This window comes from Bacteroides sp. 3_1_23, assembly GCF_000162555.1.
GTDB classification, from domain to species: Bacteria; Bacteroidota; Bacteroidia; order Bacteroidales; family Bacteroidaceae; genus Bacteroides; species Bacteroides ovatus.
Map to the genome: position 1 here is coordinate 2,799,338 of NZ_GG774949.1, position 115,343 is coordinate 2,914,680.

General features: G+C 42.1%; 91 protein-coding genes and 3 tRNA genes (2 of these 94 running past the window's edge). 38 read left to right on the forward strand and 56 right to left on the reverse strand.

Annotation, left to right across the window (positions count from 1 at the left end; all coding sequences use genetic code 11):
- The 10 genes from HMPREF9010_RS13265 to HMPREF9010_RS13220 form a co-directional block, all read right to left on the reverse strand.
- On the reverse strand, window positions 1-495 hold the start of the coding sequence (locus HMPREF9010_RS13265; RefSeq protein WP_008648746.1) for a PAS domain-containing sensor histidine kinase. 2,115 nt of this gene lie to the left of the window's left edge; the window shows 495 of its 2,610 coding nt (coding positions 1-495); the start codon lies at window positions 493-495; its stop codon lies off the left edge, out of view.
- Between the two features lie 84 nt (window positions 496-579).
- The gene (locus HMPREF9010_RS13260; RefSeq protein ID WP_008648747.1) at window positions 580-1,833 is read right to left on the reverse strand and encodes an ABC transporter permease; all 1,254 of its coding nucleotides are present in this window, start codon (window positions 1,831-1,833) and stop codon (window positions 580-582) included.
- 29 nt (window positions 1,834-1,862) lie between these two features.
- Entirely contained in the window at window positions 1,863-3,152 is a 1,290-nt protein-coding gene (locus HMPREF9010_RS13255; RefSeq protein ID WP_008025744.1) for an ABC transporter permease, read from the reverse strand.
- Window positions 3,153-3,184: 32 nt separating this feature from the next.
- Window positions 3,185-4,453 carry an ABC transporter permease gene (locus tag HMPREF9010_RS13250; RefSeq protein WP_008648748.1) on the reverse strand — a complete coding sequence of 423 codons (1,269 nt, stop codon included), beginning with the start codon at window positions 4,451-4,453 and terminating at the stop codon, window positions 3,185-3,187.
- Window position 4,454: 1 nt separating this feature from the next.
- The gene (locus HMPREF9010_RS13245; protein WP_008648749.1) at window positions 4,455-5,732 is read right to left on the reverse strand and encodes an ABC transporter permease; all 1,278 of its coding nucleotides are present in this window, start codon (window positions 5,730-5,732) and stop codon (window positions 4,455-4,457) included.
- A gap of 56 nt (window positions 5,733-5,788) precedes the next feature.
- Window positions 5,789-6,415, reverse strand: coding sequence for a GIN domain-containing protein (locus HMPREF9010_RS13240; protein WP_008648751.1), 627 nt, complete (start codon window positions 6,413-6,415; stop codon window positions 5,789-5,791).
- 67 nt (window positions 6,416-6,482) lie between these two features.
- Window positions 6,483-7,148 (reverse strand): ABC transporter ATP-binding protein, encoded by a 666-nt coding sequence (locus tag HMPREF9010_RS13235; RefSeq protein ID WP_008648752.1) that lies wholly within the window; start codon window positions 7,146-7,148, stop codon window positions 6,483-6,485.
- 17 nt (window positions 7,149-7,165) lie between these two features.
- Complete coding sequence (locus HMPREF9010_RS13230) at window positions 7,166-8,413, reverse strand: efflux RND transporter periplasmic adaptor subunit (protein ID WP_008648754.1); 1,248 nt, start codon at window positions 8,411-8,413, stop codon at window positions 7,166-7,168.
- A gap of 181 nt (window positions 8,414-8,594) precedes the next feature.
- Window positions 8,595-9,971, reverse strand: a complete 1,377-nt coding sequence (locus HMPREF9010_RS13225; protein WP_008648755.1) for an NAD(P)/FAD-dependent oxidoreductase — start codon at window positions 9,969-9,971, stop codon at window positions 8,595-8,597.
- A gap of 81 nt (window positions 9,972-10,052) precedes the next feature.
- Window positions 10,053-10,958 (reverse strand): glucosaminidase domain-containing protein, encoded by a 906-nt coding sequence (locus tag HMPREF9010_RS13220; RefSeq protein WP_004304231.1) that lies wholly within the window; start codon window positions 10,956-10,958, stop codon window positions 10,053-10,055.
- Window positions 10,959-11,068: 110 nt separating this feature from the next.
- On the opposite strand from HMPREF9010_RS13220, the gene cdd reads away from it, so the two are divergent.
- From cdd to HMPREF9010_RS13185, 7 genes are all read left to right on the forward strand, one after another.
- Window positions 11,069-11,551, forward strand: a complete 483-nt coding sequence (gene cdd / locus HMPREF9010_RS13215) for a cytidine deaminase (RefSeq protein WP_008648756.1) — start codon at window positions 11,069-11,071, stop codon at window positions 11,549-11,551.
- Between the two features lie 2 nt (window positions 11,552-11,553).
- Complete coding sequence (locus HMPREF9010_RS13210; protein ID WP_008648757.1) at window positions 11,554-12,393, forward strand: AraC family transcriptional regulator; 840 nt, start codon at window positions 11,554-11,556, stop codon at window positions 12,391-12,393.
- 88 nt (window positions 12,394-12,481) lie between these two features.
- Entirely contained in the window at window positions 12,482-13,063 is a 582-nt protein-coding gene (locus tag HMPREF9010_RS13205; RefSeq protein WP_004304234.1) for a DUF417 family protein, read from the forward strand.
- A 99-nt stretch (window positions 13,064-13,162) separates the two neighbouring features.
- Window positions 13,163-14,536, forward strand: a complete 1,374-nt coding sequence (locus HMPREF9010_RS13200; protein ID WP_008648758.1) for an FAD-dependent oxidoreductase — start codon at window positions 13,163-13,165, stop codon at window positions 14,534-14,536.
- 379 nt (window positions 14,537-14,915) lie between these two features.
- Window positions 14,916-16,616 carry an ABC-F family ATP-binding cassette domain-containing protein gene (locus tag HMPREF9010_RS13195; RefSeq protein WP_008648759.1) on the forward strand — a complete coding sequence of 567 codons (1,701 nt, stop codon included), beginning with the start codon at window positions 14,916-14,918 and terminating at the stop codon, window positions 16,614-16,616.
- A 429-nt stretch (window positions 16,617-17,045) separates the two neighbouring features.
- Complete coding sequence (gene nudC, locus HMPREF9010_RS13190; protein WP_255342290.1) at window positions 17,046-17,840, forward strand: NAD(+) diphosphatase; 795 nt, start codon at window positions 17,046-17,048, stop codon at window positions 17,838-17,840.
- 106 nt (window positions 17,841-17,946) lie between these two features.
- Entirely contained in the window at window positions 17,947-19,122 is a 1,176-nt protein-coding gene (locus tag HMPREF9010_RS13185; protein ID WP_008648760.1) for a DUF418 domain-containing protein, read from the forward strand.
- Between the two features lie 389 nt (window positions 19,123-19,511).
- Here HMPREF9010_RS13185 and HMPREF9010_RS13180 read toward each other — a convergent pair whose 3' ends face one another.
- The 3 genes from HMPREF9010_RS13180 to HMPREF9010_RS13170 all read right to left on the reverse strand — a co-directional run bounded on the left by HMPREF9010_RS13180 (window position 19,512) and on the right by HMPREF9010_RS13170 (window position 24,754).
- A complete protein-coding gene (locus HMPREF9010_RS13180) occupies window positions 19,512-21,257 on the reverse strand; it encodes a phospho-sugar mutase (protein ID WP_004300737.1) in 1,746 nt (581 codons plus the stop codon).
- 178 nt (window positions 21,258-21,435) lie between these two features.
- On the reverse strand, window positions 21,436-23,073 hold the full coding sequence (locus HMPREF9010_RS13175; RefSeq protein WP_032852650.1) for a C69 family dipeptidase: 1,638 nt from the start codon (window positions 23,071-23,073) through the stop codon (window positions 21,436-21,438).
- A 28-nt stretch (window positions 23,074-23,101) separates the two neighbouring features.
- Complete coding sequence (locus tag HMPREF9010_RS13170; protein ID WP_032849014.1) at window positions 23,102-24,754, reverse strand: M23 family metallopeptidase; 1,653 nt, start codon at window positions 24,752-24,754, stop codon at window positions 23,102-23,104.
- Between the two features lie 198 nt (window positions 24,755-24,952).
- On the opposite strand from HMPREF9010_RS13170, the gene HMPREF9010_RS13165 reads away from it, so the two are divergent.
- From HMPREF9010_RS13165 to ald, 5 genes are all read left to right on the forward strand, one after another.
- Entirely contained in the window at window positions 24,953-27,586 is a 2,634-nt protein-coding gene (locus HMPREF9010_RS13165; RefSeq protein ID WP_008648765.1) for a zinc-dependent metalloprotease, read from the forward strand.
- Between the two features lie 30 nt (window positions 27,587-27,616).
- Window positions 27,617-30,964, forward strand: a complete 3,348-nt coding sequence (locus tag HMPREF9010_RS13160; protein WP_008648767.1) for a SusC/RagA family TonB-linked outer membrane protein — start codon at window positions 27,617-27,619, stop codon at window positions 30,962-30,964.
- Window positions 30,965-30,974: 10 nt separating this feature from the next.
- The gene (locus HMPREF9010_RS13155; RefSeq protein WP_004304248.1) at window positions 30,975-32,312 is read left to right on the forward strand and encodes a RagB/SusD family nutrient uptake outer membrane protein; all 1,338 of its coding nucleotides are present in this window, start codon (window positions 30,975-30,977) and stop codon (window positions 32,310-32,312) included.
- 440 nt (window positions 32,313-32,752) lie between these two features.
- Window positions 32,753-33,436, forward strand: a complete 684-nt coding sequence (locus HMPREF9010_RS13150) for a WG repeat-containing protein (protein ID WP_004311339.1) — start codon at window positions 32,753-32,755, stop codon at window positions 33,434-33,436.
- 129 nt (window positions 33,437-33,565) lie between these two features.
- Window positions 33,566-34,672 carry an alanine dehydrogenase gene (gene ald / locus HMPREF9010_RS13145; RefSeq protein ID WP_008648768.1) on the forward strand — a complete coding sequence of 369 codons (1,107 nt, stop codon included), beginning with the start codon at window positions 33,566-33,568 and terminating at the stop codon, window positions 34,670-34,672.
- 148 nt (window positions 34,673-34,820) lie between these two features.
- Here the strand turns inward: ald and HMPREF9010_RS13140 are convergent, their stop codons facing one another.
- From HMPREF9010_RS13140 to HMPREF9010_RS13110, 7 genes are all read right to left on the reverse strand, one after another.
- A complete protein-coding gene (locus tag HMPREF9010_RS13140; RefSeq protein ID WP_004326555.1) occupies window positions 34,821-35,759 on the reverse strand; it encodes an NAD(P)H-dependent flavin oxidoreductase in 939 nt (312 codons plus the stop codon).
- A 169-nt stretch (window positions 35,760-35,928) separates the two neighbouring features.
- The gene (locus HMPREF9010_RS13135; RefSeq protein WP_008648769.1) at window positions 35,929-36,654 is read right to left on the reverse strand and encodes a DUF4858 domain-containing protein; all 726 of its coding nucleotides are present in this window, start codon (window positions 36,652-36,654) and stop codon (window positions 35,929-35,931) included.
- 177 nt (window positions 36,655-36,831) lie between these two features.
- Entirely contained in the window at window positions 36,832-37,356 is a 525-nt protein-coding gene (locus tag HMPREF9010_RS13130; protein WP_004304253.1) for a DUF4943 family protein, read from the reverse strand.
- Window positions 37,357-37,367: 11 nt separating this feature from the next.
- A complete protein-coding gene (locus HMPREF9010_RS13125; RefSeq protein WP_004304254.1) occupies window positions 37,368-38,417 on the reverse strand; it encodes an outer membrane beta-barrel protein in 1,050 nt (349 codons plus the stop codon).
- A complete protein-coding gene (locus tag HMPREF9010_RS13120) occupies window positions 38,401-38,952 on the reverse strand; it encodes an RNA polymerase sigma factor (RefSeq protein WP_004300758.1) in 552 nt (183 codons plus the stop codon). Before HMPREF9010_RS13120 ends, HMPREF9010_RS13125 begins: the two co-directional genes overlap by 17 nt.
- 249 nt (window positions 38,953-39,201) lie before the next feature.
- Window positions 39,202-40,050, reverse strand: coding sequence for a carboxylating nicotinate-nucleotide diphosphorylase (nadC, locus tag HMPREF9010_RS13115; protein ID WP_008648774.1), 849 nt, complete (start codon window positions 40,048-40,050; stop codon window positions 39,202-39,204).
- Window positions 40,043-40,435, reverse strand: a complete 393-nt coding sequence (locus tag HMPREF9010_RS13110; RefSeq protein WP_004326554.1) for a DUF4783 domain-containing protein — start codon at window positions 40,433-40,435, stop codon at window positions 40,043-40,045. The genes nadC and HMPREF9010_RS13110 overlap by 8 nt, the downstream gene beginning before the upstream one ends.
- 127 nt (window positions 40,436-40,562) lie before the next feature.
- Here HMPREF9010_RS13110 and rlmH point away from each other — a divergent pair, with 127 nt between their 5' ends.
- Window positions 40,563-41,036 (forward strand): 23S rRNA (pseudouridine(1915)-N(3))-methyltransferase RlmH, encoded by a 474-nt coding sequence (rlmH, locus tag HMPREF9010_RS13105; RefSeq protein ID WP_008648776.1) that lies wholly within the window; start codon window positions 40,563-40,565, stop codon window positions 41,034-41,036.
- A gap of 60 nt (window positions 41,037-41,096) precedes the next feature.
- On the opposite strand, the gene HMPREF9010_RS13100 is transcribed toward rlmH, so the two are convergent.
- The 5 genes from HMPREF9010_RS13100 to HMPREF9010_RS13080 form a co-directional block, all read right to left on the reverse strand.
- Complete coding sequence (locus HMPREF9010_RS13100) at window positions 41,097-41,732, reverse strand: HD domain-containing protein (RefSeq protein ID WP_004321440.1); 636 nt, start codon at window positions 41,730-41,732, stop codon at window positions 41,097-41,099.
- A 37-nt stretch (window positions 41,733-41,769) separates the two neighbouring features.
- On the reverse strand, window positions 41,770-42,225 hold the full coding sequence (queF, locus tag HMPREF9010_RS13095; RefSeq protein WP_004321441.1) for a preQ(1) synthase: 456 nt from the start codon (window positions 42,223-42,225) through the stop codon (window positions 41,770-41,772).
- 580 nt (window positions 42,226-42,805) lie between these two features.
- On the reverse strand, window positions 42,806-43,465 hold the full coding sequence (gene queC / locus HMPREF9010_RS13090) for a 7-cyano-7-deazaguanine synthase QueC (protein ID WP_004300765.1): 660 nt from the start codon (window positions 43,463-43,465) through the stop codon (window positions 42,806-42,808).
- Between the two features lie 8 nt (window positions 43,466-43,473).
- Window positions 43,474-44,154, reverse strand: a complete 681-nt coding sequence (locus HMPREF9010_RS13085) for a queuosine precursor transporter (protein WP_008648778.1) — start codon at window positions 44,152-44,154, stop codon at window positions 43,474-43,476.
- 239 nt (window positions 44,155-44,393) lie between these two features.
- Entirely contained in the window at window positions 44,394-44,900 is a 507-nt protein-coding gene (locus HMPREF9010_RS13080; RefSeq protein WP_004300768.1) for an RNA polymerase sigma factor, read from the reverse strand.
- Between the two features lie 163 nt (window positions 44,901-45,063).
- Here HMPREF9010_RS13080 and HMPREF9010_RS13075 point away from each other — a divergent pair, with 163 nt between their 5' ends.
- Window positions 45,064-46,353 (forward strand): DcaP family trimeric outer membrane transporter, encoded by a 1,290-nt coding sequence (locus HMPREF9010_RS13075; RefSeq protein ID WP_004321443.1) that lies wholly within the window; start codon window positions 45,064-45,066, stop codon window positions 46,351-46,353.
- Window positions 46,354-46,436: 83 nt separating this feature from the next.
- On the opposite strand, the gene HMPREF9010_RS13070 is transcribed toward HMPREF9010_RS13075, so the two are convergent.
- Window positions 46,437-47,882, reverse strand: a complete 1,446-nt coding sequence (locus tag HMPREF9010_RS13070) for an OmpP1/FadL family transporter (RefSeq protein WP_008648779.1) — start codon at window positions 47,880-47,882, stop codon at window positions 46,437-46,439.
- Window positions 47,883-48,090: 208 nt separating this feature from the next.
- Here HMPREF9010_RS13070 and HMPREF9010_RS13065 point away from each other — a divergent pair, with 208 nt between their 5' ends.
- From HMPREF9010_RS13065 to HMPREF9010_RS13040, 6 genes are all read left to right on the forward strand, one after another.
- Window positions 48,091-49,092 (forward strand): 2-hydroxyacid dehydrogenase, encoded by a 1,002-nt coding sequence (locus HMPREF9010_RS13065; protein ID WP_004300772.1) that lies wholly within the window; start codon window positions 48,091-48,093, stop codon window positions 49,090-49,092.
- 63 nt (window positions 49,093-49,155) lie between these two features.
- Window positions 49,156-49,860 (forward strand): pirin family protein, encoded by a 705-nt coding sequence (locus HMPREF9010_RS13060; RefSeq protein ID WP_004300773.1) that lies wholly within the window; start codon window positions 49,156-49,158, stop codon window positions 49,858-49,860.
- A gap of 43 nt (window positions 49,861-49,903) precedes the next feature.
- Complete coding sequence (gene pdxH, locus HMPREF9010_RS13055) at window positions 49,904-50,551, forward strand: pyridoxamine 5'-phosphate oxidase (protein WP_008648780.1); 648 nt, start codon at window positions 49,904-49,906, stop codon at window positions 50,549-50,551.
- A gap of 67 nt (window positions 50,552-50,618) precedes the next feature.
- On the forward strand, window positions 50,619-51,350 hold the full coding sequence (locus tag HMPREF9010_RS13050; protein ID WP_004321445.1) for an MBL fold metallo-hydrolase: 732 nt from the start codon (window positions 50,619-50,621) through the stop codon (window positions 51,348-51,350).
- Between the two features lie 13 nt (window positions 51,351-51,363).
- On the forward strand, window positions 51,364-52,509 hold the full coding sequence (locus HMPREF9010_RS13045; protein ID WP_004304306.1) for a DUF4468 domain-containing protein: 1,146 nt from the start codon (window positions 51,364-51,366) through the stop codon (window positions 52,507-52,509).
- A gap of 14 nt (window positions 52,510-52,523) precedes the next feature.
- Window positions 52,524-52,901 (forward strand): VOC family protein, encoded by a 378-nt coding sequence (locus HMPREF9010_RS13040; protein WP_004304308.1) that lies wholly within the window; start codon window positions 52,524-52,526, stop codon window positions 52,899-52,901.
- Window positions 52,902-53,119: 218 nt separating this feature from the next.
- Here HMPREF9010_RS13040 and HMPREF9010_RS0124385 read toward each other — a convergent pair whose 3' ends face one another.
- Entirely contained in the window at window positions 53,120-53,305 is a 186-nt protein-coding gene (locus HMPREF9010_RS0124385) for a hypothetical protein (protein WP_004300779.1), read from the reverse strand.
- 95 nt (window positions 53,306-53,400) lie between these two features.
- Between HMPREF9010_RS0124385 and HMPREF9010_RS0124390 the strand changes: the two genes are divergently transcribed.
- The gene (locus tag HMPREF9010_RS0124390) at window positions 53,401-54,132 is read left to right on the forward strand and encodes a class I SAM-dependent methyltransferase (RefSeq protein WP_032852549.1); all 732 of its coding nucleotides are present in this window, start codon (window positions 53,401-53,403) and stop codon (window positions 54,130-54,132) included.
- A gap of 144 nt (window positions 54,133-54,276) precedes the next feature.
- Here HMPREF9010_RS0124390 and HMPREF9010_RS13035 read toward each other — a convergent pair whose 3' ends face one another.
- Window positions 54,277-54,879 carry a TlpA family protein disulfide reductase gene (locus tag HMPREF9010_RS13035; protein WP_004300781.1) on the reverse strand — a complete coding sequence of 201 codons (603 nt, stop codon included), beginning with the start codon at window positions 54,877-54,879 and terminating at the stop codon, window positions 54,277-54,279.
- A 94-nt stretch (window positions 54,880-54,973) separates the two neighbouring features.
- Between HMPREF9010_RS13035 and HMPREF9010_RS13030 the strand changes: the two genes are divergently transcribed.
- Window positions 54,974-55,047 (forward strand) — tRNA-Thr (locus HMPREF9010_RS13030).
- 59 nt (window positions 55,048-55,106) lie between these two features.
- Here the strand turns inward: HMPREF9010_RS13030 and HMPREF9010_RS13025 are convergent.
- The 6 genes from HMPREF9010_RS13025 to feoB form a co-directional block, all read right to left on the reverse strand.
- A complete protein-coding gene (locus HMPREF9010_RS13025) occupies window positions 55,107-55,985 on the reverse strand; it encodes a DMT family transporter (RefSeq protein ID WP_008648784.1) in 879 nt (292 codons plus the stop codon).
- Window positions 55,986-56,025: 40 nt separating this feature from the next.
- On the reverse strand, window positions 56,026-59,049 hold the full coding sequence (locus HMPREF9010_RS13020; protein WP_008648785.1) for a response regulator: 3,024 nt from the start codon (window positions 59,047-59,049) through the stop codon (window positions 56,026-56,028).
- Window positions 59,050-59,249: 200 nt separating this feature from the next.
- On the reverse strand, window positions 59,250-59,843 hold the full coding sequence (locus tag HMPREF9010_RS13015) for a hypothetical protein (RefSeq protein ID WP_008648786.1): 594 nt from the start codon (window positions 59,841-59,843) through the stop codon (window positions 59,250-59,252).
- Between the two features lie 220 nt (window positions 59,844-60,063).
- Window positions 60,064-60,135, reverse strand: a tRNA-Cys gene (locus HMPREF9010_RS13010).
- Window positions 60,136-60,186: 51 nt separating this feature from the next.
- Complete coding sequence (locus HMPREF9010_RS0124395) at window positions 60,187-60,402, reverse strand: hypothetical protein (RefSeq protein WP_004326519.1); 216 nt, start codon at window positions 60,400-60,402, stop codon at window positions 60,187-60,189.
- Window positions 60,399-62,885, reverse strand: coding sequence for a ferrous iron transport protein B (gene feoB, locus HMPREF9010_RS13005; protein WP_008648787.1), 2,487 nt, complete (start codon window positions 62,883-62,885; stop codon window positions 60,399-60,401). The genes HMPREF9010_RS0124395 and feoB overlap by 4 nt, the downstream gene beginning before the upstream one ends.
- A 143-nt stretch (window positions 62,886-63,028) precedes the next feature.
- Here feoB and tilS point away from each other — a divergent pair, with 143 nt between their 5' ends.
- Complete coding sequence (gene tilS, locus HMPREF9010_RS13000; protein ID WP_008648789.1) at window positions 63,029-64,309, forward strand: tRNA lysidine(34) synthetase TilS; 1,281 nt, start codon at window positions 63,029-63,031, stop codon at window positions 64,307-64,309.
- Here tilS and HMPREF9010_RS12995 read toward each other — a convergent pair.
- Complete coding sequence (locus HMPREF9010_RS12995; protein ID WP_032843782.1) at window positions 64,294-65,130, reverse strand: 4Fe-4S binding protein; 837 nt, start codon at window positions 65,128-65,130, stop codon at window positions 64,294-64,296. The genes tilS and HMPREF9010_RS12995 overlap by 16 nt on opposite strands.
- Before the next feature lie 236 nt (window positions 65,131-65,366).
- Here HMPREF9010_RS12995 and rho point away from each other — a divergent pair, with 236 nt between their 5' ends.
- The 11 genes from rho (at window position 65,367) to HMPREF9010_RS12940 (ending at window position 79,272) form a co-directional block, all read left to right on the forward strand.
- Window positions 65,367-67,664 carry a transcription termination factor Rho gene (gene rho / locus HMPREF9010_RS12990; protein WP_004311372.1) on the forward strand — a complete coding sequence of 766 codons (2,298 nt, stop codon included), beginning with the start codon at window positions 65,367-65,369 and terminating at the stop codon, window positions 67,662-67,664.
- Between the two features lie 284 nt (window positions 67,665-67,948).
- A complete protein-coding gene (locus tag HMPREF9010_RS12985) occupies window positions 67,949-69,415 on the forward strand; it encodes a sulfatase (RefSeq protein WP_004311373.1) in 1,467 nt (488 codons plus the stop codon).
- A gap of 90 nt (window positions 69,416-69,505) precedes the next feature.
- Entirely contained in the window at window positions 69,506-71,356 is a 1,851-nt protein-coding gene (locus tag HMPREF9010_RS12980) for a sensor histidine kinase (protein ID WP_008648791.1), read from the forward strand.
- Entirely contained in the window at window positions 71,353-73,308 is a 1,956-nt protein-coding gene (locus tag HMPREF9010_RS12975; protein ID WP_008648792.1) for a sensor histidine kinase, read from the forward strand. Before HMPREF9010_RS12980 ends, HMPREF9010_RS12975 begins: the two co-directional genes overlap by 4 nt.
- Before the next feature lie 39 nt (window positions 73,309-73,347).
- Window positions 73,348-74,670, forward strand: a complete 1,323-nt coding sequence (locus HMPREF9010_RS12970; RefSeq protein WP_004300795.1) for an MATE family efflux transporter — start codon at window positions 73,348-73,350, stop codon at window positions 74,668-74,670.
- Between the two features lie 104 nt (window positions 74,671-74,774).
- Window positions 74,775-76,097, forward strand: coding sequence for a signal recognition particle protein (gene ffh, locus HMPREF9010_RS12965; RefSeq protein ID WP_004300796.1), 1,323 nt, complete (start codon window positions 74,775-74,777; stop codon window positions 76,095-76,097).
- Between the two features lie 156 nt (window positions 76,098-76,253).
- Window positions 76,254-77,135, forward strand: coding sequence for a bifunctional methylenetetrahydrofolate dehydrogenase/methenyltetrahydrofolate cyclohydrolase FolD (gene folD, locus HMPREF9010_RS12960; protein WP_008648793.1), 882 nt, complete (start codon window positions 76,254-76,256; stop codon window positions 77,133-77,135).
- Window positions 77,132-78,280, forward strand: coding sequence for a CapA family protein (locus HMPREF9010_RS12955; RefSeq protein ID WP_004300798.1), 1,149 nt, complete (start codon window positions 77,132-77,134; stop codon window positions 78,278-78,280). Before folD ends, HMPREF9010_RS12955 begins: the two co-directional genes overlap by 4 nt.
- A 64-nt stretch (window positions 78,281-78,344) precedes the next feature.
- Window positions 78,345-78,420, forward strand: a tRNA-His gene (locus HMPREF9010_RS12950).
- A 239-nt stretch (window positions 78,421-78,659) separates the two neighbouring features.
- Window positions 78,660-78,893, forward strand: a complete 234-nt coding sequence (locus tag HMPREF9010_RS12945) for a PspC domain-containing protein (RefSeq protein WP_004300799.1) — start codon at window positions 78,660-78,662, stop codon at window positions 78,891-78,893.
- 1 nt (window position 78,894) lies between these two features.
- Window positions 78,895-79,272 carry a VOC family protein gene (locus HMPREF9010_RS12940; RefSeq protein ID WP_008648795.1) on the forward strand — a complete coding sequence of 126 codons (378 nt, stop codon included), beginning with the start codon at window positions 78,895-78,897 and terminating at the stop codon, window positions 79,270-79,272.
- Here HMPREF9010_RS12940 and HMPREF9010_RS12935 read toward each other — a convergent pair.
- A complete protein-coding gene (locus HMPREF9010_RS12935; RefSeq protein ID WP_008648796.1) occupies window positions 79,264-81,129 on the reverse strand; it encodes a DNA polymerase III subunit gamma/tau in 1,866 nt (621 codons plus the stop codon). The two genes, HMPREF9010_RS12940 and HMPREF9010_RS12935, sit on opposite strands and share 9 nt — an antisense overlap.
- Window positions 81,130-81,285: 156 nt before the next feature.
- Between HMPREF9010_RS12935 and HMPREF9010_RS12930 the strand changes: the two genes are divergently transcribed.
- A complete protein-coding gene (locus HMPREF9010_RS12930) occupies window positions 81,286-81,582 on the forward strand; it encodes an FtsB family cell division protein (protein WP_004300802.1) in 297 nt (98 codons plus the stop codon).
- 3 nt (window positions 81,583-81,585) lie between these two features.
- Window positions 81,586-81,927, forward strand: coding sequence for a hypothetical protein (locus tag HMPREF9010_RS12925; RefSeq protein ID WP_004300803.1), 342 nt, complete (start codon window positions 81,586-81,588; stop codon window positions 81,925-81,927).
- A 100-nt stretch (window positions 81,928-82,027) separates the two neighbouring features.
- Here HMPREF9010_RS12925 and HMPREF9010_RS12920 read toward each other — a convergent pair whose 3' ends face one another.
- Window positions 82,028-82,630, reverse strand: coding sequence for an OmpH family outer membrane protein (locus HMPREF9010_RS12920; RefSeq protein ID WP_004300804.1), 603 nt, complete (start codon window positions 82,628-82,630; stop codon window positions 82,028-82,030).
- A gap of 27 nt (window positions 82,631-82,657) precedes the next feature.
- Complete coding sequence (locus HMPREF9010_RS12915) at window positions 82,658-82,891, reverse strand: hypothetical protein (protein WP_004300805.1); 234 nt, start codon at window positions 82,889-82,891, stop codon at window positions 82,658-82,660.
- Between the two features lie 133 nt (window positions 82,892-83,024).
- Between HMPREF9010_RS12915 and HMPREF9010_RS12910 the strand changes: the two genes are divergently transcribed.
- Together HMPREF9010_RS12910 and HMPREF9010_RS12905 are read left to right on the forward strand one after the other, a co-directional pair.
- Entirely contained in the window at window positions 83,025-84,485 is a 1,461-nt protein-coding gene (locus HMPREF9010_RS12910; protein WP_008648797.1) for an aminoacyl-histidine dipeptidase, read from the forward strand.
- Window positions 84,466-85,665: an endonuclease gene (locus tag HMPREF9010_RS12905; protein WP_004300807.1), complete on the forward strand. Its 1,200-nt coding sequence runs from the start codon at window positions 84,466-84,468 to the stop codon at window positions 85,663-85,665. Before HMPREF9010_RS12910 ends, HMPREF9010_RS12905 begins: the two co-directional genes overlap by 20 nt.
- A 229-nt stretch (window positions 85,666-85,894) precedes the next feature.
- Here the strand turns inward: HMPREF9010_RS12905 and HMPREF9010_RS12900 are convergent, their stop codons facing one another.
- From HMPREF9010_RS12900 to HMPREF9010_RS12810, 18 genes are all read right to left on the reverse strand, one after another.
- Complete coding sequence (locus HMPREF9010_RS12900) at window positions 85,895-87,070, reverse strand: mechanosensitive ion channel family protein (RefSeq protein WP_004311434.1); 1,176 nt, start codon at window positions 87,068-87,070, stop codon at window positions 85,895-85,897.
- Between the two features lie 141 nt (window positions 87,071-87,211).
- Window positions 87,212-89,029: an alpha-L-fucosidase gene (locus HMPREF9010_RS12895; protein WP_008648799.1), complete on the reverse strand. Its 1,818-nt coding sequence runs from the start codon at window positions 89,027-89,029 to the stop codon at window positions 87,212-87,214.
- A gap of 144 nt (window positions 89,030-89,173) precedes the next feature.
- Window positions 89,174-92,260, reverse strand: coding sequence for a glycoside hydrolase family 2 TIM barrel-domain containing protein (locus HMPREF9010_RS12890; RefSeq protein WP_008648801.1), 3,087 nt, complete (start codon window positions 92,258-92,260; stop codon window positions 89,174-89,176).
- 167 nt (window positions 92,261-92,427) lie between these two features.
- Window positions 92,428-94,752 carry a glycoside hydrolase family 20 protein gene (locus HMPREF9010_RS12885; protein ID WP_008648809.1) on the reverse strand — a complete coding sequence of 775 codons (2,325 nt, stop codon included), beginning with the start codon at window positions 94,750-94,752 and terminating at the stop codon, window positions 92,428-92,430.
- Window positions 94,753-94,770: 18 nt separating this feature from the next.
- On the reverse strand, window positions 94,771-96,354 hold the full coding sequence (locus tag HMPREF9010_RS12880; protein ID WP_008648810.1) for a sulfatase: 1,584 nt from the start codon (window positions 96,352-96,354) through the stop codon (window positions 94,771-94,773).
- Between the two features lie 202 nt (window positions 96,355-96,556).
- Entirely contained in the window at window positions 96,557-98,401 is a 1,845-nt protein-coding gene (locus HMPREF9010_RS12875) for a DUF5006 domain-containing protein (RefSeq protein ID WP_004304362.1), read from the reverse strand.
- A 45-nt stretch (window positions 98,402-98,446) separates the two neighbouring features.
- Window positions 98,447-100,291 (reverse strand): RagB/SusD family nutrient uptake outer membrane protein, encoded by a 1,845-nt coding sequence (locus HMPREF9010_RS12870; RefSeq protein ID WP_008648812.1) that lies wholly within the window; start codon window positions 100,289-100,291, stop codon window positions 98,447-98,449.
- Window positions 100,292-100,309: 18 nt separating this feature from the next.
- Entirely contained in the window at window positions 100,310-103,630 is a 3,321-nt protein-coding gene (locus HMPREF9010_RS12865; RefSeq protein ID WP_032852551.1) for a SusC/RagA family TonB-linked outer membrane protein, read from the reverse strand.
- A gap of 31 nt (window positions 103,631-103,661) precedes the next feature.
- A complete protein-coding gene (locus tag HMPREF9010_RS12860) occupies window positions 103,662-105,302 on the reverse strand; it encodes a glycosyl hydrolase family 18 protein (RefSeq protein ID WP_008648814.1) in 1,641 nt (546 codons plus the stop codon).
- 285 nt (window positions 105,303-105,587) lie between these two features.
- Window positions 105,588-106,010: a hypothetical protein gene (locus tag HMPREF9010_RS12855; protein WP_008648815.1), complete on the reverse strand. Its 423-nt coding sequence runs from the start codon at window positions 106,008-106,010 to the stop codon at window positions 105,588-105,590.
- Window positions 106,011-106,818: 808 nt separating this feature from the next.
- Window positions 106,819-108,801: a response regulator gene (locus HMPREF9010_RS12845; protein WP_008648817.1), complete on the reverse strand. Its 1,983-nt coding sequence runs from the start codon at window positions 108,799-108,801 to the stop codon at window positions 106,819-106,821.
- A 108-nt stretch (window positions 108,802-108,909) separates the two neighbouring features.
- Window positions 108,910-109,659 carry a nucleotidyltransferase family protein gene (locus tag HMPREF9010_RS12840; RefSeq protein WP_008648820.1) on the reverse strand — a complete coding sequence of 250 codons (750 nt, stop codon included), beginning with the start codon at window positions 109,657-109,659 and terminating at the stop codon, window positions 108,910-108,912.
- A 35-nt stretch (window positions 109,660-109,694) separates the two neighbouring features.
- On the reverse strand, window positions 109,695-111,125 hold the full coding sequence (locus tag HMPREF9010_RS12835; protein WP_008648822.1) for a phosphotransferase: 1,431 nt from the start codon (window positions 111,123-111,125) through the stop codon (window positions 109,695-109,697).
- Between the two features lie 126 nt (window positions 111,126-111,251).
- Window positions 111,252-111,920, reverse strand: coding sequence for a flavodoxin (locus tag HMPREF9010_RS12830; RefSeq protein WP_008648824.1), 669 nt, complete (start codon window positions 111,918-111,920; stop codon window positions 111,252-111,254).
- A 15-nt stretch (window positions 111,921-111,935) separates the two neighbouring features.
- The gene (locus HMPREF9010_RS12825) at window positions 111,936-113,021 is read right to left on the reverse strand and encodes an alpha/beta hydrolase (protein ID WP_008648825.1); all 1,086 of its coding nucleotides are present in this window, start codon (window positions 113,019-113,021) and stop codon (window positions 111,936-111,938) included.
- Between the two features lie 31 nt (window positions 113,022-113,052).
- Window positions 113,053-113,991: an EFR1 family ferrodoxin gene (locus HMPREF9010_RS12820; RefSeq protein WP_008648826.1), complete on the reverse strand. Its 939-nt coding sequence runs from the start codon at window positions 113,989-113,991 to the stop codon at window positions 113,053-113,055.
- Window positions 113,992-114,061: 70 nt separating this feature from the next.
- Window positions 114,062-114,553, reverse strand: coding sequence for a cupin domain-containing protein (locus HMPREF9010_RS12815; RefSeq protein ID WP_008648827.1), 492 nt, complete (start codon window positions 114,551-114,553; stop codon window positions 114,062-114,064).
- Window positions 114,554-114,562: 9 nt separating this feature from the next.
- Window positions 114,563-115,343, reverse strand: the end of a protein-coding gene (locus HMPREF9010_RS12810) for an alpha/beta fold hydrolase (RefSeq protein ID WP_008648828.1). The gene runs 896 nt beyond the window's last position; 781 of the gene's 1,677 nt are visible here — the last part of the coding sequence; the start codon falls outside the window, past its right edge; the stop codon is at window positions 114,563-114,565.

The window sequence follows — 115,343 nt, forward strand, 5'->3', positions numbered from 1 at the left end:
CACTTCTTTCCGCTGGGGAAATATCTTTTGCGCCTGACGCAATATGACATCAAAATCCGGATTGGCAGTGAACCCGCAAACATTGGGATGAGTAGCAATCAGCTCCATATCAGGATACTTAATGCCGAAAAACACGACCGGTATCTGCAAAGGCAACGAATCTCCACAGGCAAAAAGAGTATAGAAAGCTTCATCACTTGCTGTTATAATCAAATCGGTCTGCCTGTCACGGGCACGCTGACAAAAACGACGCATAATTACTTTCTCGGAGTTGAATGCCCAAAAATCGGCATCAAGATACTCCGTTGTTATATTCACCTTCAGGCCACTTTCTTTAAATCCTTTGACCAACCCCTGATTAAGGTCGCTATGCCAAGGAGTCTGTGAGGTGTATGACTGTATAAACAGGATATTGTATGTACGTTCCGCTGCTGCCGCCTGAATAAGAACAGCAAAAAACAGAACGATAAGCAAACAATAGTAGCGTCGATTCATATAATTAAAGCCTGCGGTGTTTTCAATATTATGCCGACAAAGATACGTTAAATCTATTGAAAACAAACAGATAGCCCAAGTTTTTTATTCTTCGCGCAACGCCTCGGCAGGGTGTATGCGAATTACCTGACGAGCAGGAAACCAAATGCCAACGAGAATCATTAAAGACATCAGGAAATAGGTTATGACAAATGTAATAAGAAAACGCACTACTCCCCACTCCATATACCCTTCAGTCAACTCCAGATGGCCGATATTATAACAGATGACGGCGGCAGGCAAAGCAGCCAGAGTCAACAATAGCAATCCTTCTTTATTTAAACGTTGCCAAAGCTGCATCCGGCTGGCCCCGACTGCTATACGAAGCGCAGACTCGGCACGACGGTGCTGCGTACGGAACCAGAAGGTGCCGACAATGCCCAATAGGATATTAAGCAATAAGAATCCCATCATCCAGAAACGTACCTGTACCTGATTATAGCTCTCTTGCTGGAAATCATTCCGTATATCTTCATAATCATGCACTTTCAAGATGAATAAGTTGCCGACACTCAACTGGTTGACAGACAATTTCATCAAATGTTCCGCAAAGTCTTTAGAAGTCCCCGGCTTCACACGCAGACAAACTTCTACACTTGAAGGATAAAGTTCATCGTCAAGTTCGACCATTATCTTTTCAGGAAGTTCAATGGCTACATACCGATCACTGTAGTTAGGCCAAAAGTCATTGTAACGCACCTTCTTCGAAACTCCCCCTATCTTGTACACTTTCGTAGAATCATCCACATCGACCATTTCTTTACCCAACAGCGTACGATCGCCTTTATAATCTTTGGGCAAGAAATTTTCACCAACAACGACATTGCCATTCCTTAAAGCTTGCACCAACGGCTGATAACCACTCCCATCAGCACTTTGATAACGAAAGACCTGAAAAAAGTCAGGGGTTACCGAACGCCGTAGCGGATTACTAACTAATGTATCGATACGTAACATACTACCGGAGTTACTCCCGATATAGGGACGCGCATTATTGGATATTGAAACGGCCTCCACTTCCGGCAATCTCCGGAGACGATTAGTCAACTCGATAATATCTTGTCCTAAAGATGTACTCTTTTGCTCTTTCGAAAGATAGGAATTACTCTTGTCGTTTTTCAGGCTTAGCTCCAAATAATACGTATCGGTAATATCAAATCCTACCGGTTCGTAATAAGTACGCGCTGTCACATACGTCCAGTCGACCACATACCACAGGACCACAAAAACAATTAATAGTTCTGACCACAACCACCCGTTTGACCGGCGCTCGTTCCATATTTGTTTTAATAGTTGCATTTTCTTTAGAATTTAGATGAGTTGAAGAATTATCTTTCGTTGATGGCATCCACAATATTGGTGCGAGTTACTCTCCATGCCGGAATGGCGGCACTTAATAAATTGAGTAGGAAGCAAGCCAGAAATGCCAGCAGGAATACGGTAGGATCGAACAGTAAGTCGACACACATGGTCCGCAAATCCTCCACACCATTGGATACAAAGTCTACGGAGAAAAGCATTCCTCCCAAAAGGAAAGCGGCGACATAACTTAATACCAGTCCGAGAATTCCTCCGAACAGGGAATAAAGCATGTTTTCGGATAGTACCTGCATCATAAGCTCCCGTCTGGGGGCACCAAAGGCTTTTCGCACTCCTATTTCGGAGATACGCTTACGCATGCGTGACAAAGTAAGTCCGGACAAGTTGACGGCAGGAACAATCAATAAGACAAGTAATGTCAGTATGTATTGCCGTACTGCTTCTTTCACAGCAGGAGGATTGTTGGCGGAATAGCGTTGCGCGGCTACGAAATAAGTATCAGGCTGTCCGCGATAGAGTAAATCGAAATTGGGATGCCCTGCCATAAAGATAGCCCGCAAGCGGTCAGCCTCCTGACGAATAGCCGGAAAATCGTCTTTTGATTTAGCCAGTATATAGACGGCAGTCATACCCATGATATTGTCATCGCCCCAAGTGGCTGTGAAGGCACTTGTTGAACTCAAAGGAATCCAAACTTGTGCATAGGCGTACTTCGCCAGTTTAGAGACCGGACGTACCACTCCGCAAACAATATAAGCCGAATGATTCAGAAGGAATGTTTTTCCAACCACTTCTGACGTTCCGAACAAACGGCGAGCCATATCTTCGGAAATCACAGCTTTTGCTGCTCCGGCATCAAAATCGGCATTATCATACGGTTTACCAGATAGAAACTCAAATTCAAATATTTTCCAGAAAGCATCGTCTGTTTGCAACACACTACAACTTTCCATCTCACCTGCCGGTTTAGCAGCCAGCATTGTTTCCTGCCAGATATTGGTTATGGAAACAACTTCGGGAATTGTCATTGCTTTGAAACAAGCCTTTGCCGTATTGTATCCGATAGGGCCATTGCTTTGCCAATTCACGTTGGACTTACTTTGAAGTCCGGCAAACCGGAAAATAAGCATCCGGTCACGATGGGTTTCCGGTGCAAAGGGAGCAATAGTCGCACGTAAAGTAATCACAATTACCATTATCATAGCAATAGCCAAAGCTGTACCAATAATGGAAATAGAAGAAAGCAGTTTATTTTCTCCCAACAGATGGAATGCTTGTTTAAAATAGAGTTTTATCATGATCGTTACCAGTATAAAGTTCAGTATATTTCTTACTCGTCTCTTAGTGCTTCGGCCGGTTGCACTTTCATTGATTGCAGAGCCGGATACAACACGCCAAGAATAATCATTATCGCCATCAAGAGATATGTCAGTAAAATGGCTATCAGGAAACGGGGTACTGCAAATGCCATTTGTGATATATCCACCAGTTCAGTATATCCAATATTGAATGCAATCAATACGGCAGGAAGAGCCGACATGCTTAACAGTAACAAACCTTCCGTAATCAAACGATAGAATATGTTTTTCCGGTTAGCTCCCATCGCCATGCGTAAAGCAACTTCTCCCCGGCGTTGCTGGGTACGGAACCAGAAAGTGCCGATCACTCCCAGAAAGATATTCAACAACAGGAAAAAGAGAATACAGAACTGGGTACGTAATTCATTATCATTGTCTATCTCACTGGCTGTCCGGACTTTGCTTAATGGAGTGACATCAAGTATATAAACATTCCCTACCTGATAGATACGGTCGGCATCATTCATAAGACGTTCCACAAAGCCATCGTCTACACCTTCGCGGACACGCAGACTTAATTCGAGATAGGCTACGTTTTCGACTGTTTCCATTTGTTCGTCAGAAAGGTAAGTGCCGATATAGGTTCCGGTAAAAGGTTTTCCGGCAATGTTATAATGATCGTAGCGAACGGGCTCTGTTAAAGCTGCAATACGAAAGTTGGTATCACTCATGCGAACTTCTTTACCCAAAAGGTCTTTTCCGTGGAAAGTAGCATCCGGATAATAGTCTGCAACATCGACAGGAACGATTATTGTATTTTTCTCCAGAGCTTTCACCAGACTTTCATGACCGGAACCATCGATATTCCGGAAACGAAACACCTTATAATATTCAGGAGTCGTCCAACGATCCATCGTACTTATCCAAACCGTGTCGTTATCCGGAAAACGGAAACTCGCTCCACTGCACCCTTCATTGTATGGAATACTGTTTTGAGAGATACAGACAGATTCAACTTCCGGATGACGGGACAAACGTCCGGCTATTTCCCTTAAAGCAGTCATATCATCTTTAACAGTCAGCTCCGGATTGAAATCGGTAGATTTATCGGTAAGACGGTTCATACGTAATACATACGTATTTTCTATATTAAAGCCCATTGGCTGATAATAGATATGCAAAGTGACATAAACCAAATCAACGATATACCACAATACGACAAACACCAACAATAGCTCAATCCATAGAAAAGCATTGCTCCGGCGCTCATTATATATTTGTTTCAATAACTGTTTCATCATTTCATCTTTGGTTTATTGCATCTACAATGTTCATTCTCGACACTCTCCAAGCCGGAATTCCGGCACTCAATAGATTTAATAACAGGCAGAAACAGAATGCAACGAGAAACGTCAACGGACTGAACAGCATATCAGTGGAAAGAGAAGTTTCCCCGGCAAGACCTGCATTCTCACTGTTATCAAAAAGGAATGAGTTTAACAGGAAAGTAGCTGAATAGCTCAATATCAGTCCCAGTACTCCCGCAAGCAGTGTCAATATCAGATTCTCCCAGAATACCTGTCGCAACAATTCGTTGGCAGTAGCACCGAATGCTTTCCGGACACCGATTTCCGTCATACGCTTCCGCATGCGGGATAAAGTCATACTACTTAGGTTGATAGCTGGAACCAAGAGGAGAATCACAATGATAAGAATGAATCGCCTGACAATGTGTTTCATATCCAAGTCTGTCCCCCAATGGCGGTAAAGGTAGGCAAATTGAGTATCCGGCTGACCACGATAAATCAATTCCATATCCTTCAGCTTACTATTGTAGACCTGACGATATTTTTCGACTTCAGCACGAATAGCCGGAAAATCGTCGGACGAACGTGCAAGGATGACCGCCCGCATAGGTCCCATCAGATTTTCTCTCCACGAGAAAGAAGCCAAATCTGTTGATGTATAGGGAATCCAGACCTGTGCATAAGAAGCTGTCGCCAACTTTGATACGTCTTTCACTACTCCTGTAATGGTATAATCCGCTTTATTTAATTGGATGGTACGCCCTACCACGTCAGTTGTACCGAACAGGTGGCGTGCCATACTGGCAGAAACCACTGCCTTGGACAGCCCACTCTCAAAATCGGCTTTCGTATATGGTTTGCCACACAAGAATTCAAAGCAAAAGACTTGCCAGAACGCTTCATCCGTTTCCATTTCATCTACACTCATCCTGCCTCCTCCGGGAAGAGAAGCACGCATCTTATTATTAACGGAAGTAATGGTAACCGCTTCAGGTATTGTCAACGTCTTAAAGCATTCACGGGCAGTCGTGACGGACATCTGGCTGCTGGCAGCATTATTGTGTTGCTCTTTATGCCGGGACGTCATTGCCTTGACATACAATGATCGTGAACGGTTAACTTCCGGCACGCAGTCTTTTATCCGTATCTGCAATGTCAGCACGATCACCATTATCATGCAAATAGCCAAAGCTGTACCTACCATACAGACAATACTAATAAGCCGGTTCTCTTTCAACTGGTAAAGAGCTTGCTTTATGTATTGCTTCCACATCTTCTTATTCTTTTTTTGATTTGATTCTACAGGAGTTCACAGAAGAATGTTCTACATTAGAAATTCCAACCTTTCTCTGTTACGTCTTTACACTTCAGGTTTTTGGAGTTGATTTTACCAACGCCATCCCGCTTAAAGAAAGCTGCATCCGCTTTACCGGATACAGTGATATTTCCTACTCCATCCACTTTAGCTTTGATAGTGCTGCAATCAACATTCAACTTCATATTGCCTACTCCGTCAACATCTAGTTTCAACTCATCGCAATATAGACTTTTCACGTTACAGTTGCCTACTCCATCAAGTTCGAAAGCTATATTTTTAAGTTTTAGTTCTTCTTTTGCATCGAAGTTTCCTACTCCGTCTATTTTCACTTTACTCAAATCGGGAGCAGTAATATAGAAAGTCAGATTCTTGATATTCTTGGCATTTTTATCTTTATAAGAGATAACCAGAGTTCCATTTTTCACTGTCACCCTTGTTTTCTCTACAAATTCAGAAGGACCTTCCAGACGACAGGCGCATCCTGCCGATTGAGTAAAAATAATATTCCCGACAGATTGCAGGTTTATGGCAGAAAACTCGTCTACATTATAATCTTTACTCACATTTTGTGCCGATAGCGAACAGAAAGCAACACTTAACAGGACAGCTATCGCAACGATGAAAATATTCTTTGTCATGATGATTTTTAATTTAGAGATACATTAATCAATTTTTCCATTTAGTTCTAATCGTAAGAGGCCGTTTCTATTGTACCTGACGTCCATCGAAGAAACGAATAGTGCGCGAAGTCTGCTTCGCCTGTTCTTCATTATGGGTAACCATCACGATAGTACGTCCGTCTTCCTTATTCAACCGATGAAGCAGTTCCATTACTTCAGCTCCCATCTTTGAATCCAAGTTACCTGTCGGCTCATCGGCAAGGATTATTTCGGGATTACCAATAATCGCACGGGCAATAGCTACACGTTGGCACTGCCCACCGGAAAGTTGTGTAGGAAAATGTCTCATACGATGGCTTAATCCTACTTTTTCCAATACCTCTTGTGCCAACCGCTTTCGCTCACTACTGCCAACACAGCGATAAAGTAAAGGCAACTCCACATTATCCGTCACATTCAACGAATTAATCAAATGAAAAGACTGAAATACAAAACCGAGCGTTTTATTACGAAAAACCGCCAGTTCCTTGTCTTTCATTCCTTCGGTACGTATTCCGTTGATTTCCACCATTCCCATTGTAGGTGCATCAAGCAATCCCATTATGTTCAGCAGGGTGGATTTTCCGCATCCGGAAGGTCCCATTATACTTAGAAATTCTCCACGTTCTACCGTCAGATTCACATTCTCCAATGCTACCGTCTCAATCTCGTCCGTACGATAAATCTTAGAAAGAGAGTTCAATGTTATCATAACTTCTAGTATTTAGTTTATTTAATTTTCAACTTATTCTTGTTCTTATAAGCACTCATATCGCTTACTACTACTTTATCACCCGGTTGCAATCCGCTCAACACTTCTACATATTCAAAATTAGAATCTCCTAACTGTATTTTACGTTTTACCAGTTCATTATCCGAATTGCAGACAAAAAGTTCATATTCACCGCGTCCCACATAGAAAGAGCCATTGGCTACGCGCATTACATCTTCTTTCACAGCATTCATCACATAAACATCTGTCTTTAGTCCGGAACGTAAGCGGCGGTGATTATCTTCTTTCAACTGAACGGTAAATGATATCACACCATTCTTGGATAGTGGTGTAACACTGCTAACTGTCCCTTCCAGTTTGTCACTCCCTATCTTAACAATTGCTTTTCCTCCGGCTGCTACACGGTCACCGTACGTATCCGCAATCTCACCTTCCACTTTAAAATGGCTCAAATCAGAAATGATAGCCACCTGTCCGCCTTCGGAAATCTGTGCACCGATCTGGTTATTAATATAGGTAAGAATAGCTTTACGCGGGGAACGGATTTGTGCATCATCCAACGTACGTTTCTTTTCGGAAAGGCTCTTGCGGAAGATATTAAAATCAAGCTCCTGAACTTTTAGTTCGGCAGCAGCTACTTCCTTCTCATTTTTATATTGTTGCTGAAGTTGTTCGTACTCTAATTGAGCCACATTATAGCTCAATTCAGCCTGGCGTACCTTATCCGTTGTTCCCGCACCGAGACTGTCCAGATAGTGTTCATTTCTCAACTCCACTTTCATACGACTCAATTTCATTGCCGAAACTTTAATCTGCATTGCCATATCGGAAAGTTTCGTCTGATTATTGACGCGAAGCTGATCAAGCTTATACTGGCGCATTTGTTCCTCGTCCAGTAACTTCTTATATTCAATTTCCGTACTCTGAAGGTCCAGTTTCAGAATCGGAGTACCTACGTCTACGCTATCTCCCCCTTTTTTATAGACTTCAATAATACGACTGTTGATCGGAGAATTGATAATTTCTTCAAAAGCAGGGACAACCTTACCGGAAGCACTGACACTTACCTCAATCACCCCTTTATCGACTGTGGAAAAGACAAGATCCTTTGCCTCCACTCCTGCCCTTAATACAGATATAAGTACACTGATGGCAATAATACTTGCCACTCCAATGGATGAATAACGAATAATCTTCTTATTACGTTCTTTTTGACGTACCTCTTTAGGAATTTCTCTGTCCATATCCGATCATTTACTATTTTATGATGTATCAATTCGGTACTTCATATACCAAATCTGTGCCAAAATCGTAAATGATTGATAAATAGAAGATAACAAAAAACACAGAGTGTCCGATATCGGACACCCTGTACGAATTTACCATTCAGAATAGAATCTATCATCCTGCCAGCAGGAAGCCTGTCTATTTGGATGATGACGTAGTAGAGGGGTTCTTTTCCTCTTGTATCAGTTCTTTCCCCCAATGGGTAGTCTCCTCCACCTTTTCACGATCACGAATCTCTTTTGCTTTACGGGCATAGACAATCATACGCATAGACTGATCGTAAGTGAAATAATTCCATACCCAATTCAAGAGTACAATAACCTTATTGCGTACCCCAAGAATAGAGCGCAGATGAACAACCAGCCACATCACCCAGGCAAACCATCCCTGCATCTTTACTTTACTAAACTCTGCCACGGCACGATTACGTCCTACAGTCGCCATCGAACCCAAATTACGGTAATGGAAAGGTTTCATCTCCCGTCCTTTCTCCATACGTACTAGATTCTTTGCCAGCAATTCCCCTTGCTGGATAGCCACTTGCGCTAATTGAGGATGTCCGTTCGGGTAATCTTCATCAGCAACCTGAATACATTGGTCGCCAATAGCAAACACATTATTCATCCCCTCTACACGGTTAAATGAATCGACCTTAATACGTCCTCCACGCCCAATCAGAGAGGCATCCAGATTGCCGATAGTCACACCGGTAACACCACTCACCCAGATAAAAGTACGCGTGGCAATCTCTGTACCATCTTCGAGTACTACTTTATGGTCACGATAATCCACAACACGTTTATTCAACAGGATATTTACTCCCATTTCACGGAGAAACTGTTCAGCATGTGCAGAAGATTCTTCCGACATTCCGGCAAGCAATCGCGGCCCGGCTTCAATCAAATAGATGTGCATCAGACTGCTGGGCATATCAGGATAATCATTCGGCAAGACGAATTTCTTCATCTCGGAAAGTATTCCGGCTACTTCTATCCCAGTAGCTCCACCTCCCACAATTACAATATTCAATAGCTCTTGCTGTTCCTGCTTCGTTGAACAGGTCAGCGCTCGTTCCAGATTAGCCAGAAGAGCGTTTCGCAATCCCATCGCTTCTGACACATTTTTCATCGGCATGGCTTCCTCTTCGATATGTTTATTACCGAAATAGTTGGTTGTAGTACCTGCTGCTAACACCAGATAGTCATATTCTGCTTTTCCGATGGAAGTCTGTATCATATTCTTTTCCGGGAAAATGGCACGTACTTCCGCCATACGGAAATAGAAATCTTTCCGATGCTGGAATATTTTACGGAAGGGGAAGGATATGGAAGTTGGCTCCATACCAGCCGAAGCCACCTGATAAATCAAAGGAGGAAACTGATGATAGTTGTTTTTATCTATCAATACGACTTGAAAGCCTGACTTTTTCAGCTTGTTAGCCAGTTTCAAGCCACCGAAACCACCGCCTACTATGACGACACGTTTCTTATTACTTTTTGCAATGTTTAGACTCATATTCTAATCATGTTTTATCAAGATAATAACACATGAATGAATCATTAAGTTTCCAAAATTCGAAACTTTTGAGAGAAGTCTCTACCGTAGACGCAATCTATCTCCGATTTCCGGAACATACTCACCATCCTTACGATTCATCTTATACAGATTTTTGAGGCGGATACCATATTTTTGAGAGATGCCATGCATGGAATCTCCATCTTTCACAACATATACAGTATAAGGTTTGGAAGCCTTTTTCTTCTTGCTCTTCAGGTAGATGATATCTCCTTCCATCAAGGTATAATCACGCTGCAAGTCGTTGTACTTCACAAGTTTCTTCCAACTAATATCGAATTCCTTGCCTAAATCTTTAAAGGTATCACCGTTGCGGGCTACCACATAAGCAATATCATTAGCGATATACACCTGATGCGGGCTCATCAACCAAGGATTCTTTTTCAGTTTCCGTTCCGAATATACCCCCTTACGGTCGTATTTATACAAGTCATAATCTTCGATAATTGTAATCAGACGATTAGCATAAGAAGGATCGGTAGCATAGCCTGCTTTTTTCAGTCCACGCGCCCAGCCTTTATAATCGGTGATGTCCAGTTTAAAAAGAAAAGCGTAACGGGCACCTCTTCTAAGGAAGTCGGAATGATCTTCGTAAGAGTCACGCGGATGCTTATAAGCACGGAAACATTCGTTACGGGCATCATCATCATGACGAACCGTACGTCCCCGCCAACTGCCACCACACTTAATACCAAAGTGGTTATTACTCTTTCGTGCCAACTGGCTGTATCCGGCACCGCTTTCCAGCAATCCTTGTGCCAATGTAATACTCGCCGGAATCTTATGAAGCTTCATCTGTTCAACAGCCAAATCACTATACTTATTTATATACTCGACGTAACGGGCATTCCGTTTCTGTGCCTGCACTCCTACGGCAAAGAAAAAAACAACGGTTAAAAAGATAAGTCTATGCAGTTTATTCTCCATTTTTATTCAGATGTGAATTAGATGGCACAAAAATCTGAAAAATAATTGGGATTATCAATCTCTTTCCTAACTTTGTAACATTAATTGTAGAAACCAATACCCTGACGTATATGAAAGACCTCACAATTACCGCTATTATTAAAGTATATCAATATGATGAGTTGAATGAGGGCGATCGGTCACTTATAAAGACTGCCATGGAGGCAACAGCTCGTAGTTATTCTCCGTACTCCCATTTCTCCGTAGGTGCCGCTGCGCTATTGGGCAACGGGACAGTAGTGACAGGAACCAATCAGGAAAATGCGGCCTATCCGTCGGGGCTTTGTGCAGAACGTACTACCCTATTCTATGCCAACTCCCAATATCCCGACCAACCGGTTGTCACTCTTGCCATCACGGCACGAACGGAAAAAGATTTCATCGACCAACCGATTCCTCCCTGCGGCGCTTGCCGGCAAGTGATTCTGGAAACGGAAAAGCGTTACAAACAACCCATCCGTATCCTATTATATGGCAAAGAATGTATCTACGAAGTAAAAAGTATAGGCGATCTACTGCCATTATCATTTGACGCATCAGCAATGGAGGATTAATTATGTTACAACAATATCACACGAAACTAAAAGGAACACTCGCACTTACAGACTCTTATCTGACAGAAAAAGCACTGCAAAAAGAAAAGGGGCTTTATAAATTTATATGGGTACGCAGCGGAAGCATCACAGTAGAAATCGACCACCAGGAAATGACGCTTACCAAAGATGAAGTGATTTCACTCACTCATCTGCAACACCTCGAATTTAAATCGATTGATGGTGAATACCTGACTTTGCTGTTCAATAGCAATTTCTATTGTATCTATGGCAACGACCATGAAGTGTCATGCAGCGGCTTCCTGTTCAACGGTTCATCGCACCTGATCCGTTTCACACTGAACGAAAAAGAACGTAAAGAACTTGACACTATTACCGAAGCACTGGAAAATGAGTTTACCGTTTCCGACAGCCTGCAGGAAGAGATGCTGCGCATCCTGCTGAAACGTTTCATTATCCAATGTACCCGGATTGCACGTCATCGCATGAATATCACCCGTGAAAAAGAATCCGGATTTGAGATTGTCCGCCAATACTATAACTTGGTCGACGAGCATTACCGGACGAAGAAACAGGTACAGGACTATGCCGATATGTTGCATAAATCTCCCAAGACACTATCGAACATCTTTTCTACCTGCAAACTGCCTTCGCCGCTTCGGGTTATCCACGAACGGGTGGAAGCGGAAGCTAAACGTCTCCTGCTTTACAGCAACAAAAGCGCCAAAGAGATTGCCGATATTCTGGGATTTGAAGACCAAGCTTCTTTCAGCCGTTTCTTCAAAAATATGACCGGACAGAGCGCCGTGCAATTCAGAAACACACAGGAAGGGAAAAATTGACAAGGCATACGGAAGTATTGCTATTTGGGGGGTAGTGGAAATGGACGACCTTTGCGACATAAGATAAATCCATTAAAACCCCAACAAAATGAAAGAGAAATTGATCGCTTTACTAACCTTCACTTCAAGTCTGAAAAGTTTTGGTATGAAATTTATCCGCGTTGCCATCCTGGTAGTATTTGTATGGATAGGCGGATTGAAGTATTTCCATTATGAAGCCGACGGGATTGTTCCGTTTGTTGCCAACAGTCCTTTTATGAGTTTCTTCTATGCTAAAGGTGCACCCGAATACAAAGAACATAAAAATGCGGAAGGTGCTTTTGTCCCGGAAAATCGTGCATGGCACGAAGCAAACCGCACTTATACTTTCTCTTACGGACTGGGAGCTCTTATTATGGGTATCGGCATACTGGTATTCTTGGGAATCTTTTTCCCAAAAGTGGGATTGGCAGGCGACACCCTCGCCATTATCATGACGCTCGGCACACTTTCTTTTCTTGTCACCACCCCGGAAGTCTGGGTTCCCGACTTGGGAAGCGGAGAATTCGGTTTCCCATTACTATCCGGTGCAGGGCGGTTGGTGATTAAAGACATTGTGATCCTAGCCAGTGCCGTAGTGTTATTATCCGACTCGTCACAACGCGTACTCAAAACACTTAAAAAAGACTAAGACAACCACTAAAGAGGATTCTGACTTCTTGCCATTGCGGAACAAATCGTATTTTCAGACTGTTATATAGTCTCATACAAATCGTTAATACAAGAAGTTATGAAACAATATGATGCAATTATTATAGGATTCGGCAAGGCAGGGAAAACCCTGGCTGCCGAACTTTCCAACCGCGGATGGCAAGTGGCCATCGTAGAACGTTCCAACATGATGTATGGAGGAAGCTGTCCGAATGTAGCCTGTGTCCCAACAAAGACACTGGTGCATGAAGCAGAGGTTTCCGCTTTGCTTTACCACGATGATTTTCCGAAGCAGGCGAATATGTACAAACAGGCCATCGGCCGAAAGAACCGCCTCACTTCCTTTCTTAGGAATGATAATTACGAAAGACTAAGCAAACGTCCTAATGTGACTATCTATACTGGAACGGGGTCTTTCATATCCGCCGATACCATAAAAGTGGAACTTCCCGAAGGAGAAATCGAACTGAAAGGAAAAGAGATATTTATCAACACGGGGTCTACTCCCATTATCCCTGCAATAGATGGTATTCAGCAAAGTCAGCACGTATATACCAGTAGTGCGCTTTTGGACTTAAGTGTACTTCCTCATCACCTGATTATCATAGGTGGAGGATATATCGGACTGGAGTTCGCTTCTATGTATGCCGGTTTCGGCAGTAAAGTGACGATACTCGAAGGAGGAAACAAATTTATGCCTCGCGAAGATCGGGATATTGCAAACAGCGTCAAAGAAGTGATGGAGAAGAAAGGTATTGAAATCCATCTGAACGCTCGTGCACAGTCTATCCATGACACGAATGACGGAGTGACACTGACTTACTCGGACATATCCGACGGTACTCCTTATTATGTAGATGGAGATGCCATTCTTATCGCAACGGGACGTAAACCGATGATTGAAGGATTGAATCTGCAAGCAGCGGGTGTAGGAGTTGATGCTCACGGAGCTATCATCGTAAACGATCAGTTACGCACTACTGTTCCTCATATATGGGCAATGGGAGATGTGAAAGGCGGATCGCAATTTACTTATGTCTCGCTAGATGATTTCCGGATTATCCGTGACCAGCTCTTCGGTGACAAGAAACGTGATATCGGAGACCGTGATCCTGTGCAATATGCAGTGTTTATTGATCCGCCATTGGCACATATCGGAATCAGTGAAGAAGAAGCTCTGAAAAGAGGATATTCATTTAAGGTTTCCCGGTTGCCGGCTTCCTCTATCGTTCGTACCCGCACATTAAGGCAGACTGATGGTATGCTAAAAGCTATCATCAATAATCATAACGGGAAGATTATGGGCTGTACTCTATTCTGTGCCGATGCTTCAGAAATCATCAATATCGTAGCTATGGCGATAAAAACAGGGCAAACCTCTACATTCTTGCGCGATTTTATCTTCACGCATCCCAGTATGAGTGAGGGATTAAATCAACTGTTTGATGTATAAGAATAAGAAAGAATATAACTCACTTCTAAAACAGAGCCTCTGAATAGGGTAAACAGAGGCTCTATTTGGAGTAATCGGAGGCTCTGAATGAGGTAAACGGAGCCTCTAAATAAATGAAACTCATTCTTTTTCAGTCTTAATAGAGTGAAATCTAATAGAAAGTGTTATCTTTGCAACCAAGTTAAACTATATACCTACCGCAATGAGAATTAGTAAGTAAGACAACACTTCTAAGTAAACATCACTTTTCTTATATGCTTTTTCTATTTCGTTAAGCATCACGAAATCCGTGTTGTTTAGCCAGTATTGTGTTTGTCGTTCCCCCCTATCCTGTGATTTTCCCTCACTCTATTTTCAACCTCAAACCCAATAGATCATTATGTCTATAAGTATTCAGCAAATCAGCTATATCCATCCGGATAAAGAAGTATTATTCAGTGATCTCAATTTCGCCATCAGTAAGGGGCAGAAACTGGGATTAGTCGGTAACAATGGGTGCGGTAAATCTACTTTGCTGCAAATTATTGCCGGACAACTTTCACCCTCTTCCGGTGTCATTGTCCGTCCGGACGACCTATATTATATCCCGCAACATTTCGGGCAATATGATTCACTGACTATCGCTCAAGCACTCCAGATAGAACGTAAGCAACAAGCCTTACATGCTATCCTGTCAGGAGATGCCTCAAACGAAAATTTCGTCATCCTGGATGATGACTGGAATATTGAAGAACGTTCCATTGCCGCTCTCGATTTATGGGGGCTAGGACAGTTTACTCTATCCTACCCGATGAATTTGCTTAGCGGCGGTGAAAAGACCCGTGTATTTCTGGCAGGGATGGACATTCATCACCCATCTGTCGTACTTATGGATGAACCGACCAATCATCTCGATTCTTCCGGCAGACAACGTTTATATGACTGGGTAGAGAAATATCGTTCCACCCTGTTGGTGGTAAGTCATGACCGTACCCTGCTCAATCTTCTCCCCGAGATTTGCGAACTGGAGAAGCATCAAATCAATTATTATGGCGGAAATTACGAATTCTACAAAGAACAAAAAACGCTGATGCAGGAAGCATTGCAACAACGTATTGAAGAAAAAGAAAAGGCACTACGTATTGCCCGTAAAGTGGCTCGCGAAACGGCCGAACGCAGGGACAAACAGAATGTACGCGGCGAAAAGAGTAATATAAGAAAAGGAGTTCCACGCATTGTATTGAACGCACTCCAAGGGAAATCCGAGAAGAGCACTAGTAAACTGACTGGCGTCCATCAGGAAAAAGCCGAGAAGTTAACAAATGAACGTAACCAGCTTCGAGGTTCGCTCTCTCCGACTGCGGCATTAAAAACCGACTTCAACAGTTCCTCGCTTCATACCGGGAAGATATTAGTGACAGCAAAAGAGATTAACTTCAGTTATCATTCCAATTCGGTTAACAATGATATTCTGACGAATAATGAAATAAATTCGTCTGACACAGGTTATCTTCCCAATCCGAATAGCAATGATATTCAGGAAAATAGTATCTCAAAACAACAGCTTTGGCAAGCTCCTGTCAGCTTTCAGCTAAAGAGCGGAGACCGCTTCCGTATAGAAGGAGCCAACGGTAGCGGGAAAACAACTCTATTGAAATTAATCACCGGCCAACTTCAACCACAGGAAGGAACCCTGACACGGACGGACTTTAGCTATGTCTATTTGAATCAAGAGTATTCGATCATTGACGACCGGAACAGTATTCTTGAACAGGCTTACGCTTTCAACAGCCGGAATCTGCCGGAGCATGAAATAAAGATTATTCTACACCGTTACTTGTTTCCTGCATCCGAATGGGACAAATCCTGCCGAAAACTTAGTGGTGGTGAGAAAATGCGTCTCGCTTTCTGCTGTCTGATGATTAGTAACAATACCCCTGATATGTTTATCCTGGATGAACCTACCAACAATTTGGACATACAAAGTATTGAAATTATCACTGCTACTATCAAAAATTATGCAGGTACTGTGATAGCAATCTCACACGACAATTATTTTATTCAGGAAATTGGTGTCGAACAATGCATTTTATTGAGTTAGTCTATTGATATTTTATCCAGGGCAACCGCACCAATATTTAATTCATATTCGCACAGTTTTGAATAAAATAATGGAGTATTCTGGAAACGTTGTGGTAAATCTGAAAAAGATGATTGAGTTTTTAAGATTCCCCGTTATCTTTTTATTATAAGATATGGGTCCAGGGTGAGGGGTGGTGAGGGTAGATTTATAACTTTCGTATTTTTTTTGAGGATAAAAAAGGAGATAGTATAGAAAATAAAATAATAAAAGGTTATAAATCTACCCTCACCACCCCTCACCCTGGACCCATTCATTAGCGCACCGTTTAACTCGTTTCTGCACAGTTATGAATCAAATTTTGGTGCGGTTGCACTGTATTTTATCTGATAAGTCTAAATATCAATCTAGTTTTTTTATAACTTCGCAGCGCGAAGATCAAGAATTAGAATTAAAATGAATCAGACAGCACAATCATGGTGGTTTATCTTTTACAAAGACCAACTGCTTCTTGAGAAAAAAGAGGATGGTATATATACCGTCCCGTGTGGAGAAAGCTCTCCTATTGTTATTAAAGAAAAAACAACCGTACACAATATCACCACACTAGAAAGGAAAAACTGCAAGGCTTTCTCCCTCTCCTCTCCCATTGAAGAATCGGAGCAATGGATCATGATAGGGCTTCGTGCCTCCTATGAATATCTTCCTTTGTCTCATTATCAGACAGCAGGAAAAGCACATGAGATTCTGCATTGGGATAGAAACAGCCGCTTTTGTTCCGCCTGCGGCACGCCTATGGAACAGAAAGAATCTATCATGAAGCGTTGTCCGAAATGTGGCCGGGAGGTATATCCTTCCATTTCCACAGCGATTCTTGTATTAGTGAGAAAAAAAGATTCACTACTTTTAGTGCACGCCCGCAATTTTAAAGGAACATTCAACAGTCTCGTTGCCGGATTTCTGGAAACCGGAGAAACGCTAGAAGAATGTGTAGCACGTGAAGTGAAAGAAGAAACCGGACTGGATGTAAAAAATATCACTTATTTCGGTAATCAGCCCTGGCCTTATCCCAGCGGACTAATGGTCGGCTTTATTGCCGATTATGCCGGAGGGGAGATCAACCTCCAAGATGAAGAATTGAGTTCGGGAGACTTTTATACAAGAGACAATTTACCCGAACTTCCCAGAAAACTTAGTCTTGCCCGAAAGATGATTGATTGGTGGATAGAGCATCCAAATGAATAAATCAAACATGGAAAATATCATCAAAGGAATCCGTCAGTATGTTCCCGAAGCCTGCTTAGAGATGGGTAAAATGAACATTTACTAAAAACAATCATAAATTAGCCCCATGGAATTATCAACAAAAACACCCCGAATTGAAGTAGTAGATGCTCTTAGAGGATTTGCTGTAATGGCCATCCTTCTGGTTCATAACCTGGAGCATTTCATTTTCCCCGTATATCCGGAAAGTTCTCCTGAATGGCTCACCATTTTGGATGCCGGAGTATTTAATGCGACATTTTCACTGCTTGCCGGAAAGTCTTATGCCATATTCGCTCTGCTTTTCGGATTCACTTTCTATATCCAGTCGCACAACCAGCAGTTGAAAGGAAAAGATTTTGGTTACCGCTTTTTATGGAGAATGATATTGCTGGCAGGATTCGCCACTTTGAATGCCGCTTTCTTCCCGGCAGGAGATGTCCTGCTTCTGTTTGTTGTAGTCAGTCTTGTGCTGTTTATCGTACGTAAATGGAGTGACAAAGCGATTCTAATCACCGCCATCTTGTTTTCACTGCAACCGATTGAATGGTTTCATTATATAATGAGCCTTTTCAATCCTGCCTATACCCTACCCGATTTGAATGTCGGAGCCATGTATGCTGAAGTAGCGGAATACACCAAAGCCGGAAACTTTTGGGATTTTCTGATAGGTAATATTACTTTAGGACAGAAAGCAAGCCTGTTTTGGGCTATCGGTGCCGGACGTTTCTTGCAGACTGCCGGACTTTTCCTGTTTGGCTTATATATCGGACGCAAAGAATTGTTCGTTACTACCGAATCTCATTTGAAGTTCTGGATGAAAGCACTTATTATCGCAGCTATCAGTTTCGCGCCACTGTATTCTCTGAAAGAACAGATCATGCAAAGTGACAGCAGTTTAATTCAGCAAACGGTAGGTACTGCCTTTGATATGTGGCAGAAATTTGCATTTACGATTGTACTCGTTGCCTCCTTCGTGGTGCTTTATCAGAAGGATCAGTTCAAGAAAACTGTATCTAATCTGCGATTCTACGGAAAAATGAGCTTGACCAATTATATTTCTCAATCTATTTTGGGAGCCATTATCTATTTCCCATTCGGATTCTATCTTGCTCCTTACTGTGGATATACTCTTAGCCTGATTATCGGTATTATTCTTTTCCTGGCGCAAGTTAGGTTCTGCAAATGGTGGCTGTCTAAACATAAACAAGGACCATTGGAAACAATATGGCATAAATGGACTTGGATAGGCACGAAGAAATAACAGAAAAAAAAGAAATAGCACTGACTGAAAAATAGACTAAGAAAGCAGGCCACGAAATACACATAACTACAAACGAACAACTTACGAATATGAAACTGAACGTATCACTCTAAAGCATCAACAAAACATGTGTATCCGCAGCCTGCGGGTTGAAATTGAGATGATGTCAATACAACAAGATTCTCGCAAGAAGGATTAGCAAGTGGACTTAAAGAATGCAAAGGAAATGAAAGAACTGTGCCAAGTTGGGGAAAAAGCCCGAAAATAGGCAGAATCAGGGCTATGTATAGAGAAAAAGAAGCGCCTCCATAATCTTCGAAAAGACCATGGAGGCGCTATTTATTATTTATCTTTCGTTATCTATATCTGAAATTTTAGAAGAAACAAAATCAGATACCCAATGATTTCTTCACTGCTTCAATCTTTTCCATTGCAGCAGATTCGGCAGAAGCATAACAATTGCGGCAACCCATTTCACCCTGAACTTCCATATAGAACTTAATCTTAGGTTCTGTACCTGAAGGACGAACAGAAACTTTGCTACCGTCTTCTGTGAAATATTGAAGTACGTTAGATGGTTCCGGCATATCGATTGCAGTTACGTTACCTTTATCATCTGTCTGTTTCAGTGTCTTATAATCTTTGCTCAAGATCACTTTAGAGCCACCCAATTCTTTCGGAGGATTGGCACGGAAGTTCTCCATCATAGCTTTGATTTCTTCTGCACCGCTCTTACCCGGTTTCACTACGTTTACAGTAAACTCTTTAGAGAATCCGTATTCTACGTAGATATCCAGCAACAACTGATACAAGGATTTACCATTATCTTTTGCCCATGCAGCAACTTCAGCAATCAAACAGCAAGCTGATACGGCATCTTTATCGCGAACGAAATCTTCGGCAAGGAATCCGTAGCTTTCTTCACCACCACCGATATATTTCTGTTTGCCTTCACGCAGACGGATTTCACGGGCAATCCATTTAAATCCGGTGTAGCAGTCAAGCATTTCGATATTGTTCTTATCTGCGATTTTCTTGATTAGTTCAGTTGTAACGATTGTCTTCACGCAGAACTCGCCACCTTTAATCTTACCCAGTTGTTTGTACTGTGTCAGAATATAATAAAGGTACATCATACAAGTCTGATTACCGTTAATCAGTACCCATTCGCCTTTATCATCCTTGCAAGCAATACCCACACGGTCAGCATCCGGGTCGGAAGCCATAACGAGGTCAGCATCAATTTCTTTGGCAAGGTTTACAGCCATAGAAAGAGCTTCCGCGTTTTCCGGGTTCGGAGATACGACAGTCGGGAAGTTACCGTCCTTAATCATCTGTTCGGGCACAGTAAATACGTTTTCGAATCCCCACATTTTCAATGCACGAGGAATCAACATCATACCTGTACCATGAATCGGAGTATAGACAATCTTCATATCTTTGTGACGGGCAATAGCTGCCGGATCAATAGAAACAGTTTTCACCATATCCAGATAAATCTTATCGATGTCTTCACCGATAATCTGAATCAAATCCGGATTTCCCTGGAATTTGATATCAGCAGCAGAAGCAATTGCATTTACTTCGTCGATGATACCTTTATCGTGTGGAGCCAATACCTGTGCACCATCGTCCCAATATGCCTTGTAACCGTTGTATTCTTTCGGATTGTGAGAAGCAGTCAGGATGATACCGCTTTGGCAACCGAGGTGACGGATGGCGAAAGACATTTCCGGTGTCGGACGCATGTCGTCAAACAGATATACTTTGATACCATTGGCAGAGAAAATATTAGCAGAAGTCTCCGCAAACAAACGGCTGTTGTTGCGGCAATCGTGACCTACTACTACAGAAATCTGCGGCAGGTCTTTGAAGTTCTTTTTCAAATAGTTGGAAAGTCCTTGAGTGGCAGCACCTACCGTATAGATATTCATACGATTGCTACCTACCCCCATAATACCACGCAGACCACCAGTACCAAATTCAAGATCTTTGTAGAAAGCTTCAATTAGTTCGGTTTTATCATCGTTTTCCAACATACGTTTCACTTCAGCCTGGGTTTCAGCATCATAAGCCGGGGTTAGCCATTTTTCGGCTTTTTCAGTGACCTGTTTAATAAGTTCCTGATTTTCCATTTCGATTGTTATTTATTGGTTAATGAATTATTTATTATCAATTTCTTGAGCACACAAATGTAAAATAATAAGTTTATAATTCCTAGTTATTTAATGAAGAATTAAGAATGAAAAATGAAGAATCGCATTATAAGACATATTTGCAAAGCATAATTCTTCATTTTTCATTCTTAATTCTTCATTTTACCAAATATCTGTCACCAGTCTGCTTGACATATTCCTGCAAGAATTCTTTCGGATATCCGGGACGCATCACTCCGGCAGGTTGTCCGATAGGATTACGCTCAAACTTACCGTCTTTAACACGTTTCACCACTCCATCATTGTATTTCACAATCAAGAATGTACCCAATTGTTTCCAAGTATCGAAAGTGCTCTGTGCGGTCATATTTGTATAGTTTGTCAGAAAGTCAATTGCTGCGTTCTTATCTTTTGCCAGCAGTTTGGCAGCCATTTCTTCAATGCCTTCCTGTGCATTATTGAAAGTAGTTTCCATTTCTTTCTGCACTTCCCGTACATCACCGATCATCAAATCATAACGCGGATAGACCATATTAGATACCCAGTTGAAAATCCAGAAAGCAGAATTCCAGGAGAAAGTAATATAATCGGCCCCATCTACACGGGTATAACATACCGGCACTTTAGTAGCACAACAATAAACCGGAGTAAATACAGCCATGTTCGCATCATCCACGCCAAACCAAAGTACACCGCCTATCGGGTCCGGCTTATGAGCCCGCATTTGTGCAACAAATACAAACCCGCTTTGTTGAGTGGAAATCGGACGTTCGTTGAAATATTCCTGACCATCTACCTTGAAGTTCAGAGGAGAAAGACGGTAAGGTGTCTTATAAGGTCCGGCTCCAAAATCATTGGAGATGTCAAGGGGCGTTCCTTCATAATGGTCGCGCATCATATCTTTCACATCTTGCACGGATAACTTATGTTTCGGTTTCACAAAAAGAGGCATCGGCGTATTGGTCTTTCCCTCAATGTAAGGAAGATAATCTTTTCCGTTATCTGTGAACTTATTAAAATAGCTCCACACACGAGCCTCACAGAAACGGCGGGCACCAAAATCAAGAGGCGCATAGGCTAATGAGAAGCTAAAGTCTTTGTTTACTCCATTAAAATATCCCTTCTCACGGGCAAAAGAAACGACATCCGGAGAGTACATGCAGTTTTCCTTGTCGTTCATATCAAACTGGTGGATACGTGACTGGTTGGCATGGGCCGAAATGCAATCATCGGGCACACGTACAGCTACCCAAACTGCTCCACGGATGCCGGGACCTTTACCAATCATTTCCATAATCCATATTTCGTTCGGATCGGCAATAGTAAAGGATTCTCCTTCGCTATAATAGCCGTATTGCTGCACTAAGTCGGTCATGATCTTAATTGCTTCACGGGCAGTGCGCGAACGTTGCAAACCGATATAAATCAGACTTCCGTAATCGATAATCCCTGTAGAATCGGCCAATTCCGGACGTCCGCCGAAAGTTGTCTCACCAATGGTAACCTGATATTCATTCATATTACCGACTACATTGTAAGTCTGGCGTGCCTGCTCTATTTCTCCCAGATACTTGCCGGTATCCCATTCATAAACTTTCAGCATCGTACCTTTTGGATAGGTAGCAGCCGGATAATGATAAAGTTCTCCGAATAAGCCGTACGAGTCGGCAGAATAGGAAACAATCGTCGAGCCATCGGCAGACGCATTTTTTCCGACAATCAGGTTGGTGCAGGCGAAGGTGTTCGCCACAGCCGCCATCAATACGGCGGCACAAAGAATAATTCTTCTCTTCATAATAAATATATGATTCACTTTTAATAATTTACCAAATAAAGCTTTCACGGGCCACTGTTTCATTCCCACAATAGTCGGTCACTGTAAATTCAACAGTATGCTTGCCTCCTTTCTTTACGCGTTTGGGGTCCAACGTACATTCCCAGTATGATTTCACAATATTGGGACGTCCGAAAAGCGCATACTTTCCGTCAATCGTTCCACGATAGGAAGCAATTCCCGCGCCCTGATCTTTCAAACGATAGACAATTTTTCCGTTTCTTCCCCACTGATTCTTGTTGACAGGGATAATCTCCGGCGGGATGGTATCGATGGCAACAGTGTAAGTTCCCAACTCCCGGATAGATGCTTTCATGTATCCGTCTTCATACTTTCCGCCTACGCTGTACTTTCCTCCTTTTGGAGTTATGCGGGCCACATAATATTTCGTCGTATCGGCAATTGGTTTTCTACGCAACCCGATACACAGTTCACAAGCTGCATGCAGCGGAACCGCCTTATCATTCAGTTGATAAGTAAAAGCAACGGCACCACTATCCGCCTTCACCTGATAATTGAGGGGAACATCATCATACAACATTCCTTTCGGAACAACCAAGTTCAATCCCGGTTCTTGCAAATAATTAGTCTTATTCCAGGTAAAATAATATTTCTCCCGATGATTCAACGGTTCAATCGGCTGTTTCCGACCCCGTACGGTGAAACTATATTTGGAAGTGTTTCCGAAAGCATCTTTTAATGTATATAAGAACTGATAGTCCCGTTCCTCATCAATCGTCACCAAGCCACGGTTATCATTCGATGCTTTTAGCAGACGCAAAGTGTTGCCCGGATCAATGAAAGATTTCATATATTGCCCGTAAGTCCAGGAATTAATCATCCGGTTCTCTTCCTGCGAGAAACGATCTACGGTGCTACGAAATATTTCATTGCCATCTACCGTAAGCACAACTGAATAAACTCCATAATGGTTATTCACTCCATCCATGTAATCGTATGCTTTGATCCCCACACCTATCACTCCCCATGCTTCCACCGGACGCTCACTATTAGGAAGGATGATTTTATTCTCTTGCTTTCCATCCACTACTCCTTTACCCAGTTGTGGAAAAAATAGAATGCCATCCGCTTTCGGAGCACGCGTATCTTTTATTTTCGATTGAAAGAAAGGCATAGGGTCAATATAATCTCCCGATTCCGTTTCAAATACATCCAGGTGAAGATGCGGACCGAACGAATATCCGGTGTTTCCGCTCCATGCGATCTGCTGGCCTCCTTTTACCGGATATTCTCCCGGTTCGGGAACAATCTCTACTTCCCAGCTTTCTTCTTCATATTGAAGTTTCTCCACCCTTTCGGCAATGGGAGAAACAAAACCACTCAAATGGCGGTTGATCGTTGAATAGCCATTGTGATAACAGACATCAAGTACATATCCCGAACCATTCGTGACGCGAATACGCGAAATATAGCCATCAGCGAGAGCACGAACGGGTTTACCGATAACTCCGCCTGTCTTAAAATCCAGTCCGCCGTGGAAGTGATTGGAGCGGATTTCTCCAAAGTTCCCACTCAATGTAAGAGGAAAGTCAAAAGGAGGTACAAAGGTTACTTGCTTCTTCTCTTGTCCATACCCTCCGATGCAGCAAGCCAGCATCAAAGCAGTGATATATCGTCTCATCATTCCGTTCACTTTTTTACTCCCGCAAATGTACACTATTCCCACTAAACTATGAAATATCCGAGGAGAATGATGACCGTAGATACTAGTTAATATTTCTTTTTAATGTTATATTCATTGCAAATTAGTAGTCATTATGTTATTTATATTAGTACTTTTGTAGCCGTTTTTTAATTATAATTAAAAGTTAGAAACTCAATGAGAATGTATGTAAAAGTAATGGCAGCGGTCATTGCATGTATATTGCTGAGTGGAGAAGCGCTCTCGGCATTTGCAACTACCCCCGCTACAGAAAATCTGAGTTGGTTTAAAAAGAAAAAGAAAAAACCAGAAGAGAAAGAAGAGAAGAGTAAAAGCGACTACGAGAAATTAGTGGAAGACAGTAAAACGACCAAAGGGATGTTTGCTGTACATCAAAAGAAGAATGATTATTATTTTGAAATTCCCACCTCACTTTTGGGACGTGACTTATTAGTTGTCAATAAGCTGCAACGAGTTCCTACCGAACTTAATGATGCGGGTGTAAACCGCGGAGTAAACTATGAAAACCAGATGGTTTGCATGGAATGGGACAAAGCGACGGGCAAACTAATGTTACGCCAACAACGTCCATTACCTCTGGCCCCCCAAACGGACGCTATCTTCCGTTCGGTAAAGGATAATTTTATCTCTCCGCTGATTGCCGCATTCAAGATCGAAGCAGTCAATGCAGATTCTACGGCATTAGTAATCAAGGTGAATGATATTTATGATGGTACGGAAACCAGTATCAATAACGTATTTACCAATATTAATCTGGGTACTTCGGCTATCAAGAATTTATCACGTATTCTATCCATCAAATCCTTTTCAAACAATGTCGTGGCAACTTCCGAGTTGACTACCCGGGTAACGGAAGGTACTACTACTGTTTATGTAACGGTGGAAGTTAGTTCTTCTATTCTCTTATTACCCGAGAAGCCGATGATGGGACGATTCGACAATCAGAAGGTCGGTTATTTCACGAATCCGTTATTAAGTTTTAGTGATGCGCAGCAGCGTACGGATAAGACACAGTATATCACCCGCTGGCGTATGGAACCCAAACCGGAAGATCGGGAGGCTTATCTGAAAGGTCAGATGGTAGAACCTGCCAAACCTATTATCTTCTACATTGACAATTCAACTCCTTACCAATGGCGTTCGTACATTAAGAAAGGTATCGAGGACTGGCAGATTGCCTTTGAAAAGGCTGGTTTCAAGAATGCGATTATCGCCAAAGAAATCACGGACAGTATGCATGTAGACATGGATGATGTCAATTACTCCGTACTGACTTATGCTGCTTCGGAAAAGAAAAATGCAATGGGACCTTCTCTGTTAGATCCCCGTTCCGGAGAAATCCTGGAAGCTGATATTATGTGGTGGCACAATGTGCTTTCTATGGTACGTGAATGGATTACTGTCCAGACCGGAACTGTGTGTCCGGAAGCACGCAATGTACAATTGCCTGATGCTTTGATGGGAGATGCCATTCGATTCGTCGCCTGTCATGAGGTAGGCCACTCATTGGGACTCCGTCACAATATGATGGGATCATGGGCTTTCCCGACGGATTCATTACGTTCCGAAGCATTCACTTCCAGAATGAATTCTACCGCTTCATCTATCATGGATTATGCACGATTCAATTATATCGCACAACCAGAAGATGGCGTGAAAGTTCTTTCTCCGCATATCGGTCCTTATGACATGTTTGCTATCGAATATGGTTATCGTTGGTACGGAAAGAAGACTCCGGAAGAAGAAAAGGATGTTTTATTCGATTTTTTGAGCAAACATACTGATCGTCTTTATAAATATAGTGAAGCACAGGATGTACGTGATGCGGTAGATCCACGTGCACAGAACGAAGATTTAGGTGATGATCCGGTTCGTTCTTCTTTACTTGGCATTGAGAATCTGAAACGTATTGTTCCGCAAATTCTTCAATGGACTACTACCGGCGAGAAAGGACAAACTTATGAAGAAGCATCACGCCTCTACTATGCAGTAATCAACCAATGGAACAACTATTTATATCATGTCCTTGCCAATATTGGCGGTATCTACATTGAAAATACAATTGTTGGAGATGGCGTCAAGACTTATACATTCGTTGAGAAAGAGAAACAACAAGCTTCACTAAAATTTCTGATGGATGAAGTTTTGACATACCCTAAATGGCTGTTTGACACGGAAGTGGGGCAATATACTTATCTACTTCGCAATACTCCCATCGGAAAACAGGAAAATGCTCCTACACAAATCTTAAAGAACGCCCAAGCCTATATCCTTTGGGATTTACTTGGCAATACTCGTTTGATGCGTATGATAGAGAATGAATCTGTCAACGGAAAGAAAGCCTTTACAGTAGTGGAACTTATGGACGGACTTCATAAGAATATTTTCGGTGTTACCGAACGCGGTGGCATCCCTAACGTTATGGAACGTTCTTTGCAGAAAAACTTCCTTGATGCATTACTTACAGCCGCTGCAGAACCGGAAGCCGTTAAAATCAACAAGAAGATTGCCAACGAGCATTTCTTGCTTGACCACGCTACTCCTTTCTGTAGCTGTTACGCTGCCGAACAACGTGCACTTCGTCAGGAAGACCGGATGGGTGCTCCACGTGTGCTCAATTTCTATGGCAGCCAGCTCAACCGTATTTCAGATGCTATCTCTGTGAAACGCGGTGAATTACTACGTATCAAGAAGTTGTTGCAGAACCGTCTCGGAACTTCCGATACTGCTGCACGCTATCATTATGAGGACATGATTCTGCGTATTAATACGGCTTTAGGAATCAAATAAAACCACTTATTACTTTAACTATCTACATTAATGAGAAAAAAATACTTGTGCATTCTTATATGCCTCTTTGCAAATGCGCTGGCCTTTGCCAGCGCTGCTAATCGTACAATCACCGGAGTCGTTATATCCGGTGAAGATAATGAACCTCTGATCGGTGCTTCCGTATATGTTAACGCAGATGACTTAAAAAAGGCCGGAGCATCACAGACTTCTCTAGGTACTATCACTGATATGGATGGTAAATTCTCCATTTCCATTCCGGAAAAGGTGACTAGGTTACATTGTAGTTATATAGGATTTGAAGAACAAGACATCGTTTTGCAAGCAGGAAAAGATACTTATCGTATTGTACTTCAAGCTTCTGCACACACATTGGGAGACGTCGTAGTAACCGGTTATCAAGAACTGGAACGTCGTAAACTGACTGCTGCCATTGCCAAAGTAGATGTTACAGATGGAATGGTAGGTGCTGCAAAAAGTATCGACCAGGCATTAGCGGGACAAATCGCCGGTGTGGCTGTAACGACAACTTCCGGTGCACCGGGAGCTCCAGCACGTATTCGTATTCGTGGTACTGCTTCACTGAATGGAACACAAGACCCGTTGTGGGTATTGGATGGAATACCTTTAGAGGGGACAGATATTCCAGAAATCAACAAAGACAACGATAATGACATCGTAAATATGTCACAATCTTCTATCGCAGGTTTGAGCCCAAACGACATTGAAAGCATTACGATATTAAAAGATGCAGCTGCTACTGCCATTTATGGCGCACGTGCTGCAAATGGTGTAATTGTGGTAACAACCAAAAGAGGAAAAACCGGAAAACCTGTTATTAACTTCAATACTAAATTGACTTATACTCCAAATCTCAATACTTCACGGCTCAACTTACTAAACTCGGAAGAGAAAGTCGATTTGGAACTTCAATTATTAAAAGAAGCACGGTTTGACATATTATGGGGATTAACAGATCCGATACCGGTATTTCCTGAAAAAGGAAAAGTTGCTGCTATCATGAAACAATATAACTTAATAGACATCTATAAAGAACAGGGGTGGAACGGACTGACACCTGAAGCCCAAAATGCTATAAACAAACTGAAAACAATCAATACAGACTGGAATGATATATTATTCAGAGATGCTTTCACGCAAGAATATAACTTTAGCATTTCCGGTGGTAGTGAAAAGGTTACTTATTACAACTCACTTGGTTATGTCAAAGAAAACGGAAATGTACCAGGTGTAAGCATGAGCCGTTTTAATCTGACCAGTAAAACGTCTTACCAAATCAACAAAATATTAAAAATTGGAATGTCTATTTTTGCCAACAGACGCAAGAATAACACATTTATGACTGATACTTACGGACTTATTAACCCTATATATTATTCACGTATCGCCAACCCTTACTTTGCTCCGTTTGACGAACAAGGAAACTACCTTTACGATTACGACGTAGTCAGAAGTAATGAAACAGATGAAAAGCAAGGCTTTAATATATTCGAAGAACGAGCAAACACCAATAAAGAATCTGTCACCACAGCCATCAATTCTATCTTTGATGTTCAGCTACGTTTTAACGATCAGTGGAAAGTTTATTCACAGATTGGTGTGCAATGGGATCAATTGTCGCAAGAAGAATATGCCGGGATAAATTCATATAATATTAGGAATATACGTGAAACCAATAAATATTGGAAAAATGGTGTACAAACCTATCTTATACCAGAAGGAGGCATGCTTAAAACAACTAATAGTACAACCTCACAACTCACATGGAAAATCCAAGGAGAATACAAAAACACATTTGGGGATATACATGACATACAAATAATGGCTGGTTCGGAAATTCGCAAAAACTGGGTAGACAACCAAGCCTCAACCGGATACGGATATGATCCCAAGAAACTAACATTCCAGAATCTCATATTTAAAGATGAAGCACAAGCCAATGATTGGAATCTAAAAACTAAATCGTACAAGGAAAACGCTTTTGCTTCTTTCTTTGCCAATGGTTCATATACTTTAATGAATCGTTATACATTGGGAGGAAGTGTGCGCATGGATGGTTCTGATTTATTCGGAGTAGATAAGAAATACCGTTTCTTACCAATCTATTCGGTAAGCGGTTTGTGGCGTTTATCTAATGAATCGTTCATTAGACAATACAAATGGATTGATAATTTAGCTCTTCGCCTTTCTTATGGCTTACAAGGAAATATTGATAAGGGAACCTCTCCATTCCTAGTCGGAAAATATGATAATGTGAATATTTTACCAGGTTACAGTGAAGAAAATATTATTATCAATAGTGCTCCCAACAGTAAATTACGCTGGGAAAAAACAGCATCTTACAATCTAGGAATAGATTTTTCCGTACTCAATCAAGCCATCAATCTTAGTGTAGATTACTACTATAGAAAAGGAACAGACTTAATTGGTTCTAAAGCATTAGCTTTAGAAAATGGATTCACTAATATGTCTATAAACTGGGCTAGTATGGAAAATAAAGGTGTAGAAATAAACCTGCAGACACGTAATATCACCACTAAAAACTTCTCTTGGTACACTACTTTCAACTTCGCATATAATCAAAATAAAGTACTAAAAGTACTTACAGATAAAAGCCAAGTGACTCCTAGTCTGGAAGGATATCCTGTAGGTGCAATCTTTGCACTAAAAACAAAAGGTATAAATCCTGATACAGGACAAATCTATCTTGAGAATAAAGAGGGAAAAGCTGTCACTGTAGAAGAGTTATTCAGAATGACATCGAATGAAGATGGTCTTGGCACTTACCAAATAGGACCAAGTACTGAAGAACAAAGAGACTTTTACAGCTATGTTGGAACGTCAGATGCTCCCTACACGGGCGGTTTTCTAAATACGTTCAATTACCGAAATTGGGAACTGAATCTGAATTTTTCATATAATTTTGGAGCACACGTAAAAACAACTCCAAGTTATAATGTATCTGACTTAGACCCAGGGCGCAATATGAATAGAGACATACTGGATAGATGGACACCGGAAAATACAACAGGAAAGTTCCCTGCATTAGCAACGTACAATTACAATCCGGCCGACTACTACTTGTTCAGTACTCGAAATGACATTTACAGATCACTGGATATCTGGGTAAAAAAGCTAAGCTTTGTACGTCTACAAAATATACGTCTTGCTTACCGGGTTCCATCCGAATGGCTTCATAAACTAAGTATCGGCGGAGCAACTGTAGGATTAGAGGCTCGTAACCTATTCGTTATCAGCTCTAATTATGATAATTATATGGATCCGGAATCAATGGGCAACCTATACTCTACCCCAGTTCCCAAATCCATTACCTTCAATCTAAGTCTTAACTTTTAAAAAATATATTATGACAAAGAAAATATATTATATATTCACATTAATAGGAAGCCTGTTATTATCTTCCTGTGATAGTTATTTGGACATACAACCAGTAGGCCAAGTAATTCCCAATACGCTAGCTGAATACAGAGCTTTATTCACAACAGCTTACAATACAGCACTCAATGACAGAGGAATATGCGAAATCAGAACAGATATCGCAACCATATTACAGTCTGATGCCACTTCCAAAAATTCTTTAGGAGATGTTGAAAAATGGAATGATGTTAATCCGAATGCAAGTACGAGACAATTTGGATGGGCGGCCTATTATACCAATATCTATTATGCCAACGCAATCATAGATAAAAAAGATGAAATATCAGAAGGAAGCCAAGAAGATATTAATCAATTAGTTGGAGAAGCTTACCTCATGAGAGCATATATGCATTTCATATTGGTCAATCTTTATGGACAACCTTATACAGCTACCGGAGCATTAGAAACCAAAGCAGTTCCTCTAAAACTCAATACTGATTTAGAAGAAATACCATCAAGAAATACTGTAAAGGAAATATATACCTCTATTTTATCTGATATAGAAACAGCACGGAAACTGATTAATAAAAAAGAATGGGAAATTCAATATTCATACCGTTTTTCAACATTATCAGTAGATGCTATGGAATCACGGGTATATTTATACATGGGTGAATGGAGCAAATCTTATGAAGCTTCGGAACGTGTATTAGCCGGAAAATCGACATTGGTAAACCTAAATGATGAAGGAGGCAAACTTCCTAATGAATTTACATCTGTAGAAATGATCACTGCCTATGAAGTTTTTCCAAATAGCGATTATGCCGGATCACTCTTACTTTACCCTTCATTTTTACAAGAATATGAGGAAGGAAAAGATCTACGTCCAAACAAGTATTATCAAGCAAATAAAAATGGAAATTATACTTCCATCAAAAGTGGTGAATCTAAATTCAAATGTACTTTCCGCACCGGAGAGCTTTATTTAAATTCAGCAGAAGCTGCTGCACATTTAAACAAATTACCTGAAGCACGTACCCGGCTCTTGAAACTAATAGAGAATCGTTATACATCAGAAGGTTATGAGCAGAAAAAGAATGAAATAAACGCGATGAGCCAAGAAAAGCTAGTCACAGAAATTCTGAAAGAACGTGCTCGCGAGCTTGCTTTTGAAGGCCATCGCTGGTTTGATTTACGCCGAACTACCCGACCGGAAATCAAAAAAGAAATTGAAGATGTAACCTACACACTTGTACAAGATGATTCCCGTTACACATTGCGTATTCCACAAGATGCAATTGATGCTAATCCCGGACTTTTAAACTAATAACCAAGCATTTTTCATAGAAACAAACCACCTGACATCATAGTCTAAAAAGCTCCCTTTACCTAAAGCGTAAAAGGAGCTTTTTTTAATCTATCTATTAGCCATTTCTCATTTTGTACACCTACCTCATTCACCATTAAATCTTTATCCCCTAAAAGCATTGTTCTTTAACAAGAAATCCGTATCTTTGTAGCGACTTATTACGATTAATAACGTAGAAGCGTTTAGAATATTATCTCTATTCAGAATCTGGTAAATTCTTTAATTGGGGAGATAATGGCAACTAAGCGTTCACGTCTTTGTTATATGCAAGGGCGTGGACTCTGTTGTTCATTTCCCAATAGGTTTACCAGAGCCTTGAATAGAATGAACTAACGACGTCCACGCTTCTCTTGTATATATATGGTATCCGGACGCTTACCACACAAACAATAAAGGTAATGAGCAGCACTATTACAAAGTTCTTCGCTTCTTTTTTAGCTTATGGGGTAGCTAATAAGAAAAAGCGCTTCTCGGCAATTGGCCGTTTCTCCGAAGGATTGGCTCCGGTAAAAGGAAAAATCCAATGGGGATACATCAATAAAGGATATGACGTTGTCATTCCTCTAATGTACGAACGGGCTTTCTCTTTTAAAGAAGGATTAGGGATGGTAGTACTCAATTCTCAATACGGATTCATCGACCATACCGGACAAATACAGATTCCGTTTAAATACACAGCCGCTCACTCGTTTGAACAAGAATGTGCACGGGTATGCCACGATGGATTATGGGGATTGATTGACAGACAAGGAAACTACATTCTTCCACCGACTTACAGTCAAATAGAACAATTCGCGGAAGGATTAGCTCTCGTCTCGCTACACAATAAGATAGGATTCATTAACAAGAAAGGAGAAGTTGTCATTCCCCTGGAATATGATAATGGACGCTCTTTCTCTGAAGGATTGGCTGCTGTTTGTATTGAAAGTCAGTCGTCCAAGTGGGGGTATATAAACAAAGACAATGAAGAAGTACTTCCTTTTAAGTACGATATTGCAGAACCCTTTTATAACAACATAGCTCGAGTGGGTCTCTATGGAAAAAGCATGAAAATCAACAAACAGGGCAGTGAATGTCTATAAAACAACCACTCTACGCATTTATTCATCTCAACACGCAAGGCATTCTGTTCTAAAACATCCCCTTACGAATAACAACGTAAGGGGATTTTTCGTACTTTCGAACATGTTAAATCTTTAATACGTAACATTATGATTATCGGAGTACCAAAGGAAATCAAAAACAATGAGAACCGTGTAGGCATGACACCTTCAGGAGTGGCCGAAGTGGTAAAACAAGGGCACCGGGTGTTTATCCAACATACAGCGGGAGTAAATAGCGGTTTTCCGGATGAAGCATATCAAGCTGTCGGCGCACATGTCCTGCCAACAATAGAAGATATTTACGCCACTGCTGAGATGATAGTAAAAGTGAAAGAACCGATAGTCACTGAATATAACTTAATAAGAAAAGGACAGTTACTATTCACTTATTTCCATTTTGCTTCCGACAAGGAATTAACCCTTGCTATGCTCTCTAACAAATCAATATGCCTGGCTTATGAAACTGTAGAAGAAGCAGACCACTCATTACCTTTATTAATTCCCATGAGTGAAGTTGCCGGACGTATGTCTATCCAAGAAGGCGCCCGTTTTCTGGAAAAACCGCAAGGCGGAAAAGGTATCCTTTTGGGAGGTGTACCAGGTGTTAAACCAGCTAAAGTATTAATTTTAGGAGGTGGAGTTGTAGGTAGCAATGCTGCACAAATGGCTGCTGGAATGGGGGCAGATGTCACTATTACAGATATAAATCTGGCACGTCTGCGCTATTTGAGCGAGACACTGTCGAAGAATGTAAAGACATTGTACGCATCCGAACTAAGAATCAGAAAAGAATTGCCGGATGTTGATTTAGTTGTCGGCTCTGTACTGATTCCCGGTGATAAAGCACCACATTTGATTACCAAAGAAATGCTTTCAATAATGCAGCCCGGCACAGTATTAGTAGATGTAGCAATCGATCAGGGAGGATGTTTCGAAACCTCTCACCCGACCACTCACAGTGCACCGACCTATATTGTAGATGGAATCGTGCATTATGCAGTAGCTAATATTCCGGGAGCTGTACCTTACACTTCCACCCTTGCACTGACCAATGCTACCCTCCCCTATGTGATCGCTTTAGCAAATAAGGGATGGAAAAAAGCCTGCAAAGAGAATCCAGCATTAGCACTCGGATTAAATATCGTAGAAGGAAAAATCGTTTATAAGGCCGTAGCCGACGTATTTGGTTTAAAGTACGATCCTATCAGCCTATAACTATGCATTTTCACCATACAGTAACACAAAGTCTTACAGAGTTTTTTCTTTTTCAAAATAAGGCCATCTCAATGTCTTACGCCTTCGATTGATGATCTTTTAAAAAAACTCTGCAAGACTTTGTATTACTCTGTGGTGAGCTATATCTTTAAAATAAATAATCTTTCTTTGCTGCCCGTTGATAAGCCGCTACCAATTCGTCCATTACTTCTGCCACAGACTGCCGACGGGATATGATTGCCGAAACTTGTCCGATCTCCAATTCCCCTTCTTCCAGATCACCTTCGAAGATTCCTTTTTTAGCACGCCCCCGTCCTAATAAAGTTCTCAAATCTTCTGCACTAGCACCACTATCTTCAGCCTTCTCCACCGCTTCGCGGAAAGCATTCTTTACCAAACGTGTCGGAGCCAGCTTTTTCAACAACAACTTAGTATCCCCTTCACCGAGACTCAAGCAATAATCTTTAAATACCGGACTCGCTGAACTCTCTTCAGTAAGAGCAAAACGGGTTCCTATCTGTACACCTTCGGCTCCCAACACCATAGCAGCCAGTATTCCTTCTCCTGTACCGACACCTCCTGCGGCTATCAAAGGTAATGTTGTAGCCTCACGTACAGCGGGAATCAAACAGAAAGTCGTTGTTTCTTCGCGTCCATTATGCCCTCCGGCTTCGAACCCTTCTGCCACTACCGCATCTACCCCAGCCTCCTCACATTTTACAGCAAAACGGGAAGAAGAAACAACATGAACAACCGTTATTCCACGCTCTTTCAACCACCCAGTCCACGTTTTCGGATTTCCGGCAGAGGTAAAAACAATCTTCACTCCCTCTTCCACCACAATATTCATAATCTCTTCTATCTGGGGATACATCAAAGGAATGTTTACACCAAAAGGCAATTTCGTGGCCGCATTACATTTACGGATATGCTCGCGTAAAGTGTCCGGATGCATGGAACCGGCACCGATCAATCCCAGTCCACCGGCATTGCTCACAGCAGAAGCAAGACGCCAACCGCTGCACCACACCATACCACCTTGAATAATAGGATACCGAATACCCAGAAGAGAAGTAATTCTATTCATAACCAATAATTTATCTATGTGTTAATATACTAAGATACCAATAATAGCGACAAAGCTATATAACAATGCGCCAACATAACAACACACAAATATACTAATTATTCAATTACAAACATTCTCTAGTCAGCACATTAGCGCATTGCTACATCAACACATCATTATAACGCCTTCAACGGGCAATCTGTTCAATTGGTTTATTTATCAACACAGTGGTAGAATCTCCATAAGTTCTCAACACTTCCAATGTGCGGGCACGGTTATCCCGTCCCGTCTTATTCCAGAAATCTTTTGTAAAGACAGCCATCAGGTCAAGTCCGCCGATAGTTCCACCATTGATATACACTCCACTCCCACCAAACAAGGGAATAGGTGCATCCATCACTACCGTGTTCACCATCATTCCGTTAGCACGTTCACCCAACTGACGGAAACGTACCCCACTCGCCTGTATCTCATCCAACGACTTACGCATTCCCTTTGCCATCGGATTGCGTGCCCAGTTTGAATAAGATCTTTGATGGCGTATCTCGTAGAAAGGATCACCCCGCCAGGTATTTTTATCGATCTTTATCTTCTTCTGATAGATGGGATCCCAGTTATAGCGGGTATTCGCTTTATATGGCATCAGAGTCAACATCACTTTCGGTTTAGGCAACGCTTCAGGAAGCGATTCGTCAGGCATCATCCAGCTTTTCTCCTCCGACATCCGGGGAGTACCCACTGCGCTTCCGAAATCAATCGACTTCACAGCATCCATATTTAAATGCAACTCCTGGTCACTCTCCAGCAATTTCTTCAAATGCAAAGAATCTTGCGCCGTCCATACTTGCGAATATGCAAATACAGCGGTCAGGCACAGTGCCATCGTTGTTATAACCCGTTTTAATCCATCCATTCTTTTTACTCTTTCATTACCTATATTTCGGAGCACTTCATATACATTTGCACGTATAAGAGGCTATCTTTTGAGCGTAATAATCCCCCTGTCAGCAGCAAAAGACTACTGATACAAACAAATATTCCCACATGAATGTTTCCTATTTTTTACTTTCCGAAGGCTCCTCCCCCTTTATTACCACCAACGATAACCCGATCCACAAAGCGGCTCATCGTAACACGGATCAATTGTCCATCTCGTTTTCGGATATTGGCGTTCTTCCCACCAACTACGATAACAAGCGGCTGCATCGAGTACTTCCTCATCGGTCAGGAAATAGATTGCTTCATAATTTTCAGCATTCGCCAATACCATTTTGCAACCTAATGACGGAGGTGTGCCCTGACGGATAGATTCAATCACCCAAAGCATACACTCACCCAACCGAATCTTACCGTTGTTCATATTATAAACCGACGGAAAAGAAGGGATAATAGTCAGATCTTCTGCATATTTTAAAAGTTCGGGGATATCCTCTTCCGTGAAATGAGGAACCTCCACCACCCCTTTTTCATTCTTCATCTTGTACGTACCCGACTTCAATTGCTTCACAAAAAGAGCAACATCCGGATTGTTATAATCCATTTCTTCGCTGGTGCATCCTGTAAAGGATACGATCAGGCAAACAGCCATCCACAGCATTAGTAGTGTTTTTTTCATTTTCATAAGGATTAATACGTCATGCGAAGTCCGCAAAGTAAATTAAAATTAGTCGGCCGTTTTGTTCGTACCGTAGCCAGTTTCGAATCTGTCTTGAAATGATGCGAAACTCCGGGTTCGGCAAAAACAGCAAGTCGGTCATTAATCTTATAGTTGATTCCAATACCGGCAGTCACTGCCAGCTGGATAGGTTCTTCTTTAAAACTGTTGTCCGGTGCACCGGCAATACATTTATCGGCTATTCCTCCTACAGTAGCGTAAAGGTCGATTTTTTTCGTATCTACCAACGTCACGTTCACTTTAACGGGGATTCCCAGATAGTGCAAGTGCTGCCCTGCAGAACGGAGGTTCGAATAGAGCAATCCGGTTTCTATGCCAAGAAAATCGTTCAACTTACGCTCTACCGTCACCCCTGCGGAAACCGGCATTTTATAAGTACCGTTATCTGCCGGAAGTGCTGTACCCACTTGAACTTTCATCGCCCAGCGATGCTTTTTCACTGCTTTGGGTTGAGACATATCGACATTCGACTGTTCTTCCGAAGCGACAGATGATCCTGTATTACCGTTTGTTGCCTGCCAATAACCATTATGCCCCTGATTACCATATCGGTTGCCATTTCCCGTAGAAGTAGTGGAAGAAAAAGAAAACGACATAGAGAAAGTGATAGAAAGAGAATCTTCTTCCTCCGTATATTGCGACAGCATACCGTAAGATTTCGGAGCCGGTTTCGGCAACACCGGTTCTACCGGCAACGGCAACTGATTGACGCGTATTCCATCTCCATCCATCTGTCCTCCATTCGTCACGGCTATCTTTGTAAATGCTTCTTCCATTTCCTCCTTTGGAGAGAAATACAAGAAAGTAGCCGACGAGGCTGCCAAAACAAGCAATACAGATGCCGCAGCCGCTACACGGAAGAGCAGAATCCGACGACGATGCTGGCAAGCCACAGGAATTTCCTGCGAGAGCTCTTCCCAAAAGCCATCCCGTACACTCATCCCGGCATCAGCGAGACGCGTGCGAAACAGATCGGTTATTTCATCATTTTCTTTCTTCATGATTTCTATACTCTTTAATTCTTTTTGCTAACAAATATTTGGCCCGGTGCAGCTGCGAAGTAGATGAATGCTCTTTAATATGAAGCATCTTGGCTATCTCCTTGTGCGATTTCTCTTCAAACACATAAAGGTTGAAAACGGTTCGGCAACCATCCGGCAATTCGGCAATAAAAGCCATCAACTGCTCTTCGGAGATTCCAGCCCCTCCTCCCGAATCCGATATATCCGGTATATCGGGAAGCTGCTCTTCATGCACTACCAACTGGCTGACTCGCTTCTCCCGTCGCAGGAAATCGAGTGATTGAGTAACCATCACCCGGGTAATCCATGTACAAAGTGAAGACTCACCCCGGAACGAAAAGTTGGTAAAAATCTTGATGAAACCGTCATGCAGTACATCGTGCGCCGCATCCATATCGCCCGTATAGCGGAAACATACCGCCAGCATCTGCTTGGAATAGAGAGTGTAAAGTTCCTTTCGGGCTGAATCCTTTCCTGCCCGACAGCCCTTTATCAGTTCTATCTCGTTTTCCAAAGTCAATTACTTTTTTTTAAAATCGAACGTATGTCTGCGTCGTTTGCTCATTAGACGCGAGAGTTTGAGGAATGCTGCAAGGAATATTGCTAAAAGAAGTTAAAGGATAGATAATAATAAACGGGAAAGAAAAAACGATGAACGATAAACGGTAAATGATGAACAAAGCTGCGCATAATCATGCTACAAAATATCCACCGTTTACTGTTTATCGTTCACCGCTTACAGTTCACCGCTTATTATATACTATCAGCATGCTTTGAAACTCATGTCCAGCCCTTTCACTGAATGAGTCAAAGCTCCTACAGAGATGAAGTCTACGCCACATTCGGCATACTCACGAAGAGTATCAAAGGTGATACCACCCGAAGATTCGGTTTCGTATTTGCCTGCTACCATCTCTACTGCTTTCTTTGTCATTTCGGGAGTGAAGTTATCAAACATGATACGGTCTACTCCGCCGAGATCAAGAACTTGCTGCAGTTCGTCGAAGCTGCGGACTTCTATTTCTATTTTCAGGTCTTTGCCTTTTTCCTTGCAATATTCTTTGGCACGAGTAATGGCTTTGTCGATACCTCCGGCAAAGTCCACATGATTGTCTTTCAGAAGAATCATGTCGAACAGACCAATACGATGGTTTACTCCGCCACCGATTTTCACTGCCATTTTTTCGAGGATACGCATACCGGGAGTTGTTTTGCGGGTATCAAGCACACGGGTATTTGTACCTTCCAATACCTTTGCATATTTACGGGTCATTGTTGCAATGCCGCTCATACGCTGCATCATGTTCAACATCAGGCGTTCGGTTTGAAGTAAAGATTGCACTTTTCCTTCCACTACCATTGCTACATCACCCGGTTTCACTTCTGTTCCGTCATTGATAAACACTTCCACTTTCATGGTAGGATCAAAACGGTTGAAGATTTCTTTAGCTACTTCGATGCCAGCCAACACACCGGCTTCTTTGATAAGCAATTTTGATTTTCCCATTGCCGTAGCGGGAATACATGAAAGGGTGGTATGATCGCCATCACCTATATCTTCTGCAAAAGCAAGATCGATCAACTTGTCGATCAGTTCTTTTTCCTTATTCATTGATCTTGTCAATTCTTATTTGATGTATTAAATATTGATTCTGCACTTTCTTCAGGAAGCAGTTCACACGAAAGTTCCCATTAGTAGTAGCCAACGTACCGATAACGAAACTCGATTCGTCCCGTTTTCCCTGATGGTTCACATTAAATCCGCTGACTTTATTCTTCGTAAAGAATTCCTGCATCGCAGCTGTTGCTTTCTGTTTGTCAACGTTTGTCGAGCGACCTTGGAGCACCAGGTTTACCTTGTCCCCCATATACTTACTTAGCTCTTGCGAGCTTCCTCTTTTAAATGCCGTAATCACTCCTGCCGGTATCTCTTGCGCCATTAGCAACGAGAGGGAAAGAAGCAATGCGGTCATTCCTACGAGCACTCGTTTTTTCATAATTACAAGCTTTTAAGTTGAAGTTTAAAGGCTTAAACTTTCAACTAATGATAGGCAAAGGTAAGCATTAATTGCAGAATAACATAAAAAATGCCTATTTTTGTGCAATAATCAGAATTGTAGACGTATGAGAACAACCTTGCTCGTCGTAGGACGAACCGTAGAACAACACTATATAACTGCTATCAACGACTATATCCAGCGCACTAAACGCTATTTCACTTTTGACATGGAAGTGATTCCTGAATTGAAAAACACGAAGAGTCTTTCAATGGAAGTGCAGAAAGAAAAGGAAGGAGAACTGATATTGAAAGCTCTCCAACCGGGCGACGTGGTGGTATTGCTCGATGAGCACGGAAAAGAAATGCGTTCTCTGGAGTTTGCCGAATATATGAAGCGAAAAATGAACACGGTCAACAAACGACTGGTATTCATTATCGGAGGGCCTTATGGCTTTTCAGAAAAGGTTTATCAAGCGGCACACGAAAAGATTTCAATGTCGAAGATGACTTTCTCTCATCAGATGATCCGGCTGATATTCGTTGAGCAGATTTATCGGGCGATGACTATATTGAATGGAGGGCCGTATCATCATGAATAAACTACATCCACAAAGATGCACCGTGAAAAATGAATTATACAATAAAGAAGATGGATATCATTATCCATTCTTCTCTTCTATATAAAGTTTATTAAATACCTGCCGGAGTTCGTCTTCATTAGTAATCAAATTCCGAAGTTCTGCCAACCGTCCGGCATTATCCGATTGGGGTATCCATAACTTCAGATACCCTCCTTCTGCATATTTTTCAGTTAGATGTTTCCGAAAACGGGCATATTGCTCTTCTTTATCCATCTCCGGATAATGAGACAGCCCATATTGTACGGTACGGCGTAAAGTGACTTCGGGATCAATAATTCGGTCAGCCTCGGCAACAATCATTCCATAGATTGTTCTGGGAGCCTGTTTATTGGAAGCCCGATGATCTTCTATCGCCTCTTTCATCTGCAACAGCTGCTCATCCGTAAACCAACGCCGCAAAGTTTCGTCGGCTAGCAACACTTTGCCGGAGGTTATATGATGAAATTCACGTCCTTCATACAACCCCAGGTCATGATAAGCAGCGATGACATAAACCATCGAATAATCGACTTCATAATGCGTCGCTAATTTCAGACTTTCCTCAATTACCTTTTCTACATGGTCAATTTGATGCGCTTTATCAAAGTTAGCGTATTGAGGAATAATACTTTGCCGAACATAGTTTTGTAATTCAGCAGGCACATGATGAGTCATATTCGATCTTTTTAGCTAGTGAATTCTTTTATTTATATTATTCCCGATTCATCAAACGATGTTCTGCCATCTGTTCGAACTTTGTTCCCGGACGACCATAATTGGCATACGGATAAATGGAAATACCACCACGAGGAGTAAATATTCCCGTTACTTCTATGTATTTGGGACTCATCAATCGGATAAGATCTTTCATTATGATATTCACACAATCTTCATGAAAGGCTCCATGACTGCGGAAACTGAAAAGATAGAGTTTCAAACTCTTACTTTCTACCATTTTTATATCAGGAATGTAGCTGATACGTATTTCGGCAAAGTCCGGCTGTCCGGTAATAGGACACAGACTTGTGAACTCCGGGCAGTTGAAACGTACCCAGTAATCATTTTCAGGATGCTTATTATCAAAGGCTTCCAGTACTTCAGGAGCATAATCTTGTTTATACTCGGTTTTTCTTCCTAATAAGGAAAGTTGGTCTTTTAATTCTGTCATTGCACTCACTAACTACAACCTCTACCCTAAACAAAAAAATGCATTTCCTCTTTCACCTATCACCGTACTGCCTCAAACGCTTTATTCATCGAGGTTTTAGTGGTGAAGGATTCATTTTATAACCTATCACCGCATCTATCACCTATCACCATCAACTCTTAGCCTACGTTTGCTTTCTCCTCATCTTACTTGTTACGGTGTGTTTCATTGCTTGAAACAATGTGTTTCCCGCCTTGAAACAAAGTGTTTCATTACTTGGAACAAACTGTTTCAAGTCTTGGAACTTATAGTTTCAAGCGTTAGAAACTTTAGTTTCCTACCGTTGAAACTTTAGTTTCTCACTGATGAAACAACAGTTTCAAGCTGTTGAAACTAATCTAAGCCAATACATTCCGGACAGAAACTACTATCATTTATTAATTAGAACTTACCGGTGACAATAGATGTGACGGCAAAATGTCAAATTTAGCTGCTGTCACTACTTGCTGTCACAAACTAGAAATCTTATAATCAAACATTTATCTACAACAATGTGACAGATGACAGCAAAAAAACGCATTTTAATCTCTATGTAGAGATATTATTGATTCTTACTTTTTAAATACTTTTCCAATCCTTCCCGACGCAATGTACAAGCCGGGCAATGTCCGCAACCATCTCCCTGAACGCCATTATAACAGGTCAAAGTCTCGGTGCGAATCAGTTCCAATACCCCCAGTTCGTCGGCCAATGCCCATGTTTCTGCCTTATCAATCCACATCAAAGGGGTATGAATCACAAATTGTTCATCCATAGCCAGATTGAGAGTTACATTAAGAGATTTGATAAAGGCATCACGGCAATCGGGATAACCGCTGAAATCTGTTTGAGAAACTCCCGTTACCAAATGATTAATACCACGTTCACGGGCATATACTGCTGCGATACTTAGAAAAAACAGATTACGTCCCGGAACAAAGGTATTAGGAACGCTATCTGCAGGTTTTTCCTGATCCATCACCATCGTAGTATCGGTCAATGAATTATGACCTAACTGTCCGATAAAGGAAACATCCATCACATCAAATTCCACTTCCGCTTTCCGGGCTATCTCCCGTGCAAGCTCCACTTCTTTCTGATGCTTCTGACCATAAAGAAAACTCAAGGCATATACTTTCTTAAAGTTGCGTTTTGCCCAAAACAAACAAGTGGTAGAATCCTGCCCACCACTAAACACAACCAATGCTGCTTCTCTATTCATATTCTATATTAAATATCTTTGACTTTCAATACATTATAAGAGATATTGGTGTCGTAAACATCGCTACCGTCTATTTTCTTGATTGCTTTCACCACACGAATTGTCACCGGAAGGATAATAACTTCATACATGGATTTCAGCACAATCTGAATCCCCATCATGATAAGCAGTTCTTTCCAGACAATAACTCCACCAAAAGCTACCGGGAAGAAAATCAATGAATCGGCAGTCTCACCTACAACAGTCGACCAGATGGCACGGGCCGAAAAGTTACGCCCCTGACTGGCTACTTTCATCTTACTCATCACATACGCATTGAGAAATGAGCCTACCAAAAAAGCCATCAGACTGGCAGCCACAATACGGGGAGCCATACCGAACACAAAATTGAAATGTTCCTCGCCCTCCCAGAAAGGAGCAGCCGGAATGGCAACAGCTATCAACCCAAGAGCAACCACGAAGAAGTTCATGGCAAAACCGCTCCAAATGATGAGCCGCGCTTTCTTGAATCCCCAAACCTCGGCGATACAATCATTAATAATATAAGAAATAGGAAAAACCAATAATCCGGCTGTCACGGTCAGACTACCTACCTGAATTACTTTTGTTTCAAGAAGATTGGCTGCAATGAGACAGACATTAAACAGAATGCCCAGCAGCATAAAGGGTACAGATACTTTTTCTTTCATAATTCCTGTTTTTTACGTGGTGTTCTAGAATACACGACCGCTATTCACGGCATCATACATTTTTTATTCTTTCGGAGTGCAAAGGTAAAAAATAAAACTGGAATTATCACATTCATCTTACCAGAATCTGTCTTCCCGATAATTGAAGAAAAAATAAGCCTCCCTGTCAGTCGTCGTATTCTGACAGGAAGGCTCATCACTTTGACCTTAAAAACACATCACTCAATCAGGCATCCGCATCAAGAGGAGAAGTCTTTCAATTCCTCTTTCAACCGCTTACGGATGAAAAACAAACGGCTCTTTACCGTTCCCATCGGCAATCCTAATTTTTCGGCAATTTCTCTATACTTAAATCCGGCTACAAACATCTGAAAAGGCACTTTCATCTCTTCCGGTATGGAATGTATCACCCGGTACAACTGTTTCATATCATACGTAAACTCGAATCTATCAGCATCTTCATCTTCTATCAGATGTTGTTGATTGATGGAGTAACTATCATCAATCAGGTTCATTTCACGAACTGTGCGACGGTAGTTGTTCACGAAAATATTACGCATAAGCGTATACATCCATCCCTTCAGATTTTTGCTATACGTAAACTTCTCCTGATTATCTAATGCCTGCAACAAACAATCCTGAACCAGATCATTAGCAGATTCGCGGTCTGCCGTCAATTTATATGCGAAGCGATGCAAATCCGGTTGTATCGCTAATATTCCTTGAGTAAAATCAACTTTTTCCATCGTCGTATTTCCTTTATCTAATTAGTACGATACAAAGGTCAGTTTTTTTAGAATCATTATAAATAGCAATTCTTCCGATTAGTTTGGCAATTTTTCCTTTGCCCCTCTCAACCATTTCTTTTTTTAGTTGTTCATTGGGCATTCACCTAAAACTTAACTGATAATGAAAACAAGCTTTAAAATGGTAGCTATGCTACTGGGGATAGGAATTTTCCCCCTCTGTGCCTATGCACAACAGAAGGTAGTCATCGAAGATGAAGAACCGAACTCTATCATGTTTGTTTCGAAAAACAAAGCAGGAGATGAAATCATCCGAATCATGAACGACCGTTCACAGATGCGTTTCCACGACCCGAATGCTCCCCGTTTCCTGCTAACCGACCAGAAAGGGAAATTTGCCCTGGGTATCGGAGGATATGTTCGTGCAACAGCAGAGTATGACTTTAACGGTATCGTAAATGATGTCGATTTCTATCCGGCATTGATTCCACAACGCGGAAGCGGCAATTTTGCCAAGAATCAATTCCAGATGGACATCACCACTTCTACCCTATTCCTCAAACTGGTAGGACGTACGAAACATCTGGGAGACTTCGTTGTCTACACAGCCGGAAACTTCCGGGGTGACGGAAAAACCTTTGAATTGCAGAATGCTTATGCGCAATTCCTCGGTTTCACGATCGGATACAGCTACGGTTCGTTCATGGACCTCTCCGCACTGCCTCCTACCATCGACTTTGCAGGTCCTAACGGATCAGCCTTTTACCGCACTACGCAATTGAGCTATATGTGCGATAAGTTGAAAAACTGGAAATTCGGTGTTTCGATGGAAATGCCTTCAGTAGACGGTACAACCAACAATGACTTGTCTATCAACACCCAACGAATGCCGGACTTTGCCACTTCCGTACAGTATAACTGGAATAGTAGCAGTCACGTTAAATTAGGTGCCATTGTCCGTAGTATGACCTACTCAAGTAATGTACATGAGAAAGCCTATTCCGCCACCGGCTTCGGTCTGCAAGCATCTACAACCTTCAATATTACGAAGAAATTACAGGCATTCGGACAGTTTAATTATGGAAAAGGTATCGGATCTTACCTGAACGATTTAAGTAATCTGAACGTAGATATCGTTCCCGATCCTGATAATGAGGGAAAAATGCAGGTTCTCCCAATGCTGGGATGGTATGCAGGGTTGCAATACAACCTTTGTCCGAGCATCTTTATATCCGGTACATATAGTTTATCCAGACTTTATTCTGAAAACGGATATCCAAGTGAAAATCCGGAATCCTATCGCAAAGGACAATACCTGGTAGCTAATGCTTTCTGGAATGTAAGCAGTAACCTGCAAGTCGGTGTTGAATATTTAAGAGGATGGCGCACTGATTTCAGTTCCGCAACTCGTCACGCTAACCGGTTGAATATGCTGGTACAGTATTCTTTCTAAATAAACATAGAACAGTAAAACAAAAAAGCCGTCTCAACATCATGTCCGAGACGGCTTTTCTATACATATAAAGGATTAGAAATTTAGAACTTGTAGTTCACGCTCACGCCAAATACTTTATTGGTACGGCTATAAACGTCTTTATCTACTAATGATGCCATTGATTCAGGCAAACCACCCCGTCGTGGATTTTCTTTGGTATAATCACTGTATGTAGTCCAAAAATAAGCAACATCAAGGCTCAATGCCTGTGTGAAATTAATGCGACCTCCGAAACCTACAGAATAAGAATCACAAGAGAAACTTGTATCTGATTGAAAAGCATCGCTCAATCCGTAGTCTGTTTTCTGATAACCTCCACTGACTGTGAACAGTTTATTGATATCCCATTCAACACCGGCCAAGTACTCGTGTGTACCATGTTTCAGTGTCTTCTGTTTGCCATCCGCCATACCGGCATTCTTATCATCAAAGAAATGGTATTCTACCGACGCTCTCAACGATGGCAAAAATTCATAACTTGCTGCTACAGAAAGCATAGAAGGAAGGTCGCTCGGCGTGTTCACACCATTCGCATAAGGTGCCATAAAATCCGCAGCTGCATCCGGAAACTCACGCGTATGCGTATCATTTTCAATATTCATATTAGCCTTAAATTCGTACTTCGCTGCCAAATTCAACTTTCCGAATTTAGCATCTACACCGATAATAGGCGTCAATCCCCAACCTGTCTGGTCACAATCAAGCTCAATCTTTGTATCATCCAGTTTTTGAAGCAAAGGACCCGATTGTGCCTGAGCTGCCAGAGTTGCTTGTTCCAAACTCATACCAGGATTAGCAGCCATGATTTGTTGTACTATAGCAGCACCCAACTGTTGAGCCACACCCTCTTTCAGACTAATATTTAAGTGCCCCTTATATCCACCAGTAAAATAATTCATACGCGCACCAGCAAAAACAGAGAAGTGTTCATTAATCTTATAACTTGCTCCTAACTGAAAACCATAGATGTACTGACGACCTTCCATAGCCGAATTAATATTGTACATATTAGGTTTCAGCATCCCTCCACTCGCAGAATTTGCCAAACTAATAGCAGCCGCATCAAACATAGGCAATCCTGTGTTGAAAGAAGCTTTTCCACCACCACCTACAATGGCAAAGCTACCGGAAAACGCCCAATCACCTTTTTTATAGACAGCATGTATGGAAGGAATAACGGGAGCAGAAGCCGTCCCTTCATAATTACGCACAGTAGTCTGTCCGTCCATGGTCCATAAAGGACTTGTTGCAGCAATATCACGGGTCTGATATGCACTTTGAATAGTAAGTGCTACTTGAAGACCATCTTTGGGAAGAAATGCCAGTCCGGCAGGATTACTATAAACTCCATCAACATCGATGGAAGCGCCGCGGGCTATCATGCGTAAGAAAGCAGCATTCTGATTCGTATTGGTTAGATAATCTCCGGCAAAAGTTGGAATTGAAACGATCAACATTGCAAGACCAATCAACGAAATTTTTCTCATCTAAATCTTTTTTAAAATTATTTCGGCGCAAAGATATAACAATATTGCACAGGGAGCACATATTTGTGCAATTATTTTCATTTATCCGCCATTTTAATTGAAAAATCAAACTGTTTCTAATGAAACAATCTGTTTTTCGAATGATGGATTGATTAAACAAATTCACCTGTTCCAACGTTTAATATTATATAATTTATAGAATAATATTATGGCCTATACAATTGCATTTTTCGGCACAAAGCCTTATGATGAGTCCTCTTTCAATGACAAAAACAAAGAGTTCGGGTTTGAGATACGCTACTACAAAGGGCATCTGAATAAGAACAACGTACTACTGACACAAGGAGTGGATGCTGTCTGCATCTTTGTGAACGACGTTGCCGACGCAGAAGTAATCCGTGTGATGGCAGCCAACGGAGTAAAACTATTGGCACTACGCTGTGCCGGATTTAATAATGTAGATTTAGATGCTGCCGCCGCTGCCGGAATTACCGTAGTACGGGTTCCTGCCTACTCTCCTTATGCCGTTGCAGAGTACACCGTAGCTCTTATGCTATCGCTAAACCGGAAAATTCCCCGTGCTTCCTGGCGTACCAAAGATGGTAATTTCTCCCTGCACGGTCTGATGGGATTCGATATGCACGGAAAAACAGCAGGCATCATCGGTACAGGAAAAATCGCGAAAATACTGATTCACATCTTAAAAGGGTTTGGAATGAACATATTGGCTTACGACCTCTATCCGGACCATAACTTCGCCCGTGAAGAACAAATAGTTTATACTTCACTGGACGAACTATATCACAATTCGGATATCATCTCTTTGCATTGCCCGCTCACCGAAGCGACCAAGTATCTGATTAACGACTACTCTATCAGCAAAATGAAAGACGGAGTTATGATTATCAATACCGGCCGTGGACAGCTGATTCATACCAATGCATTGATTGAAGGGTTGAAGAACAAGAAAATAGGTTCCGCAGGACTGGACGTATATGAGGAAGAAAGCGAATACTTTTATGAAGATCAATCCGACCGCATCATCGACGATGATGTACTCGCCCGCTTACTTTCATTCAACAATGTGATAGTCACTTCTCATCAAGCTTTTTTCACACATGAAGCGATGGAGAATATTGCGGTGACCACCCTGCAAAACATAAAAGATTTTATCAATCATAAGCCTTTGCTAAATGAAGTGAAGAAATAAAACTTTTAAGCTCCTTTCTTTGTTTACAAAACATATAAACAAATAAGAGAAAGGACAGATTTTATGAAAAAAGTAATACATAAAGCAGATACAAGAGGACATTCCCAGTACGATTGGTTGGATAGTTACCATACTTTTAGTTTTGACGAATACTTCGACTCCAATCGTATCAACTTTGGTGCCCTTCGCGTATTGAATGATGACAAAGTTGCACCCGGAGAAGGTTTTCAGACTCACCCGCATAAGAATATGGAAATCATCTCCATCCCTCTGAAAGGACATCTGCAACATGGAGACAGCAAGAAGAACAGCCGCATCATTACTGTTGGAGAAATTCAGACAATGAGTGCCGGAACGGGAATCTTCCACAGTGAAGTGAATGCAAGCCCTGTAGAACCGGTAGAATTCCTGCAAATCTGGATTATGCCAAGAGAACGGAACACCCGTCCCGTTTATCAGGATTTTAGTATCACAGAGTTGGAACGTCCGAATGAACTGGCAGTCATCGTATCTCCCGACGGCAGTACACCTGCTTCCCTTTTGCAAGATACCTGGTTCTCAATCGGTAAAGTAGAAGCCGGGAAGAAACTGGGTTATCACATGCATCAAAGTCATGCAGGCGTCTATATTTTCCTCATTGAAGGAGAAATTGTAGTAGATGGCGAAGTGTTGAAACGCCGGGACGGTATGGGTGTTTACGATACCAACAGTTTCGAACTGGAGACACTGAAAGATTCACATATTCTATTAATAGAAGTACCTATGTGATTCCATCATTAGAAATTAAGAACTAAAACTGCCAGATAATCTTATGGCGAAATTAAACATAGCAGATATCCGACAGGAATATACGAAAGGCGGGTTGCGGGAAAATGAACTTCCGGGCGACCCGCTTTCGCTTTTCAACCGTTGGCTACAAGAAGCAATTGACGCAGAGGTGGATGAACCAACTGCTGTCATTGTAGGAACCGTATCCCCTGAAGGGAGACCGTCCACGCGTACCGTATTATTAAAAGGCCTCCATGATGGAAAATTTGTCTTCTATACCAATTATGAAAGCCGTAAAGGCAGGCAATTGGCACAAAATCCGTATATCTCCCTCTCTTTTGTGTGGCACGCCCTCGAAAGACAAATACATATAGAGGGAATAGCGACGAAAGTTCCTCTGGAAGAATCGGATGAATATTTCCGGAAACGTCCTTATAAAAGTCGGGTCGGTGCACGAATTTCTCCCCAAAGTCAACCTATAACAAGCCGAATGCAATTAATACGGTCTTTTGTCAGGGAGGCAGCCCGGTGGATCGGAAAAGAAGTGGAGAGGCCCGATAATTGGGGCGGATATGCCGTTACCCCTACAAGGATTGAATTCTGGCAAGGACGCCCCAACCGTCTGCATGACCGTTTTTTATATACCCTGCAACCGGACGGGGAATGGAAAATCAGTCGTCTTGCTCCTTGATTTCGTCGATTTTTCTTGGCAACTCCAACTAGAATACGTAATATTGCAATTATAAAATAGTCAGCTTATGACACTGGATTATATTTATCACAGCGGTTTCGCCATCGAAATGGAAGGTGTAACCGTTATCATCGATTACTACAAAGATTCTTCCGAAACGGAACATAACCGGGGAATCGTACATGATTATCTCCTGCAAAGGCCGGGTAAACTATATGTATTGGCCACCCATTTCCATCCCGACCACTTTAACCGTGAGATATTGACCTGGAAAGAACAACGCCCCGACATTCAATATATTTTCTCCAAAGATATCTTGAAATCCCATCGTGCCAAAGCCGAAGATGCTTTCTATATTAAAAAAGGAGAAACATACGAAGACGAGACAATTCGTATCGATGCTTTCGGCTCAACGGATGTCGGCAGTTCGTTCTTGCTTCACCTGCAAGATTGGAGTATTTTCCATGCCGGCGACTTGAACAACTGGCATTGGAGTGAGGAATCTACTGAAGAAGAGATCCGAAAAGCCAATGGTGATTTCCTTGCAGAAGTTAAATATTTAAAAGAAAAAGCGCCAAACATCGATTTAGTACTATTCCCGGTGGATCGGAGAATGGGAAAAGATTACATGAAAGGGGCAAAACAGTTCATCGAACAAATAAAAACTACTATATTTGTGCCCATGCACTTCAGTGAAGATTATGAGGGGGGAAATGCGCTTCGTAGTTTTGCTGAAAATGCCGGATGCCGTTTTATCAGCATCACCCATCGGGGCGAAAGTTTTGAGATTACCAAATAAACACATGATAATTATGAATAAATTTACGATTCTGTTTCTTACCCTGTTCCTTGCATTGCCGATGGCGATGAAGGCAGATTCTGCAAAAGAGAAGAAAGATGACACCAGGTACCTTGTAGGAGCTGTTCCTGAAGTAGATGGTAAAGTAGTATTTTCCAAAGAGTTCCAGATTCCCGGAATGAGTCAGGCACAAATCTACGACACAATGACAAAGTGGATGGACGAACGTCTAAAAGAAAATAAAAATATTGATAGCCGCATTGTTTTCTCTGACGAAGCAAAGGGAACAATTGCCGGTGTTGGAGAAGAATGGATTGTTTTCAGTTCCAGTGCTCTGTCATTAGACCGTACACTGGTCAACTATCAGATTACCGTTACCTGTAAACCCGGCAACTGCCTAGTAGAGCTTGAGAAAATCCGTTTCACTTATCGCGAAACAGAGAAATACAAAGCGGAAGAATGGATTACTGATAAATATGCGCTCAATAAAGCAAAGACCAAATTAGTGCGCGGCCTGGCTAAATGGCGTAGAAAAACTGTAGACTTCGCAGATGATATGTTTATGGATGTAGCAGTAGCTTTCGGAGCACCTGATACTCGTCCGAAGACAGAGAAAAAGAAGAAAGAAGAAGAGCAACAAACTCCATCAATCGTTGCAGCCGCAGGCCCGATTATCATTGGTGGCACAGATAAAAAGACTGATATTAAAGTGACGACCGCCGAACCCGTTCAAACTACAGTTCCTGCTGCGACTCTCACTCCTGCTACTCCAGTAGGCAAAGCTTCCACAGATATGCCGGGTTATACAGAAATTGATTTGAAACAAATTCCGGGCGAAGTATATGCCTTAATGGGAAGTGGTAAATTAGTAATCAGTATTGGAAAAGATGAGTTCAACATGACCAATATGACTGCAAATGCAGGTGGTGCATTGGGGTATCAATCAGGAAAAGCTGTTGCATATTGCACACTTTCACCCGACCAACCTTATGATGCTATAGAAAAGGCAGACAGCTATACACTGAAATTGTATGCTCCGAACCAAACAACTCCTTCAGCTGTTATCGAATGTAAGAAAATGCCTTCACAGACAACTCCGCAAGCCGGACAACCCCGTACCTATGTTGGAGAAATTGTGAAACTCTTAATGAAAAAATAAGGAAAATTGCAACAATGGAAATAAAAAGTAAATTTGACCATTTTAATATCAACGTTACAAACCTGGAGCGGAGTATCGCTTTTTATGAGAAAGCACTCGGCTTAAAAGAACATCATCGGAAAGAAGCATCCGACGGTTCATTCACACTGGTTTACCTGACAGATAATGAAACTGGTTTCCTATTGGAATTGACATGGCTCAAAGATCATACTGCTCCATACGAACTGGGGGAAAACGAAAGTCACCTATGTTTTCGTGTAGCCGGTGATTACGATGCAATCAGGGCCTATCACAAAGAAATGAATTGTGTATGTTTTGAGAACACTGCCATGGGGCTTTATTTCATTAATGACCCGGATGATTACTGGATTGAAATACTTCCACAGAAGTGATTTTATATAAAAAGTGGGGGCAGGATAATTATCCTGCCCCCACTTTTTATGTAGAATATATGATCTATCAAACACATAGTATATATACCTAAAACAACAAATACTATAAATATGTATCCGAAAATAAACACCACCTTGCCAGTTGCTTAATCAGAAAAAAGCCACTCCTCAATAATTAAAAGGCAACCGGACTGATGATCCGTTTATTGCTACGGCCTTTATTTTTTATGTCGGCTAGCTCTTTTCTTCCGGATATCTGCTTTCATCTTCGCTGCACCCGAACCATGTTGTCCACGAATATACGTCGCTTTTTTCGCTTTCGTTTTCACCTTTTCCTCTTCTTTGGGCTTATCTTTCTTACCTTTAAAAACGATACCACCCATGATTGCTTCTTCTATACTCATATAATCATTTATTAGTATTCAACATTTCCGATGGCAAAGATAACCCTTTTCTACGGATTTATTTATCTTTGCAAAGTTAACAATCGTAACCACCAATGGCAACAACAATTCTTTCTGCAGAAAAGGACCCGATGGGAGCCGCTATTTCTGACTATTTCAACCATCATAGAGCTGATCGTTTGCGGGTATTTTCTTCTCAATTCGAAGAAGATGAAATTCCCGTCAAAGAACTGTTTCGTAGTATACAGTCTATGCCTATACTAGAGCGTACCGCCCTGCAAATGGCTACTGGACGGATTTTGGATGTAGGTGCCGGAAGTGGTTGCCATGCGCTGGCACTTCAGGAAATGGGAAAAGACGTATGCACCATTGATATTTCTCCCTTATCTGTCGAAGTAATGAAACAACGCGGAGTGAACGATCCCCGCCTCATCAACCTTTTTGATGAAACATTTTCCGAAACATTCGATACAATCCTAATGCTCATGAATGGTTCCGGAATCATCGGACGGCTGAATAATATGCCCGAATTTTTTCAACGGATGAAACGTATTCTCCGCCCCGGTGGATGCATATTTATGGATTCCAGTGATTTGCGTTATCTTTTTGAAGAGGAAGACGGTAGCATAGTCATCGATCTGGCCGGAGATTACTACGGAGAGATCGACTTCCAAATGCAATATAAAGATGTAAAAGGAGACACATTCGACTGGTTATATGTAGATTTCCAGACTCTTAGCTTATATGCTTCCGAATGTGGTTTTAAGGCAGAATTGATAAAAGAAGGAAAGCATTACGATTACCTGGTCAAACTTAGCATCGCTTGAAAATGCATCATCATATAGTGACGGTATGTACTCCGGATAGCGTCACTATATAACCAAAATAGTAACGCCATCACATCAGGATAGCGTTACTATTTTTATATACTCATATATGTTCCGTTGGAAACATCTGATGAAGGTTCTCTTTTATTTCAGCATTTCATTAATTGCCTGCACAAGAGAAGCAAACTCTTCCTCATTATATAAACGAGTCAGCTTTACAATTTTTCCTTCCTTATCAATCAACACGTTTCTCGTTATTCCGGATTCACGTAATGCATATTTCGCAAAGATATCAGCTCCCGGATCCAGTCCTAACGGATAAGTGACTCCGGTAGATTTTGCAAAAGCCAGTACTTTGTCAAGCGGTTCGTCACGGTCAATGCCAATCAGAGCAAAGTCTGCATTATTTTTATGCTTCAACCAAATATCCTTCTCGATAAACGGCATTTCTTTACGGCAAACTCCACACCAGCTTGCAGTGAACTGCAACATGACAACTTTACCACGAAGGGAAGATAAACTCACTTGCTTCCCATCTGTCAAGGTAATTGTGAAATCCGGAGCCATCTCTCCTACCCGAACAATATATCCTGTACTATCTGCCTGAACTGATTTTGCATCCGCAGTTACTTCTACACTATCTGTTGCAACTTCAACATTCGCCGTTCCTTTCTTCTGTCCGGAACAAGCCCATATACCTATGGCTAAAAGCGCCACACTACATACATTCATAATTTTCATTTTCATCTAATCATTGGTAACTTTGCAAATATAAAAAAAGTATGCGATGTATTTGCATTTTTAAAAGAAATTCATACCTTTGCACCCGCAAAAGAAAAACGCCTCTTTAGCTCAGTTGGCCAGAGCACGTGATTTGTAATCTCGGGGTCGTTGGTTCGAATCCGACAAGAGGCTCTCCAGAATGAATGCTGTTTATCACATCAGATAAGCAGCATTTTTTATTAATATCTTCTTTAAGATTTTTGCTTACGAAATACTACCATACCCACAGCCAACAAAATCAAAAGAATTCCAATAACACTATTCAGGGTAAACAGTTCTTTAAAAACAAAGACACCGATCACAACGGCTGTCAGTGGTTCCATCGCACCTAAAATAGAAGTCAGTGTAGGTCCCGCATACTTAATTGCCCGTACCAAAGTTATATTGGAAATAGCCGTAGCCGGCAATGCAAGTCCTAAAATAATCAGCCATATATAACCGTCTGTCACCAGATGAAGCCCGAAAGTTGCCATAGCTCCTATCAGATAGAGAACAGCTCCCATCCCCATAACATAACATGTCAGTACAGTGGAATTGATTTGAGCGGCTCGTGTTGTTCGAACCCCAATGATGTATCCTCCGTAAGAAAAGACAGAAATACAAGCCGCCACCAATCCTACTATTGTATCACCACTTTTCGCCTCCAACTCTCCCGATGACAGTAAAGCAGCACCAAACAAAGACATTAAAACAGCAAACATCACCAAAAGAGATTTCTTTTCATGAAAGAAAAACATCATTGCCAATGATACAGCCAACGGATACATAAAATGAATAGTCGATGCTACCCCCGTGGCTATATTCTGATAGGCAATGAGCAAACTGAATGAGGTGGTTGCCCGCAACAAACTTAATAAAAAAACGACTAACAAATCTTTCTTTGCCAGCCGGAAATTACATCCCGAACACCATCCAAACAGTGTCAATACAATAGCAGCCACTCCCCAACGATAAGAAAGCACCTCGAAAGCCGAAAAACCAGCTAACAACAGAGTTATAGAAAAAAACGGAGCCAGCCCAAAAGTGGAGGAGGATACCGCCGCATAAAGTATACCTTTAATACGATTCATCGATATATTCAACTAATTCCAGATATTCACAATGCAAAGATTATAAATATTTCTTTAATGCCACCATTAATTTCATTTTTTCAATCGGCTTAACCAGATATTCATTACAGCCGACCTTTATTGCAGCAATCCGGTCAGAATCGAAAGCATGGGCGGTAAGTGCGACGATAGGTAAGCTAGCATTAAACTTACGTATTTCAGCTGTAGCCTTCAATCCATCCAGTACTGGCATTTTCATATCCATCAACAACAAATCGACATGTTGGCTACGCGCTATTTCCACTGCCTTTTGCCCATTCTCCGCATGCAGTAAATCATAATGATCCTTCAGGATAGTAGACACCAGCTGATAATTACTTTGTATATCTTCAGCTATGAGAATTGTTTTCCGACCGGCACTCTTCTCCATCACTTCGTCATTCGCACCAAACTCTCCTCCGGAGATATTCTCTTCTTTCTTCTCTTCTACCATAGAAAGTGTATTGACTTCACAAGGTAAAAATGCCCAAAACAGCGATCCTTCATTGTGTACCGATTCAAAGCCGACTTTACCTCCCATAGCTTCTGCAATTGCCTTGCAAATAGAAAGTCCAAGTCCGGTACCTTGGGCAAACTCATCAAGTTTCTCAAAACGCTGGAATACTTTTCCTTTTTTATCATCAGCTATACCAATACCGGTATCTTTCACATAAAAATAGACGCCTCCATCCTTACATGCATATCCCATTTTAATAGAACCTTTTGAAGTATATTTGATAGCATTAGTGACATAATTCGTTATAATTTGTGCCACGCGATTACGGTCCAGAGTTACCCGACAACAGTGATAAGGATTGATTTCAGTTAACACGATATCCGGATTCTTCAGGCGCTGCTTCATGGAAGTAAACATGTTTTCAAAATGTTCGGATAAGTCGAACGGTTCGTATTTCAGTTCTACCGAACCGGCTTCCAGCTTGGATAAATCAAGTATATCATTTATCAGTTTTAGCAATAACTCATTATTACTATTAATAATCTGGATATAGTCCGCCTTTTCTTCTTCTCCGGCATAAGCCATCAACTCCGAAAAACCTACAATAGCATTCAAGGGAGTACGGATTTCATGACTCATATTCGCCAGGAACGCAGATTTCAATTTATCAGACTGCTCTGCCTGATGTTTGGCTTCCTGCAATTCCTTAATCATTTTTTCACGCTCCGTTACATCATCCACGCGAATTACAACACCATCCACAGATCCATCTTCAAGAACTACGGGAGTGGCAAACACTTCAACGGTATGCGCACTGTCCAACGAAAACTTCATCTGTTCCGTCTGTAATGAAACAAAAGCACGTTGCATCACACAATTTTCACAGGGAGAAGTACGATTATATGTACTTTTATAGCAAAGTTCACCTTTTTTGTAGGCTTCAAAAGAAAGACTTTTTGAACATAACGAAATATTTTCCCATTGAACCATATATTCCTTCGTGATGTAGGCCAACCCTGAATTCGTATTGTTAAGAGCCAGTTCATTCTGTCGTACCAAAGCGTCCTGTATTTCTTTATTCTTTAGTAAGGTCAATTCAGTCTGCTTATAGGAATCGATATTTTGCGTCATACCGAACAAATACTTATAAGGAGCATCGTTCAAAGTTGTGGTTTCAACAAGGCCACGCGTTTCCCACCATTGATACATGCCATCTCCTTTAAAGTCAATGCGATATTCCACATCCCATACACCGCTTCCTAGTTCTACCGCCTTTTGCAAAGTTTCAGCAAACTTTTGTCGGTCATCAGGATGTACGAGAGTCAGATATTTCTCGACCGAATTAATTTCTGATGCCTTTTTCCCATTTTTATCAAAACCTTCACCGAAACTCACCCTGTTCTTAGCCGGCTCAAAAAACCAGGTGAAGGCATTCATCGCTTCCATAGTGACAGTTAACAGCTGTGCACGACGCTTCAGTTCATTTTGTAAACTCTGATCCCAGCGGGTATTTAACAGAAAGCGTTTGCCATCATCTTCAATTATACTTTTGCGAACAATAGTATCATAGCTGCGTCCATCCTTCAGTATAATACGTTCCATGCCGAAATAAGGGTTCCCAGTATTGTATACCTCTAAATCAGTCTTCTGAATACGCTCTACTTCTTCTTCACTCAGCACATCATAAGTAGTTTTATCTTCGCTGGTACCAAACATGAGCTTACTCTCTTCATTGCAAAAAACATAGCGGAAATCATTCTCTACATCTTTGATATGAACAGATAACGGAAGATTATTTAATATATTATAGAAGAACTGCTCCTTTTTCTGCACCTCCGTATTATTCTTTCGGGTACCAACATATTTCAATACCTTCTTATTAGAATCAAATTCATAAGGAGCACCGCTTATCGTACAAAATTGCCAGGTTGAGCTATCCGGTAACATAACCCTGCTATCAAAAGAAAAAGAAAAATCTTCCCCATTGCTCATTCTTTCCATTACTTCAGTAACCTGACTACGGTCATCCGGATGCAAAGTCTCCAGATATAGTGCCATACTAACTGGCTTAGACTGATCGTATCCATTCAGCGGTTCATTATCACTATAAAATAATTTGGCCACTGCATCAAATTCCCAAAACATGATGTTGGCTGCCTTCATAGCAAGCTCCGTTTTCCGGCGACTTTGACGGAGTACCTCTTCACTTTTCACCGTTTCTGTAATATCTTCAAAGATAAAAATGTAATTAACAAACTTGCCATCATTGTCATAAAGAGGATTACCATTACATTTCAAATAGCAGGTCCGGGTACGCGTAGAGAAAAAGCGTTTATCGGTTCTCTGTTTATCGAAATCATACAAAAAACTCATCTGTACCGGAACACAACCACGAACTGCTTCCTTCACCACGTCAGGAACCACAGAATTTTCATTTATGTTGAGTTTATTACCAAGAAGCGTTTGCGAGTCAGCGCCAAAAATTCGGCAGAAGCTTTCATTGCATCTTACCAGAGTGCCATCGGCTGTGAAGAAACCTATTCCAACAGGAAGTGAATTAAATACAGTTAGTAATTGTTTGTGTTCCATTTCTTTATCCTTGAATAACTTAGAAATAAATATTTTATCTCCGCACTATGCAAATATATACACTTTTACGATTATAATATGATTTTATAGCGAAAATATTATTGCCAGGTTATAACATACAATAAGGGGCTATCCACGATATTGTGAATAACCCCTATCTCAAATGACATCCCATATATTATCATTTTAAAAAGTACATTTTAATACTCCTCAATGACTGTATTTCCAAAAATATCCTTTTTAATAATTTTCCCATGACCGTTACCATATTCAATTATTTCGTTTCCAAAAATATCTTTTTTAATAGTTGTTCTATTCCCCTTATCATCCTCGATAATAGTATTCCCAAAGATATCTTTTGTAATCGTCTTTCTATTACCTTTGTCATCGCGAATAATAGTATTTCCCAGAATATCTTTCTCTATAGTTTTTCTATTACCCTTATCGTCCCGGATAATGGTATTTCCTAGAATATCTTCTTCAATAGTCTTTCTATTGCCTCTATCATCACGGATAATGATGTTCCCCAAAATATCCTTTTCAATAGTCTTTCTATTGCCTTTATCATCACGAATGATGATATTCCCTAAGATATCCTTTTCAATAGTCTTTCTATTACCATTATCATCACGGATAATGATATTACCTAAAATATCCTTTTCAACAGTCTCTCTCCCTTGGTCAACTCCCGAATACTCGTAATTATCTTCAACAAGATTTGCACCATAGCCCTTTATTATATAAGGAGCCAAAATAAACTGGGCAACAAACAGGATAAATAAAATCTTTTTCATGGCGTTTTTCTTTTGGTTTAGAACAAAAGTAACGCAGGAAAATCAGAATTAATAAGTGAATTCCATAATTGTCAGTAGGGAAAAACCTAAAATAAAAAGGATTAGCGCATGCAGTAACGGTATATCCATAATATACTACCTAATTGGTCCCCAGAATGGTCCCCCAAAAAAGAAATTCCTTGAAAGTACTTGACTTTCAAGGAATTCAAAGTGTTACTTGAGGTTCCTGGCGGATTCGAACCGCCGTACACGGTTTTGCAGACCGCTGACTAAGCCACTCATCCAAGGAACCATTATTTCTCGTTTGCGGTTGCAAAGGTAGTACAAATTTTGAAACTACCAACTATCCGCAGCATTTTTTCTTTGTACTTTTTTTCTTTACATCGCACTCTCCACGTTTCTTGTCCATCATATCCTTTAGTTCACAGCCACTTACACAGCTGTCACAAGGATTCTGATTTTCTCGCGTACGACGAAAAAAACGAAATATTCCATATATGACGCGGGCAATGCAGAGTACAACCAGTACTCCGACTACCCAATCTTGCCAATTATTCATACAAACAATCCTCCAATCTGATAAACAGCAAATGATACAAGCCAAGCCAATCCCGTTGTGTAACAAGCAGCAAAAAGCGCCCATTTCCAACTACCCGACTCCTGTTTTATAGCCGCTATCGCCGCAATACACGGGAAGTAAATCAATACAAACAACATATAACAGAAAGCAACCAATGGAGTAATCGGAATTCGTTCTGCCAAACTTACTGAATCAGCATCCGGATCATCTGCATATAAGACACCTAATGTACTTACTACCAATTCTTTCGCTCCCACACCGGAAAGCAAGCCAATACCTAGTTTCCAATCAAATCCCAGTGGTTTTATAACTGGCTCTATACCACGTCCCAACTGGCTGATATAAGAATTTTCCTGCTGCTCGGCAACTGTTTCATAAGCATCATGATTCGGATAATACCCCAAGAACCAGATTATAATAGAAGCAATCATAATAATGCCTCCCATCTTTTTCAAATACTGCGCTCCCTTTTCCCATGTGTGACGGAAGATCGATTTTGCTGTCGGCATCCGGTAAGGTGGAAGTTCCATCACAAATGGAGTATCATCACCCTTCACCAGAAACTTGCTAAACAAGCGGGCCATTACCACAGCCAGTACAATACCAATCACATAAATACTTAACAACACCAGACTTGCATTGTTCGGGAAGAAAGCACCCACCAACAATAAATAAATTGGCAGACGCGCACTGCAAGACATCAAAGGATTTACCAACATTGTAATAAGACGGCTCTTCCGGTTCTCAATAGTGCGGGAAGCTATAATAGCAGGTACATTGCATCCAAATCCCATAATCAAAGGAATGAATGATTTTCCGTGCAATCCCATTTTATGCATGATTTTATCCATGATAAAAGCTGCACGAGCCATATAACCCGAATCTTCCATAAGAGAAATGCAGAAATACAAAATCAAGATATTCGGCAAAAAGACAATAACCGCTCCTACCCCACCAATAATTCCATCAATCAGCAAATCTTTAAATGGACCTTCCGCCATATTATTGCGTAACAAGTCACCAATCTGCTCGACAAGCCATTCAATCCCCATCATCGGATATTCTCCAATGACAAACGTACCTTCAAACATCAGATACATAAAAAGGAAGAAAATAGGAAATCCCCAGACACGGTGAGTTACGATCGAATCCAGCACTTTTGTTGTCTGCGCCTGCTCCAAGTGATTATCTGTGAATGTCTCCTTCAGTGCACCACTGATAAATCCATATTTAGCATCCGTAATAGCCGATTCACAATCCTCATTCATTGTATCCTGAACACGCTTCGACATCTTGTCACGGACATGGAATATCTCATCCGCATTTGGCAATGTCCGCACAATGCGCTCAATGTCAGGATCATTCTCCAACAATTTAATGGATAGGAAACGGGTAGAATATTTATGACGGATAAATTCGTTTTTGGACACTTCACTTTTTACAGCTTCAATCGCTTTTTCGATATCAGGACCATGATTGATATGAATATGCCGGAAGACACGCCCCGTCTTTTTATGTTCACGTACATAATCTTCCAAATGCTCTTCCTCGTGGTTCTTACGATCTTCCAGAGAATCATGCCATTCGGTCAAATCCTTAAGAACTTCCGGATTCATATTTCCCTGTTTATCAAAGAAGTCTACTCCTTCATACAGATTGATAACAACATGAAACAAGGTATCCAATCCACGATTTTTCTTACTGACAGTAGGCAACATCGGCACCCCGAACAACTTACTCAACAGATGATAATCCAATGTATTTCCACTGGCTTCCAACTCATCATAAATATTCAGAGCTACCACCATGCGGACATTCATATCTATCAATTGAGTAGTCAGATATAAGTTTCGCTCCAGATTAGAGGAATCGACTACATTAATAATCACGTCCGGAGTTTCATCGATAATATGACGACGCACATAGATTTCTTCCGGCGTATAAGCAGACAAAGAATAAGTTCCCGGCAAATCGACAATACGGAAATGATAGCCTTCGAAATCAAAATAACCTTCTTTGGCATCCACGGTTACGCCGCTGTAGTTTCCAACATGCTCATGAGCACCGGATGCAAGATTAAATAAAGAAGTCTTGCCACTGTTCGGGTTTCCGACCAAAGCAACATTAATGGTACGGCGTTTACCTAACGCCAACCGTTTCATATCTTCTTCTTTTACTGAAAGGTCTTCAGGCAATCCTTCATGATAAACGGTCTTCTCGGCCAGTTTCTTTGCTTCCTCTTCGCTGATAACTTCGATCATTTCAGCTTCCTGACGACGAAGAGAAATTTCATAACCTAAAACTTTATATTTTATGGGATCTTTTAGCGGAGCATTCAACAGCACTTCAACCGTTTTACCTTTAATGAAGCCCATCTCCACAATACGTTTACGAAAACCACCGTGCCCCAATACCTTTACAATAACACCTTTTTCTCCTGTTTTTAATTCGGACAAACGCATAACTCTCAAAATTTTTGGCAAAGATAATTCATAACTTCGGAGCATGCAAATTATTTAGAATGTTTTTAAATAGCAGCTTTTTTCATCCTCTAAAAGATTCAGAAAAATAAAAAACTTATTGATAAACTCGTATCTTTGCAGGTATGATACAACAACGCGTTACAAAATATATAGAAAAGGAACATTTATTCTCACCGGATGATAAAATCCTGGTCGCATTGAGTGGTGGTGCCGACTCGGTGGCATTACTATATATTCTGCATACAGCAGGCTATCATTGCGAAGCCGCACATTGTAATTTCCACCTGCGAGGCAAAGAGTCAGACCGGGACGAGTTATTTGTCCGCCAACTTTGCGAAAGAATGGAAATCCATTTACATACCATTGATTTCAACACGACCCAATATGCAACGGAAAAACATATTTCGATTGAAATGGCCGCACGGGAACTCCGCTACCAATGGTTCGAGAAAATTAGAAAAGAATGTCAGGCAGATGTTGTCGCTGTGGCCCATCACCAGGATGATAGCATAGAAACTATACTACTTAACCTGATTCGGGGAACAGGAATTACCGGTCTGTTAGGAATCCGCCCCCGTAATGGAACCATCGTACGCCCTCTGCTTTGTATCAACCGCAAAGAAATAATTCGTTACCTGCAAAACATCGGACAAGATTATGTGACAGACAGTACCAATCTGGAAGACGAATATACCCGCAATAAAATTCGACTCAACCTCCTTCCCCTCATGCAGGAAATTAATCCGTCAGTCAAAAACACTCTGATAGATACGAGTAATTATCTGAATGATGTAGCCACTATATATAATAAATGTATAGAGGAAACTAAAAAGAAAATCATTACAGCAGAAGGTATCCGAATCAGTGATTTAGTAAAGGAACCGGCACCCGAAGCCATCTTATTCGAAGTCCTGCATCCTCTAGGATTCAATTCCGCACAAATCAAAGATATCACCCATTCGCTTCATAGCCAACCGGGCAAGCAATTCTGTAGCAAAGAATGGAGAGTGATAAAAGACAGAGAATTCCTATTAATAGAAACAGCTGAATCTGAAAATGAGACTCTTCCTCCTTTTCAAATTATCAAAGAAGAAAAAGAATACACCCCGGATTTTCTCATTCCACGTGAAAAGGAAATTGCCTGTTTTGATGCCGACAAACTGAATGGAGAAATTCATTACCGGAAATGGCAGCCGGGAGACACTTTTATTCCTTTTGGAATGAAAGGAAAGAAAAAAATAAGCGATTATCTGACCGACCGCAAATTTTCTATCAGCCAAAAAGAACGCCAATGGGTACTCTGCTGTGGAGAACACATCGCATGGCTGATAGGCGAACGAACAGACAACCGCTTTCGTATTGATGAAACGACTAAGCGCGTCGTGATTTACAAAATAGTCTGAGGCAACTTCTGTTTCTTGAAACAATCTGATAACAAAGCTGCAAAAGGAGTTTCATACACCCTTGCTTTCCTAACGCAAGCTTTTACACAAGCGCAACATTTGATACATTTAGCCTCATCCGTATGTAGCTCATCCCCTTTCGTTATAGCCCCTGCCGGACAACGGACCACACATAACCCGCAATGGGTACACAAATCCTCATCTTCCACCCAAGGAACGCGGGGAAGCGGTGTACCACTTTTACGTAACTTGATGACTTTCCTCAAAAAACGGAACAAAGGAAAGAATGGTTGACTCGGACGTTTGATAGTACGTACATCCACCGGATAAAGGGTATCCATACTATCAGCTGTCTGTATTTTTTCCATGATTTTCTTCCCAAACTCCGCAGCAAAGGCTAAATCCGATTCATCAGGACGTCCCACTGCAATCGGGTATTTGTCGGTACTATATGAATGTTCTCCAATAAAAGTTGCCCCGGCAATTACTTTAAATCCATGAGGAATAGCAAAAGCATCCAATTCCATTAAAGCTTTTTCATAAGCGCGATTTCCGTAAACCACTACCAAAACGGTAGGAGTATCCACTCCACGGATATACTGCAAACGTTCCATTGCCAAAGGAGCGACATGTCCTCCATACACAGGCACTACAATAATAGCCAAAGAAGATGTAGGAATCACAATTTCATCCGCAATCTGCTGCGTCACATTAATAGGAAAAATATTTTTTATGCCCGTCCCGTGAACAATCGCCTCCGCAACTTGTTTAGATGTGTGTGTAGGCGAAAAATAAATTAAATGAGCTTCATTTACTGTCATACTATTTTCTTTTATGTAGCAAAGATACACTTTTACGTGGAAAAAAATGTTTGATTGTTCATGAAACCAAAAAAAATTATTATCTTTGCCCCGTTGAAACATTCTACGATTCAACATATACATCCCTAATTCAGAATAAAAAACAAAACGTATGCTCGCATATCTGTAGCCATGAGCTGTAGTAATGCTGTCCATAATTCAGCAAAAAAAGAAATATTAATAACTTACCATACTATATGTATAACATTATCCAATTAAACGACAAAAATCTGTCGGAACTTCAAGTTATTGCCAAAGAGTTAGGCATAAAAAAAGCAGACTCATACAAAAAAGAAGACCTTGTTTATAAAATACTCGATGAACAGGCCATTGTAGGAGCTACAAAGAAAGTTGCCGCAGATAAGCTAAAAGAAGAACGCAAAAATGAAGAACAAAAGAAAAAGCGTTCACGGGTAGCTCCTACCAAAAAAGAAGACAAAGTGGTTTCCGCAACAAAGAGTGAAGAGGCTAACAAGACAAAAGAGACCGCTCCTGTAAAAGCTGCACCACAACCTTCCAAGAAAGAAGAAAGTACAAACAAAGAAAAAGAAACTGTTGTTGTAGAAGCTAAAGCGGAAAACACTGCTACTCCCAAGCGTAAAGTAGGCCGTCCTCGTAAGAGCTCTGATGCAGAAGAGAAAAAAGAAGTAGAAAATGCAAAACCGGCAGCACCCAAAGTAGTGGAACCTAAACCTGTTGTTGCAGAGAAAGCTACTGGTGCTACGGAAAAGCCAGCTCCGGTACAACAGCAAACAGCTGAGAAGAAAGCAAAAAACAAACCAGCTGCAGAAGCAAATAAGCCTGTTGCAGAAACAAATAAACCGGCTACTGAACCTAACAAACCTGTTGTAGAGAAAAAGGTAATAGATAAACCACAAAAGAAAGCTGCACCCGTTATCGACGAGGAAAGTAATATCTTATCCAGCGTTGACGACGATGATTTTATTCCAATCGAAGATCTGCCTTCTGAAAAAATAGAGCTTCCTACCGAATTATTCGGAAAATTCGAAGCTACTAAAACAGAATCAGCACAGACAGCACCGGAACAGCCATCTCATCCTCAACAGCAACAACAATCTCAACAGCAGCAGTCCCAGCAGCAACGTCCGCGTATTGTTCGCTCACGCGACAATAACAACGGTAATAACAATGCTAACAACAATGGAAATAATGGCAATAACGCCAATAATAATTTCCAGCGTAACAACAATAACCAGAATCAGGTTCAGAACCCAAATCAGAATCAGAACCAGAACCAAAACCAACAACGCTCACCGATGCCACGTGCCGCTCAGCAGAACAATGCGGGTGAAAATCTTCCGGTACAACAGCAGCAGGAACGTAAGGTTATTGAACGCGAAAAGCCTTATGAATTCGACGATATTCTCAACGGAGTAGGTGTTCTGGAAATTATGCAGGATGGATACGGATTCCTCCGTTCTTCCGACTATAACTACCTTTCTTCTCCGGATGATATTTACGTATCACAATCTCAAATCAAACTATTTGGTCTGAAAACCGGTGATGTAGTAGAAGGAGTTATCCGTCCACCCAAAGAAGGAGAAAAATATTTCCCATTGGTAAAGGTTTCGAAGATCAACGGACGTGATGCAGCTTTCGTTCGCGACCGTGTTCCTTTCGAACATCTGACACCTCTCTTCCCGGATGAAAAGTTTAAACTTTGCAAAGGCGGTTATTCAGACTCTATGTCTGCCCGTGTCGTCGATCTTTTCGCTCCTATCGGTAAAGGCCAGCGTGCATTGATCGTTGCCCAGCCAAAGACAGGTAAGACCATCTTAATGAAAGATATCGCAAACGCTATCGCAGCCAACCACCCGGAAGTTTACATGATTATGCTGCTGATTGACGAACGCCCGGAAGAAGTAACAGACATGGCGCGCAGCGTTAATGCAGAAGTAATTGCTTCTACTTTCGACGAACCGGCAGAACGCCACGTAAAAATTGCAGGTATCGTATTGGAAAAGGCAAAACGTCTGGTAGAATGTGGTCACGACGTAGTTATCTTCCTTGATTCTATTACTCGTCTGGCTCGTGCATACAATACAGTATCTCCTGCATCCGGTAAAGTTCTTTCCGGTGGTGTGGATGCAAATGCACTTCATAAACCTAAACGCTTCTTCGGTGCTGCCCGTAATATTGAAAACGGTGGTTCACTGACTATTATTGCTACCGCATTGATCGATACCGGTTCTAAAATGGACGAAGTTATCTTCGAAGAATTCAAGGGTACAGGTAACATGGAGTTGCAGCTCGACCGCAACCTGTCCAACAAACGCATCTTCCCGGCAGTCAACATTACCGCATCCAGCACTCGTCGCGACGATCTGTTGCTTGATAAAACAACCCTTGACCGCATGTGGATATTGCGCAAATATCTTGCCGACATGAATCCGATCGAAGCAATGGACTTTGTTAAAGACCGTCTGGAAAAAACCAGAGACAACGACGAATTCCTGATGAGCATGAACAGCTAATCAACAGCAAACTTATAAATGAACGGTGAACAAACTGCGCCATAACAAGTGCAGTTTATTCACCGTTTTCTTTTTCGGTAACCCATTTTATGACTTATCACCTGCCGTTTATCACTTATCATTCAACTCCCATCACCGATAGTTACCCCTAACCGCTTGCCACACCTTTCATTTTTGTACAAAATACTTTCATTTGCGTCCAAAACTACTACCTCGCCCTTTTTTACGTTTCCTTTTTTCCTACTTTTGCTTCCAAATCAAATATTACTTAATTCTAACCAGTAATGAAAACTATTTATCCATTCATGGGATTAGCCCTGTGCAGCGTGACAGCACAGGCCCAAGAAAAGCCCAATTTCCTGATTATCCAGTGCGACCATCTGACACAACGCGTTGTGGGAGCTTACGGACAAACACAAGGCTGCACCCTCCCTATTGACGAAGTCGCTTCACGAGGAGTTATCTTCTCCAATGCTTATGTAGGCTGCCCTCTCAGCCAACCCTCACGCGCTGCTTTATGGAGTGGCATGATGCCTCATCAAACCAATGTACGTTCCAACTCCAGCGAACCTATCAACCCACGTATTCCCGAAAATGTACCGACATTAGGAAGTCTTTTTTCTGAAAACGGTTACGAAGCCGTACACTTCGGAAAAACGCATGACATGGGTTCACTTAGAGGATTCAAGCATAAAGAACCAGTAGCCAAGCCATTCACTGATCCGGAATTCCCGGTCAATAACGACAGCTTCCTGGATGTAGGAACATGCGAAGACGCTGTTGCTTATCTAAGTAATCCGCCGGAAGAACCATTCATCTGTATCGCAGATTTTCAGAACCCTCACAATATCTGTGGATTTGTAGGAGCGAACGAAGGAGTACATACCGACCGCCCCATTAGCGGAACCCTTCCGGAACTACCGGCCAATTTCAATGTAGAAGACTGGAGCAATATCCCTAAACCTGTACAATACATCTGCTGCAGTCATCGCCGCATGACCCAGGCCTCTCATTGGAATGAAGAGAATTACCGTCATTACATTGCTGCTTTCCAACACTATACCAAGATGGTTTCCAAGCAAGTAGACAGCGTATTGAAAGCACTTTACTCCACTCCTGCCGGAAAAAACACAATCGTTATTATCATGGCTGACCATGGTGATGGGATGGCTTCACACCGCATGGTGACCAAACACATCAGCTTCTACGATGAAATGACCAACGTACCGTTTATCTTTGCAGGTCCCGGCATCAAACAACAGAAAAAGCCCATAGACCAAGTATTGACACAGCCTACACTGGATCTTCTGCCTACCCTTTGTGATTTGGCAGGAATTCCTGTTCCGGCCGAAAAACCGGGAATCAGCCTTGCACCTATATTAAAAGGAGAGAAACAGAAAAAAACTCACCCTTATGTCGTTTCCGAATGGCATAGCGAATATGAATATGTCGTTACTCCCGGACGTATGGTACGCGGACCGAGATACAAGTACACTCACTATCTGGAAGGTAACGGAGAAGAGCTATATGATATGAAAAAGGATCCGGGAGAACGCAAGAATCTCGCCAAAGACCCTAAATACAGTAAAGTCCTCGCCGAACACCGTGCCATGCTTGATGATTACATCGCCCGCACCAAAGACGATTACCGGAGTTTGAAAGTAGATGCCGATCCACGATGCAGAAACCATACTCCCGGCTACCCCAACCACGAGGGCCCTGGGGTACGAGAGATACTCAAAAGAAAATAAATTATAAAAAAGAGTGAAGATTTCTTTGTAATCTTCACTCTTTTTAGTTCTTTTGCAGATAAACTTACAAGCAAGCAATTCTTATATCAGGTGAAAAAACACAGACGTCATATAATTGCAATAGTCGTAACCGCATTAATATCGGTCACCTTATATGCTGCACGTACAAATTCAGATCGTCTTTCTTTATTACAACCTTTACTTGAATACAATCATCCATTTAGTCCGGACGCCCCTGTCGACAGCATCATTGCCTGGGAAAAACTTTTAGAACCGGAATTACAAAAGGAACAACAATACCCACTCCTATTCCAGATAAATCTGCTGACCGTTCAAGCTTTAATCACAGAAGGCAACATCAGTCTCGCCATCAACCAGGCCAATCAGATGTACCAGAAAGCCAGAGAAATGGACTATCCTTTGGGAATAGCACTCGCATTACACGCCATTGGAAATACCTATTTAAGTTCGTCAACACCACAAGTTGCCATCAAATCGTATAAGGAAGCATTAGAAATCATCCAGAAACTCCCTCATGCCAACCAATATATCAAAACGATCTTGTCCCAATTTATCCTGACGAAGCTCAACTATCACCAAATGACAGATATAGAAGACAATATCCGGGAACTCGAATCTGTTATCAACAAGGATACGAATCCCCAAGACGATTTCCACCTTGTTTATTGTCAGGCATTCTATCGCATCCAGATGCATCATCTTCCGGAAGCATTAAACTATATACGACAAACCGAACAAATCAGCCGGCAACACCAGTACCCATATTTTCATTTAATGATTAAATACCTGTATTCACGCTACTACACTGAATCCAAAGAATACACGCAGGCACTAACCACACTTGACGAATTACTTTCGCATACCAAAGCAGCCAACTCATACAGATCCCTGCAAGTACTGAAAGATCGTGCACACATACTTGCACTAATGGGAAACAGCAAGGAAGCATGTGAAGCTTATGAAATATTCAATACGTACAAAGACTCTTTGGACGCAATGAATTATATTCGCCAAATCAATGAATTGCACACCCTCTACCAAATAGATAAAAATGAACTGGACAACTTAAACAGACAGAAGACAATCCTCTACTGGAGCTGGTTCACCATCCTATCCATAGTCATACTGATTGTATTTTTCATCCTTTTGGTTAGACGAGGAAATAAAAAACTGCGCCAATCACAGCAGGAACTGGAAAAAGTGAAAAAGCAAGAAGAAAATTCCATCCGGACAAAGAGCCTTTTCCTTTCCAACATGAGCCATGAAATTCGCACGCCGCTCAATGCGTTGTCCGGCTTCTCCTCCATCCTGACGGAAGAATCCATCGACAACGAGACCCGGAAACAGTGTAGCGATATTATTCAGCAAAATTCAGAACTGTTACTCAAGCTGATTAACGACGTAATCGACTTGTCCAGTCTCGAAGTAGGCAAGATGAAATTCAAATATGAGCGATGTGATGCAGTGGCAATATGCAGAAACGTTATCGACATGGTTGAGAAAATAAAACAAACGAATGCTAACGTCCGTTTTTCGACCTCTCTCCATTCATTAGAATTGACGACAGACAATGCAAGGTTACAACAATTATTAATCAACCTTCTCATCAATGCAACCAAATTTACTCCGCAAGGTTCCATCACCATGGAACTGGAAAAACAGACAGAAGACATAGCACTGTTTTCCGTGACCGACACCGGTTGCGGTATCTCTCCGGAGAATCAGAATAAAATATTCAACCGTTTTGAGAAACTGAATGAAAATGCTCAAGGGACAGGACTCGGTCTGTCTATCTGCCAACTCATTATCGAGCAGCTGGGCGGCAAAATATGGATTGACTCCAATTATGAGGAAGGAGCCCGTTTCCTGTTCACACACCCCATTTACCATGAGCAACAAGGAAAGGAGGAAGCCGAATGAAACAAGTCCTGCTCCTGATCCTTCTATTATGCTGCACCCTCACCGGAAAAGCCAGCACCGAGATTGTTTTGGAATCCGACAGCCTGATAAAGGTGTTGGAAACATTACCGTACGATACGACACGGCTGAATGTTCTCAATCAAATCATCAGAATAGAACAAAACAACCAGCAATGTATCCAATATTCGGATGCATTAATGAAAGAAGCATTGCAACTGGGAAATGACAAATATGCCGGTCTGGCTGCTTACTACCATATTTTATACTATTACAATCGTAATAATCAAGACAGTGTGGCCAAATGGCTCACCATAATGGAGCCTCATGCCCGGAAATCAGATTTATGGAATTACTTCTTTGATGCCAAACGTTTCCAGATAGACCTGTACACATTCAACGAACAATACGAACTTGCTATCAACGAATCTCAAAAGATGCAACAGCAAGCCTCCCAAATGAATAGTAACCGGGGTAGTATGGCTGCCTATCAATGCTTGAGTAATGCATATATCGGCAGTCAGCGCTGGGATAAAGGAATAGAAGCACTGGAGGCTGCCTACCAGCTACTCACTCCGACAGAAAATCCGGTGGTCCGTATCTCGGTATTGTCACAGTTAGTATCCGTTGTCAAAGAAAAGAAGGATAATAAAAAACTACTCAAATATTTACAGGAACTGGAAAACACTCTTCATAACCACATCAGTGCAAACCCATCCTTAAAAGCGGGATTTGCCGATGTATACCTGTTCAATGAACTGTTCTACAGCTATTATTACCTGAATACCCATCAGCCGCAACAAGCCTATGAACATCTCGTAAAATCTAAAGAATATCTGGACGAGAATACTTATTTCATGTATAAAGTACTCTATTTCGACACATTTGCCAAATATTACCTGGCAATTGGAGCCTACCAACAGGCATCGGATTATATCGACACGACACTGACGATGTTGAAGAAAGACTTCACAAGCGACTATGCCGAACAGCTACTCGAAAAGGCCAGAATATGGAAACAGGCAGGGCAAAGCGGAAAAGCCATCCCCCTGTATGAGCAGGCACTTGCCATCAAAGACTCGACAGCCACTGTACTCTCAAACAATCAGATGGCACAGATACAAAGCAAATACAATATCGAAAAAACAGAACTGGATCAAAAAAGGGAAAACAACCGGATCCAGCTCACCTATCTGATCTTTATATTTGTTATCCTGATTCTGCTTTTTATCTTTATGGCACGACTCTTTATGGTACGGAAGGCACTCAAATACGCGGAAAACGAAATCCGGAAAACAACAGAAAACGTGCGGAAGACCAATGAAATAAAAAATCGCTTCCTGTCCAACATGAGCTATAACATCCGTACCCCACTCAACAATGTGGTCGGTTTCTCACAACTCATAGCCAGCGAACCCAATATAGACAAGGAAATAAGGCAAGAATACTCAAACATCATCCACAAAAGTTCGGAGAAGTTAATGAGACTTGTCAATGACGTTCTCGACTTATCCCGTTTGGAAGCTCAGATGATGAAGTTCCAGTTGCAAGACTATGATGCCACTACCCTATGCAAGGAAGCATGCAGCATGGCGCAGATGAGGAACGAAGAAACAGGTATCCAGATTGAATTTTCCAGCGAAACGGACGCCCAAATTCATACCGATATAATGCGACTGACACAGGCCTTGATTAGCGTACTGGTGTACCCACAAGAACACCGGCAAGCACGAATCATCCGGTTCACATTAAGCCAGAATGAAAACATGCTTTGTTTCCGGATCACTAATTCACCTTTGGCAGACCATGCATTCGTATCACAGGAAACCATCATCCGGCATGATATCAACCTATTGTTACTAAAACATTTCGGAGGAAACTATCTCGTCAACGATAAAACTCCCGAAGGTCCGGAAATTGTTTTCATCTACCCCATCGTTTCCGAATCGAAATAAAGCACTATCTTTGCAAAGTGTAAACTTAAACACTTAATTATGTACACCAACAAACAGATTTGGAGTGTCAGTTATCCGATACTACTAAGCTTGCTGGCACAAAATGTCATCAATGTCACCGACACAGCATTCCTCGGACACGTGAGTGAAGTAGCCCTTGGAGCATCAGCTATGGGCGGGTTATTCTATATATGCGTATTCACCATCGCATTCGGATTCAGTACCGGTTCGCAGATAGTCATCGCACGACGCAATGGCGAAGGACGCTATTCGGATGTCGGTCCCGTCATGATTCAAGGAATCATGTTCCTGTTCGTCATGGCCCTGCTGCTATTCGGATTCACCAAAGCATTCGGCGGAAACATCATGCGTTTGCTGGTTTCTTCAGAATCCATCTACGAAGGAACAATGGAGTTTCTGAACTGGCGTATTTACGGATTCTTTTTCTCTTTTATCAATGTCATGTTCCGGGCATTGTACATCGGCATTACACGCACTAAAGTGCTAACCATCAATGCTATTGTCATGGCATTAACTAATGTCGTACTGGACTATGCATTAATTTTCGGAAAGTTCGGTTTGCCGGAAATGGGTATCAAAGGGGCTGCTATTGCTTCCGTATTGGCAGAAGCCTCCTCCATTCTCTTTTTCGTCATCTATACGTATGCCACGGTCGATTTAAAGAAATACGGTATGAACCGCCTGCGCACATTCGACCCAGCATTGCTGATGCGGATTCTTAGTATCTCCTGCTTCACCATGCTGCAATATTTCCTGTCGATGGCTACCTGGTTCGTTTTCTTCGTAGCCGTAGAACGGTTGGGACAACGGGAACTGGCGATTGCCAATATCGTCCGGAGTATTTATGTCGTATTGCTGATTCCGGTCAACGCACTGGCTACGACTACCAACAGTCTTGTCAGCAATGCTATTGGTGCAGGAGGCATCCAGCACGTGATGCCGCTCATTAATAAAATTGCGCGTTTCTCCTTTTTCATCATGCTGGGGTTAGTAGCGGTATCGGCACTGTTTCCGCAATTCCTGCTCTCCATTTACACTAGTGAAGCTGCGCTCATTACGGAATCCGTACCCTCGGTATATGTAATTTGTTGCGCCATGCTTATCGCATCCGTAGCCAACGTGGTGTTTAACGGTATCTCCGGAACAGGAAATACACAGGCAGCCCTGTTGCTCGAAACGATTACAATTATCATCTACGGATCATACATCATTTTCATCGGAATGTGGCTGAAAGCACCGATCGAAATTTGCTTTACGATTGAGATTGTGTATTATAGCTTGCTGTTGATAACAAGTTATATTTATCTCAAAAAAGCAAAATGGCAGAATAAAAAGATATAAATACAAGAGATTTTTGTACATTTGCAAGCTCAAATAAAGAGTAGACGGAAAAGTCCCTCTTTCGGCCAAGTAAATTGTAATTAGTAATTCGTAATTAAATAACTATGTTCGATAATTTAAGTGAAAGACTAGAACGGTCATTCAAGATTCTGAAAGGTGAAGGCAAAATCACCGAAATCAACGTGGCGGAGACGCTGAAAGACGTACGTAAAGCACTTCTCGACGCCGACGTAAACTACAAGGTGGCAAAGAATTTCACGGATACAGTGAAAGAAAAAGCGCTTGGCCAGAACGTTCTTACGGCTGTGAAGCCAAGCCAATTGATGGTGAAAATCGTGCATGATGAACTTACACAATTGATGGGTGGAGAGACAGCCGAGATCAACATTGACGCCCGTCCGGCAGTTATCCTGATGTCAGGTTTGCAGGGTTCGGGTAAGACCACCTTCTCCGGTAAACTGGCACGGATGCTGAAAACCAAGAAGAACCGTAAGCCATTATTGGTGGCTTGTGACGTTTACCGTCCGGCAGCTATCGAACAGTTACGTGTATTGGCAGAACAGATTGAAGTACCGATGTACTGCGAACTGGACAGCAAGAATCCGGTAGAAATCGCACAACACGCCATTCAGGAAGCCAAAGCCAAAGGATACGACCTCGTTATCGTCGATACAGCCGGACGTCTGGCAGTAGACGAGCAGATGATGAACGAGATCGCCGCTATCAAAAAAGCAATCAACCCGGACGAAATTCTGTTCGTGGTAGACTCCATGACCGGTCAGGACGCTGTAAACACAGCTAAAGAATTCAATGAACGTCTGGACTTCAACGGTGTGGTACTGACCAAACTCGATGGTGATACCCGCGGTGGTGCGGCTCTTTCTATCCGTTCGGTAGTGAACAAACCGATTAAATTCGTAGGTACAGGTGAAAAGCTGGAAGCAATCGATCAGTTCCACCCTGCCCGTATGGCCGACCGTATTCTCGGTATGGGTGACATCGTTTCATTGGTAGAACGCGCACAGGAACAATACGATGAAGAAGAAGCCAAACGCTTACAGAAGAAAATTGCCAAAAACCAATTCGACTTCAACGACTTCCTTAGCCAGATTGCACAAATCAAGAAAATGGGTAATCTGAAAGACCTCGCTTCCATGATTCCGGGAGTAGGAAAAGCAATCAAAGATATTGATATTGACGACAATGCTTTCAAGAGCATCGAAGCCATCATTTATTCCATGACTCCGGCAGAACGTTCCAATCCGGAAATACTGAACGGTTCACGCCGTACGCGTATCGCCAAAGGTAGCGGAACGACTATCCAAGAAGTGAATCGCCTATTGAAACAGTTCGACCAGACACGCAAAATGATGAAAATGGTGACTAGCAGCAAAATGGGTAAGATGATGCCTAAGATGAAAAAGTAATCATTCTGTAGATCCAAATCTAATGATAAGTAAAAAGAGGGAGTTTCGGCTCCCTCTTTTTTTATCCCCTCCATCTCTTGACAAAAATTCCAATCCCTTTGGAGAGTTCAGTTATTTATTTTACTTTTGTCCATCACCAATAAATACTCTGAAAATATGACTCTGATAGACGGAAAAGCAATTTCCGAACAAGTAAAACAAGAGATTGCAGCCGAAGTAGCCGAAATGGTGGCTCATGGCGAAAAACGCCCGCACCTGGCCGCTATTCTTGTAGGACACGATGGTGGTAGCGAGACTTATGTAGCTGCCAAAGTAAAAGCCTGTGAAGTATGTGGATTCAAGTCTTCCCTCATCCGTTATGAAAGTGACGTGACCGAAGAAGAACTGCTTGCCAAAGTACGTGAACTAAACGAAGACAACGACGTGGACGGCTTTATCGTACAACTTCCCTTACCCAAGCATATCTCCGAACAGAAAGTAATCGAAACAATTGATTACCGTAAAGACGTAGACGGTTTCCATCCGATCAACGTAGGCCGTATGTCCATCGGGCTTCCGTGTTATGTATCCGCTACTCCCAACGGCATCCTCGAATTGTTGAAACGTTATAACATAGAAACTTCCGGAAAAAAGTGCGTCGTACTCGGACGCAGCAATATTGTCGGCAAACCGATGGCTGCCCTGATGATGCAGAAAGCCTATCCGGGCGATGCCACAGTAACCGTATGCCACAGCCGTAGCAGAGACCTGGTAAAAGAATGTCAGGAAGCTGATATTATTATCGCTGCTTTGGGACAACCGAACTTTGTAAAAGCCGAAATGGTGAAAGAAGGCGCGGTAGTTATTGACGTAGGTACTACCCGTGTGCCGGATGCAACCAAGAAATCAGGTTTTAAACTGACCGGCGACGTGAAGTTTGAGGAAGTTGCACCGAAATGCTCATTCATCACTCCCGTACCGGGCGGTGTTGGACCAATGACGATTGTATCGTTAATGAAAAATACACTCTTAGCTGGTAAGAAAGCTATTTATCAATGAGACATACCCTGTTTCTGATGATTTTGCTTCTCTCTTTGTCCTGCACCTCCCGGTCGCAGGCAAAGAGAGATTCTATCATTGACACCCTGTCGGACAGCCTTTCCGACAGCATCTTCCCCACCGACACCCTACGCCTCCTTTTCGTAGGTGACCTCATGCAACATCAGGGACAAATCAACGCTGCACGAACATCAACCGGCTATGATTACTCCACATGCTTTGCGTATGTCAAAGAAGAAATAAAGAAAGCCGACCTCTCCATAGCCAACCTGGAAGTGACATTAGGAGGCAAACCTTACAAAGGTTATCCTGCTTTCAGCGCGCCGGACGAATTTCTGACCGCAATTCACGATGCAGGTTTCAATGTTTTAGTGACTGCCAACAACCACAGTCTCGATCGTGGTAAATCCGGACTGGAGAGAACCATTCAATTAATAGACTCTTTAAAGGTTCCACACGCAGGCACGTATATCAACGCTGATGAACGCGAAAAGAAATATCCTCTTTTATTAGAAAAGAACGGATTCCGCATCGCCCTGCTCAACTACACGTATGGAACAAACGGCATCCCCGTTACCCCTCCTAATATCGTGAACTATATCGATACAGCCATCATCGCCAAAGATATTGAAGAGAGTAAAGCAATGAAGCCGGATGCTATCATAGCTTGTATGCATTGGGGAATCGAATACCAGTCACTCCCGGACAAAGAGCAAAAATTCCTCGCCGACTGGCTGATTGAAAAAGGAGTAAACCATATCATCGGCTCCCATCCTCACGTAGTTCAGCCCATCGAAGTTCGCACAGACAGCCTGACGAATGACAAACATCTCGTAGTCTATTCGCTGGGAAATTATATTTCCAATATGTCCGCCCGCCGCACTGACGGAGGACTGATGGTAAGAATGGAATTAGTAAAAGACAGCACTGTCCGCCTCAATAATTGTGATTATAGTTTGGTATGGACAGCCCGTCCCATTCAATCAGGAAAAAAAAATCATCAATTGCTCCCAGTCAATTTGCCGATTGATTCAATTCCTTTACAAGCACGTAACTCTCTGAAAATCTTTGTAAATGATGCGCGAACCCTTTTCAGCAAGCACAATCGGGGAATAAAAGAATATACTTTTTTCGAAAAAAAATAGCAGAATCTTTTGGAGATTAGAAGATAATATCTATCTTTGCACCGCGTTAGAGAAACGCAAACATGGTGGATGTAGTTCAGTTGGTTAGAGCGTCAGATTGTGGTTCTGAATGTCGCCGGTTCGAGTCCGGTCTTCCACCCAACAAAAACCCTTGTAAGTTAAATACTTATGAGGGTTTTCTGCTTTCAGGAAATAGGCATCTTAGAGAGCAAATCATGCTAAATCCTACCTAATATTCCTTGTTGTTGGTCTATTGTTGACCCCCAATTAAGTAAGTTAAAATGCTAACAAATAATACATAAATCTTTCCGTTTAACCCATAAACCAAATATATTCTCTATATTTGTGTAGCATTTGCATTAAAAGAACATAGTATATCATGGAAAATGAAAAGAAATTAACCCGCTCTTCCAATCGAATGATTGCAGGTGTATGTGCCGGAATAGCCGAATATTTCGGATGGGATGCTACTTTATTGAGAATAGTATATATATTGGCTACATTCTTCACTGCTTTCGCCGGAGTGATTATATATATTATCTTGTGGATTGTCATGCCGGGAAGAAAACCTTCAGACGGATATGAAGACCGCATGAATCAACGCCTACATTGATATGAAAATCAAGAATATCGACCATATCGTCATACCGGTGTCCGATATAGATAAAAGCCTACATTTCTACACAGAAGTCCTGGGAATGGAAGCCGATATAAGCAACCAACGCTTTGCCGTCAAGTTCGGTAATCAGAAAATCAATCTTCACGTAGGAAAAGCACAGTTCCTTCCTGCTGCCAAGCATCCTGCTTTCGGAAGTGCGGACATCTGTCTACTGACAGAAGGAAACATAGAGGAAATAAAAGTCGAAGTAGAATCCAAAGGAATAGAAATAGAAGTCGGTATAGTCCAGCGTCGAGGTGCGCAGGGTGCCATCCGGAGTATTTATTTCAGAGATCCGGATGGTAATCTGATAGAAGTAAGTACATTAATATAATTCCAGCCCGAACTCATCTTTCAGTTGCATCAATGCCTGATTCTTTTGAGCCATCATCTGGAATTTCTCGACACGTCCCACAGGACGTACTGTTTCTGTTGCCTCACTTACCCGCACTGTCATCATCACTTTACTGTTCTTCAGTCTGCCGCGAAGATAATCCTGCAATTCGGGAATCAAAGCTGTAAAATCCTTTGCAGCAAACTCATTATCAACCACCACTTCAAAAGTAGTTGAGTTGTTAAGCAACGCCGGACGGAGCATCTGCATACGTTTTGCAAGAGCATCCTGTTCTTTCGGCAACTGGCCGCCATACTCCTGCCAATAATAATTCAAATCCCGGTCATTGAACATAAAATCCTCTTCCGGTTGTTGCACCTTAGGAACATAAGTTGTAGTCGCATTCTGCGATACTTGGTCACGCTGCGGATTCTTGATAGATACCCCCAAGCTGGACATCTTCATCACGGGAATTTTTCGTTCTTCCTTGGCAGTCTGAGCAACTCCCGCTCCTTGTGACGGAGCAGACGAAGCCGCACCAGGAGAAGCCGGTGCTCCCGGTTGCACAGCCGCAGAAGCCTGCGGATGCTGGGCAGTAGTGCCATTAGCAGTCTGTGTTGTAACTGAAGACGGAGACGAATGAACTGGAGCCTGCTGAACCTGAGTGCCAGAAGCTACCTGCGGCTGCTGTGCTGCGGCAGGCTGAGTGAATACGGGTTTTATAGTCTTCTTAGGGCCACGCCCACCACTCACGTCATCCCCCTCGGTGGTAAGCTGTGCAACCTGTATCAAGGTCAGTTCTACCAGCAAACGCTTATTTTTGCTGATGCGGTAATTCAAATCGCACTCATTACACAGCTTCATAGCCCGGTACAAGAAAGGTAACGGACATTTCTGCGCCTGTTCCTGATAACGTTGGCGTATGCTCGCTCCCACTTCCAGTAAAGGCAATGTCACCGGGTCTTTCCCGACCAACAAGTCACGGAAATGAGACGACAATCCGGTAATAAAGTGACTTCCGTCAAAACCTTTATTCAATATATCATTGAAAAGCAACAATGCGTCGCTCACCTTGTTTTCGAGGAAGCAATCCGTCAGACGGAAATAATATTCATAATCAAGTACGTTCAGATTATCAATCACACTCTTATAGGTGATATTTCCTCCGGTGAAACTAACCACCTGATCGAAGATAGACAATGCATCACGCATACCACCGTCCGCCTTCATGGCTATCACGTTCAGCGCTTCCGGCTCTGCCGTGATTCCTTCTTTCGAAGCAACATACGACAGATGATTCACCGTATCTTCCACGCTTATCCGGTTAAAGTCATAAATCTGACAACGGGAAAGAATGGTAGGAAGAATCTTATGCTTCTCCGTCGTAGCCAGAATAAAAATCGCATGACGGGGAGGTTCTTCCAGCGTTTTCAGGAACGCATTGAAAGCAGATGCCGAGAGCATGTGCACCTCGTCGATGATATATACCTTATACTTACCAATCTGTGGCGGGATACGCACTTGCTCCACCAACTGGCGAATGTCATCCACCGAGTTATTAGAAGCAGCATCGAGTTCGTGAATATTATATGACCGCTGTTCGTTGAAAGCTACACATGACTCACACTGATTGCAAGCCTCTCCGTCAGCGGTAGGCGTCATACAATTAATGGTTTTGGCAAAGATACGCGCGCAAGTCGTTTTTCCTACCCCGCGCGGTCCGCAAAACAAATAAGCATGAGCCAGTTTTTGGGTAGCAATTGCATTTTTCAGCGTAGTAGTCAACGCCCGCTGTCCCACCACCGATTCGAACGTGGACGGACGGTATTTACGGGCTGAAACAATATAGTTTTCCATATCCGGGATTCTCTCTGTTTTTGAAATTTCGCTTATTCTGCAAATGTACACAAAAAAAGTGATAAGTAATAAGGGATAAAGAGAGAAGTTTTGAAGCCGAAGCGATAAGTTTTTAAGTTATTAGTTTTATCTTTGCAGATATTAAAAGGAGAAATTATGGGTAAACTAATCAGTATCTGGAGTTTCATATGCAGACGCAAGTACCTCATTACGGTCGTTGCATTTGCTGTTATCATTGGCTTTCTGGACGAGAACAGCCTGGTTCGTCGTTTCGGATATGAACGGGAAATCAGCCAGTTGAAAGAAGAGATAGAAAAGTACCGGGCAGATTACGAAGAGAACACCAAACGTCTCAACGAAATAAGTACCAATCCGGACGCCATCGAACAGATCGCCCGTGAAAAGTATCTGATGAAGAAACCCAACGAAGATATTTACGTTTTTGAAGATTAAAGAATGAAACAATTAGTACCCGCCCTTTTCACCGCAGGCGCCATAATGGCTCTCACCGGAGCAGCTGTGTTTATTACCGGATGGATATACGCTCCTTACATATATACTGTTGGAGCCGGATGTATCGCATTGGCACAAGTGAACACACCCGTCAAAGGAAAGAGCAAAACATTGAAACGCCTGCGTGTTCAGCAGATATTCGGTGCACTGGCACTTATCCTGACCGGAGCCTTCATGTTTACCACACGAGGCAATGAATGGATTGCCTGCCTCACAGTTGCTGCCATCCTCGAACTTTACACCGCTTTCCGTATTCCACAGGAAGAAGAAAAAGAAAGGTCATAAAAAAAGCCCGTTCATAGCTTTTCAGTCTTGAACAGGCATCACTTTTTTTAATTCGATAATGTTCCGTCCTTTTATAAAGAACGGAACAGTTTTATATCATTTATTTCTTCACAGGTGAATATCTTGCATTCAACCCGTCAACAATTTCTTTTGTAATATTGAAAGTGCTGTCAGCATAAAGCAGGTTATCGAAACCAGTGTTGCTGAAGATCAGGCTATATCCGTGAGTCTTATTATATTCTTTCAGGAAAGCGTTGATAGAATCGCGGAACTGCAAGCTATTCTTGTTGTTCTCTTCCATCAAACCATTCTGAAGTTTGTTGCTCAACTCTTGCAAATCTTGTTCCAACTTCACCAGACGGTTGTACTCTTGCTGCGCTCTATCTTGTGACAGGAAAGCATTGTTTTCAACTTTCTTCTGAAAATCTTGCTTTTCCTTGTTCAAAGAGGTAGCCTTCTGATTCAATGTCATACGAACGTTTTCGCTCTTCTTTACCATCGCCTCATTCAAGTCAATACAGAAATTGTATTTGGCAAGCAGCGTATCTATTTCAACATAGGCAATTTTCATTCCTGACAGTTCGGCATTAGCCTGAGCCGGAGCATTGGTAGTTTGATTGTCAGTTTTGCCAGCACATTGTGAAAATAAAACGATAAACGCAAGAGCAGCCAAACCGTTCATGAGGTAGTTCATTCTATTCATAATTAATAAGTATTGTTTTTAATAAATTTAATTCATACTATCGTTCAAGGCTTTTTCCAACTCGTTAATAGAAAAACGCGGCTTCTTTTGTGCTTCGCGATCTTGCGACTGTGCGCATCCGATTCCTTTCTGACGCAACGCTTTATTCCCACTCACGTGACCATTCGGGAACTTCCCACCCTTCGTAAAGAATACTTTCACCCCTAATAATACCAGGGAAATAGCAACTATTAACAAAGTTATCAGTATAGTCTCAACCATTTCTATTAATTTTGTGAGTGCAAAGATAGGCTTTAATGAGATATGAGTTCAGATAAGTCAATCAAATTAACCATATTTAGCAATAGAAGAAGCGAAAACAGCCCTTCTATTCCTATTATAAAATAGAAACAGCATGGAAAAAAAAGACTTAAAGCCGGCTGGCGTATTCAAGTATTTCGAAGAAATCTGCCAAGTGCCACGCCCTTCGAAGAAGGAAGAGAAAATGATTGCCTACCTGAAGGCATTCGGAGCAAAACATAATCTGGAAACCAAGGTGGACGAAGCCGGCAATGTATTGATTAAAAAGCCCGCTACTCCGGGAAAAGAAAATCTTCAAACCGTCGTTCTGCAATCGCATATCGACATGGTGTGCGAAAAGAATAACGATGTTCAACACGACTTCCTCACCGATCCCATCGAAACGGAAATTGACGGTGAATGGCTGAAAGCCAAAGGCACAACCCTCGGAGCCGACAACGGTATCGGTGTAGCTACCGAGCTGGCTATTCTGGCTGACGACAGCATTGAGCACGGTCCGCTGGAATGCCTGTTTACCGTAGACGAAGAAACCGGACTGACCGGAGCTTTTGCCCTGCAAGAAGGTTTTATGAGCGGTGACATCCTTCTGAACCTCGATTCGGAAGATGAAGGGGAAATCTTTATCGGATGTGCCGGAGGTATTGACTCCGTTGCAGAATTTACTTATAAGGAAGTGGAAGTTCCCGCCGGATATTTCTTCTTCAAGGTGGAAGTGAAAGGGTTGAAAGGCGGTCACTCCGGTGGCGACATTCACCTGGGACGTGGCAATGCCAACAAAATTCTGAACCGTTTCCTTTCACGCATGGCTGCCAGACACGATCTGTACCTATGTGAAATCAACGGTGGTAACCTGCGCAACGCTATTCCCCGCGAGGCTTATGCCATCTGTGCTGTTCCCGAAGACGCCAAGCATGATGTCCGCACCGAACTGAATATTTTCACCAGCGAAATGGAAGACGAATTATCCGTTGTAGAGCCTGACTTAAAGCTGGTTCTCGAATCGGAAACTCCACACAAAATGGCTATCGACCAGGATACTACTACCCGTTTATTAAAAGCTCTGTATGCAGCTCCTCACGGTGTATATGCCATGAGTCAGGATATTCCCGGACTGGTGGAAACTTCTACCAATCTGGCATCTGTCAAGATGAAGCCCAACCATATCATCCGCATTGAAACCAGTCAGAGAAGTTCTATACTGTCCGCACGCAACGATATGGCGAACACGGTTCGCGCCGTATTCCAACTGGCAGGAGCCAATGTTACTTTCGGAGAAGGTTATCCGGGATGGAAACCGAATCCACATTCGGCCATCCTCGAAGTAGCAGTTGAATCATACAAACGCTTATTTGGTGTAGATGCGAAAGTTAAAGCCATCCATGCAGGATTGGAATGTGGTCTGTTCCTTGATAAATATCCAACGCTGGATATGATCTCTTTCGGACCGACACTGACAGGTGTTCATTCTCCTGACGAACGAATGCTTATTCCTACTGTAGAAAAGTTCTGGAAACACCTGTTGGACATCCTGGCACATGTACCTGCCAAGAAGTAGCGGGCAAATAAGTCAACATAAAGAAGAGTATGGTAACAGTCAAAAAAGAATAGCTGTTATCGTACTCTTTTTTACTATGATTTTATCAGGTGTAAGTTTCCTCGCTCCTTCCAATATCATTGCACAAGAGGTTCACGGCAGACAAGCCTCCTCTCAACAAGAAAGAATCTCTTTCCGTGTTGTAAGTTGGAACATAGAAAACCTGTTCGACACACACCACGACAGTCTGAAGAACGATCATGAATATCTTCCCGATGCGATACGTCATTGGAATTATAGCAGATATAAGAAAAAACTGGCTGATGTTGCCCGTGTAATTACTGCTATTGGCGAATGGAATCCTCCCGCATTAGTTGGATTATGTGAAGTAGAAAATGATACAGTGCTTCGTGACCTTACCCGTCGTTCTCCTTTAAAAGAGCTCAGCTATCGTTATGTAATGACCAACTCCCCTGATTTAAGAGGAATTGACGTAGCCTTGCTTTATCAACGGGATCTATTCAAACTATTATCTTCCCGTTCCATCTCCATTCCTCCGTTTAAGCAGCACCGTCCGACAAGAGATTTGCTACACGTCAGCGGGCTTCTACTGGCGGGAGATACACTCGACGTATTTGTCTGCCACTTCCCCAGCCGTTCGGGTGGAGCCAAAGAATCGGAACCTTATCGTTTATATGTAGCTCACATACTGCGTACGGAAGTCGATAGCATTATGAATATTCGTTCTCATCCGCAAGCCATTATCATGGGGGATTTCAACGATTACCCGACGAATCAGTCCATTCTGAAAATACTGAAAGCCGAAGCGCCTCCTGTTAAAACCAATGACCTAGCTTCAACAACCGACTCCGCCAACGCCTCAACAGTTACCCCCTCCTCACTAAAACTATATCATCTACTTGCCCGAAAAGCAAAATCAAAAAACTTCGGTTCTTACAAATTTCGTGGTGAATGGGGATTACTCGACCACTTGATTGTATCAGGCACGCTATTAAATCAATCAAATCACTTTTTCACTAGCGAAGAAAAAGCAAATGTATGCCTTCTCCCTTTTTTACTGAAAGACGACGAAAAATATGGTGACAAAGAACCTTTCCGCACTTATAAGGGAATGAAATATCAAGGAGGCATCAGTGACCATCTTCCTATCTACACAGACTTTGAATTGATTGTATATTAATTATGGCAAACGATAGTAGCCAATATTATCAGGTTATTACAAATAAAGATAGTCAACCATTATCAGAGAAGTACAAACGCCGCTACAGCATACTCTGACAAGAGACTATTCTCATCGTAGTGAGAATACTTGAGAAATATAACGCCTCATCATAGCTTCATAAATTAAATTATCAAACAAGAGTTCCGAACTTCTATTTCTCCATGTCCTCTATGATGCAAATGATGAATTAGTCCGAATACTGATAAACCTTCAAATCGAACTTCGGAACCATTGCCAGCAAATGGTCGAAGATATCCGACTGAATACGCTCGTATTCTTTCCAGACCTTATTGCGGGAGAAGAAATAAACCTGAATAGGTACTCCGTACATCGTAGCTTCTTTCTGACTAATAATCAAATCCAACTCCTGATTGACCACAGGCAGACTACACAAATAGCGTTCAATATATACCCTGTACACTTGAGAATTGGTAGGAACGACTCCTTCTTCCGGCTGATAATCCGCCATTAATGGAATTTCTTTCCGGTAACGGTCCAACATTTCCGGAGTACAGAATTGAAGTGTAGTCAAATCCAAAGTTATACTCTTCATCACCCGTCGTCCTCCCGACTGTGTCATTCCCCGCCAATTCTGAAAAGGACTGCTCACTAATGTATAAGGAGGAATAGTGGAAATGGTATTATCAAAATTCTGGATCTTGACTGTATTCAGCGTTATTTCCTGTACAATGCCATTTGCGTCACCGGAAGGAAGCGTCACCCAGTCCCCCGGACGAACCATATCGTTGGCAGAAAGCTGGATACCCGCCACAAAACCTAATATGGAATCTTTGAATACTAACATTAAAATAGCCGCTGAAGCGCCCAAGCCCGCAAACAAAGTAGCCGGAGACTTATTCACGATAATAGCAATGATTACAATCCCGCCAACAAAGAAAAGAAGCACCTGCAACACTTGGATAAAACCTTTCATCGGGCGGTCTTTCATCGACTCTCTTCCGTCATAGATATCCATTATCATCAACAGAATCCCATTTATAGCCAATAGTAAAGAGAAAATAATATAAATGACGCACGCCTTCTGGGAAATCAGCAACAGCTCTTTTCCACGGATAAAAGCCATCGGCAACAACGAATAAACCAGAAAAGCCGGGATGGTATGAATCAAATTATGAAATACCCTACGCTTCATCAACAATGTATTCCATTGATGAGGTTTACGTCTCGTATACTGTTTCATACCTCCAATAAGAATTGCCTGGCAAAGATAATTCAAAACGATAGCAACCACTATCATCAGTAAAGCCATAATAGTCTCATCAAAACGATCGGCAACAGCCGGATCTATTCCCCAATTAATGAGGGTTTTATTCATCCATTTTCCTAAATCTACTACTAACATAACTTCTGTCTTTTTTTATAAATAACAGTAAAATATTCATTTGGTTTAGAAAAAAAGAGACTAGTATCCGATTTATCAAGAATCAAGACACCGGTCTCCACTGCTACTCTCTAAGCATATCATTTTTCGATGAGGGCTCCATCAGGGAATCACCATCACCCCTATTTCATTCATATTTACTTTAGCAACGGTAGCATCAGGTGTAGTGGCCTCCAGTTTAATGAAACGTGCCTGTACTTTCTGACTGAAAGCAACCGTCTGTGGCAACGGATTATGCATAATATTGCTGAACTCTCCACTGGCAAGCACTTCTTTCCAGCTCTTACCATCCATGCTTACAAAGAATTGATAACGGAATGCCATCGTCGGCTTTGCCTCCGCTTTTGAAGGCGCGTACGTGAAACTGCTCAATGTTACCGTCTTCCCCAAATCAATCGTTAATGGAGAAGCAGCAACCTGTTTCCATCCGGAACGCGGCAAATTATTCCAGTCTTCTTTCGTTGTTTCTTCCTGCAAAGGTTCTGCATAATAAGCGGCAACCTGACTAACGTAAGCAGTCAACCGGCACTCGTCTATTCTCACCCGGAGCTTATTGGCATTAACTGCCGGAAAGCGCAACATACGTTTATATCCTATCGTCGTACCTTTTCCTACTTCTTTCCAGCCATTATCCGTCAAGGCTTCCACAGTAAAAGCCTCTACCCTCTGCCCTTTCGTTATATCTTCCTGCAACATGACCAGATTGATTTCCGATTTGGACTTCAAGGCATAGACAGCCTCACCGCCCGAAGTAGTGCTCCAGTATTTTCTTCCGTTTTTCACCCGGTTGTCAGCAAACGTTTGTTGCCGATAATCAGCAAACTCTTTCAACCGCTTGATATCAGCTTCATGAATCAGTCCCCTCCGGTCAGGTGGAATATTCAACAGGAGCACTGAATTATATCCTACCGACTGGAAATAAATATCTGATAAATGCTTCAAAGATTTCACTTTACCATCTTCCTCCGCATGATAGAACCATCCCGGACGGATAGATACGTCGACTTCCGAAGGATACCAGAATAATTCCGTAGCTTTCTCCAATATCTTACGACTTCCCAAATCCTCTGCTTTACTGAAAACACCCAAACGTTTGCTGTTCTCTTGTGAACGGGCATATATACCGGGAGTCAACACAGTTGCGTTCCATTCCGTTTCACGGCCTACTCCTTTCTCGTTTCCGACCCAGCGGACATCATCCCCCATAATTGCCATCACAGCTTTGGGTTGGAGGCGTTGGATGGTTTGGTAAAAAGCGTCCCAGTCATACACTTGCTTCTTTCCGTTCGGACCTTCTCCATTCGCCCCGTCGAACCAGACTTCATGTACTTCACCATAATTGGTGAGCAATTCCGTCAATTGCCGAATAAAAAAATCATTGTAACGGGGAGAGTCTCCATAACATTCCGCATTCCGGTCCCAGGGAGAAAGATATACTCCAAACTTCATATCATATTTGTCACAGGCAGCACGAAGTTCTTTCACTACATCGCCTTGTCCGTTTTTCCAGGGAGAAGAGGCCACGGAATGTTTGGTAGTAGCCGTTGGCCAAAGGCAGAAACCGTCGTGATGTTTTGCAGTCAGAAGCACCATTTTAAAGCCGGCTTCCTTGAGGGTACGTACCCATTGTTCAGCATCCAGTTCCGAAGGATTAAAGAGCGCGGGATCTTCTTTCCCGTCCCCCCATTCACGTCCGGTAAAGGTGTTGATACCAAAATGAAGGAAAGCTGTTAATTCCATTTGTTGCCAAGCGTATTGCTGTGGAGTAGGTACCAGACGCGCTGCCATATCAACCTTCTGTTCGATAGTTGCACTTTGAGGAAATTCAACATGCTTCACATAGTAATTTTCTTTTTTCTGCGCCTGCGCTCCACTCATGAGAGTAACAGACAATAAAAGAGAGGTTAGTAGTTTATTCATGGTCTATTAATTATTGCAATCGTACAAAGATAAAATAAAGGTGCAGATTTCACGATCCTCATGGAATATTTTCTTACGACATTCCATCCAATCAGTGTAACCCCCACCTTTATATATAATCTAAATAACCTATTGATTTAGTATCTATTTCACCAGATAAAGGGTAAATTCAAAACTCTGTTTCTTTAATGGAACCAAGTATTGCGGTAATACTCCGGGACCACAAGTAGCCGTTCCCACACCTGCCTGTTCAGCATCCAGATGCACTGTCAACAATCCATCGCGTTCCAGTTCATTGATATGGCGGGCCTTCTCTAATAATACATCCGAGAAAGGAATGATACTAAACTGGAAAGCACGATCCGACTCAACAAAGATACCTTCGCCGGAAGTATCTGCCAACTTCACCCAACGTACATCGGTGCGGTTGCCTGTAGATTGCGGAGCAACATAATAGTGGAACATCCGTTCCGGTGTGGTCTGATATACACCGATTTTACCGGACTGATTGCGGTCAATATAGGTTTCATTATCTCCACGTCCCAAGTAAGAAACCTGATCGTAGGCGTTCGACACACGGAACGTCAATCCCAGGCGTGCCATTGATTTCACGATGGTCGTGTCGGGTTGGAAAGTTGTATGTACTTTCAGTGCACCGTTTCTATCCAGTGAATAAACAAAGTCAGCAATTCCTACCCTTTGCGTTTTTGCATTTAGAATTTCTACACGGGCAGTGGTCGAAGTCTTACTTTCCCTCAATGACACTACTTTCTGGGTCAGACAATCCAATCCCGCATCACGCCACAAGCGTGCGCCGTTCTTATCCCGGTTGTCATTATCCGTTGCCGGGCGGTAAAGGCTCAATGTCAGCGGAGTAGCCAATAATTCTTTGCCGTTCAGGTTCAATGAAGTCAGCGCGCCTGTTTGCTTATCAACGGTGAAAGTCGTTTCACCTGCTTTTTGCGGACGGTAGCCTGTGTAGTTCTTATTACCGGCAAATACAAACTGGTCGTATGCCACCTCCCAATCCTTATCTATCATTGAAGAAGCTTCACGACGGGTCCAGCTGATATTCAAATAAGCCTCACGGACTGTATTCGGAAGTTTTACAGCACCCAAAGTAACATCAACAGTAGCGTGCGGTGCACAATCAACCGTTTTTGTACCTTCCGCCAAAATCTTGCCATTATCTGCCGTCACATTCCAGTTCAGTACATACTCATTCAAGTTAGAGAAATCATACCAGTTCTTGACACGGATAGTCAGATTCTTCTGATTCGCCAGCGTTACTTTTATGTTCTGATATACTTTCTTTACTTCGAGCAAATGCGGGTGCGGTTCACGGTTGGCGCCCACCAAACCGTTACAGCAGAAGTTTCCGAAACTTGGAATTCCTTCCGGTCCGTAATCACCGCCATACGTCCAGTACCATTTACCATTCTTGTCTATTTCGCGGAATGACTGATCCACCCAGTCCCAAACGCAGCCACCTTGTGCCATCGGATTGTTTTCAAATACGTCCCAGTATTCTTTCAGTCCGCCGCAACTGTTGCCCATCGCATGAAGATATTCACAAAGAATGAAAGGGCGGTAGATGTCTTTCTCTTTTACGTATGCTTTGATATCGTCTACACTGCGGTACATACGACAGTAAATATCCGTATTATAGTTCAATTCGGCACGTTCATACTGTACAGGGCGAGTTTTCTCCACCGATTTCAGCCAGTCATAAGTACGTTCGAAGTTAATTCCGTTTCCTGCTTCATTTCCCAATGACCAGATAACGATAGCCGGGTGATTCTTAGAACGTTCATACATCCGGTGAGTGCGATCCATGTGTGCAGTCAGCCAGGTACTATCCTTGGCTAGGGAAGCAGGACCATATCCCATTCCGTGAGATTCGATGTTTGCCTCATCAATCATGTACAAACCGTAACGGTCGCAAAGTTGATACCAGTAAGGATGTGTAGGATAATGCGAGTTACGCACCATGTTGATATTGTGCTGCTTCATCAGTTTGATGTCCAGTTCCATCAGCTCCTTGCTCACGGTACGTCCCAGTTGAGAATGCTCGTGTCGGTTGGTTCCCTTCACCAATACCGGAACGCCGTTGATGCAGAAACGTCCGTCTTTGATTTCCGAGGTACGGAAGCCGACTTCACAACCAGTCAGTTCGGTTACCTTGCCTTGTTCATCCTTCAGTTCGAGTATTAATGTGTAAAGATGAGGATGCTCTGCACTCCAAGCCTTTACATCGGGAATATTCTTTTCATCAAACGTGATAAAATTGCTCAATCCGCGGGATTTTATCCGGATAGCATCCTGCAGGACAGCTTTACCATCGGCGTCTTTCAGGGTATAAGCAATAGAAGTAGCTCCAGATATAGCAGAATGTCCCTCTACGGTCACTTCAAGTCCGAAAATACCATCTTTGTATTTCTCTTTTTCTAAAGAAGCATTCAGTTTATAATCCGCAATGTACTGTTTGGGAGTACTGTAAAGATACACGTCACGTTCGATACCACTCAAACGCCACATATCCTGACATTCCAGATAAGCACCCGAACTCCAGCGATACACTTCCAAAGCAACCACATTTTCGCCTTCATTGAGGACATCTGTAATATCCCATTCGGCAGCCGTCTTTGATCCCTGATTATAGCCAAGTAATTTTCCATTCACCCATACATAATAGAAAGAAATGACTCCTTCACAACACAGTACTACCCTGCGTCCTTTCCAGTCGGCAGGCACTTTGAAGGTACGTCGGTAGGAGCCGACTTCATTCTCTGCATAAGGCACCAGCGGCGGATTCTTCTTGAAGTTGAACATTTTATCATCAAACTCATACGTTTCGTTGACATAGATAGCCGTGCCATACCCCTGGCGTTCCCAGTTACCGGGCACATTGATATCCGCCCATCCTCCTGTATAATAAGAAGGTTGGTAAAAGTCCTTCGGACGATTATCGGGATTCTTCACCCAATGGAATTTCCACTTTCCATTGAGACTCATATAAAAAGGAGACTGTTCATACCCTCCCGGCTTTTCAATGTCGGAAGCGTTGGCGTAAGGCCATACGTATGTGTGAGGAGCGAGTTTGTTCAGTCCCACCGCATACTGGCTTTGCCATTCGGGCAACGGTTGTTGCTGCGCTAAAGTGAAAGTAGCAGTCAGTCCTGACAATAGAACTAAAAGAGTTCGTTTCTTTAAGCTAATATTCATAAGCATGTCATCATAATTGGTTTATATAATAAATTAGGCACAGATTAAGCTGATTGACGCTATTATTTTATATACTCATCATTCTAAAAACCGTGAAATTCGTGTAATCCGTCTCTAATAATATAAGATTATTCTGCAAGAGCACTTAATTGCTGTTTTTAACTATTTGATTACTATTCTATAATCACTTCATCAAAATAGACTCTCGCTTCCTGACCGGGACAGACATGCTCGTCGGGACATATCCCCGCACCTTCCGCCGTCACTCGGACATAACGAGCAGATACTCCGCCCATATCTATCGAATAGTCATTTCTAAAAGTTCCTTCCAGATAGATTTCTTTCGGAGAGAAGTTCAATTCTCCCATAGTATGGTAGGTTCGATTGTCATCGGAAACTTCTACGCGAATCATCTTCGGTTTATGTGCTCCCATTCCATAATTCGTAATGCAACCGATGGTAAATTTATTCAAAATCTCCCGCCCCTGCAAATCTATCGTGAAAGATATAGAATCATTTTGATTCCAGTTACACCATTCAAAATCAGTATATTTCAGGCTTCCCCGCAATCCGTTGACTAATAACATTTCGTTCTTCTTATTGCCAAGCAAAGGTTTTGCCGTAGCTTTGTTCCATGTGAGTTGCAACTCTAAAGTTTCTCCCATTTGCTTGCCGTTCATAAAGGTAGCGGCTTTCACCATTTGTGTCTTCGTCACACGGATAGGTCCGTCGTAACGATGAGAAGACATAGCCGGATTACTTCCGTTCAGTGTATAATGAATCTCTACATCCGGGCGGATACATTCCAAATTCACTTCCAGATGTCCGTCCACTGGTGTCACCGTCTGTTGTATGTTATACATTGAGCGGGCATAGACAATTCCTTTTTCCGCAATATGCGCGTTGTATGCATCCATCCGCTTCAAGAATCCAGACCAGTCCTTCGTTCCTGCGGGCGTCCATGCCACTTCTGCTAAAGCGGCCAGGCGGGGGAACAAAAGATAATCCACATCTTCTGGCTTATTACAGAACTCTGTCCACATACAAGCCTGTACTCCCATTAACAAAGACTCATATTCCGGTTTCCAATCCTTCTGTACAGGTTCGTAATCGAAAACATCTTTCAGGGTATTGTTGCCAAAATAGGTTACCGGTTCAAACCATTGCGGTCCCTGATAACGAATCAAGTATAAGACACGCGCCGGAGTCATGATAAAACGATGTCCCTTTTCGGCAGCTTTCAGAGCAGCCGTTCCCATTCCCTGCCAACCGAGGATAATAGATTCTTCAGGAAGAAAAGAGCTGTTTGTCAACTCATCCCAGCCAATCACTTCACGACCTTTCTTACGCAGATAATCACTGATACGTTTCATGAAGTAACCCTGCAAATCCTCTTCATTAGCCAAACGCTGTTTTTTCATCCGTTTTTGGCAAAGCGGGCATTTCTCCCAGTTTGTCTTTCGCGCCTCATCTCCACCAACATGAATATAGCGAGAAGGGAAAAGCTCTAGAATTTCGTCAAAAACATCTTGCAAGAATGTAAATACACTATCATTTCCCGCACAGTAGATAATCTCGGAATTTCGTCCTCCCAGTCCGGGAAGTACACCGACAAAGTCTTTCACAACCGGACAGGCAAGCTGGGGATAAGCAGCTAGAGCAGAGTTACTGTGCGCCGGTACATCTATTTCGGGAATGACTTCTATCTGTCTGTCGGCTGCATAAGCTACAATTTCCCGGATGTCCTCCTGCGTGTAGAAACCGCCTATCGGAGTAGGTTCTCCCCGTTCCGGGTTGCGACGTGAGTGGAAAGGCACATCTGTACGGTCTACTCTCCACGCTCCTATTTCCGTCAAACGGGGGTATTTCTTTATTTCAATCCGCCAGCCGTTATCGTCTGTTAGATGAAAATGAAGTTTGTTTATTTTCAGCATCGCCATACAGTCAATGATTCGCAGTACATTCTTTTTAGGGATAAAACAACGTACCGGATCCAACAGTAATCCGCGGAAACCGAAACGGGGTTCATCCTGAACCGTCATTGCCGGAACTCTCCAATCGACATTCCGGACCGGTTGTTCCGATTCTATGGCAGCCGGCAGAAGTTGGCGGATAGATTGCAGGGCATAGAAAAAGCCTTTTGTATCCGAAGCTTTAATGAGTATCTGTTCCGGCGTAATCTCCAGTAAGTAGGCTTCACTTTTTAAAGAAGAATCCGTCACAAAACGGACTTGTCCCTCTTCACGCCCGACATTCAAAGCCGGAGTTATTCCGGCAGCATGAGTAAACAAGTCAATAAAATTGCGGGCAATCACGGCTTGTTCCTGATTTTCTACCGCAAACACCGTTTGGGCTGAAAAGGTGAAGTTGCCACGGCCCGGCACAATCTGTGTCGGGCGTGGTACTATTGAAATTAAAGGGGATGTTAAGTTATCAGCCTGCAAAAACGCTGTCAGTGGCGAAAGCAGTATGAGAATGATTAAGATGTATTTTTTCATGGCGTATGTACATTGGTATTATTCCTTGTCTCTCTCCGGTGAGAAGCGGACAGGATCATTGTATTGCTCCTGAAGTTTCAGCATTTCTTCTTTTAGTTCTTTCACTACCGGTTCATATTCAGGTTGTCCGTAGAGATTGTGCATTTCCGACGGGTCTGCCTGCAAGTCATAGAGTTCCCACCAGTTGATATCATTATAGAAATGAATCAGTTTATAGCGGTCTGTACGTACACCGTAATGACGTTTCACCATGTGTTCAGCGGGATATTCGTAGAAATGATAGTAGAGAGCCTTCCGCCAATCTTTCGGATGTTCGCCTTTCAGCAAGGGGACGAGGGATACACCTTGTATGTCTGAAGGAATCTCTGCTCCTGCCAATTCGAGGAAGGTAGGTGCATAATCGATGTTCTGAACCATTTCGGTGATGTCGCCCCTACGGTCGAATCCTTTCGGCAGACGCATGATGAGTGGTGTACGCATGGATTCTTCGTACATGAAACGTTTGTCGAACCAACCGTGTTCGCCCATGTAGAATCCTTGGTCGGAAGTATAGACAACAAGTGTGTTATCCAGTAATCCTTTCTCTTTCAGGTAGTCGAGTACACGACCAACATTGTCGTCCAGCGACTTCACCGTCTTCATATAATCGCGCATATAACGCTGAAATTTCCAGTTGGCTAGTTCCTTGCCTTGCAGGTTCTGTTTATAGAAGTCGTCTATTATTGGGGTGTAGAATTTGTCCCATGCAGCACGTTGTGCTTCATCCATACGACCGATATATTTCTCATATAAGGATTTCAGACGGGTATTTTTGTCGGGACGAAGCATTTTGAGATCATAAATCATGTCCATGTCTTTCATAATACTCATCTCTTGTGCGGCAGCGGCAGGGCGTCCTTCGTAATTGTCAAAGAAATTGTCCGGTAGCGGGAAGGTTTTATCTTCGTACAAAGCCAGGTTGCAAGTATCTGCCAACCAATTACGGTGAATAGCCTTATGGTGAATCAAAAGACAGAAAGGTTTCTCCGGATTGCGTTTGTTTTCTATCCAGTCAATGGCATCGTCAGTGATAAGGTTCGTGATATATCCATGTTTTTGGATAGTGTCATTGTTCTGTGTGATGAAATCCGGATTGTAATAGTCGCCTTGTCCGGGGACAATCTGCCAGTAATCAAAACCGGAAGGCAAACTTTCAAGATGCCATTTACCTACCAGTGCTGTCTGATAACCGATTTTCTGCAACAGCTTCGGAAAAGTCTGTTGCGAACTGTCGAATACGCAAGTGGTATTATCATAGAATTTATTAGCACAACTATGTTTACCTGTTATCATGCAGGCACGACTGGGACCGCTTAATGAATTGGCTACAAAACTTTGAGTGAAGCGTACACCATCGGCAGCAATGCGGTCGAGATTGGGTGTTTCCATGTAGCGTGTGTCGTAACAGCTCATCATTTGAGCTGTGTGGTCGTCTGTCATAATGTAGACGATATTCAAAGGTTTCTGTTCCACAGGCTTTTGCTTGTTTGAACAGGAAGCAAAGGAAGCTACAGCTGCTACTCCTGCTAAAGGAAAGAATAAGTTTGGTTGCAATTTTTCCATAAATACTAATTTGTATAAGATTGTGTCAGCAAAGATAGAGGACAGCCATCTATTTAACTTCCACAAATTACCATTTAAATTCCAATAATCTCCATTTCTGCATAATTGACTAATAAATAGCCGGAAGCATATCGCCTTCTAACGATAGCTTCCGGCATAAAATTCATTTCACACTATTGAAAGCTAATTAAAAGAGATAGCATTAATAAAATAACTGATTAGCCCAGACTTTTTCAGCATCAGTCTGTACATAATTCTTATTTGTATAGATACGAATCCAATCAATTTCCATTCGAGGCGTATTATCATCCGTTTCACAATTGGCAATACTTTTCAGTACATTATCCCAACCTTCAGGCGCTTTACCAGCAGCCCGTTCCGAGCTTTCAGCCAATCTCATAAAGAAGTAGAGACCGGCACTGCCACCAGCAGCAGTAGCAGGATCAGGATTAGCAGTAGCAGGAGTTCCAGCCTTGTCGAATGGCCACCTGTCAGGAGATTGTGTACGATTCACAGTCAGATTGGTTGCTCCATTAATTCCTAAATTGATTATATTTTCATCCACAAGTTCCACCCAATATATATTCCATTCATTCGCTTGAGGTATTGCTACACTCTTTGAACCTATCTCATTATCAACAGTTACAGCCTGAGTAATTACAGAACCTTGAGTGTTCTTGAGAATATCGATCTCATCTTTCGTGTTCGGAAGGGAATTTTTCTGATTTTTAAGTCCGATTGTCGGAACAAAACCAGTCCGTATTCCTCTCAAACGCGCCTTCACTTCAATTCTCATACCAGGAAAGAACCGAGTATGTTGTGGGGCAAAAATACCACCAAATTTAGAACATTGCAATGCGGCGACACCGTAATCCTTGGTAGCAGTCATGGCACCAGTCCCCTGAACATTTTTATCCACCCACATATTTAAAATACCTTCATTGGTTATATTTGTACATTTTGCATTATTCACAGCTTGTATTTTCTGTGACGGTGCATCATTAATATCAGAAAAGGCCCAAGAAATACGATGTCCGAAAGCATTAGGGGTATTATTTCCGCCACTAAAACTATTATTAATATAATGGAACTCTATCGCATTGCATAATACCCAATCTTTATCTTTCAAAGCTGAAGTGGGATGAGCGCTATTCTTATTCATAGCTATTTTATCTCCCGTAAACCAACTTTCAATTGCAGTTTTATTTTTATCAGACATAAACGGCCTATCCGGGAATTCATACACCTTCGTTATATCAAACAGATTAGGATCTCCCATAGATTCCAAATCAGTCATAGTTATAGTCAGAGTAGAATTTATCATCGGATTCGCTGGAGAATCACTCTCCAGATTCAATACCAGTTGCAAATCCCCTGTCATTTCAAAATCCTGTTTAATAGTCACAGCATCACTTTTTGCCGAAGTTCTTCCTGCAGGAATTGTTAATGTAGAAGGTAAATTTTCATACCTATCTCCTTCCCCTTCTTTCGGAGTAATTTTCATATTAAGAGGTACGGAACTTGGTTTTTCAATCTTTGCAACTAATACAAACTTACCACCTTCCATTACTACATTCTCCGCATTGTTCTCCAATGATGCCATTATCCGATAATAATCGGAAACCTTAATTACCTGACTGGAGCCTTCCATCTTATAACCACGGGCAAAAGCCGTAAAGTTTATAGCAGTACTACCCGTCAGTCCGGATGCCTTTATCGGAAAATCCACCTGAATCTGTTTCTCCCCCTTCGGAAAAGTAACGATTCCATTGAACTGTTCGAATACATTCGAAGCATCCTCCGTTCCGGCTTTCGCCGTAAAGTAAATATCAAAATCTTCATTTGCTACAACCTCCTTGCCATCAGCATCCGGTTCCACATTAATATTCACTTTCAAGTGTTCTCCCATCGCAAATGCGTTGTCATTGATGCTCATCGTTAATGGCACGATTTCCGGCAGAGGGCGGTATTTCGTTTCTTCCTCACACCCAGTCAACCCCATGGTCAACAAGCATATCGGAAATATTTTATATAATATGTTCTTCATATCTTTATCTATCTAATTATCATAAATGAATTTTATTCAGTTCCCTTACTTAGTCGGCCATCCCGGATTCTGATTCAGCTCATGGTCCATCTGGATTTCATCCGGTGGTATGGGTAACAAGTAATCACGATCTTCATTAAACTTGTAGCCTTCAGGCAAGTACTCTTTCAACGGATCCATCCATCCTTCATTATCTGTCAGTACATGATTCAGTCCTTCTTTCCGCAATGTAGGCGAAAAGCTCAGATAAAGTACACCGTCTTTGCCCAGATAAGCTCCACGTCCGCGTCCTTCCACACCTTTCAACGTTCCGGCTACCCTCCAACGCATCAGGTCATCCAAACGAAAACCTTGCAGAGATAGCTCTGAGCGTCTTTCCCGACGTACCTCCTGCACTGCCGGCGGCAGGCCTTGGAAAGGGAAGTGAGGATCAGCCGCCGGAGTAACATAGGCCACACCGGCTCTTTGACGCAATGGCTTCAATGTTTTCTCTGCCACGCCATCGTTATACAGCCCCAATTCGGCGGCAGCTTCAGCATAACAAAGCAATCCTTCGGCATAGCGGAACATGACATGAGCCGTTTCACAATTGCCGGTTACATAGGTCGTATCAATGCCAAGGCGAGTATGGAACCCGGTCACGTTCTTGTAAATACCATCCCCATTCAAGCGCGGAGATGAAATATCTTTATTCTTTTCCTTTTGTTCTTCTTCGGTACCTGTCTCGTCATACGCTCTCACATTCATCAAGCTATTAGACTTGAACTTACAACCGGTATGCATCACCATGGCCAAAAGTCTTCCGTCACGATCTTTAAATATCTCATTAAAGTCCTTATACTTTTCATCGGTCGGATCAACCGGCGTACCATCCACATTCAGAAAATTATCCACCAAAGACTTGGATAGTCCCGAAGGCTTCACATTATCTGTTACTCCACCGCTAAGCTGTTGAGTAACGGTATTGAACACGCCATCAGCTATTGAATATTTTTTCCAAAAAGTCACTTCGCTAATGTTGGAAAGATCGTTTGAATTGAATAGCTCCGAAAAAGCGTCATCTATATTGGTAGCTTTCGGATTGGTTGCTGTCATATGCAAAGTCAGTCCGACCGGGAACAAATATTGATCTCCCCAGTTCATCACTTCCTTAAAAAACTCTTCAGAGTTATCTTCCGTTGCAAAATCAGTTCCTTTGTGATACTTCTCCCACGAACCTTCGTACAAAGCAACTCGCATAGCCAGAATCATGGCCGTTTCTCTGTTGACACGCAATCCACTGTATTTACTGCGGGAATGTAAATTAGCACGAGCCTCCGGTATCAACCCAATAGCCGCTTTCAAATCGTTCAGGATGAAACGGGCTGCATCCGCACGTTTTGTCGCCGGAATTTGCAAACCGCCCAACGTAGCATTGCCATCCCAGAAGTCATCCATAATGGGAATATTACCAAAACGTGTGAGCAGATAGAAGTGCCAATAAGCACGGAAGAAATACGCTTCCCCTCTCAATGAAAGCACTTCGTCCGTCTCGTCCACCTCGGAAACTGCGTAATAATGGAAAAAGTAATTCACCATACGCAAGTTTTTATAGCCTTTATTCCAATCGTCAGAACCACTGAATTGATTATTCTCTCCATTCAGGCGCATATCATACTTTTCCGAAAGGATATTGTCACTGTTCACCTCTTCTCCTCTGACACCAATACCATATTGAGCCGGAGCCGGTAGAGAAGTATACAAATTATTTATATAGCTCTCTACATTCTCTCTGGTTTTCAAGAAATCTTCATTGTTAGGCTGCGTATAGGGTTTACGGTCCAAATAGTCGGAACACGCCGACAACAGTAAGCCTGCAAAAACAGTCAGGATAATTATTTTATTTTTCATGATAGCGTTCCTCTTTAATTAAAATGTAAAATCAAGTCCAAACACGAAATTACGGTTCATCGGATACACCTTTCCGTTACCATTCTGATTTTGAGCCGAGGTAAGTCCCGGAGCAGCCGCGTTACTTCCGCCTGCCCACGCGTTCACCTGATTAAGGGTTTCCGGATCAAACTGATTCGGCAGTTTACTGATGGTAAACAGGTTATCGCATGTAAAGTATACTTTCAGGTTACTTAGTCCAATATTCTTCAACAATTGAGGCTTAAAAGTATAGGATACTGTCAAGTTCTTCATACGCATATATGCCGCATTCAGCATATAGCGGGTAGTATTGTATCCCGTATTGGCATTCGTTGTCTGGGCATCGGTCGTCAGTCGAGGTAGATATCCATTGGGATTCTCGGGACTGAAATAATCGAGATGCTCCTTGAACCATTCTTTACCACCGAATAGGTAAGTACTGGCGGCCATCGGGAAATCTCTCTTGGCAACTCCTTGCAGCAAAGTGGATATTTCAAATCCCTTATATCCTACGTTTAGATTGATACCGAAACTGTATTTGGGAGTGGCATTACCGATAATTTTCAAATCACCATGGTCGGCCAATGTACCCTTACCCGGATCCACTTTACCGTCACCGTCGGAATCAATGTATTTCAAGTCGCCTCGTTGCCACTTGTCACCGGACTTAAAGAAACTAAGATCTACTTGTCTGAGGTATGCATCCACTTCACGATTGGACAAAAAGAGATCATTCGCTTCATATCCCCAAATCTCACCAACGTCCATTCCTTCATAATATCCTTTATTAGTTGCCAAACCGGTATGATTGTTGTATATCAACCCCTCCGGATTATTATATTTGGTGACAACAGCTTTGTAATTGAATACATTGAATCCTATGCCATAGCTAAAACCACATTTCAACTGGTCCTGCCAGTTTACAGACAATTCCCAACCACGATTACGTAAAGTAGCGTTATTGACCTTCGCACGGTCATCCGTACTAATACCTCCGAGATTCGGAATAGCTTCAGCAGGTCCAATCATGTCGCGCGTGGTACGCTGATAAATATCGGCAGTAATAGACAGTCGGTTATCCAACAACATCAAGTCGATACCTAAGTTGGCATTATCCACCTTCTCCCACGTAATATACGAACTGATCATCTTAGGCGTAGTGGCTAAAGTTCCTTTTTGAGGAGTAGCTTGCACACCGGGCAACAGCCAAGCATTGGGTGAATCGGAGGTCAAACTCTGAATCCCAAGGTAATCGTAGAGTCCCGCTCCGTTCTGATTACCCAAGCGACCGTAAGAAACACGTACTTTCAATTGAGAAACCGGCAGATTCAAAGCTTTGAAATAGTCGGTACGAGAAATGTCATAACCGGCTGAGAAAGAAGGGAACAATCCCCAGCGATTTCCCGGAGCAAAACGGGAAGAACCGTCATAACGTCCACTGAATTCCAGAAAATAAATCTCCTTGTAATTCCAATTCAGTTTAGCGTACATACCCATTGTAGCCCAATGCGTGCGGTCTTCACCTGCCAATACTTGCCCGTTAGCATTCACAAAAGAGAATATATCACTAGTCAGCAATCCGTCTTTATAAGTATAACCATTCGAATTTTCTTGCAGTTCCATCTGGAAACCCGCCATCGCCTTAAAGAAGTGGTCGCCCCAAGCATGTGTGTAGGATGACGATACGTTTGGAGACAGGTAGTAGTTGAATGTATTACCGCGTGTATAAGAGCCCCAATTAGAGTTTTTCCAGTTCATGCCCGGATATTGATATCCCTGTTTGGTTCCCTTGCTTATATCCAACGTTCCGTCAGGTTTTTCGGCAGTAGGATATCCGCGTTTGAAGTCATTGTTTTCCACATCGAAGCGTACTTTCATTTCACCTACAATATCCCACCCTTCCAGCGGAGTAATCGTAGCGGCAAACGACATCGCATCAGAAATTCTGTTCTGCACATAATGCGATTGTTTCAAATAACGGTATTCGGAATTATCATTATATTCCGACTTTACAGGAAGATGGGTAGGAGAATTCGGAAAGCTGCTTCCGATAGTTCCATAAAAAATGGTCTGGTTAGCCATCGGACGCTTCAGTATATTCAGCGAAAGGTTATTATTGAAATTAAACTTCAACCATTTATTGGCTCGGATCTGAAACTTCGAGTTTACATTGTACTTACTCAAGTTATCGTCCACTTGATCCAGTAATCCTTCCTGGTAAATATATCCCAAACCTACGTAATAATTAAATTTATCAGAACCTCCCGTTACGCTCAGATTATGAGAATGACGGATGGAAGCTTTTTTAAAGTAGTAATCATACCAGTCGGTATTGGCATACACAGCATCTTTAGAACCTGCCCAACCGGTACCGTCCGCATTAGGTCCTATGCCCGGGAACTTTTCCGAATAAGGATTCTCCATAAAGCCCTGCATCTTTTCGATGAGCGCATCAGGAATCGAGTGTTTTACTCCATCGTTATCATCTCGTTCGTTCAGATAATTGGCAAATTCAATAGAATTCATCATTTGGGGCATATTAATAGGAGAACTGAATCCTACAGTACCACTGTATGATATACGTGTTTTTTCCTTTTTACCACTTTTGGTAGTGACGATAACCACACCATAGGCGGCACGTGCACCATAAACGGCAGCAGCAGAAGCATCTTTCAAAACACTGATGGTTTCAATGTCGGCAGGATTCACATTCTGCAAACTTTGCTCCACTCCGTCTACCAATACATAAGGTTCGCCTCCATTGATAGAACCGATACCACGAATATTGAATTTAATTTCGGCACCGGTCTCACCGCCTACCCCATTAGCAACCGCATCAGAAGAGAAGTTTAAACCGGCTACATTACCCTGAAGGGCACTCGTGAGGTCAGTAACCGGACGGTTGACAATAGCATCGGAACCTACAGTAGCCACCGCCGCCGTAATGGTGCTTCGTTTCTGTTTATCCATACCTACTACTACCACTTCATCCAAGACTTTTGTATCCTCTTTTAACGTAAATCGGTTGCCTTCTGCTTTTGTCACCTTTATTTCAAGGGGAGTAAAACCGACATAAGAAATAACCAATGTGTTACCTACTTTCCCTTTCACGGAAAAGTTACCGTCAATGTCAGTCAGCGTCCCATCTTTAGAACCTTTCACCATCACTGTGGCGCCGATAATGGTTTCACCTTTATCATCTACCACTTGTCCTTTTATCATTTGTTGCTGTGCCAACGCACTCAAAGGAAAGGATAGCAGGAGTATCAGAAACAGAATCAAAAATTTCTGTACTCGCATGAACTTCTTTTTTTCCATAATATTGTATTTGATTAATTTAGATTCTCTTTTATTCCGTCGGATTCGCATAATATTCAAACTCTTCTTTTATGGCCTTCAACAAAGACTTATTATTGGTTACGTCAATATCCGTTGCCAAATCCCAACTCATAATACCTGCAAAGCCTTCTTCACACACATATCTCGCTTTCTTGCGAATCGTTTCTACACTGTTGAAAGTATATGTATTTCCTTTATATGTATATGTATCCTCAATCGTAGTAGCCAGACCGTCATTCACGAAATCATAATAGGCAGCAATCAGACTACCCGTAGAACCATAGAAAGGGACTCCCATCACTAGTTTATTCTTAGGAATTCCATATGTTATAGCCATTTCTCCATCTTTTACAAATTGCTCATAAGGAAAACGCATCACTGCAGGGCCATAACATTGATAAGAGATAAAATCCAGTGCATCAATAGCTTCCGGAGATATTTTAAAAGAAACCGGATGCAAAGACGCAGTGAAGTAAACATACTTTCCTAATGTAGAACGCATTTGGATAACTGTTGCACTATAATTATTAAATTCATTCGTATTTGTAGGCCATTCAAAATCAAAATCAACTCCATCAAAATCATATTGTTCGATAATCTTCTTCACCTCGGAAGCAAATCTTGTGCGAGCAGTGGCATCAGCCATCATCTTTTTCCATTCTCCACCGGCAATGCCCAAGCGCAATCTTCTATCTCCCTGTTGTCCCTGTAAAGCGGTACGTATATTATTCAAACGCCCCAGCCAGGAATGTGAATCCTTGCCAGGTTTCGTGGCATCATCGTATTTCCAGTAAGCAAGTATTTTGGAATTATTCCAATTGTCAAAGGTGATAGGATTTCTACCTGATGTACCTACTACCAGACTGCTTACAAAAGTTTCATCTAAATAACCTTTAAATTTATCTCCAATCAAAAAATCAGTACGTGTATTAGGTACTTCATTAGGGAGAGCACCTACAAAACTTATTGCAGTATTGTTTGTATCCACATAAAGTTTCGCCGTTCCCTGTTCATAAGTCAGCCCAATATAGTGCCAGCCTGTTGCCAGATCAGGAGTGGTAACGGTTGCAACCGAACTTCCAATAGACAGTTTCAAACTATTAGCTGTCGCACCCATTTGAAAAGCAATGATCGTGGAGTTTCCATCCATTTTCTTAAAGAGAAAAGCTCCGTCCACCCATTCACTTATATATATATAGGTACCAAAGGTGAATTTATTAAAGGCCCCATCAGCAGAGTGAAGTAATCCATCACCGCCATTCATAAAACTTGTTCCTTCAAATTTAACCACTCCATTACGACCTTGAAAAGCGCCTGTATGAGATACGTTTGTCATCGTCGCATCATTCAACGGCAATTCAAAAGCTACCTCACCATTTGCATAAGGACGCGCTGCCAAATAAATCAAATCTGTACAAGCACCCATACTGGCTGCCGAAATACGGTTTATTTCAAAAAAATCCCCCCGAATGTAAGAGCAATTAATGAATGATTTTACAGTAGGATCATCCGGTTCTTCCGGTTCACCAGGTTTTCCTGTGATTGCACCTTCAGGAGGAGTACCAGTTGGAACGTCTACCCATTTTGTGTCTTTACAAGCTGTCAACGTTCCAAAAAGGAAGAGACAAAGAAATAGGAATTTGTTTCTCATAAATTTAATAATTAAGATTAGCTTTATTTAATAATTGTGCTGTCCCTTTTGACAATCACGATCACAAATGTAGGCTATATTAAAGGCAAAGAATGTTCTATTTTAGCTACGATTCTTCCAAATTTGTCTAAAATCGTCCATTTCATCGATATATCTAAACATCATAGACATTGTTGGACATCTTACGAATCAAAAAAAGAAAGCGGAAGTATTCATTCCTGAATATTCCCGCCTCTTTTATATTTTATCCTAATATAACTACAACAATTTTCCTACGAAGATATATTATAGGTTTTCTATATCAGAAGATTGAAGACCCGTGTATTTGATAATTGTATCAATGGATATTCCGTCCTCCCTCATCTTTCGAGCAATTTCAATTTGCTTCTTTTGCTCTCCTTTCTCCATCCCTTTCTCCATTCCTTCCTTTATTCCTTCTCTTATCCCTTCCTTTAGCCCTTCTTTCATCCCTTCTTCAGCCGCTTTTCTCCGCATCTCTTCGTTTTTACGCCGTTCATCCTCCTCTACGATTTGATTGACTCTATATCGATCTAATGCCTTATCATAAGCGATACGATTTTCTTCCGAAAGATCGGCAACTGCTGCCAATCTCGCCAGATGTTCAAACACTTGTTCTTTAATTGATTGATCACAACCATGAAAGCCAACAACAAGATTAGAACGACGTGAGTATAATGTTTCTTTCATCTATAAATTTTGGTAAGTTCACCTGATTTAGAGACTATTCCAGCTTTTTTTAGAAAAGATTGGGCATTCCTTTTATTAGCTGTAATTTTCTTCACTACCTCAACTCTAAGTTCTTCCCGAGTTTTTATTTTCTTTGTAGCAGTCATTATATACCTCCTTTCTTGTACAAAGATAACTATTTAAATCCATAAACATAAAAAACAATCCCAAACTTTACGGATTTATAGCCTTTTAAGTAAGCCGTCTCCCTTTCAATTCCTCCAAACAAACAAGAGAAATGTTCTTTTTTTCAGATTAAGAAAGAAAACAAAACTGTTGAAGATGGGAATCCGGAATTAAAAGCATCCATATTATCACATATATATGCATATTACTGCCACAATACAGCATATATTTTCAGATAATATGCGTTTTCTTTAAAGAAATAAATGATTTTCCTCGGTGAGCAATAAGCCATTCCTCGGTGAGGAACACATCCTTCCTCACCGAGAAAGCCTTCCATACTCACCGACCAAGTTATAAAAGCCCTTGGAAAAGCCCGTTTATAGGCTAGTTCATCATCACATGCGCGCAAAATAAGAATGATAAAACAAACTACATACGAGAAAACAACAAGCATATAGATAGCAACACAGAGGGATTATTTATTTTTAGACAGGAATTATCCAGGATAACAAACAGCCCTACATTCTTTCATCCAAAATGCAGAGCGTTTTTTCCTTCACCACAAACAAGTGACTGATATATTAAAAACTGAAAGAATAGAATATACCCTTTTTCAGATCAGCATATTTTTAATCCCATCCTTTCAACAACCATACTCTTTCAGCGTCTGCATCAACTTCGCACCATTGATCGGCTTCACCAGATAATCATCACAACCAGCTTTCAACGCAGCTACCCGGTCGGCATCAAAGGCATGAGCAGTCAGGGCGATAATCGGAATTTCAGCATTGAACTTCCGGATCTCCGAGGTTGCAGTACGCCCGTCCATTACAGGCATCTTCATATCCATCAGTACCAAATCCACCGATTGGGTACGGACAATCTCAACTGCCTCCAGTCCATTCGGTGCGTGTAACAACTGGCATTTGTTTTTCAAGATAGAAGATACCAAAAAGAAGTTACTTTGTATATCTTCAACGACCAGTACTCTTTTAGGTACTTTCTTTGTTTCTTCGGAGTCAAGAACATTTTCTTTATCTGCATCCTTCTCATTATTCCGACGTGAAGAAGTCGATTCGCTGCCAACTGACTTAAACTGGCATGGCAAAACCGCCCAAAACAAAGACCCTTTATCAAATTCCGACTCAAAGCCTATCTCTCCCCTGCAAGCCTCAACGATGGCTTTACAAATAGACAGTCCCAATCCGGTTCCCTGTGCAAATTCATCCAGTTTCTCAAAACGATGGAACACCTTGTCTTTTTTATCTTCCGGTATACCAATACCTGTATCGCGAACATAAAGACGAATATTTCCGTCTATCTTTTCATACCCCATTTCAATCATTCCTTTGGAGGTATATTTGATAGCATTAGTTACAAAGTTAGTGAGAATCTGCGCTAACCGGTTTTTATCCAAACGAACGGTACAGGTTTCATAAGGATTCACGGGAACTAACCGAACCTGCGGATTTACTACACGACGATGCATCGAAGCAGCTAATTCATTGAAATAAACAGCCAAATCAAAATCTTCGTATTTCAGTTCTACCGAGCCGGCTTCTATTTTCGAAAGATCCAGTATGTCGTTAATCAGCTTCAAAAGCAACTCATTGTTGGCATTGATAATCTGAATAAATTCTTCTTTTTCTTCTTGATCTTCCGTTACCATCAATAAGTCGGAAAAACCTACGATAGCATTTAACGGAGTACGGATTTCATGGCTCATATTTGCCAGAAAGGCGGATTTCAACTTATCGGATTGCTCAGCGCGGCTCCTTGCCTTTTCAAGTTCACCAATCATGTGCTGCCGCTCGGTAACATCATCTACACGAATCACGACACCGTCAACATCTCCCTGTTCATTAAATATGGGAGTAGCAAAGACTTCTATGACATGCTTGTTATCCAGATTAAACAAGATAGACTCTACCTGACCGGATCTCCGGGCACGTTGCATCACACAATTCTCACAAGGAGTGGTGCGATTATGGGCCGTCAGATAGCAAAGCTCCCCTTTTTTGTAAGCCTCATAAGAAAGGCTTTTACTACAAAGCGAGATATTCTCCCATTGTACGATATAGTCGTTCGCAATATATGCCAATCCCGAATTAATATTGTTCAATACCAATTCATTCTGACGAATCAAATGGATCATTCTTTGTTCGCTCTCAAGAAGTTCTTTTTTCGAACGCACAACCTCTTCGTAAAGATTGTCATATTTGTTTTGCCACAAAACACGTTCGGTGATATCTTGAGTTATCACCATATAATTGGTAATTTCAGACTTATCATTATGTACAAAAGAAACGGTAATCTCGAAGAATTTTATACCGGACAGATTAGTAGGAAAAAGACGGCACAAGTCATCAAAATCATATTTTGCCATGACACGCACCGTTTCTCCTTTTCTGATCTGTTCCTTGATTTCATCAGAGAAACTGGTGTAGTTGAATAGATTATAGCCCAAAATATCCTTTTTGTCTTTTATCCCCATTGATCTCAACCGTGAATAATTGACATCTATCATGAGACCGTCCTTATCATACAATTCCAAGCCTACAGACAAGTCATTAAAGATATTATGCAATAAGTTATCAGCTATCCCATTTACCAAAGTCTGTTCCATGCAGCAAAATTTGTATAGTATTACAATATTGATTGTTTATCCAAGCAAAGTTACTTTAATATTTTGTTACATAGAAAGAAAGAGGCCTTTTAGCCTCTTTCAGTATCTTTATTCCGCATTTTGGTATAAGAAGCCTTCTGCTTTCGCTAATGTTTCCGGTTTGCCTATATCAATCAGATGCAACTTTTCTGTCAAGTAACCACCATAGTTTACTTGCCGGCAAGTGGCAAGATAGAAATCCATGATAGAGAATTTTCCGTCCCATGAGGGAGAGGTCATCCATTGAAAAATGGCGGGCGAAAGTACATGGATGCCACTGAATGCATATTCTTGATAAAGGGAAGAATCATACTGAAAACCTTCCGGTTTCACTTGTTCCGTATCCTTGTTTATCCATCCGCAAAGTCTCTTATCTGTATCAAAAAGAAGATAGCGAGAGGTTTTACGTTGGCTGGCCAGTAAAGTGGCAACAGCACCGCTTCGTAAATGGTAGTCATATAATTCTTTCAGATTCACGTCTGAAAGAATATCGACATTATGTATCAGGAAAGGCTCATCGGAGTTTTCAAAGAAAGAACGGGCTTTCTTAATTCCCCCACCGGTATCGAGTAACAGGTCACGTTCGTCGGAAATATGTATGATAAGCCCAAAATTCTCATTGGCTTTTAAGAAATCAAGTATTTGCTCACCCAAATGATGGATATTAATCACTATTTCTGTGAATCCGGCAGCTTTCAGTTTTAAGATCACATGTTCCAACATCGGATGTCCGGCTATGGGAACCAAAGCCTTAGGCATGGTATCGGTGAGCGGCTTCAACCGACTACCCAAACCGGCTGCAAATATCATTGCTTTCATTCTTTCAGTTACTTTCTTCTTTATTTTTAATCTCCTTAGATTGTTGCCTCAAACGTATGTTCTATATTCTGTTCCCGATGTACGAGTTCGACTTTCACACCAAATTTCTGATTCAGGTGCTCTGCCAGATGCTGGGCCGAATAAACAGAGCGATGCTGTCCCCCGGTACAGCCGAAGCAGACGGACAAATTACTGAATCCACGTTCCATATAACGTTTCACGGAAGCATCTACCAAAGCATAGACATGATCGAGGAAACCTAGTATTTCGCCATCTTCTTCAAGAAAAGTGATTACAGGCTCATCCAGTCCGGTGAAAGGTTTGTAACGCTCATACTTACCGGGATTATTCACGGCGCGGCAGTCGAATACATAACCTCCTCCGTTACCCGTGGAGTCATCAGGAATGCCTTTCTTATAAGCAAAGCTCATTACTTTGACAGTTAGCTGCCGCTTTTTCAGATCATCCGTAAACTGTTTCAGTCCGGTAAGCTCCCGCAAAACGTTACAGAGATACGGATATTCCGGATATTCTTCTTTCAACAATTCACGCAGGTTCTCGATGGCATAGGGAACACTTTGGATAAAATGCGGTTTCTTTTCGAAATAGCCACGGAAACCATAAGCTCCCAACACTTGCAGCGTACGGAAAAGAACAAAGTGACGAAGTTGGCTATAAAAATAGGATTCGTCAATCGGCTGGTATTTGCGAAGAGCTTCCATATACTCTTGCAGCAGTTCTTTACGGAGGCTATCGGGATATTTCGCTTTCGCTTGCCACAGGAAAGAGGCTATGTCGTAATAGAACGGGCCTTTACGTCCTCCTTGAAAGTCAATAAACCATGGTTCGCCATCTTTTATCATCACATTACGGCTCTGAAAATCACGATACATAAAAGTAGCGGAAGAACTACGAAGCAAGACATCACTCATTTTCTGGAAATCATCTTCCAGTTTATCCTCCTGAAACTCCATACCGGTAGCTTTCAGGAAGCAATATTTAAAGTAATTCAAATCCCACAAAATGGAACGTTGATTGAACTCCGGTTGAGGATAACAACGGGAAAAATCAAATCCATCGGCCCCGGCAAACTGAATAGCAGGAAGCAGACGAATCGTTTTGCGGAGCAACTCTTTCTCCTCTTCTGAAAAGACACTGGTAACACGTCCTTTCTCTATGGCATGAAACAATAGAGCATCCCCCAAATCTTCCTGCAAATAATAGGTTTTATCTTCCGAGACAATGCGAACTTCGGGAACAGGCAGACCGCACTTACGGAAGTGCCCCGCCATATAAAGAAATGCTTCATTCTCATCAGTTGAAGCCCCGTAGACTCCAATCAACGGCTGAATACCCGTCAACCGAAAATAACGGCGGTTGGAACCGGAAGACGGTAATTCTGTTATGTTTTCAGCGGGAACGCCCGTATATGACTGATAAAGTTTCTGTAGTTCTTCAGTAATCATAGTCGTATATTTTCGAGCAAAGATAGAGAATCTAGCTAAATAATACTATCTTCCCGCTGATAAAAACCGCCTACTTTACCAAATCCGTGGTGTATAGGTCTTTATTCCGATGACATGGTACATGACTCATTCAATCGTTACTCCCATTCTTCTCAACCATGCTTCTACCCCGCTGGCACGACCGGGCATATCGATCCCGTCATCATCAGGGCGTCCGGGAGTCGTAATATCATCCGGATCAAGATCCTCCGGAAGAGTTACCGGGATATGTTTCGAATTAGGAGTCAGTTTGTAAATCTTCTGCATTGATTCGTTGAGATAAGTTGTTGCGCCATAAGTGATAAACGGAATAATCGTTTTACCGCTCAAATCATAATTGTCGAGAAAGGTACAAACAACCATAGCAGGTTGGTGCCACCAGCAAGGCGAACCGACAAAAATCGTATCATACTGCGCGATCGTTTCGGCAGCAGGCAGATTGGCTACCCCCGGACGTAAATCATTGTAAGCTTCGTTTTGAACACGGTCGCTGTCGTCATAGGGATTCGAGGCATAAGGAACAGATGCCCTGATACGATATACATCAGTCCCAAGTAGTTCTACAATACGTTCTGCAACCGCTTGCGTATTACCTGTTGCAGAGAAATAAGCAACCAAAATTTTACTGTTGCCAGATAATTGATCGGGAGTGTCCGGTTGTTCCGTCCCCGAAACAGAATTATCATCATTCTTTGAACAAGCAGCCGCTATTGTCAGGGAAAAGCATAAAAAGGGGATTAAAAGTAACTTTCTCATACGTTGTTTTTTATATTATTTATTCAATTTGTTATGATGCAGCCACTCGGTCAGCAAATCTGCAATCTCAATATTATTAAGGTCAGACATCATGAAATGTGTATTGCCCCGAATACCCATTTTAGGAAGTTCAACCAATGTAGCATTACCACCGTGACGATTGATTGCTTCCACAAACTTACGCCCCATCTGAAGCCGTACCCGCCAATTCTCACCGCCAAGTTTATCGGTTACTTCTTCAGGAATATAATCACCGAAATAAAGGACAATTGGAATTTTTGTCAGTTTCATAAAATCGTCCATCGGCACACTTACTCCTTTAAGTGTTCCCGTCAAACCCGGCATCGGTTCAGGAACTTCTCCTTCAGGAAAAACATACGTTCCCGGCTCGTAAGATACGATCCCCCGAATATTCGGATTTTCGATAGCTGCCAGCCATCCCGGAAATCCTCCTGCCGAATGTGTTACGATAATTCCCTCACCGATGCGACCGAACAAAGCATCGAGTGCTGTAAGGTCGGTTTTCATATCGTGCCGACTGATGTCAGGTGTCATTTGGCGAAAGAATTGTTCAAGCGATGCAGAATCAGTCGGAAACTGTACACCCTTATTAAAAGCCGGCCATTCACCGATACGGAAAATATCAAACCAGAATTGCTCGTCTGCCTTCGGTTCTAATTTTGTTTCAGCAGTTGTCCGTCCTGCCCGCCCACGACCGGGCATATCAGCAACATAAGTGCCAAAGCCTCGCCGCAACATTAATGTCTGAAATCCCTCACGTCCGTCAGGTGTCATTTGCCAGCAACGTCCTGACTGTCCATAACCATGGATGAAGACCAACGGAAGCCGATAAGCATCGACCGGAATTTGGAAATCGACAACAGCATGGTCCGCATGATAACTCTGCCCTTGTTCGATAGGCGTACCGAAACCGGTAAATTTACTGTTATCGTATGCGCCAGAGTGTTGAACAACTGTTCCTCCAACAGCAAAACTGCCCTGTTTAGCGATTGCAAGCGGCGTATCGCTTACAGATATATTCTGCCCAAAACTACCCACCCACATAAGAAGGATAAATAAACTTATAGATAATCGTTTCATACATATTGTTTTTAAGTAATTACACCTCTTTTTATTGTCTGTTAGCTCTCTTTATATCCACCAGCGAGATATATTCATTCCGGTATCGGGCATTCGGATTTCGTTCACCATTTGCCAACAAAGGGTCCTCGTCATTTTTCTTGAATTGAATAGCTTTCTGCGGACAATTCTGAATGCAGGCAAAACAGAAATCACAATCCCCCTGCATTTTAATGCCGTTTGAAGTAAACTCATAATTTCCACGCGGACAGACATCCGTACAAGCTCCACAATCAATGCAATTCTTCGTGACAACAAAATAATTTTCGCTCCTTTTGAGAAAACCGACTTCCGGGTCGAGCCCTGAACGTGCCATGAATCCAGCGTGCATCTGCCGTTCTTCTTCACTTACCGGTTCGTGCCAATGCCGCCTTTGTGATAAGTCTTCGGTAATCTGCCGCAAGTTCTCCGGAATATGTTTGTCTATTTTTATCTGTTCATTCATATCGAAGTTCGGCAGCCAGTTATCCACCATGATGAGCGTGGTGATATAGTCGAATTTGTTGCCAGCCTTACTCGATATATCATTCCATATCTCTACCGAATCGCATTTCCTCGCTCCATAAGTGAGCACTGCAAACTTATATGCTGCTTTTAACTTTGCTTTCTTTATGAAATTCCTCACCATATTAGGCGGCATATGACCGTATATCGGATAAACAAGACCTATTTCATCAGCCTCAAACTCATACCGGTTCTGCTTTACCATTTGCGGAATACTCAACAACTGTTCTTCCGACTCCACTAATTGGCGGGCAGCATGTAAACAGTTTCCCGTGGCAGTGAAATACAAAATGATGCGCTTCTTCTGTGGTTTTTCAGCACAAGAAGTCAAAGCTGGCAATCCTATGGATGAGGCGGCGGCTCCGGCAACCATCCTGCCCATTCGTGCTAAAGCTTCTCTACGGCTGATCCTTTTATCTGTTCCCATATCGTTTAATTATATTATTATCAGTTTACACTACTCCTGCCTTCCAAAAAGACAGAAACACCCATTTTGCTTATTCTTCAGCCCGCTCTAATTCATTATACTCTTTATCCGTTACCGGTTCCAACCAGTCGACCGGACCTTTCGAAACCTGTGTACCGATGGCAACATGTGTAAACTCGCTGTCGGGAGCCGCACCGTGCCAATGTACTATATTGGGAGCGATTCTCACAACATCACCGGGATGAAGCACTTGTATGCTTTTTCCTTTTTCCTGATAATATCCCTTCCCTGAAGTACAAAGCAAAATCTGACCGCCCGGATGCGAATGCCAGCTATTGCGCACACCCGGCGCGAAAGTTACATTACTGACAGTGCAGTCCATTGAATCAGTCGCCGCGACAAATCTTTCAAGCCATGCCTCACCCGTAAAGTTCGGATTATCTACTATCAAAGAACCTTTGGAGAACACATCTTTCTGAACAGTGGCTTCCATCTCTTTCTCATTTTGATTACAGCAAGCACTCATCAGCACCGCAACAGCAATTATAAATAGTTGTTTCATACTGTGTCGTTATTTTAGGTATTGTTTGAAGTAGTTATCCAACTTGGGAAGCGTTATTTTCAGATACTCCGGACGGTCGTAAAGATCGACGTGGGTAGCACCCGGTACAACGAACAGTTCCTTGGGTTCTGCAGCTTTTGCATAGGCATCTTCCGAGAAATAGGCAGATACGGCATTCTCTCCTGCGATGAAAAGTAACGGGCGTGGTGAAATCGTTTCAATCTGTACAAACGGGAAGAAGTTCATCATCGGCGCAAGGCTCGTATAAGAATAATAGGCCGTAGAGTTAGGATGCTGTCCACGCGCAGGATTATCATAATAATCAAGGAAGTCGAGAGCGTATTTGGGTGTCGAAGCATCCACCTTCTCCGGCAGGGCGCGGATATCTTTACGGTCTGCCCCGCCAAATTCTATCGTACGCTGACGACCGATTTCGTCGAGTGACGCCATCCGTTGTTCATAAGTCATCGAATCGCCTACACCCTGGCGACGGGCACGTCCCATATCGTACATGCTGATTGTTGCCACAGCTTTGATACGATGATCTATTTGCGCAGCACTCACCGAATAGCATCCGCCACCACAAATACCAATCACCCCGATTTTATCAATATCAACCGCCGGATGATTCGACAGAAAATCAACTGCTGCACTGAAATCCTCCACACGTACTTCGGGAGACTCTATACGCCGCGGATAACCACCACTTTCACCATAATAGGAAGCGTCAAATGCCAGTGTAACATACCCCTGTTCAGCCAGACGGCGTGCATAAAGCCCCGAAGTCTGT

Bases quoted from the DNA above. Each gene is read 5' to 3' on its own strand.
- HMPREF9010_RS13260 (WP_008648747.1), bottom strand. From the start codon at position 1,833: ATGCAACTATTAAAACAAATATGGAACGAGCGCCGGTCAAACGGGTGG.
- HMPREF9010_RS13255 (WP_008025744.1), bottom strand. From the start codon at position 3,152: ATGATAAAACTCTATTTTAAACAAGCATTCCATCTGTTGGGAGAAAAT.
- HMPREF9010_RS13250 (WP_008648748.1), bottom strand. From the start codon at position 4,453: ATGATGAAACAGTTATTGAAACAAATATATAATGAGCGCCGGAGCAAT.
- HMPREF9010_RS13245 (WP_008648749.1), bottom strand. From the start codon at position 5,732: ATGTGGAAGCAATACATAAAGCAAGCTCTTTACCAGTTGAAAGAGAAC.
- HMPREF9010_RS13240 (WP_008648751.1), bottom strand. From the start codon at position 6,415: ATGACAAAGAATATTTTCATCGTTGCGATAGCTGTCCTGTTAAGTGTT.
- HMPREF9010_RS13235 (WP_008648752.1), bottom strand. From the start codon at position 7,148: ATGATAACATTGAACTCTCTTTCTAAGATTTATCGTACGGACGAGATT.
- HMPREF9010_RS13230 (WP_008648754.1), bottom strand. From the start codon at position 8,413: ATGGACAGAGAAATTCCTAAAGAGGTACGTCAAAAAGAACGTAATAAG.
- HMPREF9010_RS13225 (WP_008648755.1), bottom strand. From the start codon at position 9,971: ATGAGTCTAAACATTGCAAAAAGTAATAAGAAACGTGTCGTCATAGTA.
- HMPREF9010_RS13220 (WP_004304231.1), bottom strand. From the start codon at position 10,958: ATGGAGAATAAACTGCATAGACTTATCTTTTTAACCGTTGTTTTTTTC.
- cdd (WP_008648756.1), top strand. From the start codon at position 11,069: ATGAAAGACCTCACAATTACCGCTATTATTAAAGTATATCAATATGAT.
- HMPREF9010_RS13210 (WP_008648757.1), top strand. From the start codon at position 11,554: ATGTTACAACAATATCACACGAAACTAAAAGGAACACTCGCACTTACA.
- HMPREF9010_RS13205 (WP_004304234.1), top strand. From the start codon at position 12,482: ATGAAAGAGAAATTGATCGCTTTACTAACCTTCACTTCAAGTCTGAAA.
- HMPREF9010_RS13200 (WP_008648758.1), top strand. From the start codon at position 13,163: ATGAAACAATATGATGCAATTATTATAGGATTCGGCAAGGCAGGGAAA.
- HMPREF9010_RS13195 (WP_008648759.1), top strand. From the start codon at position 14,916: ATGTCTATAAGTATTCAGCAAATCAGCTATATCCATCCGGATAAAGAA.
- HMPREF9010_RS13185 (WP_008648760.1), top strand. From the start codon at position 17,947: ATGGAATTATCAACAAAAACACCCCGAATTGAAGTAGTAGATGCTCTT.
- HMPREF9010_RS13180 (WP_004300737.1), bottom strand. From the start codon at position 21,257: ATGGAAAATCAGGAACTTATTAAACAGGTCACTGAAAAAGCCGAAAAA.
- HMPREF9010_RS13175 (WP_032852650.1), bottom strand. From the start codon at position 23,073: ATGAAGAGAAGAATTATTCTTTGTGCCGCCGTATTGATGGCGGCTGTG.
- HMPREF9010_RS13170 (WP_032849014.1), bottom strand. From the start codon at position 24,754: ATGAGACGATATATCACTGCTTTGATGCTGGCTTGCTGCATCGGAGGG.
- HMPREF9010_RS13165 (WP_008648765.1), top strand. From the start codon at position 24,953: ATGAGAATGTATGTAAAAGTAATGGCAGCGGTCATTGCATGTATATTG.
- HMPREF9010_RS13160 (WP_008648767.1), top strand. From the start codon at position 27,617: ATGAGAAAAAAATACTTGTGCATTCTTATATGCCTCTTTGCAAATGCG.
- HMPREF9010_RS13155 (WP_004304248.1), top strand. From the start codon at position 30,975: ATGACAAAGAAAATATATTATATATTCACATTAATAGGAAGCCTGTTA.
- HMPREF9010_RS13150 (WP_004311339.1), top strand. From the start codon at position 32,753: ATGAGCAGCACTATTACAAAGTTCTTCGCTTCTTTTTTAGCTTATGGG.
- ald (WP_008648768.1), top strand. From the start codon at position 33,566: ATGATTATCGGAGTACCAAAGGAAATCAAAAACAATGAGAACCGTGTA.
- HMPREF9010_RS13140 (WP_004326555.1), bottom strand. From the start codon at position 35,759: ATGAATAGAATTACTTCTCTTCTGGGTATTCGGTATCCTATTATTCAA.
- HMPREF9010_RS13135 (WP_008648769.1), bottom strand. From the start codon at position 36,654: ATGGATGGATTAAAACGGGTTATAACAACGATGGCACTGTGCCTGACC.
- HMPREF9010_RS13130 (WP_004304253.1), bottom strand. From the start codon at position 37,356: ATGAAAAAAACACTACTAATGCTGTGGATGGCTGTTTGCCTGATCGTA.
- HMPREF9010_RS13125 (WP_004304254.1), bottom strand. From the start codon at position 38,417: ATGAAGAAAGAAAATGATGAAATAACCGATCTGTTTCGCACGCGTCTC.
- nadC (WP_008648774.1), bottom strand. From the start codon at position 40,050: ATGAATAAGGAAAAAGAACTGATCGACAAGTTGATCGATCTTGCTTTT.
- HMPREF9010_RS13110 (WP_004326554.1), bottom strand. From the start codon at position 40,435: ATGAAAAAACGAGTGCTCGTAGGAATGACCGCATTGCTTCTTTCCCTC.
- rlmH (WP_008648776.1), top strand. From the start codon at position 40,563: ATGAGAACAACCTTGCTCGTCGTAGGACGAACCGTAGAACAACACTAT.
- HMPREF9010_RS13100 (WP_004321440.1), bottom strand. From the start codon at position 41,732: ATGACTCATCATGTGCCTGCTGAATTACAAAACTATGTTCGGCAAAGT.
- queF (WP_004321441.1), bottom strand. From the start codon at position 42,225: ATGACAGAATTAAAAGACCAACTTTCCTTATTAGGAAGAAAAACCGAG.
- queC (WP_004300765.1), bottom strand. From the start codon at position 43,465: ATGAATAGAGAAGCAGCATTGGTTGTGTTTAGTGGTGGGCAGGATTCT.
- HMPREF9010_RS13085 (WP_008648778.1), bottom strand. From the start codon at position 44,154: ATGAAAGAAAAAGTATCTGTACCCTTTATGCTGCTGGGCATTCTGTTT.
- HMPREF9010_RS13080 (WP_004300768.1), bottom strand. From the start codon at position 44,900: ATGGAAAAAGTTGATTTTACTCAAGGAATATTAGCGATACAACCGGAT.
- HMPREF9010_RS13075 (WP_004321443.1), top strand. From the start codon at position 45,064: ATGAAAACAAGCTTTAAAATGGTAGCTATGCTACTGGGGATAGGAATT.
- HMPREF9010_RS13070 (WP_008648779.1), bottom strand. From the start codon at position 47,882: ATGAGAAAAATTTCGTTGATTGGTCTTGCAATGTTGATCGTTTCAATT.
- HMPREF9010_RS13065 (WP_004300772.1), top strand. From the start codon at position 48,091: ATGGCCTATACAATTGCATTTTTCGGCACAAAGCCTTATGATGAGTCC.
- HMPREF9010_RS13060 (WP_004300773.1), top strand. From the start codon at position 49,156: ATGAAAAAAGTAATACATAAAGCAGATACAAGAGGACATTCCCAGTAC.
- pdxH (WP_008648780.1), top strand. From the start codon at position 49,904: ATGGCGAAATTAAACATAGCAGATATCCGACAGGAATATACGAAAGGC.
- HMPREF9010_RS13050 (WP_004321445.1), top strand. From the start codon at position 50,619: ATGACACTGGATTATATTTATCACAGCGGTTTCGCCATCGAAATGGAA.
- HMPREF9010_RS13045 (WP_004304306.1), top strand. From the start codon at position 51,364: ATGAATAAATTTACGATTCTGTTTCTTACCCTGTTCCTTGCATTGCCG.
- HMPREF9010_RS13040 (WP_004304308.1), top strand. From the start codon at position 52,524: ATGGAAATAAAAAGTAAATTTGACCATTTTAATATCAACGTTACAAAC.
- HMPREF9010_RS0124385 (WP_004300779.1), bottom strand. From the start codon at position 53,305: ATGAGTATAGAAGAAGCAATCATGGGTGGTATCGTTTTTAAAGGTAAG.
- HMPREF9010_RS0124390 (WP_032852549.1), top strand. From the start codon at position 53,401: ATGGCAACAACAATTCTTTCTGCAGAAAAGGACCCGATGGGAGCCGCT.
- HMPREF9010_RS13035 (WP_004300781.1), bottom strand. From the start codon at position 54,879: ATGAAAATGAAAATTATGAATGTATGTAGTGTGGCGCTTTTAGCCATA.
- HMPREF9010_RS13025 (WP_008648784.1), bottom strand. From the start codon at position 55,985: ATGAATCGTATTAAAGGTATACTTTATGCGGCGGTATCCTCCTCCACT.
- HMPREF9010_RS13020 (WP_008648785.1), bottom strand. From the start codon at position 59,049: ATGGAACACAAACAATTACTAACTGTATTTAATTCACTTCCTGTTGGA.
- HMPREF9010_RS13015 (WP_008648786.1), bottom strand. From the start codon at position 59,843: ATGAAAAAGATTTTATTTATCCTGTTTGTTGCCCAGTTTATTTTGGCT.
- HMPREF9010_RS0124395 (WP_004326519.1), bottom strand. From the start codon at position 60,402: ATGAATAATTGGCAAGATTGGGTAGTCGGAGTACTGGTTGTACTCTGC.
- feoB (WP_008648787.1), bottom strand. From the start codon at position 62,885: ATGCGTTTGTCCGAATTAAAAACAGGAGAAAAAGGTGTTATTGTAAAG.
- tilS (WP_008648789.1), top strand. From the start codon at position 63,029: ATGATACAACAACGCGTTACAAAATATATAGAAAAGGAACATTTATTC.
- HMPREF9010_RS12995 (WP_032843782.1), bottom strand. From the start codon at position 65,130: ATGACAGTAAATGAAGCTCATTTAATTTATTTTTCGCCTACACACACA.
- rho (WP_004311372.1), top strand. From the start codon at position 65,367: ATGTATAACATTATCCAATTAAACGACAAAAATCTGTCGGAACTTCAA.
- HMPREF9010_RS12985 (WP_004311373.1), top strand. From the start codon at position 67,949: ATGAAAACTATTTATCCATTCATGGGATTAGCCCTGTGCAGCGTGACA.
- HMPREF9010_RS12975 (WP_008648792.1), top strand. From the start codon at position 71,353: ATGAAACAAGTCCTGCTCCTGATCCTTCTATTATGCTGCACCCTCACC.
- HMPREF9010_RS12970 (WP_004300795.1), top strand. From the start codon at position 73,348: ATGTACACCAACAAACAGATTTGGAGTGTCAGTTATCCGATACTACTA.
- ffh (WP_004300796.1), top strand. From the start codon at position 74,775: ATGTTCGATAATTTAAGTGAAAGACTAGAACGGTCATTCAAGATTCTG.
- folD (WP_008648793.1), top strand. From the start codon at position 76,254: ATGACTCTGATAGACGGAAAAGCAATTTCCGAACAAGTAAAACAAGAG.
- HMPREF9010_RS12955 (WP_004300798.1), top strand. From the start codon at position 77,132: ATGAGACATACCCTGTTTCTGATGATTTTGCTTCTCTCTTTGTCCTGC.
- HMPREF9010_RS12945 (WP_004300799.1), top strand. From the start codon at position 78,660: ATGGAAAATGAAAAGAAATTAACCCGCTCTTCCAATCGAATGATTGCA.
- HMPREF9010_RS12940 (WP_008648795.1), top strand. From the start codon at position 78,895: ATGAAAATCAAGAATATCGACCATATCGTCATACCGGTGTCCGATATA.
- HMPREF9010_RS12935 (WP_008648796.1), bottom strand. From the start codon at position 81,129: ATGGAAAACTATATTGTTTCAGCCCGTAAATACCGTCCGTCCACGTTC.
- HMPREF9010_RS12930 (WP_004300802.1), top strand. From the start codon at position 81,286: ATGGGTAAACTAATCAGTATCTGGAGTTTCATATGCAGACGCAAGTAC.
- HMPREF9010_RS12925 (WP_004300803.1), top strand. From the start codon at position 81,586: ATGAAACAATTAGTACCCGCCCTTTTCACCGCAGGCGCCATAATGGCT.
- HMPREF9010_RS12920 (WP_004300804.1), bottom strand. From the start codon at position 82,630: ATGAATAGAATGAACTACCTCATGAACGGTTTGGCTGCTCTTGCGTTT.
- HMPREF9010_RS12915 (WP_004300805.1), bottom strand. From the start codon at position 82,891: ATGGTTGAGACTATACTGATAACTTTGTTAATAGTTGCTATTTCCCTG.
- HMPREF9010_RS12910 (WP_008648797.1), top strand. From the start codon at position 83,025: ATGGAAAAAAAAGACTTAAAGCCGGCTGGCGTATTCAAGTATTTCGAA.
- HMPREF9010_RS12905 (WP_004300807.1), top strand. From the start codon at position 84,466: ATGTACCTGCCAAGAAGTAGCGGGCAAATAAGTCAACATAAAGAAGAG.
- HMPREF9010_RS12900 (WP_004311434.1), bottom strand. From the start codon at position 87,070: ATGTTAGTAGTAGATTTAGGAAAATGGATGAATAAAACCCTCATTAAT.
- HMPREF9010_RS12895 (WP_008648799.1), bottom strand. From the start codon at position 89,029: ATGAATAAACTACTAACCTCTCTTTTATTGTCTGTTACTCTCATGAGT.
- HMPREF9010_RS12890 (WP_008648801.1), bottom strand. From the start codon at position 92,260: ATGCTTATGAATATTAGCTTAAAGAAACGAACTCTTTTAGTTCTATTG.
- HMPREF9010_RS12885 (WP_008648809.1), bottom strand. From the start codon at position 94,752: ATGAAAAAATACATCTTAATCATTCTCATACTGCTTTCGCCACTGACA.
- HMPREF9010_RS12880 (WP_008648810.1), bottom strand. From the start codon at position 96,354: ATGGAAAAATTGCAACCAAACTTATTCTTTCCTTTAGCAGGAGTAGCA.
- HMPREF9010_RS12875 (WP_004304362.1), bottom strand. From the start codon at position 98,401: ATGAAGAACATATTATATAAAATATTTCCGATATGCTTGTTGACCATG.
- HMPREF9010_RS12870 (WP_008648812.1), bottom strand. From the start codon at position 100,291: ATGAAAAATAAAATAATTATCCTGACTGTTTTTGCAGGCTTACTGTTG.
- HMPREF9010_RS12865 (WP_032852551.1), bottom strand. From the start codon at position 103,630: ATGGAAAAAAAGAAGTTCATGCGAGTACAGAAATTTTTGATTCTGTTT.
- HMPREF9010_RS12860 (WP_008648814.1), bottom strand. From the start codon at position 105,302: ATGAGAAACAAATTCCTATTTCTTTGTCTCTTCCTTTTTGGAACGTTG.
- HMPREF9010_RS12855 (WP_008648815.1), bottom strand. From the start codon at position 106,010: ATGAAAGAAACATTATACTCACGTCGTTCTAATCTTGTTGTTGGCTTT.
- HMPREF9010_RS12845 (WP_008648817.1), bottom strand. From the start codon at position 108,801: ATGGAACAGACTTTGGTAAATGGGATAGCTGATAACTTATTGCATAAT.
- HMPREF9010_RS12840 (WP_008648820.1), bottom strand. From the start codon at position 109,659: ATGAAAGCAATGATATTTGCAGCCGGTTTGGGTAGTCGGTTGAAGCCG.
- HMPREF9010_RS12835 (WP_008648822.1), bottom strand. From the start codon at position 111,125: ATGATTACTGAAGAACTACAGAAACTTTATCAGTCATATACGGGCGTT.
- HMPREF9010_RS12830 (WP_008648824.1), bottom strand. From the start codon at position 111,920: ATGAGAAAGTTACTTTTAATCCCCTTTTTATGCTTTTCCCTGACAATA.
- HMPREF9010_RS12825 (WP_008648825.1), bottom strand. From the start codon at position 113,021: ATGAAACGATTATCTATAAGTTTATTTATCCTTCTTATGTGGGTGGGT.
- HMPREF9010_RS12820 (WP_008648826.1), bottom strand. From the start codon at position 113,991: ATGGGAACAGATAAAAGGATCAGCCGTAGAGAAGCTTTAGCACGAATG.
- HMPREF9010_RS12815 (WP_008648827.1), bottom strand. From the start codon at position 114,553: ATGAAACAACTATTTATAATTGCTGTTGCGGTGCTGATGAGTGCTTGC.